The sequence below is a fragment of the Methylobacterium sp. D48H genome (assembly GCF_053345715.1).
Genome location: NZ_JBKFAP010000001.1, coordinates 54,930 through 161,645, shown reverse-complemented (window position 1 = coordinate 161,645; position 106,716 = coordinate 54,930). Strand labels below are relative to the sequence as shown.

Genomic DNA, 106,716 nt, shown 5'->3' with positions numbered 1-106,716 from the left:
TGCTGGGCTCGCGGCTTTCGCTGTTCATCGGCGTCACGCCGGTGCTGATCGCCTTCGTGATCGGCTCCGCGATCGGGATCCTCGCCGGCTACGTCGGCGGCTGGACCAACACGATCCTGATGCGCACCATCGACGTCTTCTTCGCCTTCCCGTCGGTGCTGCTGGCGATCGCGCTGTCCGGGGCACTCGGCGCCGGCATCTTCAACTCGATCGTGTCGCTGACCTGCGTGTTCGTGCCCCAGATCGCCCGCGTCGCCGAGAGCGTCACCACGGGCATCCGGAAGCGCGACTACATCGACGCCGCCAAGCTGTCGGGCGCCTCGGCCCTGACGATCATGCGCGTGCAGGTGCTCGGCAATGTCGTCGGGCCGATCTTCGTCTACGCGACCAGCCTGATTTCGGTCTCGATGATCCTGGCCTCCGGCCTCTCGTTCCTCGGCCTCGGCGTGCGCCCGCCCGAGCCCGAATGGGGCCTGATGCTCAACACCCTGCGCACCGCGATCTACGTCAATCCGGTCGTGGCCGCCCTCCCGGGCGTCTGCATCTTCATCGTCTCGATCGCCTTCAACCTGTTCTCGGACGGGCTCCGGTCCGCCATGGAGATTCGCCAGTGAGCGTCATCCCGGACGCCCCCGATCCGTTCGCCCGCGATCGCGGCGGACCCGGCCAGCCGCTCCTGTCGGTCTCCGGCCTCGTCAAGCACTTCCCGGTCCGCAAGGCCGGGGGCAAGAAGCAGGTCGTCCGCGCCGTCGACGGCGTCGACTTCGATGTCCTGAAGGGCGAGACGCTCGGCATCGTCGGCGAATCCGGCTGCGGGAAGTCGACGACCGCCAAGCTGCTCATGGGCCTGATCGAGCGCGATTCCGGCACCATGCTGTACGACGGCCAGCCGGTCGGCGAGCGCGCCATGCCCTGGCGATCCTACCGCCGCCAGGCCCAGATGGTGTTCCAGGACAGCTACGCGTCGCTCAATCCGCGCATGACCGTCGAGCAGTCGATCGCCTTCGGCCCGAAGGTCAACGGCGTGCCCGCCCGCGAGGCGGTGGAGCGCGCCCGCGGGCTGCTCGCCCGGGTCGGGCTGGAGCCGAAGCGCTTCGCCGGCCGCTACCCGCACGAGATCTCCGGCGGCCAGCGCCAGCGGGTGAACATCGCCCGCTCGCTCGCCCTGGAGCCGCGGCTGGTCCTCCTCGACGAGGCGGTCTCGGCGCTCGACAAGTCGGTCGAGGCGCAGGTCCTGAACCTTCTCCTCGACCTCAAGGCCGAGTTCGGCCTGACCTACATCTTCATCAGCCACGACCTGAACGTCGTGCGCTTCATCTCCGACCGGGTGATGGTGATGTATCTCGGCCGGGTCTCCGAGATCGGCCCGTCCGACACGGTGCTCGACGCGCCGGCGCACCCCTACACCGAGGCGCTGCTCGCCTCGATGCCGTCGCTCGATCCCGACAACCGCACCCAGGCGGCGCTGCTCGCGGGCGACCCGCCGAACCCGATCGACCCGCCCGCGGGCTGCCGCTTCCACCCGCGCTGCGCCCTGGCGGAGGAGGTCTGCGGCCGGACGGAGCCGCCCCTCGACACGATCCGGCCGCTGCACCGCGTCGCCTGCCTCGCCCGCCAGCCGGGTTCCGGCCACTCCGCGGCGCCCGCGGGCGCGCTGGCAGCATGAGCACCCCGATGTCCGGTTCAGAACCCGCGGTCGCCCTGGAGAACCTGCGCGTCGCCTTCGGCAAGGTGCAGGTCGTCGACGGCGTCGACCTGAGCCTGGAGCGCGGGCAGGCGCTGGCGCTCATCGGCGAATCCGGCTCCGGCAAGAGCGTGACCCTGCGGGCGATCCTGCGGCTGTTCCCGGAGGGGCGCAGCCGGATCGAGGGCGGCATCCGGGCCGCCGGCAAGGACGTGCAGGCGCTGACCCGGCGCCAGCTCGCCGATTTCCGCGGCGGCGACGTCTCGATGATCTTCCAGGAGCCGCTGCTCGCCTTCGACCCGGTCTACACGGTCGGCCGGCAGATCACCGAGGCGATCCTGCGCCACGAGACGATCTCCAAGGACGAGGCCCGCAAGCGCGCGCTCGCCCTGTTCGAGCGGGTGCGGATCCCGAGCCCGGAGCGGCGGCTCGACAACTACCCGCACGAGATGTCGGGCGGCATGCGCCAGCGCGCCATGATCGCGCTGGCGCTGGCCTGCCGGCCGCAGGTCCTGCTCGCCGACGAGCCGACCACGGCGCTCGACGCCACGGTGCAGATCCAGGTGCTGCTGCTGCTCCGCGAGCTGCAGCGCGACCTCGGCCTGTCGATCGTGATCGTCACCCACGATCTCGGCGCGGCGGTCGAGGTCGCCGACCGGATCGCCGTGATGTACGCGGGCAAGATCGTGGAGACCGGCACGGCGCATCAGGTGGTGCTGAACCCGCACCATCCCTACACGATCGGCCTGCTGCGCAGCCGGGCCGAGGGGGCGCTCGCCAAGGGCTCCCGGCTCCAGACCATCCCGGGCAGCCCGCCCGACCTCGCCAACCGCCCGCCGGGCTGCCCGTTCGCGCCGCGCTGCTTCCTGGCGGAAGAACGCTGCCGCCGGGAGATGCCGCCGGTCGCCGAGATCGCCCCCGGCCACCGCGTCGCCTGCTGGCGGACCGAGGAGGCCTCGGCGGCCTACCGGGCCGGCCCGACCCCGGTGCGCGCCGCCGAGCCGGTCCCGGCCTGACCTCGACGCACCCGCGCCGAGGCTTTATCCGGCTCGGCGCGGTCCCGCGGCGGCGGACCGCGTCCGAACCGGCCGCACGGGCGTCACGATGAGCCAAGTCCAATCCGGGCCAGTCCTATCCGGGCCAGTCCCGTCCGAGATCCTGCTCGTCCCCCGGGGCGAGGCCGGGCACTTCCTGCCGGCGGCCCTCGGCTGGCTGGGCAAGCGGGTCACCGTCACCGCCCAACCCGGCCCGGCGAACCACGTCCTCTGCCTGCCGGTCCTCGATTTCGTGCGCCTCGGCTTCCCGGAGGCGAACGGGCGCCTCGACCTCCTCGAACCGGGGGACGCCGAGAACCTCCGCGCCGGGCGCGCCGCGCTGCTCCTCGACCTCTCGAACGAGGGGCCGGGCCTGCACGCCCCGACCTTCGAGGCGCTGCACCGGAACCTCGAAGACCGCGGGATCCCGCGCGAGCGGGTGATCCTGGTCACGCAGAACCGGCTGCTGCGGCTCGACTACGAGCGCCTCTACGGCGAGGGCCTGCGGTTCTGGACCTTCGAGTTCTTCCCGCTCCAGGTCGCCCTCTGGCTGGACGACGCCGAGGGTCCGCGGCTCTTCCCCCAGCACCCCCTCGACCGCACCGGCTACGCGCCCTTCGCCCGCGCCGCCGGCCCGGCCCGGTTCCTCTGCCAGAACGCGGCGCTGCGCTGGCACCGGGTGCTGCTCTACCGCTGGTTCCAGCTCAGCGGGCTGGATCGGGACGGGCTGATCTCCTTCCACGGCATCGGCGAGGACAACCCGAAGGCGGGCGGCATCGACGTCTTCCACGCCCCGCCGGAGATCGAGGCGGCCTTCGGGCCGCTGCTCGCCGATGTCGGCAGCTGGATCCCGCGCCGGGCGCGGCGGATCGATGCCGATCAGGGCACCGACATGGTCATGACCCTCGACACCCAGGCCTACGCGGCGTGCGACCTGACCGTCATCTCGGAGACCGACTTCTTCGAGCCGGGCGTCGAGCGGATCACCGAGAAGGCGATCAAGGCGGCGGCGACGGGCCTGCCCTTCGTGACGGTGGGCGCGCCGCGCGCCGTCGCGCGGCTGTCCGAGCTGGGCTTCGAGACCTTCGGCGGCCTGATCGACCACCACTACGACCTCGTGTCCGACCCGACCGAGCGCCTGCCGCTCGTGTTCCGGTCGATCGAGCGCGCCTGGGCCGCGTGCCGGGACGACCGGGCGCGCTGGCACCGCCTCGCCCGCGAGCAGGCTGAGGCCAACGTGGCCCACGCGCGGCGCGGATTGCTGCCGCAGTACGAGCGGGTGATAATCGCGCCGCTGGTCGAGCGGCTGAACCGGTTCATGGAGACGGGCGCGATCCTCCACTGACCGCCGCCCGCAGGGCCTCCGCCATGCGCCGCACCGCCGGCTCGATCGCCCGCTCGGGCACGGCGGCGTAGCCGAGGAGCAGGCCCGGCTCCGCCGGACCGGCGTGGTAGGCCGAGAGCGCGACCGCCGAGATCCCCGCGCGGCCGAGCGCCGCCGCGGCGGCCACGTCGGTGAGGGCCGGGCGCCAGGCCGGCCCCGGCCGGGCGATGACGTGCATCCCGCCTTCCATGGCGGCGATCGCCGCGACGTCCCCGGCGTGGCGGCGCGCGGCCTCAATCAGCGCCTCCTGGCGCAGGGCGTAGAGGCGGCGCGTCCGGCGCAGATGGCCGGCGAGGTGGCCGTCCTCGATGAAGCGCGCCAGCGCCCACTGGCCGATCCCGGGCGGGGCGGGACCGGTCTCGGCCAGCGCCTGATTGACCGGCGCGACGAGGCCGCGGGGCAGGACGAGGTAGCTCAGGCCGAGGGCGGGCAGCAGCAGCTTCGAGAAGCTGCCGACGTAGATCACCCGGCCGCCGCGATCGAGGGCGCGCAGCGGCGCGAGCGGGCGTCCAGCGTAGCGGTAGGCGCCGTCGTAATCGTCCTCCACGATCCAGCCCGAGACCGCCTCGGCCCAGGCCAGCAGGTCGAGGCGGTTCTCCAGGCTCATGGCGTGCCCGAGAGGGTAATGGTGGGCCGGCGTCACCACCGCGAGCCGCGCGCCGGGCGCCCCCGCGGCGGCCAGGGCCACCGACAGGCCCCCGCGACCGACCGGGACGGGGATGGGGTTCAGGCCGGCGCCGGCGAGGGCCTGCGCGATGCCCGGGAAGCCGGGCTCCTCGACCAGGGCGGTCTCGCCGGGATCGAGGAGCAACTCGGCGAGCAGGCGCAGGCTCTGTCGGATACCCGCGGTGACGATGACGTCGTCGGCCTCGCAGGCGACGCCGCGCGCCTGCGCCAGGTAGGCGGCGATGGCGGCGCGCAGGGCCGGCGAGCCGCGCGGGTCCGGCCGCTCGGTCGGGCCGTGGCGCCACTCGGCCTGGAGCAGGCGACCCCAGACCTCGAAGGGGAAAGCGTCCTGCGCCGGCCGGCCCAGCGCGAAGGCGTCGGGCACGCCCGGACCCGCCATGTAGCGCCGGCTCGAAGCGGACACGAGGCGGGTGCCCCGACGGGACAGGGTCGGGGCCGGCTCGTCCCCCGGGCGTCGGAGGGGGCCGGGCGCGGGCAGCGCGTCGTCCGGCAGGGTCGCGGCGACGCGCGTCGCGGAGCCCGGCCGCGCCGTCAGGTAGCCCTCCGCGGTCAGCTGCTCCAGCGCCAGGACGACGGTCCCGCGCGCGCAGCCGAGGTCGGCGGCCAGGACCCGCGAGGCCGGGAGCCGGGCCCCGCGCGGCAGCCGGCGCTCGAGGATCGCCGCGCGCAGGCCCTCCCGGAGCTGCGCGTGTAGCGGCGCCGCGGCCGCGGTGTCGAGGGTGAGCGTCAGGGGCAGGGGAGCCCGGGCCATGCGGCAAACTGGTCCAGTCGCGGTGCGAGAATTGGACCTTTCGCCTGGACCGCCGAACGGTCAAGCCCGGATCCGCAAGATCGCCGCAGGACAGGCCCATGTACCAGCCGCCCCATTTCCGGGACGATTCACGCGCCGCGCAGCACGCGCTGATCCGCGCCAACCCCCTCGGCCTGCTGGTGACCGCCGGCGCGGGTGGCCTGACCGCCAACCCGATCCCGTTCCTCCTGGACGACGACGGTCCCCACGGGGTGCTGCGGGCGCATCTCGCCCGCGCCAACCCGCAGGGTCAGGATCTCACCGCGGCAGAGGAGTGCCTGATCGTGTTCCAGGGGCCGCAGGGCTACGTCACGCCGAGCTGGTACGCGAGCAAGCGCGAGCACGGCCGGGTGGTCCCGACCTGGAACTACGCCACCGTCCATGCCTGGGGCCGGCCGCGGATGATCGAGGATACGGACTGGCTCGGGCGCCAGATCGCCGACCTCACCGCCCTGCGCGAGGCGTCCCGGGCCGAGCCGTGGGCGGTCGCGGACGCGCCGGCGCCGTTCGTCGCCGCGCAGGTTCGGGGCATCATCGGCATCGAGATTCCGATCACGCGGATCGAGGGGAAGTGGAAGATGAGCCAGAACAGGCCGGAGGCCGACCGGCACGGGGTCATCGCGGGGCTGCGCGCCGAGGGCGAGGCGGGTCTCGCCGGGCTGGTCGCCGAGCGGAGCGGGCTGTGAGCGCGCGCCTCAACGGCTTCGGCCAGCGCGTCGGCCCGGCGCTACCGGACTGGAGCCCGCGCCCGCGCCCGCCGCGCACGCCCCTGGAGGGCCGCTTCTGCCGGCTCGTGCCGCTCGACGCCGCGGCGCACGCGGACGCACTCTACGCCACCTACAGGGCCGCCCCCGACACGCGCGGTTGGACCTATCTCGGCGACGAGATGCCGGAGAGCGCGGAGGCCTACCGGGCGCGCCTCGCGAGGCAGCAGACGAGCGAGGACCCGCTGTTTCACGCGATCCTGGATCCCGAGAGCGGCGACGCCCTCGGTATCGCCTCGTATCTCCGGATCGATCCCGCCAACGGCGTGATCGAGGTCGGCCACCTCCACTTCGGCCCCCGGCTGCAGCGGGCGCCCGCCGCCACGGAGGCCATGGCGCTGATGATGGCCCGGGCCTTCGACGAGCTCGGCTACCGGCGCTACGAGTGGAAATGCGACAGCCTCAACGCCCCGTCCCGGGCGGCGGCGCTGCGGCTCGGCTTCACCTTCGAGGGCATCTTCCGCAACGCCATGGTGGTGAAGGGCCGCTCCCGCGACACGGCGTGGTTCTCCATCACCGATACCGAGTGGCCGCGGGTGCGCGCCGGCTTCGCGGCGTGGCTGGACCCGTCGAACTTCGACGGGGCGGGTCGCCAGCGGCGCGGGCTCGCTGACCTGCGCGACGCCGCGGGCTGAGCCGGCTCAGGGGCCGCCGGCCAGGAACGCCTCGGCGCTGCGCAGGCTAAGCGCCATGATGGTCAGGGCCGGGTTCGCCGCGAGCGAGCTCGGGAAGGTCGAGCCGTCGCAGATCCACAGGTTGTCGATGTCGAAGCTGCGGCCGTGCGGGTCGACGACGGCGCTCGTCCCGTCGCGGCCCATCCGGCAGGTCCCGAGCGTGTGGGCGACGCGCTCCAGCACCCAGACGTCGTCGGCCCCCGCCTCCTCCCAGAGATCGCGCATGACCTTGGTGGCGTGCGCGTTGAGGCGGTTCTCGTTGGTGCTGTAGCCGAAGCTGATATGGGCCTTGCGCATCCCGTGCGCGTCGGTCTCGTCGGCGAGGGTCAGCACGTTTGCGTCGCAGGGCAGCGTCTCGCCGTTGATGCCGATGCCGGCGAAGTGGTTGTAGCGGTCGAGGTAGTCGAGCAGCGGCTGACCCCACAGGCCGCGCCCCCGCGCCGCCGAGTTGCCGAAGGTCAACGGCACCACGCCGAGGCTCTGGATCAGGTAGCCGCCGGCGAAATCGGCACCGGCGCGGATGAAGTCCTCGGTGATCAGCGAGGACGGATAGCCCCGGTTCATGCGCACCTCGTGGTCGAAGGTGCCCCAGACCTGGGTCGCCACGTGCCCCATGTAGTTGCGCCCGATCTGGCCGCTGGAATTGGCCAGGCCCAGATGGAGCAGCAGGCGCGGCGTCTCGACCGCCCCGGCGCAGAGGAAGACGGCGCCGCAGCGCTGCCGCCGCTCCGCGCCGTCCTGCCGGTAGACCACGCCGGTGATCCGGCCGTCGGCCCCCCGCTCCAGGCCATGGACGAAGGCCTCGGCCCGGATCTCGGCGCCGTGGGCGACCGCGTAGGGCAGGTAGGTCACGTCCATGCTGGCCTTGGCGCCCGTGCGGCAGCCCTGGTGGCAGAAGCCGCAATTGATGCAGGCGTTGCGGCGGGGCCCGTCCTCGGACTGGAAGTCCCGCGAGACCACGGCGGCGGGCGCGTCCGCCCACCGGATGCCGCGGGCCTCGCAGGCCCGCGCCATGATCTGCGCCGGCCCGTTGCGCGGGACCGGGGGCAGGGGATAGCGGCGGCCGGCGTCCCACGGGTAGCTCTGCGCGCCCGAGACGCCGAGGAACCGCTCGACCCGCTCGTAGAACGGGCGCAGGTCCTCGTAGGTCAGCGGCCAGTCGACCCCTTCGCCGCTCTCCGTGTGTAATCGGAGGTCGCGGGCGTCGGCCCTCGGCACGAAGGCGCCCCAGTGCAGTGTCGAGCCGCCGACGCCGGTGCCGCTGTTGTTCGCCCCGAAGGCCTCCGGGGTCGAGCCGCCGCTCAGCCGCTCCTCGGTCCAGTAGATCTCGTCGGCCAGCGTCTCGTCGAAGGCGAAGCGCTCCGGGGTGAAGTTCGGTCCGGCCTCCAAGGCCACGACCTTCAGCCCCGCCGCGGCGAGGCGCGCGAGGAGCGGCGCGCCGCCGGCACCGGTCCCCACCACGACCGCGTCGACGGCCTCGTCCGCGCGGTAGGTCCGCATCCCCGCGAGGTTCATCGTCCCGCCTCCGTCCGCACCGCCCGAGGCTCCCAGGGTTCCGGCGCGTCGAGTCCGACGGTTTGGAAGCCCGGCAGGTCGTCCGCGATCTCGCCCGGCCGGTCGCCGCCGGCACCGATGCCCGAGAAGCCGATCCGCGCCAGGGCCGCCGGGTGACCGAGCCAGAGTCGGACCGCGTCGGCGCGGAGATCCTCGAACCAGAACCGCATCCGGTCGGCGTCGAGGCGGCCGCCGAGGCTTTCCGGAACCTTCAGCGCGGCGCGCGCGCACAGGGTGAGCAGCCCGTCCTGCTCGGCCGCGTCGAGGGTCACGAACGGGCGGTTGCGGGCGATGCGGGCGGCGGCGTCGAGCGTCCGAAGGGCGGCGCGGTAGGCCTCCGCGTCCGGCGACAGGGCCGAGAAGCGCCAGCCGTCCCCGTCGCCGGAGGAAAGCCGCCGGTCGAGGCGGCCGGCCAGATCGAGGTGCGGCACCGGCACGACGCGGGCGAGGGCGGCCCGCAGGATCGCGAGTTCCACCGGGTCGAGGGCCGCCGGCCGATAGGCGGGATCGCCCGGCGCGGCGCGATCCGCGAGCGCCTCACGGAGGCGGCTGTTCACGCGCTCGGAGGCGATCAGCGCCGCGTAGTCCGGCGGCACCGCCGGGCCGGCCTCGACGGGCAGCCGAGGCCGGTCACCGAGATGGGCGCGCAGGTGGTCGGCCAGGGCCGCGGGCCGCTCCAGCGGCAGGAGATGGCCGACGCCGTCCACGGTGACGAGACGATGGTGCGCGAGGTGGGGCGCCGTGAGGGCCTGCTGCGCCTCCGGCCCGAGGTCGGCATCCTCGGACCCGGCGAGGATCAGCGCCGGGGTGCGCAGGACGCCGACCCGGCGGCACCAATCCTCGTTGGCGCCCTCCTCGAGCCAGGCTTTCCAGGCGGCCGGCTCGGCCCGCAGGACGTCGGCCACCGCCCACGCCTCGGTCTCGGGATCCAGGCCGTCGCCCACGTTGGCGCGCACGAAGGCCTCGGCCTCGCGGCGCCGGGTCTCGGGATCCGCGTCGATCCAAGCGAGCATGTCGGCGCGCCGGTCCTTCGGGATCGGCTCCGGGCTCGGCGGCGAACCGGAGACCAGGACGAGGTCGGTGAGCCCCGCCAGCCCCGCCTCGCCATCCTCGGCCCGGCGCGCGAGCGCCAGCGCCACCTTGGCCCCCATGCTGTGGCCGGCAATCGCGTAGCGCGCCGGAGCCCGCGCGCGGATGGCCTCGGCCACGTGATCGGCCATGGCGGCGACGGAGTAGCCCGGCGTGCCGGCGGCATCGCCGAAGCCCGGCAAGTCTACGGGCACGCAAGTCAACGGCGTCCCGTCGAGGGCGCGCGCGAGACGCTCCCAGCTTCGGGCACTTCCGCCCAGAAAGTGCAGGCAGAACAGGACTTCGGGCTCGGACATCGGCGAGACATCGCGCGGCGCCGGAATGCTTCAAGCGTACGCGACGCCGCATGGCCGAAGTCTTGTCTCGGACTCATTGGCCGAGTCGTGGCCGCGTGCGATCAGGAGCATCGGAGGAGGCGGCGATGGCGGATCTCGAACAGGCCTGGCGCGTGGAGGAGGCCTGCCTCAACGCCTGGCCGAGCCCGCGCGAGCTCCTGGTCCACGGCTACCTGCTGCGCGCCGCCGGCGGCCGCTCGAAGCGGCAGAATTCCGTGAACCCCCTGCGCGGGAGCGGCGCGCCCGGACCGGCCATCGCGGCGGCGCGCGCGATCTACGGCCGCCTGGGGCAGCGCCCGATCTTCCGCGTGCCGGCCATCGCCCCGCAGATGGAGCCGCTCCTCGCCGGCGGCGATTACGATGTGGTCGACGAGACCTGCACGCTGATCCGCGGTCTCGACGACCTGCCGATTGCGCCCGATCCGGCCGTGGCGGTCGCCGCGGCGCCCGGGCCGGACTGGCTGGCCCTGCGCGACGCGGTGAACCGGGCGGATGGAGCGGCCGCGCGGGTGTTCCGCGACACCGTCGCCGCCCTGACCCTGCCGCGGGCCTTCGCGGCGGCCGCGGCCGAGGGTGGCATCGGCGCCATCGCCTTCGGGGTGCTCGACCGCGAGTTGATGGTCATCGAGGCGGTGGCGACGCCCGAACCCCTGCGCGGCCGCGGCCATGCCCGGCGCGCGGTCGGCGCGCTGCTGCGCTGGGGCCGCGGGGAGGGCGCCCGGGCCGCCTGCCTGCAGGTCGTGGCCGCGAACACGCCGGCGCGGGCGCTCTACAGCGCCCTCGGATTCGAGCGCGAACTGTACCGCTATCACTACCGGGTCGGACCGGAGCCCGGCTGAGACGCGGGGGGTCGCGGGCCGGCCCTTACATCCGGCCGCGGCGACCGTTTCAGGCGTCGAACAGCGAGCCCTGCCGCGTCGGGGCGGGGCTCGCGCCGGTCCGCTTGCCGGCCGTCGCCGGCGCGGCCGCGCCGCCGCGCCGAGCGGGCTTCGCGGCCGGGGATGGAGCGGCCGACAGGGACGGATCGGCCGTCCCGTCGGGCACGGCCGTCACGGTCCCGTCGGCGAATTGCAGGCTGAGGCGCTGGGCGGCCGCCGCCTCCGCGGCGCGGCGGACGGGCAGCCCCGCGGCGTCGCGCACCAGCACGTAGCCCCGGTCGAGCACCGCGCGGTAGCTGAGCGAGCCGAGCAGGCCCGCCAGACCGTCGAGCCGGTCGCGACGACGCTCGATGCCGCGCGCGCCCGCCTGGGTGAGGCGCTCCGACAGGGCGAGGAGCCGGTCGGTGCGGCGCGCCTGCAGCGCCCGGGCCCGTTCCAGGCTGGCCTCGCGCGCGACGACGAGGCGGCGCCCGAGCTGGACCAGGGCCTCGCCCTTGCGCTGGACGTCGTTGCGCAGGGCGTGGAGCGGCCGGTGGTCGATCCGCGCCAGCCGGGCGCGGGCGTTGGCGAGGGCCACGTCGGGCGAGCGGCGGGCCATCCGGTCGAGGAGCAGCTGGAGCCGCGCGCGGTGGCGGCTCGCGCCCGCCGCCAGCGCCGGGGCAAGGCGCGCCTCGGCGAGGTCGAGCCGCTGGCGCTTGGCCGCCAGCAGGGCGTCGGCGCTCGGAAGGGCGCGTCCGAGGGCGCGCAGGTCCGACCGGTCGAGGTCGATCCGGCGCCCGACCGCCCCCCGGCCGCGGGCCGACAGGTCCGCCACCGTGGCGATCAGGTCGGCGCGGACCGGCACCGCCATCTCGGCGGCGCCCGTCGGGGTCGGCGCGCGGCGATCCGAGACGTAGTCGATCAGCGTGGTGTCGGTCTCGTGCCCCACCGCCGAGATCAGCGGGATCGCGCTCGCGAAGGCGGCGCGGACGACGCATTCCTCGTTGAAGGCCCAGAGATCCTCGATCGAGCCGCCGCCGCGGGCCACGATGAGCACGTCCGGGCGCGGGATCGGCCCCCCGGCCGGGAGGGCATTGAAGCCGCGGATCGCGGCCGCGACCTCCTCGGCCGCGCCGTCGCCCTGGACCCGCACCGGCCAGACGAGGACCGGACGGGGAAAGCGGTCCTCCAGCCGGTGGAGGATGTCGCGGATCACCGCGCCGGTCGGCGAGGTGACGACGCCGACGACCCGCGGCAGGTAGGGGATCGGCCGCTTGTGGTCCGGCGCGAAGAGGCCCTCGGCCGCGAGCTGCTTCTTGCGCTCCTCCAGGAGCGCCATCCAGGCGCCGAGCCCCGCGGGCTCCAGGCTCTCGATGACGATCTGGTACGAGGACTTGCCCGCGAAGGTCGTGATGCGGCCGGTGGCGACGACCTCCAACCCCTCCTGCGGCCGCTGGCGCAGGCGTCCGAACACGCCCTTCCAGACCACCGCATCGATCCGCGCCTGCCCGTCCTTCAGGGAGAAATAGGCGTGGCCCGAGCCGTGCTGGCCGCGATACCCCGAGATCTCCCCGCGCAGCCGGACGTGCCCGAAGGCGTCCTCGAGGGTGCGCTTCAGGGCGCCCGCGAGCTCGCCGACCGACCATTCCGGCTGGTTGGCGTTGAGCACGCTGGTCGGCGGGATGTCCGCCGCTTGCTGGGCTGCGGGGCGCGGGGGCGGCACGAGGGGCATGAGCCGACGCTAGGGGCCTCCGGCGGGACAGTCAAAGGCCCGCTGTGGAGACGGGATCGCTCGGCCGGCGCCGCGCCTGCGGCGCCTCTCCCTCGGCGAATGCCGCTCCCTTCACTCGATGGCGAGCTCGCGCGGCCGGTCGGAGATCGCCACCGGCGGGACCAGCAGCGACAGGAGCAGGGTCAGCCCCGCCACGGCGAACACCGTCCAGAACGTGCCGTGCAGGGCGTGCTCCAGGCCGGCCCGGATCGCCTCGCCGCCGGCCCCGAGGCTTGCTGGATCGTCGAGCAGGCGCCGCAGCTGATCGGAGTTCACCGCCGGGCCGCTCGACGGGTTCGCGAGCCGGTAATTCAGCACCGCCCCGAGGACGGTCGCGCCGAGGGTCGAGCCGAGGTTGCGCGAGAAGATGTTGGAGGCCGTCGCCGCCCCGCGCTGCGCCCAGGCGACGCTGTCCTGGATGATCACGATGGCGGCCGTGGACAGGAAGCCCATGCCGAGCCCCATCACGACCGAGCCGCAGGCCGCCACCGCCGGGGAGGTGTCGGGCCCGAGAGCCACGAAGGCGACCGCGCCGAGGGGCAGGAGCGTCGCGCCGACCAGCAGGATCGGGCGCAGGCCGAACCGCACGAAGCTGCGCGCCGCCGTCGTGGCGCCGATCGGCCAGCCGAGCACCATCAGGGTCAGGGTCAGTCCGGCGATCAGGGGCGACTGCCGCATGACGCCCTGCACGTACATCGGCAGGAACGCCGTGAGCCCGATCACCGTCATGCCGGAGAGCAGCGTCGCGGTGTTGGCGGTCGCGATGGGGCGCTGCAACCACAGGCGGATGTCGAGCATCGGGTCCGGCGCGCGCCGCTCCTGGACGACGAACAGGGTCGCGGCCACCACGAAGGCCACCGCCGGCCACAGGGCCGCTTCGGCCGACTCGCCCGCCTCGGTCAGCGCGATCATCAGCGCCGCGATGGCGGCGGTGAACAGGGCCGCACCGATTGCGTCGATCTGGCGCGGGCGGCGCTCGACGCCCTCGTGGAGGAAGCACAGGAACAGGCCGGCCGCGATCACGCCGATCGGCAGGTTGATCCAGAAGATCCAGGGCCAGCTCAGGTGGCCGATGATCAGGCCGCCGACCAGCGGGCCGGCCACCGACGAGATCCCCCAGACACTCGCGAGGTAGCCCTGGACCTTGCCGCGTTCCCGCACCGCGTAAAGGTCGCCGATGACGGTCAGGCTCACCGGCTGGATCGCCCCTGCGCCGACGCCCTGGATGAGGCGGAACAGGATCAGCGAGGGCATCGACCACGCGAGCCCGCACAGGAGGGAGCCCGCCAGGAACACCGCGATGCCGAACAGCAGGACTGGCCGGCGTCCGTAGAGGTCCGAGAGCTTGCCGAACACCACCGTGGTGGCCGTCTGCGTCAGCAGGAAGGACGCGAACACCCAGGCATAGAGGTGAAGGTCGCCGAGATGACCGGCGATCTGCGGCATCGCCGTCGAGACGATCGTCGCCTCGATGGCGATCATGAACATCGACGCCATCACCGCGGCGAGGACCAGCGGGCGGCGCGTCTCGAGGGACTTGGGCATCGGGCCGATCTAGGCCCGCCGCGCCTGCACACCTAGCGTTGGCTCGGGCAACCGGCCTCTCCGCGGCGAGATCCGTGCGCGGGCGCACATCCGCTCGGCGTCGGCCCCGCGATGGGCGCATGGATGACGCGCCCCGATGCAGCACGTGCATACATAATGCGGAACGCCCCGGCGCGACCGACTCAGGCCTCCGCGTCGGCGTCGAGGTCCCTTCCGCGGGTCTCGGGCAGCAGGAACGCGGCGATCGTCCCGACGAGGCTGAATGCGGCGAGGTAGTAGGCCGGCGCGAGCCGGTCGCCGGTCGCGGCAATCAGCCAGTTCACCACGTAGTTCGTGCTGCCGCCGAACACCGAGACGGAGACCGCGTAGACGATCGACAACCCGGCGCTGCGCACCGCCCGCGGCAGGGCCTCGGGAATGCCGACGATCACGGCCGCCGCGTTGATGGACGACAGCGCCGAGAGCAGGAAGGTGACCGCGTAGACGCTGGCAGCGCTCGGCGCCCGCACCACCCAGGCGAAGGCCGGGACCGCCAGGATCAGGATCAGCGCCCGCGGCCAGATCATCACCGGTCGCCGCCCGTACCGGTCGGCCAGCCAGCCGCCGAGCAGCGGGAAGATCACCGAGGCGAGCCCGAGGGCGATCGGCACCGCCGTCGCGGCAGTCTCGCTCAGGCCGAGGGTCGCGCCCGCGAAGACCGGCATGTTGGTACCGACCGCGTTCGACACGGTCGAGGCCGCGATGACCAGGAAGGTCAGGCCCAGCAGGCGGCCGTGCTCGCGCAGGAGCCGGCCGACCACCGCCATCGTCGAGGCCGCCGCGTGCGGATCCTCCTCGGCGCCGGCGGTCTCGGGCAGGTGGCTGCGGATGATGAGGCCGACCGGCACGACGGACAGGCCGAGGGCGAACATCAGCCGCCAGCCCCACTGCGCCATCGCTTGGTCGCCGACCGCGAGCGCCAGGGCGGTCGCGATGATCCCGGCGAACAGGGCCGCGCAGCCCTGGCTGGCGATCTGCCAGCTCGTCACGAAGCCGCGCCGCTTCGGGGGCGCGGCCTCCAGCAGGAAGGCCGTCGAGGGACCGACCTCGCCGCCGAGGGCGAGGCCCTGCACGAGGCGTCCGGCGATGACGATGACCTGCGCCCAGCCGCCGATCGTCGCGTAGGAAGGGCAGGCGGCCAGCATGAGCATGCCGACGGCCATCAGCGCGATGGTGATCAACATCGCGGGCTTGCGGCCGGCCCGGTCCGCGAAGGCGCCGATCAGCACACCGCCGATGGGCCGCATGACGTAGCCGATGCCGAACAGGGCGAGCGATGCCAGCAGGCTGTTGGTCGGGTCGTTCGCCGGGAAGAAGGCCTCGCCGATCGGCTTGGCGAAGAAGGCGTAGACGGTGAAGTCGTAGAATTCGAGGGCGTTGCCCAGGACGACGGCCCCGACCGACTTGCGGTCGAGAGTCGAATGATGCGCGCCGGGATGCGGTGCGGTCCGGGCGTCCATCAGCGGGCCGACCCGTCGACCGGGTGCTTGGCGAGACCGCCGGTCACGGGCGTCTCGCCCTCCGCCAGGGCCGCGTCGTAACCGGCCAGCCAGAGCGCGCGCGCCTCCGTCCCCTCCGCGTAGGGGCAGGCTTCCCGGGCGAGCCCTTTGGCGGGCGCGGCCCGGCCGAGGGCGCGGGCATCGAGGTCGTTCGGTGGCGTATCCATACGGGCGCAGCTCCGTTCCGGTGGGCTGCGGCGCGATGTAGGGCGCGGAGCGCGCGCGTCGCCGATCTCAGTGACGCGTCGGGTCCGCGTCGGCGGGCAGCGCCACGGCCTCGCTGAACGGGAATTCCAGCACGACCTCGCCGTCGTCGTCCGTGACCACGAGGCACGCCGTCATCAGCCGGGCCTGATCCTGCGGCTGGCGCAGGGCGGCGCGGATCGTCTCCCGCGCCGCATCCCAGGCCGCGTCCGGATCCCGAAGCTCGATCCCGGTCGGGTCGGAGATGACGTCCTCGCCGATCTGCGTGTGGAAGAAGTAGCGCGGCATGGTCTTCACCGATTGCAGGGGTGCCGCCCCGGGCGGAGCGACCCACGACAGGTGGTGACGGCCGCGCGTCGGACCAGACCGCGGCGCGCCCCGCTGCCTCGGCCCTCAGCCGTTCGCGGCGCGCGCGGCCGGCGCGGTCGGGACCGGGCGCAGCGCCCGCACCTGGCCGGTGGAACCGCCCGCGCGGTGCTGCTTCTCCATCGCCATGAGCGGCCGCAGCTCGGGCTCGGCGAAATCGAGGAGCTTGGCGTTGCGCCAGCGCGGCTTGCCGGAGCCGCGGCCGAACCAGCGGGGGCGCTCCTCCTCGACCAGGAGCACCAGCCGCCCTGTCCAGGTCTTCCGGAACCAGAAACGCCCTGTCAGAGACATCGTCCCATCCTCGCCGTCGAGCCGCCCCCGGTCTGGCCGCCTCAATAGCGAACTTGGCTGTTCGCGTACTGATTGAGGACGCGGGCGAACAGGCGCACCACCGATATCCACAGCGTCACGCCGGGGCTGCGGGGGACTCGGGGCACGATCAGTGCGCGATATGCCGGACCGACAGCGCCAGCACGACGAGCCAGACGAGCCCCGAGAGACCGAACACGAAGCCGCGGAGGATCGCCGCTTCCAGCGCCGCGTGTGCGGAGCGCGGCTCCGAAGCCCGCTCCCTCCGCGAAGGCTCGGGACGCGCCCGGACCGGGCGCTGCTCCGGCACGGTGAGCAGGCGGGTCAGGCTGTCGGGGAGCGGTCTCGGATCGGGCTGCACGGCAGCCGCGAGCCTAGCGCGTCACGCGCCCGCGCGACAGGCCGCTCGGAGCGTCGGCAGGCTCATGTCGGCAGGCTCGTGTCGGCAGGCTCATGTCGGACACCGATTTGTCGCGCCCATACCCCATGCTACAGCTCGACCCCGGGCGGCCAGTCAGCCCGTCGGTCCGCGCGCATGTCCCTGCCACCTGTTCTGATCACCGGCGTGGCCGGCTTCATCGGGAACCAGCTCGCCCTGCGCCTCCTCGAGGACGGCCGGCAGGTCGTCGGGCTGGACAGCGTCAACGCCTATTACGACGTGCGCCTCAAGGAAGCCCGGCTGCAACGCCTCGCGGATTTCCCGGGCTACAGCTTCGCGCGCCTCGACCTCGCCGACCGCGACGGCCTCGACGCGCTGTTCCGCCGCCACGCGTTCCGCACGGTAATCCACCTCGCGGCCCAGGCCGGCGTGCGCTACTCGCTCACCGATCCGCACGCCTACGCGGCGAGCAACCTCGTCGGCTTCCTGAACATCCTCGAGGCCTGCCGCCACGGCGGCGTGGGACACCTCCTCTACGCGTCCTCCAGCTCCGTCTACGGCGGCGTCACCGCAATGCCGTTCTCGGTGCACCAGAACGTCGACCATCCGCTCAGCCTCTACGCCGCGACCAAGAAGGCGAACGAGCTGATGGCGCACAGCTACAGCCATCTCTACGGCCTGCCGACGACGGGCCTGCGCTTCTTCACCGTCTACGGCCCCTGGGGCCGGCCCGACATGGCGCTGTACCTGTTCACCCGCGCGATCCTGGCGGGCGAACCGATCCGCGTGTTCAACGAAGGGCGGATGCTCCGGGACTTCACCTACATCGACGACATCGTCGCGGGGATCCGGGCCCTGGCCGACCGGCCGGCCGCGCCCGACCCCGCGTGGAGCGGCGCGGCGCCGGATCCCGGGACCAGCTCCGCCCCCTACAGGATCTACAACATCGGCAACAACGAGCCGGTGGCGCTCCTGGAGATGATCGCCCTCCTCGAGGACGCCCTGGGCCGCAAGGCGGAGAAGATCCTCCTGCCGATGCAGCCCGGCGACGTCCCGGCGACCTACGCCGACATCGACGACCTCGTGCGGGACGCCGGCTTCCGGCCCGCCACGCCGCTGAAGACGGGGATCGTGCGCTTCGTCGACTGGTATCGGACCTATCACGGGATCTGAGGGAACGGCGCCGCGCGCCGTCGCACGGAGCCAATCCGTTCACGCGGTGTTGAGTGGGGCGGCGGCCCGCAGCAGCCGCCAACCGGCCCCGGATGACGGCTATCCCAGACTGGGCCGTTGCGCGCGCCGGGCACATTCAATTAGAGCTGTTCCAGGCAGGCAAGCTCTGCCCGCATCGCTGCCCAAGCGGCGGCCAACAGGAGGAAATCCATGCGTTCACTCGTTTTCGGCGCCGTCCTTGCCGTCGTGATGCCGTTCGCCGCGCAGGCCCAGGACGCCGGCGACGCCGCGGCCGGCGAGAAGGCGTTCGCCCCCTGCAAGGCGTGCCACAACTTCCAGAAGAACGGCGTGGGTCCCGACCTGAAGGGCGTCGTCGGCCGCAAGGCGGGCACCTACGAGGGCTACAACTACTCCGCCGCCTTGAAGAACTCCGGCATCACCTGGGACGAGGCCAACCTGCACGAGTGGCTGAAGAACCCGAAGACGAAGGTGCCCGGCACCAAGATGATCTTCCAGGGCTACCCCGACGACAAGAAGATCAACGACGTCATCGCCTACCTCAAGACGCAGTCCTGAGAGGCGAAGATCGGTACGAACCGGGAGCGGCCGCCCGGCCGCTCCCGGGGCTCCGGCCGCGCCCTAGTCGGGCGTGAGGCCGGCCTGCAGGCTCAGCCTGAGCGTGACGAGATCCTGAAGAAGGTCTTTGCGGCCCTGGATATCGAGACCGGTCATGCCTCCCGCCTCGTCGGGCAGGCAGGCGAGTTCCTCGCGCAGCGCCTCGCCGGCGGCGGTGAGGAAGATGCTGACCTGGCGCTCGTCGACCCTGTCGCGGGCGCGGCGCACGCGCCCGGAGGCTTCCAGGCGCTTCAGGAGCGGCGTCAGCGTCCCCGAATCCAGGAACAGGCGGTTCCCGATCTCCTTGACCGACAATCCGTCCTGCTCCCACAAGACCAGCAGGACGAGGTATTGCGGATAGGTCAGTTCGTGGCGCCCCAGGAGGTTGCGGTAGGCGCGGCCGAAGGCGTGCGCGGCGGCGTAGACCGCGAAGCACAGCTGATTGTCGAGGCGCTGCCGCTCCCGCTGCGAAAGCTGGTCGGCACGCGTGTGCCCCGCTCGATCCGGCTCGATGCCGATCTGCGAGGCCGTGGGGCCTGACATAGGAAAACTCTCTCTGGTAAAGGCTGGCTCGCGTACCGGTATGGCGAGGGGCTACTTCTAGGCAGTTCGCTAAACGTATACAATTGGGGCGACCGACCGAGAGTTGCCACGCCATCCGCCCGGCAGCGCTCAGCCATCCATCAACGGATGCAGATCGCGGACCATCGCCTTCAGGCGCTCGTCGAGGACGTGCGTGTAGATCTGCGTCGTCGAGATGTCGGCGTGGCCGAGCAGCTCCTGGACGATGCGCAGGTCGGCGCCGTTCTGCAGGAGGTGACTCGCGAAGGCGTGGCGGAGCACGTGGGGGCTCACCCGATCCGGGTGGAGCCCCGCCGCCGAGGCCAGCACCTTGAGATCGCGGGCGAAGGCCTGCCGGGTGAGATAGCCGCTGTCGCTGTCGGCGGGAAACAGCCACGGGTTGTCCTCCGGCACGGCCGGAAGATGCGCCGCCATCGCGGTGCGGGCCGCATCGGTCAGGGGTACGAGGCGCTCGCGGCCGCCCTTGCCCTTGACGATGAGGTAGCGCTCGCGCGTCGCGCCCGCCGCGCGGGGCAGGGCGACCAGTTCCGAGACGCGCAGGCCCGTGGCGTAGAGCAGCTCGAGCAGGCACACCATCCGGCGCGCCCGCCGGGCCGGGCCAGGGGCCTGATCGGCGGCGGCGGCCGCCTGCGCCGTGGCGAGCAGCCGGTCGACCTCCGCGATGGACAGGACCTTGGGGAGCGCGCGCCCCCGGCGCGGGCCGGACACCGCGACACTCGGATCGCTCTCGGCGCCGCCCTCGGCGTAGAGGAACTTGTGGAAACCGCGCACGCAGGACAGGCGCCGCGCCGCCGAGGACGCCTTCAGGCCTCGGGTCTCGAGGTCGATCAGGAAGGCCCGCAGTGTGCCGGCCTCCACGTCGCCGAGCGCCGTGCCCGAGCGCGCGAGATAGTCGAGGTAATCGTCCAGGTCCCGGCGGTAGGCGCTCAGGGTGTTCAGTCCGGCACCGCGCTCGGCGGCCAGCATGTCGAGGTACTCGGCGACCTCGGGGCGGGGCGCCCGGGCGGCGTCGCCGCTGCCCTCCGGCCCGCTCAACGGTTGCCCGGCTGCAGCTTCGAGGCAGGGATGGTCACGCTCATCTCTCGCGGCGTCGGCTGGACGAAATGCGCGAGCGCGAACATGGCCGCGTAGACCAGACCCGCCAGGATCGCGAGGGTGGCAAAGAAACGGAACAGGGTCGGCACGTCGGTCGAACCTCGGGCAGACGGGCGCTGGCGGCGGGGAGGGGGCGGGCGAAGGCCTTCTCCGAGCCACCGCCGATGCCCGGGTTCGACCACGTGAACGAGGCGCTGACAAGGCCCACGACGACACAGGGATGCGTTTCGCAGGCCGCTTGAATCGCGCTAAGAGCCTGCCGCAGGATGTGAGGCTGCCCGGGCGACAGGCGCGCGGGGGCCGGTGGAGAGGCGGGGACGCCGCACGGATGCGATGCAGGAGTCGATGCAGGAGGCCATGAGCGGGGAGGAGGCGGGGGAACCGATCGAGGCGCGTCTGCGCCGCGCGCTCGGCCTGCGCTCGATCGTGCTCGTCGGCCTCATGGGAGCGGGCAAGAGCACCGTCGGCCGGCGTCTGGCGAGCCGCCTCGGCCTGATCTTCAAGGATGCCGACATCGAGATCGAGGCCGCGGCCGGCCTGACGATCCCCGACATCTTCGCGATCTACGGCGAGCCGAGCTTCCGCGACGGCGAGGAGCGGGTGATCTCGCGCCTGCTGCGGGCCGGTCCGCTGGTCCTGGCGACGGGCGGCGGCGCCTACCTGCGCGAGGCGACCCGCGCGCGCATCGCGGAATCGGCGGTCTCCGTCTGGCTGAAGGCCGATCTGGACGTGCTGATGCGGCGGGTCCGCAAGCGCGGCAACCGCCCGCTGCTGCAGACCGAGGATCCCGAGGCGACGATGCGAGACCTGATGGCCGTGCGCCACCCGGTCTACGCCGCAGCCGACGTGATGGTCATCTCGCGGGAGGTCTCGCATGACCGGGTCGTCCAGGACGTGCTGGAGGCGCTGGATGCCCATCTCAGCGGCGAAGGATCCATCCCCGTGGCCGCCCAGTGAGACCCGAGCGAACCGATCCATGACCGAGCCCCGTCCGGACCTCCTGACCGTCCACGTGCCCCTCGACGCCGGCCGCGCCTACGACATCCAGATCGGGCGCGGGCTGATCGACACGGCCGGCACCGCGGTCGCCGCGCTCGGGGCCCGCCGGGCGGCGATCGTGACGGACGCGACGGTCGGCGCGCTCTACGCCGCGCGGCTGCGGACCAGCCTGGAGCGCGCCGGCCTCCAGGCGGGCGTGGTGACGGTGGCGCCGGGCGAGGCCTCCAAATCCTACGCGGGCTACGCGGAGGTCTGCGACGGGCTGCTCGCCCTCAAGGTCGAGCGCGGCGACCTCGTCGTGGCGCTGGGCGGCGGCGTGGTCGGCGACCTCGCGGGCTTCGCGGCCGCCACCCTGCGGCGCGGCGTGCGCTTCGTGCAGGTGCCGACGAGCCTGCTCGCGCAGGTCGATTCCTCGGTCGGCGGCAAGACCGGCATCAACGCGCCGCTGGGCAAAAACCTGATCGGCGCCTTCCACCAGCCGCGCCTCGTCCTGGCCGACACGGCCGCCCTCGATACCCTGTCCGAGCGTGAGATGCGCGCCGGCTACGCCGAGGTCGCCAAGTACGGGCTGATCGCCGATCCGGGCTTCTTCGACTGGTGCGAGGCGAACTGGCGCGGGATCTTCGCCGGCGGCCCGGAGCGCGAGCAGGCGGTCGCCGCCTGCTGCCGGGCCAAGGCCGCGGTGGTCACCCGCGACGAGCGGGAGGACGGCGAGCGGGCGCTGCTCAATCTCGGTCACACCTTCGGCCACGCCCTGGAGCGCCTGACCGGCTACGATTCCGCCCGCCTGGTCCACGGCGAGGGCGTCGCGATCGGGATGGCGCTGGCCTTCCGCTTCTCGGCGCGCCTCGGGCTCTGCGCCGGCCAGGATGCGGGCCGGGTCGCCAACCATCTCGCACTCGCCGGCCTGCCGACCCGTCTGCAGGCCGTTCCGGGCGGGTGCGGCGACGCCGAGGCGCTCCTCGACGCGATGACCCAGGACAAGAAGGTCCGCGACGGCGCGCTGACCTTCATCCTCGCGCGGGGGATCGGCCAGAGCTTCATCGCCCCCGGCGTGGACCGGGCGGAGGTGGCGGCGTTCCTGCAGGATGAATTAGCGTCGGACCAAGCCGCCTGACGCCCGCGAGCGCCTGCTGTGGCCTTGCCTAACGCAGGCCGGGCCGCTATGAGCCTGCCACGTCCGGCGCCGGTCACCGCGCGCCGCTGACGGTCTGGTTGGGGCCAGAGCCGCAATAGCTCAGCTGGTAGAGCACCTCATTCGTAATGAGGGGGTCGGGGGTTCGAATCCCTCTTGCGGCACCACTACTTAGCCCCAGGCTTGCTTACCGAAGGACCGGTCCGGTAAGCACCATGACGAACAACCCGAACGTCGCGGAGCTGCGCAAGGCCGCCGAGGTCACCGACCGGGAGATCGACGCCGTACTCGCGGATCTCGCCACCGAATCATATCCTCTGGCGAAAGGCTGGACTCTCGACCTCATCGAGATGCTCCGCACGAACACCCGCGCAACCGAGCCTCTCACAACCGACATGCCAGTCTGGAAGCGCACCATGGTGCGGAGCGCGGTCCTGCTGACCCACGCGGTGAAGGGATGAGCGGCGACATTGACTCCGAGCGCGCGGCGACCTTCGAACGCCTGATGGAGCGGCTGAGCGGCTTCGTGCAAGGAATCGGGATGAGCAGCGCGGACGCGCGCGACATTATCGACCGCGTGATCGCGTCTGAACCGTCAGCCGGGGACGGCGACCTGATGACGAAGGCACGCACCTGGATGCTGATCGCGCTGGGGTAGCGCCATGTCGAAGGCCCCATCGCCTCGAGGCGCTCGGCCGCGCCAGGACCTCCGGCCGCGCGTGCTGGCGGCGCTGACTCCCGAGCCGTCCACCACCACCGAGATCGCCGAGCGCGCCGGGATATCCGGCAGCGAGCGCGTCATGCACGCCGCCGGCGCGCTGACGTGCCTGGAGGCTGATGGCCTCGCGGTCAGCGATCTGCGCCGGAACGTCACCCGGTGGCGCTCCGCGGCAGCAGCTCCCGCTTCCGCACGATCCGAGCGCGATCCCGCAGGGTGATCTCGTTCGTCGGCCACTCCAGGCAGGCGGCCTCGAATGCAGCAATCGCCACGGTCAGCGGATAGATCGTGGCGAGGTGCAGCTCGAGCTTACCGCCGATCCGGTCCCAGACCTCGATCGTGTAGGGGTCGCCCGGCGGCACCGGCGGGATCTTCTTGGCGGCCGGCGGCAGCGTGATCGCGGCGAGGCAGAGGTGCTCGTATTTCCGCGCGAGCGGCGCCCCGGGCGCGCGCTGGTAGCGGCACGAGGCCGTCAGATGCCGCAGCAGGTCGAGCGTCGAGATGTCGGCCCCGTAGCGGTCGATCAGGCTCGCAACGGTGTAGCGGCCCGAGCGCTTGCAGGTGGCGCAGTCGACGTACACCCGACCAGGCCCCGCATCCCCCAGGCGCCCCATTCTAGTGGCCCTCCGCTCGCGAACGAAAGCGGAACAAACCCGAGGCGAGGACGAGCTTCAACTGGCGGCTGCCGAGGCGCGCGAGATCGTGGTGGAGCGGTGTGGACGACCTTCGGAAAGCCGAGGTTCGTCAGGCGCTTCGCTGGACCAGTACACGCAGCCCCACACTCAGCGAGCGTCGTCCGCCAGTTCCGGTGGACCCTGAGACGGCACCGGGGACTCGATCAGCAGAACCGCCATTTGAAACAGAACGAGTCCACGGTGATCGGTCACCTCAAGGCGCCAGTCGTCGTCGTGAACGATGTGCTGAGCTTCGTCTCTCAGGATCTCGCCTGCGAGGCGGACAGCCTCAGTGCGGGCGGTGGCGAGGTCCGGCAGATCTGTGCCCAGCGCATCGAGGCCGCTCTTGCCGTCGTGGACGTTGAAGTAGAAGCGCGGCATTCCGGTATCCGGTTCGTTGCCGGCGGGGGGGGGCATCAAACCCTCCATCGCGACTGCCGAACGTTCGTGACCGCGATTGTCTACCTGCTGACACAACCCGGCCGTGCGTTCCCTAGCCGGATGTTAGGATCGTCCGATCTGCGTCGATCTGACCAAAAAGCTCGTAGTCCGTCCTAATTGGCGGGTGTCGCGTCTACTCTCTGATGTTCAGCCCCCCTTTGGCCGCGAACTCCCAGACCGGCGACCCCCAGGTCTGCCCGGGCTTCGTCCAACAGCCGGAAATGCGACCTGACGCAGCGGTTACTCGTCGTCCCACTTCATGGCATCCAGCCTTATGGAAGCGACCTCCATTCCTGTCCCATCCACGTCTATCACGATTGCGATCTCGGCGTCACGTTGGGCGATCTCCGCTTCTGCAAGCCGCTTGGCCGCGGCTCGATCTTCGAGTCCCTCAGCCTCACCGATGACGGCGCCGTCTCTGCGGAATTCAACACGGTAGGTCATGGCCTCACATGCCACGGGCGGATGACGGGTTCAAAGCACTCGATTTGGTCGCGCCGGGAGGCGGGAGGTCGGTGAAACGGGGCTGAGCGACAGGAACGATTGGTTCTAGCCGACATAGCTATGCGCCGCTCTGATCCGCCGGTATGCATCGTCGCCAACCGATCACTTTAAGGCAAAGGGCTACCTGAAGTGAGAGAAGCCGCGATCGCTCTCGCCCTGATCAGTGCCGCCTGTAGCCCCGCAGCAGCTCAAGACGACAAGCGCGCCGAGACTCTCTCTGGATTGGCCCGGATCGTCGGGGCGCAGGCCGGCATCGTGCTCTACTGCCGTAAGTTCCACACCATCGACGACGCACTGTCAGATGGCCTCGCCCGTACCGCGCGTGTGGCTCTGCGAAAGACCCTCGGAAACAAGCGGGCCAAAGCCCTCATCGAGGAAGAAGGCAAGCAAATCAGCAGGGAGATCGAGGAGAACGGCGCCGAAGAGTGGTGTGCCGATCAGCGCGACATCCTCAAGACCGACAACCTGCAGGTCTTCCTCGACTGACGCCCAATCTGGCATAGTCCGCCCCTTCCGCACTGGAAGCCCTGAAGGCCGAGCATCCATAGGTGACGCATGAGCGAGCCGGAGCCTGACGCCGACTTCCGCGAGCGCCTGCTGCGAGAGGTTCCGGATGGCGAGCGGGACCTCGTCATCGGAGCGACGGGGAAGCAGCTGGACGCGCTGGGTCGCAAGTACGACGTGTATCGGACCGGTGTGCCCCTAGATGGCTTCGATGGTTTCGTGGACGGCGGCATCGAGAACGACGATGCCTGAGTTTGGGCCAGCACGATCTCCGGGTCGCCCGCAAGGCTCTCCCCGTGCACCTGGAGGCGCAGGACCATCTGAAGTGTCGATGACATCCGTCGGCAGAGACTGAACTACCAGATGCGGTCTATTTTCATCGCCGCGGCATTCGCGATGGCCGTAATAGCAATAATAATCCTAGGCGGGCTCGCGTCTCACTACGAAGACTGACCGTCAGCCGCTGTGGCCCGCGGATCACGCAAATTCCGAATTGACGAGCCGGTAAATTTTATCGCTGGCGGCTGGGTGCTGCTTATGGCCAACAGGAGCACCGCTTCTGCGAGAACAAATCAATGCAGCGACCTCTCTACGACCGCCTGCACCGGTACATCGTAGTAGCGTTGGGGAGCGGCGGCGTTGCCATGATGACCGCAGCTTGGATCTGGGATGCGCTGTAGCGTCCGGGGCCGTTGCTGCATCGAGAAGATCCGGAGCTAGCGACCTGACGGAGGTTGCCGTGCCGGACGAGGACCGCGAGGTCGAGCACTCCCATTTTCCAGCTCCTTGAGCCGAGGTGGTGAAGCCGTCGATGTCGAGATCTACCGCTATGCCGGCACGCTGGATCCCTGGCAGTTGGTCGTGTTCGATCTGTCGTCCGGCTCGTGCATCGCCTGGGCCTAGACCTTCACGACGGACCAGGAGGCGTATGAGACTTTTACCGCGATGGTCGAAGCGGATGGCATGGCCTCTTTCGCTGGTGCCGTGCCGCCCGTCAGGCACTGAACTCCCTCACCCCCGCGCGGACGAAGCCCATTGCCCCTGAGCGGCCGCATCGCCTGTCCAAGCTCAGGGGCCTGTAGCTCGATGGTTAGAGCCGACCGCTCATAACGGTCTGGTTGCAGGTTCGCGTCCTGCCCGGCCCACCAAGATATCACCTACCTCGTTCGAGAAGGCACGAACTGATGTCGATCTCGCATCTGGTCCTGCTCGGCCTCGCCCTGCTTGCGACCTTCGTGATGGCTGTCGGCTGGTCACAGGATCCGTCAGCACCGACGCCGTGGGAGTGGTTCGTCACGAAGGTGACGGAGGGCGGTCTCTGGTCAGGGATATTCCTGTCGCTGCTGGCGGCAGCCTTTTTCGGTTGGCGAGCGAGCCGAAGCAGCAAATAGCCCGGCGTCATGCCTAAGTTCCCATCGCCTCGAGGCGCCCGGCCGCGTCAGGATCTCCGCCCGCGCGTCCTGGCGGCGCCGACGACCTCGCTGTCGTTGACCATCAGGGCCCCGGCATACTCGACGCGCAGGAAGCCGTGCTCCGGATGGACGCCAAAGAACTGCGGCGCGGCCCAGCCGAGCCGGTGTGCCTCGGCGCCATGCTGGTCGAGGAAGGTCAGCGCGTTCGCGCGCATCGCCGCCCACCGCGTCGGAGCCAGGTATCGGCACGACGTGGCATGCTCGGTCAGGCGGTCGATCTGGTCGCACCAGGAGGCGACGGCGGCTGGGACGTCAAGCGGGATAGATGATACCAGCATGGTGCTGTCAAAACGCATTTCGTTTCCGAAATAAAGCTAGAACTTTACTTTCTTCCGAAGCGCTTCAACTAAAACATAACGGGAAATTGTCTTTAATATTACGCCCTCTATAACAGTCGCCAAAATTTCCGTATCTCTATCGTCGAACTCACCTCCATTCGCTTCTATAAATTCTATTGCCGCAAAAAATGCGGTGCGTTTGTTGCCCTGTTGGAAGCAGTGGCTCTGGCCTATCCCTTCAAGAAGGCGCACAGCGAGAATAATAAGGTCTGTCTCGCCGTCATATGCCCACGCATTTAGTGGCCGCGCCACCGCGCTCTCCAGCGCCCCGCGGTCAAGTACGCGGAATGGTTCGGGGGTGCCGCGGAGAAGTTCTCGGGCAATCGCCTCAACTTCATCGGCAACAATCCAAAGCGGCTGCTTACCGCCCAAGGTACGCCGCGACCTTTGGGAACGCCTTCAGCCTGCGCGCCGTCCTATCGGCAACACCTTGGAGATCTGGCTGGCGATTTAGCGCTCCACTTAAGTGATCCGCTAGATCTTTTTCCGACAGCTCTTTTGCAGAGATTAAGCTATTATTCCGGATATGTAGCTCAAGTTTCTCAGCAATCTCGTTCAAGGCAAATATTATTCGCTCGTATGCACGAGCGCGCTCGGCGGCCATTTTCTCAATACGCCGAACTTCTTTTCTGAAGAATCTTTGAATATCAAGCGGCAGCATTTGGTGCTGATCTATGATAATATATGCCTCCTTGATGGAGGCTGCGTCCGCAACTTTCGATATATTATAATCGTGTTGCAGGCCTGAAATCTGCTCGATGTTGCGTGCCAAAAGCTCGCTAAGCATGCTCGCGGGCAGATGCGATGCCGCCTGACCAAGGAGCGCCCTGAGATTTCCTACGCCGCTTAACGCCCCCGAGCGCCAATCGAGGTACCGGGCAATAATCTCATCTGTCGATTTGCGCACACTCTCTCGGAGCTCAATTACGTCGGCCCGAGAGTTGAAGGGCTCCGCGCTGAAAATTGCGGTGGCCGCAAGCGGACGGGCTGCCAGAGCTTCCTGCGCGGCTTCAAACGCCGTCATGTTGAAGGCCGGATGGCCCATCTGCAATCTCCTGATGGGACGAATGTAAGGCGTCTGGCCGGAGGAGCAAAATCGTCAGCGTGGGGGGCCGGATCGGGACCGCTGCAGGGCCGCTTTCTCTCGCAAATTGCCCGCTCGGCCCCGCCCCGATCTGCTCACGGGGCGGGGGAGCGTCCGATCTCACCAGCGTGTGAGCCGAGCCGATACACAACGGGCTTCGGGAATAGGAGGGCGGCCGGCCATCAGCGGGCTGCGTCCGCGAGAGGCGGATCGGTGTCGCGCACGACGGAAGGAAGCCGCCGCGCAGACCAGATGACCTTGCCGCCGTCGTCCCGAAGAGTGGCGCAACCAGATCTTCCGGCGAGGAGACGCTCGAACTTGGCTTCAGCCTCACCGGCGGCCTGGGCGTCCGTCGACGCCTCAAGTTGCTCGGTAGCAACCGACAGCCCGCTTGCGCAGCGCCTATAGACGGAGCATTCGAGATGAAACACAGCCATGAAGCGGCGGAGCAAGAGTCTTGCCAAGTCCGCTATCGCCCTCAAGCGCCGCTTATAGACCCTATTCCGTCGCCGAGAACTGATCTTTCGCTTCGGCAGAAATTTTTATTTACCGTCCGTAAACATGCCGGGGCGATCATGGAGGTGTGATGCTCTATTTAGAGCGATGGATCGGTCCGATGCCCAAATTTCTAAGGCGGTTCGTTCGCGACGAGACTGGCGCTACCGCCATAGAATATGGAATGATCGCCGCCCTGATCGCTGTCATCATCATCGCCTCGCTGCGGCTCGTAGGAACGCGGCTCACCTCCAAATTCGGCGTGATCTCCGGCAATCTGAACTGACACGCGAATAAAGGCCCGCGCCGGCGGACCGGGCGGGCCGTCTCGGAACCGAACCAAGGATGAAGGCCGTCGATCTGCCTGGTTCATGTTGCGGCGGCATACAAAGAGAAGCCCGGCTCGCTGAGCCGGGCTTGCTGAGTCATCGCTGATGGCGACTGACTTCCAAGTCGCCAGCGTCGTCTTTAGCGCGGTGCAGCCCTGACGAAACATACAAATGAGGTATATGCAGTTTAAAACTGCGGGTCTGATTGCGTAGACGCGTCCGTTGTCTCGGTGCGACCGCCTTCCTCGGCCCGAAGCCCGTGTTCGCCACACCGCGACTCGCTGATGGAAGCAGTACCGTCGACGATCTCACCGATCAGCGCCCAGATTGCCTGATGCTCCGGACCGCCACGGTCGGCGGCGAGAAAGGCCGCCAACGCGATGTCGGTGACGCGGCCACCCGAGGCCGCGTTGGCCTCGTGGCGGACGAAGCTGCGACCGTCGGACCGATCGCGTAGCAGGAGCCAGCGATCGCCGTTCGAACTGGTGTAAAGTTCGCGGCCCAAGGCTGCCCCGTTATCGCGAAGGCTGACCGAGATAGGCGGCGACGCTGGCGACGCGCGAGCCGACCATTCGCACGGCCTTGCGCAGGCGTTCTTCGGTGACCCCGAAGCGAAGCGCCCAATGCTCGCGAGCGGCGCGGTCGAAAACGTCGATGTGGGTCTTGTCGAGCAGTTCGGTGGGCATGGCTGGATCCAACGGTGTTCTGGCATCACCAGGAGTCCGGCTTCCAACTCCGAACCGCCTCCCGAGTTGCAGCGATCCTCGGTAGTTCACCGCATTCTCGGGAACCCTTGCGTTGGGACCTTCGGTTGTTGCGCAACCTGTTCCTAAGAGGGTGTACGCCATGACCAATCCCGGTTCTCCGATCCCCGATCCCGGCGGTCCCGATCTGACGACGCCCGGCGAACCGCCGCCGACCGAACCCATGCCCGGTGATCGGCCGGCACCGCAGCCGCCGCCTGACCCGGTGCCGGGCGATCCCGCGGGCCCCGATCTCATACCTGGTGATCCCGTCGGTCCCGGCACGATCATGTAAGCCGCCATCGACTGGTGCGGCAGAACCTCGCGCACGGGCTGTTCCAGGGAGCTGAGCTACATCGCCAAGTGCTGACAGGATATGCAGCGCACTCTCGATCCCGGCTTCCTTCAGGCCTCATCCGCTCGATCGGACCGACCATGTCGGGACGCTGACCGATGACCGGCGGCACGCGGCACGATCACCGCCACGCCGCCGACATCTGCCGGGAGAATGGGTGGGACGTCGGAACTCACTTGATCGGCGATGCCGGCCTCGGCGCGACGGTGATCCGCATAACAGCACTCGGCACCCGCGTGATGTTGGCACGCATGATCAGCCACGGTGGTGTGCCGGTCGCCTACGGTGTTGAGCAGGCCTGGAGCCTTGGCGCACGCGATTGGTGTCGGATCGCTGGGTGAGGCGATCTAGGGCCGTCAGCGATCCATCCTGAACCTGATGCGACCGCCGCGGACAGCCACGTGGGCGCTGCAGCTGTGACGTCGTCGCAGCGGCCGCGGACGTCCAGAGATGGGCGGGCGCGTCAAAGGTGTACAGCTGCGCGGCGGACCTTGGCCGGTGTCCGGCGTGCTAGCCCATCATGTTGTTCCTCTACGGCCTCACCATCCTCGCCGGCATCGCCAACGCGATCCAGCCCGGTCAGAACGCGACCTTGTCCAAGTCACTCGGGCTGCCCATCACCGCGGGCCTGATCACGCTCCTGGTCAGCACGGCCGCGTTGCTGATGGGCGGCCTCGCCATCGGCAAGCTCGAGATGCCGACCGGCCAACAGCTTGCTGCCGTGCCGTGGTGAGCGTGGCTCGGCGGTCTGTTCAGCGTGCTGCTGATCCTGGCGCAGCTCTACGCCTCACCCGCCATCGGCGCGGCCTCCTTCCTCGGCATCATCGTGACAGTGGGAGTCGCCGCTTCCCTCGTCCTCGACCATTACGGCTGGGTCGGCTTCCCGGTGCACCCGGCCAGTCTGTGGCGAATCCTCGGAGCAGTCCTGATGGTCGCCGGCGTGGCTTTGGTGGCCCTGTTCTGACCGCTCCGGCCAGGAACAACGACGCAGGACTGCTTCTTCCCCTACTGACAACAGGAGGAAACATGCCCCGTCTCTCCACCCTAACCGGCGCTGCCGCGATCCTGGTGCTGACGATGACGACAACCTTCGCAGCGCCGTGCGCTGTCGGCACGACCACCAGCAGCAAGGGGCCGACGACGAAGGACACCAGCTCCAACGTCGAGGGCGGCTCGACCGCCAAAGTGACGCCGGGTGCCAAAGGCGAGTCTCCCGGCACGGTCGGTGCGCTGAACAACGTCGGCGCCGGTTCCATGGCCGACAAAGGTGAGAAGAAGGCCCCCGAGGGGCAGCCCGTCAAGCCGGGCGACGACAACTGCTGATTGGCCTCAAGCGTACCTATCGGGAGGAAGATCCATGTCGACGAAGACACTGATGATGGCGGCCGCTCTCTCGCTCGCGATGTCTGGCGCCGTGCTGGCTCAGACTGCCGCCGGTGGCGGCAGCGCCGAGGGCAATATGAACAATCCCGGCTCGGTGAAGAGCAATTCCGAGAAGTCCATGGAGCGCGGAACCGGCTCGATGAGCACCGGTACCGGACCGGGTACGGCTGGCGGTCCGCCTGTCAGCACGCCCGGCGCCCCTGCCGGAAGCGGGACTGGCAATGGCGCCACCGGAAGCGGTGCGGCCCCGAGCGGCAAGTAGATCGGTGGCGCCCCGCGGGGTCTCATCCGCGGGGTTCACACCGATACGATGGCGGCGACGTTCAGTGGCAACGTTTCTCCCACCTTACCGACGCAGCGGCTCCGGCTTCTGCCCATCGGGCAGGATCTCCTTCAGGTGTTCGTGCACCATGCCGGCCGTGAAGGGCTTGCCGATGAAGCGTGCCCCTTCCGGCATGTCGCCCGGCCCCGGGTGCACATGCCCGGAGGCGACCACGATGGCGATGTGCGGCCAACGTTCCGCCGTCTCGCGCGCGACCGCGAAGCCATTGCGCGTCCCGGGCATCTGGACATCGGTGAATAACAGGACGATCACGGCGTTCCGCTGTGCGAGCAGGACGAGCGCGGCGTCGCCATCGCAGGCCTCGACAGTTCGGAATCCAGCCTCCTCCAGGATGTCCATCGCGTCCATGCGAATGAGCCCATCGTCGTCTACGACGAGGGCATAGGGCACGCTGCAGTCGGTCGGCTCGCTCATGCCGACACAAGTCGCGATTTCGAGAAAAGGTTCGCCGTCCGGTGCCGACCCGATCCGGTCGGGACGTGGAGGCCGCGTGGCTACCGAATGGCGGACAGGGGAGGCGGACTGATCGAGGTTCGCGGAGCCGCCGGGAAAACCAGCGTCAACGAATATGGATTAGGATCCCGTGCACGACCAACCGGGTCAGGGGGCGATGCGTGGCCGTCGACGGGCGTGACGAGGTGGAGAACAGTGCCGTCCGCTCCGCTCTCGTCGCCGAGCTGGCTCATTCCACAGTGCCGACCTGCATTATGGGCTGCACCCTGGTCGGTGTCGCGAGCTTTGCCTACGCGTCCACCGGGATGAGTGCCCTCCTGGCCGCCGCGATCGGCGGCGGGCTGGCGTCGATGGCCAAGGTCGCACTGATGCAGTTCCAGAGGCGGCGTCCGGGCCTGGAGCTTCCCGCGCGCGCCGAGACGAACGCGTGGAAGGCGGCACATGCCGCGATCACCAGCCTCGTCGCAGCCTCCGTCGGCCTCACGGCGACGGCGATCTTCCTGCAGCCCGACCTGAGCCTGCAGATGCTCGCGACGGGCCTGATCTTCGGCTACTGCTCCGGCATCGTCAGCCGTGTCGGGATCAGGCCCAAGATCGCCCTCATGGCCATCGTCCTGGCGGCGGTTCCGCCGATCGTCGCGGCGGCGACGTGGAGCGATGTCCCCCACCACATCATCGTGGTCGTGTTCTCGATCTTCCTGCTCGGAAGCTTCGAGAGCGTGCGCCACGTTCATCGCACCGCGGTGAAGCATGTCGGGATGAAGCTGGCGATGGCAGCCCTCGCGCACAAGGATCCCCTGACGGGCTTGGCCAACCGCATCGGTCTGCGCGCGGCCTTCCGGGCCATCAATGCCGACGATTCGGTCGCCGTGTTCTGCATGGATCTGGACGGGTTCAAGACGGTCAACGACCGATACGGTCACGCGGCCGGCGACGCCCTGCTGCGGATGGTTGCCGCCCGCCTCGTCGCTGTCTCTGCCCCCGACGCGACCGTGGTCCGCATGGGCGGCGACGAGTTCGTCATCCTGAAGCCGGGCCTGCACCGACGAAGCGATCTCGCGGCCCGCGTCGAGCAGATCATGGAATGCCTGCACGAATCATTCCCTCTCGGCGACCAAGAGGTCACGGTCGGCGCCAGCGTCGGCTGCGCTTCGTCGCCCTTCAAGCCGACGGATCTCGACACTCTGCTCACGCGCGCCGATGAAGAGTCGTATAGAATCAAGTCGATCCGCCGACGCGGACTGCCGGCCGATCGAACTGTTACCGTCCTTCGCGGCCATGTTTGAACGACGGCCTGCTGCCGAGCCTCCCGTCCCGCGCGGCGCGCGCTTATCGCTGGCGTTACTTGCCGAGCGGACCCGGCTCAGGTGAGGCTAGGACAGCCACGTTCCCGTGAACGCCAGGGCGCCCAGGTAGAGCGCTCGGCCGTCCTCGTCCCTGATCAGGACCGTCAGGGCCTGTCGCTCACCATCGCGTGGCACCTCGTCGGCAGCGATTTCCGGAAGAGCCTGCTTGGCATGCCTGACAGCGCTCTGCAGGTCGGCGCAGTCGAAGCCCATCTCGTCGCGCTCGTTGCGCCCATCGTTGATGTCGAAGAAATAGCGCGGCACCCACGCCTCCTGAATCGGGTCTTCTCTCCGCAAACGCGAGGTTTCGACGCCGGTTCGCTGGCGAAGCCGAGGGGCCGAGCGGCCTGCATGCGACACGGCCGAACGCCGCCAGGCGGCCCTGGTTACTGACGCAGACGCCGACAATGGATACACGCGTGGGCGATGTACAAGCTCCCGCCCGGCAGCCTCTACCGGCTTCGAACACTCGCCCAGACCGGCGCACGCTTCTATCAAATGAGCGGCTACATGCGCCGTTTGGAGGTCCTAGGACTAATCGTGGCGACTGGACGGACCGATCCGGACACGAATGCTGTAGAGTACGGCATCACCGATGCCGGCCGCGCCGAGCTCGAGGAGCGTCACGGCCCGCTCTCGCCGAATTGGCTCGAAGGCGAGGCTTGATGCGCAGTGCCACCGTGATCTGAGCACGCGCGTCTGTGCCCGGCGGGGGCGACGAGGCGCCATGATCTACGCACGAAGAGGCCCGCGCGCGTGCGCCAGCCTCACCGCCCCGCCAGCCCGATCTTCGCCAGGACGATCCCCCCGAAGGCCAGCAGCGCCGCCGAGGCCAGGCCCCAGCCGATCTTGCGCAAGTCCCGCACCTGCCCGGCGACCTCGGCCAGTGCCTTGGCCGCCTCCGCCTTCGCCCCGTCCACCGCCTTGTCGATCCGCCGCTCGATCTCGTCACGGGCCACGAAGTGCTCGATGTCCCGTCGGTAGGCCACGCCCTCGAGCTTCTCGTCCATCCGGTCGAGTTTGCCGCCGAGTGCGTCCATCTGGCGGCCGGTCGCCTCCACGCGCTCGATCAGGCGCCCGATCCATTCGGGCAGGTGATCCGTCATGGCCCCGGTCCTTCGCTCGACGCGACCCGGCCGCGCCGTCCGGGGCCGGGGCAGTGTCTCGTCCGCCATCGCTGCGCGCCCGCGGTCTCGGGGCTCAACCCTTCGGCCCGATCACCTGCGGGACGATCTTGTCGACGGAGCGGGCCAGCATGTAGGCGCCGATCCCGACGGTGAGCAGCGACCACAGCTCGGCCGGCACGCCCTTGAGCGCGGCCACGACCTCGACCTGCAGGCCGACCATGGGCGAGACCACGCCCACCCAGGTGATCATCGCCAGTGCCCAGAGCACGGTGATCGGCCGGGCGTTGCGGGCGAGCGGGCTCTCCGAGCCGGCATCCGCCTTCATCACCTCGGCCATGGCCCGGCCGAGATCGCCCTGCTGCTCGATCAGCGCGCGCTGCAGCTCCAGTTGCACCTGCAGGCGCTGGCCCTCGTCGGGCAGCACCTTCGCGAGGATCGGGCCGAGCGCGCCGAGCAGCGTCGGCAGGAGCGCGAGGAATCCCATGGTCAGGCACTCCGCTGCATGTTGTGGCGAAGGGCGTCGCGCAGGCGCAGCCACCAGGCTTCCGGCGCGACCGACGGGGCGCCGGTCATCGGCGCGAGCGAGTCGGGACGCGCCGGCGAGGCCGGTGCCGGTCCCTCCGGCGCGCGCACCGGCGCGGGATCGCCCCGGCGGGCGTAGACGAGGCCGTAGGCGGTCAGCGCCGCCTGGTCCCGCTCGCCCTGCCGGCGGGGCACGATGGCGGCCGGCCGGTCCCACAGCAGGAAGGCCTCGACGGCCCGCGGCAGGTCGCCGGCATTGGCGAGGCGCACGACGCTGGACTGTGCGAAGTTCGGCTGGCCGATGTTGAAGCACAGCGAGCAGCAGGCATCGAAGAACGGCTGCGGCACCGGCTTGACCAGCGCAGCGCGCACGGAAGCGACGTAGGGCCTGAGATCGGCGGCAAAGAGCGCGTCCGCCTCAGCCTGGGTGACGCACAGACCGTCGGTCACGGTGGGCGGGCCGGCCGCGCTGGTGTGACCCCGGCCGATCGTCCAGATGCCGACGCTGTCGCGGTAGGCACGCAGCCGGCAGCCTTCGCGCGCCGCCAGGGCCGCGCGTCCGAGGGGTGAGAGATCCATGGGAGACTCCTGCCTGGGCGTCGGATGAGAACCGGTGCCCTACCGGCGGCTGGGGGCGATCACGGCAGCTGTCGTGCGCCGAAGAAGGAATCGGCAGCAGCCACGTAGCCGTCGGCGCCGGTGAACCGCACGAACACCTCGACGGTGTCCTTCGCCGCCAGTTTCAGGACCGACGCGAGGTTGACCGCGCTGACGCCGTCGACGAGCGCGCCGGTCGCCGCGGCGCGCCCGCGCCCGGCCGCCGCGCCGTTGCGGTAGAGCTGCACCTCCAGCGCCGTCGGCGCGCTCGACCCGTTCCGCTTGTACGTCAGCGCGACGTCGAAGCCGTGCAGGCCGGCCTCGAAGGCGACGAAGCGGTTCTTCGCCGCGTCGAAGGCGCCCTGATCGTTGCTGTCGGCGGTGTTGAACTGGACCTTCGTCCAGGCATCCGCCGGGACGTAGTTGTCGAAGTTCGTGGACGCGGCGGCCTTGGCGAAGTTGGTGATCCGGCTCCAGGCGGCACCGTCGTGCCATCGGAGCGCCGTGAGGGTGCTGTCCGCGTAGATCTGGCCCTGCGCGCCGCCCGCGGGCTCCGCGGAGAGCGGCTGCAGCTCCAGGGCGCCGTTGCCGCGGACCTTCAGCACCGACCGGCGCGCGGCCGTGCCCGGCGCCGTGGTCTGGACATCCAGGCCGGTGCCCTGCGCCGTCGCCGTGAGATCCTCCTCGGCAACGCCGAGCAGCGCGACGGCGTCGGCCGTGTACGCGCCTCCCGCGTGGTAGCCGGCCCCGAACAGGCCGAGGAGTGTGTCGGTCGCCTTGAGCGGCAGCGGCGCGCCCGGCGCGCCCCGCGCGGCCCGGGCGCGGCAGTTGGCGACGGGCCCGTGATGACCGGCGGCATCGCCCCCGTAGGCGTCGAGTTGGACGGCGAGCCTCGCGCCGAGACCCAGGACGTGCACCGGCGCGCCCGGATCGGTCACACCCGACAGGCCGAGATAGCCCGTCGCGGCCGCGACCGTCATGGCCGTCCGGAAGGCGGTGCCGTCCGGGCTCGTCTTCACGGTCAGGTCGTCGCTGCCGAGCGTGCCGAACAGGACCCGGCTGGCGTAGCCGGTCTGGAGCACGAGGCCGGCGTCGTTGGCCGCAGCCTTCTTGTTGAGGGTCAGCCGCATGTTGCCGGCCCCGGGAGTGACCTCGTCCCACGAGAGCAGCGCGGCCTCGGACTTCACCGCCAAGCGGTTGGTGGTGTCGGCGGCGGTGTTGACGCCCAGGGCCGGCACGCCGCCCTTCAGGTCTCCCGCGGAGACGGCCGGGTGACCGCCGGGCGTGACGCCGTCGTGGACGACGAGGCGCCAATTCGTGGTGTCGACGACGAACTCGCCCGGTCGGCCGACGAAGGTCGCGAGGAACGACCACGCGTCCCGCAGCCACTGCGTGCGCACGCTCATGACGAGGCGAGCCCCAGATCGAGGAAATTCGGGTAGGGGTCGGAGGCGAGGCCGAAATCGTCGCTCCGGGTGGCCGCCTGCGAGGCGAGCCCCAGATCCGCGCCGCTGCCGACGGCGAGCGTCTCGGCGACCGGGCCGAACCGGCCCGAGCCGATCGGCGTCAGCGTGTAGGGCGTGCAGGTCGCGAGGTCCTGGGCCGCGCCGCCGAAGATGTTGAAGGCTTGCAGCTTCAGGGTGAGCGGCGTGCCGATATAGGCCGCCGGCACGCTGTAGCGGAACACCGCCTCGTCGAGCCGGATGAAAGCCGTCCCGGCCGGGTGCGCGCCGGCCGGCGAGCCGGAGAGCCCGCGCTCCAGATAGGTCAGGGCGTAGACGTGCGGCGCGGTGAGCGTCGCGGTGGCGAAGGACACCAGTTCCTGGCCGACCAACGCGAGGGTGACGCCGTCCCGCGCGTCGGCCTCGCTCACCGAGGCCAGCGTGCCGCCGGAGCGGCCGAGATCGACCGCGAGCGTGTTGGCGCGGTCGGGGTTGGGCCCGGCCGGGGCGGGCAGGTCCGCGGCGAGCACGCCCTGGCGGGCCGCGTCCGTGATCGTGCCGATCTCGACGAAGCTGGCGCCGTCGCGCGAGACCCAGACATTCGCCCCGCCCCAGTACGGGTCGGCGTTCGCGCCCGAGGCCGCGATCCAGACCTGCGGCACGCCGGCCGTCAGCGCGGCGGGCGGCTCGAAGATAAGCGGATCGTTGACCGGCGCGGACGCCCGCTCGCGGTCGACCGCCGATCCGGTCGCGCCGACCGTTGGATAGGCCGCCGCGGTCGCGGTCCCGCGCGGGAACTCCTCGGCCGTGACGGTGAGCAGACCGTCCTCGTCCTCCTCGATCGCCGTGATGCGCACCGGCGTCCGAGCGAGCCCGAGCCCCGGGTCGGTCAGGGTCACGACGTCCATCGGCTCGAGGAGGCAGAACTCCCAGGACAGGCGGAACGTGTAGGTGTTGCGGATGTAGAGCGCCCGCTGCAGCGCGAGCTGCGCCACGAGCCGGCCGATCGAGAGCGCGCAGATCTCGCGGGCGGTGATGGTCCCCCCGACCTTCAGGCCGTAGCGCTCGATCGCGCCCTGGTCGCGCGCCTCGACCGTCGTCGCGGTGTAGCCGTGGCTCCGATCGGAGCACTCGACGCGCTGGACGTTGGGCAGGCCGTAGGGATCGCTGCGCGCGACCCGCACCGGATCGTCACCCTCGGCGGCCAGGACGTCGTCGTCCGTGAGGTCGTAGACCGGCGCGACGTCGGGCACGTAGGTGACGCTGGCGCCCGAGTGCGTCACCCCGGTCACGACCTGGTCGCCGTAGGGGACGATCCTGAGCCGCGCGCCCGACCACACCGCCGCGCTGTTGGTCAGCCGCAGCCACCGCGCCAGGATCGCGTTGGCGGTCTCGGCGTCGGTGAGCGCCGGGCTCAGCCCAAGGCCGAGGGCGGCGCAGTAGGTCTGGTAGGACGCGTCCCCCGAGGCGCCAAACAGGGCCGCGCCGCTGAGGGCCGAGGCCGGCAGGCCGACACCGTACTGCGCGTTGGTCAGGAAGTCCGAGATCAGCGCGGCCGGGTCGGCATCCTGCCCGAGCGGCCCCGCAGTGCCGGCGAGCCGCCCGACGACCTCGAAGGCGATCGACGAGATGGTCGCGCTGGAGCCCAGGTCGAAGTAGGGCGAGGCGAGGTAGGCGGTGCCGTTGTAGGGCAGCGCGGCGGCCGGGTAGCGCGCCAGCGCCGGCCCCCATGGCTGCTGCGGCGTGTCGCCGGGGATGAGGCTGAGGAAGTTGGTCGGGAAGGGCGTGACCGACTGGCCGCTGAACACCTCGCCGATGCCCTGGACCGGCCCCTCGGCGAGGCCGAACATGATCCAGGTCGAGTAGGTGTAACCGGTGATGCCGTGGCGGCCGCCGCCTTTGCCGCCCGCCTTCTTGCCGCGCTGGGCGTGGGTCTGGAAGCCGTCGGACCAGATGACGTTCGGTGCGATGCGGTTGGTCCCGTAGACGATCGGGATCGGCAGCGCGCTCGAGGCGGTCTGGACCTGCAGGCCGGTGTAGTCCGGCCGGACGGTGCGCTTCTTCCCGCCGAACAGGCTCATGGTGGCCTCATGGCAGTCTCAGAGCAGGTCGGCCTCGGCGGTCGCGCGGGCGGCCCAGAGGCTGAAGAAGCGCGGGTGCCGGCCCGGCTCGGCGAGGACGGGGTTGCGGGCGATCGGCTCCTCGATCACGGCCTGGGCCGGCGAGAAGGCGTGCACCAGGGTCAGCGGTTCGTTCGCCGTGACGATGCCGCCGTGAGCGTAGGCGCGGCCGTAGCGGAAGACCGCGACGTCCCCGGGCTGTGGGCGCACGACTTCGGCGGCGCGATCGAACACGAAGCCGAGGTAGCGCTCGTCGGCGCGGTGGAGGTGCCAGTCCTGCGGGTAGGGGCGCGGGTCGAAGGCCGGTACGAGGCCGGCATCGACGAACACGCGCACGAGGAGCATACCGCAATCGACGCCGACGCCGCGCAGGTCGGCGCCGGGATGGTACGGCGTGCCGATCCAGCTTCGGGCCTCGCGCACGAGGCGGCGGCGCCCCTCGTCTTCAGCGAGCATGCGAAGCCCTCGACGCGCTTCATTTTTGGTCACGTCATCGCGCGCCGAGCCCTACTCGCTGAAAGGCGAACCCAGCTCAGCGGTTCGGATCTGACGCTGGATCCAGGCTTGGTAGGTCTGCTGTGGGTGGAAAACAGCCAGTCCGCTTTCGAGTGTAGACATCAGAAAGCAGACCGCCGGGGATCGGCAGCAGCTCGCCGTAAGCGGCCGGTTGACTTTAGATTGAGGTAGCCGCAAAGGCCGACCGCAGCATGCCAAACAATTTTGGCATTTTCCGGTTAAATTGCGCCTTCAAGAGCCTGCCGTCCTTGTAGGCTCGTCTTGTCTAAATCGCCGCCTATCACATGAAGAATCATCCGTCGCGATTGAGAGTCGAACAAGAGAGGAATACTCACTCAATCATCTCTCAGGGTGGCTCGATGACGTTCAAGCGGTCGTCAAAACCGGCAGCCGTGCGGTCTCAATTCCTGGCAAAAGGTGCATGACGGAGCGGGCGAATTCGTAGCGCGCCACGGCGATGTCGTTCGTCCATGGGGGGAGAGGCCGTTCCATGATCTCCGTGGAATCGAGACCCGCCTCGAAGCCGGCCGCGATCCCGCTCTCGGTCGCATCGAGCCAAGCGAGGGTCTGATCGATGCCGCGTCGCCCAGCTTCGGCCGGGCCGTGTCCGGGAACCAGCAACCGGCAGGGGATGTCGGCGACCGTGGCAAGGGCTTTCCGCCAGCGGGGTAGATCGGCATCCGGTGTCGTCGCGGCCCGATCAAGAAAAACGAGATCGCCGGGAAACAGCAGGCCCGAGGTTTCCTCGAAGAGGCAGAGATCCTCGTTGGTATGGCCGGACAGGTTCAACAGACGGAAGCGCCGTTCGCCGACCTGCTCCACGCCGTCCCGCGCCTCGTTGGCGGGCTTCGGCACGCCGGTCCCGCGCATCCAGTCGCCCGCAACCCGGTACATGCCGCTGGCGAGGTCGTTGCCGAACCGAGCGAGGTCCCGCCGCAGGCCCGGGCCGACCCACACGGCCGAATCGGCGAAGGCCGTCGCCCCGAGGCTATGGTCGGCATGGAAATGGGTGAGGTAGACGCGCACCACGGGCTTGCCCGTGAGATCCCGCGCCAGGGCCTCCAGGGCGGTGCCGTAACGGTGGGACGGACCCGCATCGATCAGCACGCAGCCGTCTCGGGTTTCGATCAAGGTCACGTTGGCGATGGCGCCGCCGTTCTCGGCGGTGATGGCCTCCTGGGCTCCGTAGAGCGTCCAGATCCCCGGAGCCACGACGACGGGCTTGAGGGTGTAACGGCGGGGAGCGGCGAGGGCCGGAGTGCAGGCTATCGCCGCCAAGCCGAGGGCGAGGCCCGAACGACGGGTCAGGCCACGGTATTGTTCGGATGCGCCCATCAGAGTCTCTCCCGTGCCTGCGCCTCGATCGGGGGTACCGGCACCTTGGCGCGGAAGTCGTTGCCGGCGGTGTTGCGCATCGAGACGAGCAACGCCTCAGTCACCCCGTCCTTCAGAAGGAGCGTCAGGGTCGGGTTGTCGGCAATCGCCTCCGACAGGGTGAGGTCGGCGAGCCGCCGCCCCGCCGCATCGGAGATCGCCAACGTTTCGATGATGAACACCGGCACGTTGGCGATCATTCCGTTGTCCATGGGGTGAATCGTGCGCAGGCGAAGACGCAGAGTGTCCGCCTCCCGCCAGATCCGGCCCTGTAACGCGCCGAGCCTTTTCCAATCGACCCGCTTCTCGACAACCGGCGGCACAGAGCATCCGCCGCCGGCCGCATCGAGCGTGCGTCCTCCGATGTACCAGCGGCCGTCCTGACGGGCCGCCGCACGGATGGGGGTCCCCTGTTCGATCTTCATGCGGAAGGCCGCGAAGGGCTGCGCGCCGGTTCCGGCGAGGCGTAACGTCAGGGGAAAGGGATTCAGGTCGGCGATGACGATGAGTTCCTCGACCGAGCCTATGGCGCGAGCATCGACCGTCACGGGAACCTGCGTCTGGTCCTCGGTCACCGGAGGCAGCGTGACAGTGACCCGGTCATCGAAGATCGCGGGCAGGCCGCCGAGGTAGCGCTCGGCCATGCTCGACCAGAGGGGCGACTCAAGGGGATCGCGGGTGCCGGTGGTTTTCGGGGCAGGCATGGGGCTTCACCTCGACGGAGTGGAAGTCGCGCCGAGCGACGGGACCGCAGGCGGATCGGCCGGGACGAGGGGACGGCCGGCATCGCTCCAGCCATCCGTGCCGTCGGCAAACCAGTAGACCCGGCGGTAGCCGAGGTCGGCCGCACGGCGCACGGCGTTCCAGGACATCCAGCAATCGGCCATGCAGAAGAAGATCAGCGGGTGGTCGCGATGTCCCCCGCTGAGCGTCTCCAGCCAGCGGGCGAGATAGGCGGCGAGACGGGGCTCGATCCTGCCGCGGCCCGTCTCCGGCAGCCACACGGCGCCGGGGATCGTCTCGCGCCGGTCCACGATCCTCCAGCGACCGCCGACGGGCTCGAAGCCGCCGCGCTGGGGCATCACGTCGATCAAGGCGGCGCCCTCGGCACGGAGCCGGTCGACTTCGGCGAGGGCTACGAGAGTGCCGCCGACGACGGGGCGTGTCACCGGCGATCTGTAGTTCTGCGTCCGAAGCCCGGTGACGGGATCGAAATCGGCATCCGCCGCCACGATCCCGACTGCCCCCGGCCCCTCCTGCGGATGGGCGGGAAGGGACGAAACGAGGAGGAGCGCGACGGCCAGGCTCCTCATCGGCCGATCTCCGCCATGCGCCGGAGCGTGTCGTCCCGGTCGAGGACGTGATGCTTGAGCGCTGCCGCGACATGCAGTGCAATCAAGCCCGGCAGCGCCAAACCTAGCCCGTCATGGACCCACACCGCGGTCTGATAGATCAACTCCGGCCGGGTCTCGAACAGCTTCGGGATCAGGGGCCACTCGAACAGCGCGAGGGCCCGCGGATAGGCGAGGGAGCGGGCGATGCCGGACAGCGGCATCAGCAGGATCGCGGCGAGCAAGGCTCCGTGCATTGCCCGTGCCGCCCAGACCTCCCAACTCCTGTGCTGCGAAGACGGGGCCGGCCACCCTTCCCATGCACGCCACAGCAGACGGGCCAAGACGAGGAGCAGGAGCAGCATTCCAAGAGACTTATGCAGGCGGATCGCGGTGCCGCGGCCCGGTCCTTCCGGCACCGCCCGAAGCCAGAAGCCGTAGGCCAGCATCGGGAGGATGGCGGAGGCGACGCTCCAGTGCAGGAGCCGGGTCGGAAGGCTGAGGCGGCCGCCTTGCGGAGGCGGCGACGCCTCCCCCGGCGCCGGGAGGGAGCCCGTCATCGCTGCAACGCCCGAAGATGGGGAAAATCGCGCTTCTGCGTCAGGATGGTACAGTCGCGGTCGTCCTCCGAATTAGGGCAGCGGACCTCGACGCCGTCGGGGTAATGGCTCACGTTCTCGCAGGTCGCGACGAAGCGGGTCGCCCCACCGTCGAGTTCCTCGGCATCGAGGCCGCCCACGCCGCATTCGGTCTTCAACATCAAGAGGCGGCGGACCTGATATTCCTTGATTCCCTCCGGCCATGCGGGGGCGGCAATGACGAGTCCCAGAAGCAGGAGCCAGGCCGCGCGCATGGGGCCGACCCCGCTCAGCTCTTGGGCTGGCTCTCGACATAGGTGCGGATCGCCCAGATCGCCTCCTGGCTGAGGATGCCCTCGAAGGGCGGCATACGGTAGCGATCGTCCTTCTTGGCGCCGTGCATCACGCGGGTCATGAACCAGCCGTCGCCGGCCTCGCCCTCCTCAAGCTCGCGCAGGTCCGGCGCCATGCCGCCAGACTTTGCGTCGAGGCCATGGCAGCGGGCACAGTTCTGGTTGTAGCCGTTGGCGCCGATCTCCATGGCCAACTTGTTGCCGTGGTAGGGGTTGGTCGCCCGGACGTCGTCGCCGAGCGGCGGCAGGCCGGTCGTGTCGACCGGCTGCGGTGCGGCGTCGCCATGGGCGAAGACGGTGGCGGGCAGCGTGGCCACGGTCAGCGGAAGCGCGAGCAGACCCGCGCGAAGGAACGTCATCATTGGAAACCTCGGAACGGACAGGTCACGGCGCCGGATCGAGCCAGATGCGCCACGTTTCGGAGCCGCTGATTTGCAGAGAGTAAGTACCGGGCGTCTCGATGGTGTAGACGGCACTGCCGCCGCCACCGATGTGCAGGTTCTGAACGATGCCGCCCTGCGCATCCTTCAGGTACATCACGAAGATCGGGCCATCGCTTTCGTAGCGCAGCACGGTCGGGGCGGTGATGACGAAGGGCTCGGTCTGCATCGTCAACCGTCCCCGGAAGCGGGGCGGCACGAGGATCGCGGCGAGGCGATCGTAGCAGCGCAGGCGCTCCCCCTCGTCCGGCAAAGCACGGCACGCGGCGAAGGCCGTGCGGACATCCGCCGACGCCTCCGCCGCCGCCGCGCCGGACAAGCCGGGCAGCAGCAGGACGAGCCACGGCGCGGCCAGCCACTCCCATCTCACTGATCCGTCTCGGCGGCGGGCGGCGCGGAGGCCTCGGGATAGGTTTCCCACACCGGCTTGCCGTGCTGCCAATGGTCCGGGCAGCCCTTGCAGCCCTTCATCCAGGCATCCTGGAAAATCGCAAAGCGGATCTGGACGCCCTGCATCACCGCATCGGTGAAGTTGGCCTCGTAGAACTTGGTCTCCTGAAGATCCGTGTCGATGAACTTCGCACCGACGAACTGCGCGCGCTTGGCCTGCACCATCTCCAGATCGGCCACCGTGAAGTCGGCTCCGCTGAAATCGGCTCCCGAGGCGCGGGCATGATCGAGGTTGGCCCCGACGAAGGAGGCACCCCGGGCCTTCAGCCCCTGCATGAAGGAGATCTGCAGGCGCGCGCCGCTGAGGTTGGCTCGGTCGAGCTGGGCGCCGCGAAGGTTCGCACCGCGCAGGTCTGCACGGGCGAGCTGGGCGCCGGTGAGATCGGCCCCGCCGAGATCCGCGTTCTTCAGGTCCGCATGGCGCAGGTCCGCGCCGGGACATTTGGTCTTGGGTGCGATCGTGCAGCCGTTGACGATCCAAGGATCGGGCCGTTCCTCGCGGTTGACGATCTGGGTCTGAGCCGACACGGGACAGGCGAGCGCCGATGCGATCAGCCCGGACAGAAGTAGCGTGCGGCCGAGGGAAGCCTGCATCGGATGACACTCGGTGACGGGGTGGGCGGTAGCGAATGAGACGGGGGCCGGGCCGAGGCTTGCGCCCCGACCCAGTCTCCGGCGGCGACCGGCTACTGCGCGGAGGCCGTGTCGGTCGGCACCTCGAACACCCAGAACGAGCCGCCCTGGCTGACGAGCTTGGTCTGATCGGCCATGTCGCCGCCCCAGAGCGGCACAGCGCCGCCGTAGCCCGAGGCGATGCCGATATACTGTTTGCCGCCATCCTCCCAAGTCATCGGCACCGAGACGACGCCGGAGCCGGTCTGGAAGGCCCAGAGCTCCTTGCCGTTCTTGGCGTCGAAGGCCTTCACATAGCCGTCCGAGGTGCCCTGGAAGACGAGGCCGCCCTTGGTGGTCATGCTGCCGCCCCAGAGCGGCATATTCTCAAGATGCTCCCACACGATCTTGCCGGTCTTCGGATCGATCGCCCGTAGGGCACCGACATGGGTGTCGAACTTGCGGTGAATGCGGAAGCCCTGGCCGAGATAGGCGGAACCCGCCTTGTAGGTGACGTTCTCGGTCCAGTAATCCTCGCTCCAGTCGTTCGACGGAATGTAGAACAGGCCTGTCTGCTGCGAGTAGGACATCGGGCTCCAATTCTTGCCGCCGAGAAAGTTCGGCGTGACCTGGATCGACTTGCCCTTGCTCTGCCCGGCCTCGGGAGCCGGCGGGCGCTGACCCTCGTTCTCGATCGGACGACCGGTCTTGAGATCGTAGCCCTTGGCCCAGGTGATGTCCTTGACGAAGGGATAGGCCGCGATTAGTGCCTCCGGCTTGTTGATCTTGCCGTCGCGGGCCGTCAGCTTGTCGATATCGGTAAGGATGAAGAAGCCGTTGCGGTCAGCATGGGCGCCGGCGCGGATCTTCTTGCCGTCCTTGTCGAGGTCGAACAGGATGATCTCGTTGTTGCCGGAATAGTCCCAGGCATCGTTCGGCGTATGCTGGAAGAAGCCGACCGGCTCGCCGTTCGACGGGTCGATATAGACTTGGCCCGAGGTGAAGAGGCTGTCGCCGGGCGAGCGGTAATGGTGGTTCCAGGGGGCCGGGTTGCCGGTGCCGATGATGAAGGTGTTGGTCTTCTCGTCGTACACGCCCGTCTGCCAGGGCGCGCCGCCGCCGTGGTTCCAGGCCTCGACCTTCTTGCCATCCTTGTCTGGCCAGGACGGCGCCTTCGCGTCGCCAGTCGGCGTCGAATCCTTGCCGTTGAGGCGTCCCATATGGCCCTCGACCATGGGCCGCATCCAAATCTCTTCGCCCGTCTCCGGGTCGCGGGCATAGAGCTTGCCCAGCGCGCCGAACTCGTCACCGGAATTCCCATGGATCAGCAGCACCCTACCGGACTTCTGATCCTTGATGATGTTGGGAGCGCCGGTATAGGCGTAGCCCGATCCGTGATCGTCGAACTTCTTGTTCCAGACGACCTTCCCGGTCTTCGCGTCGAGCGCCACCATGGAAGCGTCGAGGGTGCCGAAGAAGATCTTGTTGCCGTAGATCGCGGCGCCACGACTCACGACATCGCAGCAGGGGCGGATGTCGTCGGGCAGTCGGGCGGCGTAGGACCAGAGCTTTTTGCCGGTCTTGGCGTCGAGGGCGAAGATGCGCGAGTAGGAGGCGGTGATGTAGATGATTCCATCGTGAACGAGGGCTTGTCCCTCCTGGCCACGCTGCTTCTCGTCGCCGAAGGAGAAGGACCACTTCGGCTTCATCCGGCCAACGTTCTCGGTGTTGATCTTGTCGAGGGATGAATAGCGCTGAGCTTTCACGCCCATGCCGTACATCAGCACATCGTTGTTGGTTTGCTGATCGTTGAGGATGTCTTCCCAGGCGACGGGCTTCATCTCGTCCTTCGCGGCTGCAGGCGCGGCCATCGCCCACGAGAGAACAAGCAGGGACGAAGCAGTCAGGAAGACATTCTGGCGCGGTGATCCCGTCGCAGTCTTATTAGCCATGTCTCTCTCCCTCACGATCCAGTCTTTGAGCAGGATCGCGCTCTATTGAAAGGCAGCAGCCGGAAGCGGGCAGCCTCTCTTTCGCGACTATAGACAGCAATCGGGGGCGTGCCGACATGGACCTTGGTATAATAACGCCACATTATTTTCTTATTAAGAGGGAAAATAGGCCACGATTTTTGCGTCTTGCTCTATATCAATCTCGACGAAAACCATAAGTACAATATTTGTACTTTTTTGATTGACGACATCCGGGCGGGCTGCCGATCATGATCACACCGTCGTGCCCTTCTCCGAGGCGGCTGTGCATCTCGTTCTCGTGGACGATCATACCCTGTTCCGGGATGCGCTCCGGCGCGTCCTGCAACTCGGCTTCCCCGAAGCGACGATACGGGAGACATCCTCAATCGAGGGGGCCATCGACGATCTCTCGCAGCATCCCGAGCCGGATCTCGTCATCCTCGACCTGACGATGCGGGGCGTGCGGGGGTTCGAGGGCTTTCTAACGGTCCGATCCCGCTTTCCACGGATCCCGATCCTGATTTGCTCGGGTGTCGATGAGCCGCGCATCATTCGCGAGGCGCTGGCTCTCGGAGCAGCCGGCTTCGTCGCCAAGACGGCTCGGCAGGCAACCTACCACGCTGCCGTCAAGCAGGCTCTCGAAGGGCAGGCCTTCGTGCCGGAGGGCGTCGTGCCGCTGCCCCCCGAGGCTGGGCAACGCTCCGCCTCCGCTCGAATCTCCACCCTGTCGCAGGGGCAACTCAACGTGCTGATCCTCATCAAGAAGGGCCTGACCAATCAGGAAATTGCGGCTCGCCTCGGGATCGGCATGTCCATGGTCAAGACCCACGCCACCGAGATCATGCGCAAGCTTGGCGTACGGACCCGAACTCAAGCGGTGATCTTCGTGTCCGAGCTCGATTTTGAGCATGCCGGACTACGTCGGTAAGGCCATGACATGCAACGCGCAGCGTCATCTAAGTCGAATCGTCCCTGCGATGATCATTTTGCTGACGATTTTTGTGAACTCCACGTTGAGCCAAACCGTAGAGGACGGATCTCAAGCGTCGATAGGGCCAGAAGATACAAAAATTGTCCTCGATCTCATCCGGCGTGAACTCGAAAGTCCTGATGCGAAGGTCACAAATTTGCGCCGAAGCGGGCCCGTCCACATTTGTGGTTCCGTGAACGTCAAGAACCGCGAGGGCCTCTATACGGGCGAGCGCGGATTCGTCGTCGATCTACAAAATGTCAAGTTCGGCCGCGTCCCGGATGGACCAGAACTTCTTAATCCTCGCGTGGCTGGATTCACTCTGAAGGAGGCGATCCGCCAAGACTATTTTCGCTTGTGCTTAGAGAGCTGATTGTAACGAATCCACCGCCTGCTACCAGGGATCCGTCGCCTTCACCGAAGCGGCTGTGAGAGGCGCATCACCGCCGTAGCAACGGCCTGGGGAGGTCTGCTTTCGGGAACATCACGGCCGCGCGTGAACGACTGCGCTGGGTCGCAACCGGACGGTCGAGCGGCCGGTTCTGCCCGTCAGAACGCGGCCTCGGGCGTCGGCACGAACGGGAAGCCGCGGAAGTTCGCCTCGTTGGCGAACTTGGACCGGCACGTCGCGAGGGTATGGTCACAGCCCTGGTAGGCTGTGAAGGTATCTTTGGCGGCTGGGAGCGCCGGGAGCGGGTAGGTCAGCGTTAGGCCGGTCGTCTCCGCCAGCTTGATCGTGGCCGAGATCCCGGTGTTGCCGCCAGAGGTGAACGTCACCGTCCCCTGCGTGAGCGCCTCGCTCGCGCCGGCCCAGGGGATGAACGTCGCGCTCGCCCCGTCGCCGACGGCCCCGGCCGAGGCGTAGGCCTGCCGCACGAGCCGGCAGCCGGTGTCGTAGAGCGTGTGGTTGCAGGTCGGCTGCCAGACGTTGCGTGGCAGGTCGATGTCGAGCAGCGTCAGCTCGCTCGCAACCGTCAGGGTCGCGGCGGTGCGCCCGACCTGATCGACGCTCGCCAGGCGCCCTGTGAACAGCGTCACGCCGCCGATCGGCGGCGCGTCCCAGGCGCTGAGGAAGGCCCGGTCGCGCCGGATCGTGCAGCCGTCGAACACGCCCTCGCGCAGGGCCACGAGGAACGGCACGCCGCCGACGGTGTCGGTCGGGCGGGCCGAGACCGTGATCCGCTGCTGATCGACGTCGAGGCCGGTGGTGCAGCGGTAGCGCAGCCCGTCCACCAGCACGGAATCGGCACGGTAGGTGGTTCCGTTCAGCGCGATCGGCACGTCGGCATCGGTGTAGGCCAGGATCAGGCCGGACAGCAGCGTGAAGGTGAAGCAGTCGGCCATCAGCAGCCGCTTGTCGGCCCGCGCACGCATCTCGGCGAGGTAGGCCAGGAGTGCGGGATCGGCGGGCCTCACGTGCGCACGCTCCGGAACTTGACGCCTTCCGCCTTCCACAGCCCGGCCATGACGTTCTCGAAGTCCTGCACGTCGTCGAGGAAGCGGCACAGGTAGGCGAAGCTGAACGCGGCGCCGATCACTGCGCCCGCGGCCGGCGCGGCCGGCAGCACGATCCGGTTCGGCGCGGCGAGGCTCCAGCCGTCGGCTGGCGCGCCGTCGACGGTGACGGCGCGCAGCGCGGTGACCCAGCCGACCGGCTCGGAGAAGCCGCCGAGCATCCGGTATGCCGGGAAGGCCAGCGACCGGCCGTCGCCGACGCCGATCGCGCCGGCCGTGACCGCGCTGTCGGTCGGATCCGTGTACAGGAACGTCCCGAAGCGGCCCTGGCAGCGCAGGAACAGGCCGAGCAGCGCCTGCAGTGAGTTCGCGCCGAGACCGGGGAAGGCCGAGCCCGAGGCGAGCCCGTCGAAGGTCACCTCGAACTCCCACAGCGGCGCCGCGTACAGGCTGGCGCGCACCTCCCGGCCCGAGACGTGCGGGGCGAGCCGCGTCGCGAAGGTCGGGCGCTTGTGCACGGACCAGCCCTGGCCCGGCAGCGCGGGGAAGGCGGGCGGGACCTCGCTCACCCGCGCACGCTCACGAGCCGGAGGGCTTGGGTGGCGAACAGCAGCGCCATGAACTGCTCCAGATCGAGGTCGTCGTCGGCGAAGCGGCAGAGCAGGGTGGATCCCGCCCCGAGCTCGGGCGGCACGGCGACGTGGAACGGCAGGGCGCGTCCAGAGACGGCGCCGTAGAAGCCCGCAAGGCGCTCGAAGTCACCGGCGAGCCCGCCCATCGCGAAGCCGCCAGTGGCCAGGACGTCGTAGGCCAGTTCGATCTCCCAGGACGGCGACCGTACGCGCGCCGCCCGCGCCTCCCGGCCGGAGACGTGCGCGGCCGCTCCGGTGCGGAAGGTCGGGGCGTAGCGCACCGACCATGCGCGTCCGGACAGCGCCGGGAAGCTCGGGTACGGCCCCGGTACCGGTGGGGGATCGGGCAGCGGCGGCGGCAGCGCCGGGCCCTTGCCGCTGACCCACAGGCCCGCCGGCCAGTTGAGGGTATCGCCCCAGACGTCGGAGCGCAGCGGGAAGGTCGGGAACGGCCGCGCGTCCCAGTTCCAGACCGCGAAGAAGGCGGTCTGCAGCATCGGCAGCCCGGCGGCCGAGACCTCGTTGTGGCCGTCGCGGTACCAGTACTCGTGGACCGCCCGCAGGGCCATCGCGCAGAGCGTGTCGTCCCGCCGGGGCGTGTAGGTCGCCCCGTCGGCGCTGTCCCACACGGACCAGAACGCGGTGAAGCTCTCCGTGCTCTTCGGGTCGTAGAACACGTTCGGCTGGTTGGTCGCGCGGTCGATCGAGCCGAAGCCGTACTCGACCGTGGTGATCGACTTCGATTGCGGCACCCAGCGGGTGGCGGGCCCGCGCGGGGCCCAGCCGCGGCCGTCGCCGTCGTCGTAGACGGCGCGGTGCGGGTTCTTCCACCACCAGCGCAGCTGCTTGTTCGCCAGGATCTCCTGGCCCGGATAGTACCGGCTGCGGGTCTGGGTCGCGCGGTCGCCGGTCGGCCGGGACACCTGCTGATCCGAGCCGAGCGGGTCGAAACCGATCCCGAGATTGTCCGAGTCGGCGTAGAACCAGTCGTACTTCTCGCCGCCCTCGATGTTCCGCTTCAGGTAGGCGATCGAATAGAGCGTCGGCTCGCCCGAGAGCCCGAGGCCGCTCATCGTGTCCGGCCCGGGCGGCCAGCGGCTCCGATCGGGCGCGGGCGCCGTCCAGTTCGCCGCGTCGAGCCCACCCTCGGTGGTCCAGTCCGACAGCGGCAGGTAGTTGTCGAAGGCCACGAGGTCGATGCTGTCCCGGCCGTAGAGCTGGTCGAGATGCGGCCACTGCCCGGCCTCGCCGGGGTGCTGCACGCCCATCCACACCGACCAGTCCGGCGAGTAGGTGATCAGGTTGTGCAGGCCCGCGGTGTCCCGCGTCAGCCCGGCCGCGTCGAAGATCCCGCGCACGTCGTCGGCGAGCCGCCCGAGCCCATCGACGAAGGGGTAGTCCCAGGTGACGGTGCCGTCGGCGCCGGTCGTGCCGGCCCGGGTCCAGCCGGGCCCGCGGATCGCCTCCAGGCCGCGCAGCTCGGAGCCGAGCAGGAACAGGTCGACGCCGCCGGCCAGCACGCACAGGTTGGCGCAGTGCAGGATCATCCGGCGCAACGTGTAATCTTCGGCCGGGCCGGCATAGTCGACGGTCAGCCGGTCGGGGTGGCGGGTGAAGTGCGACGGCTGCGCCGGCCCGAGGATCCGGGCCACCGTCGCGGCCGCGGCCGTATTCCCGTCCGCGTCGAGCCCGATGCGCCCGCGCCACGGGAAGCCGGGGCAGTCCATCAGCAGGAACGGGTAGAACACGACGCGGTAGCCGCGCGCCTTGAGGTCGCGCAGGCAGCGCACCACGCTCTGGTCGGACGGCGTGCCGCCGTAGACCGCGTGGCCGTCGACGGTGGTGATCGGGATCAGGATCGGGGCGCCATCCGGGCCCCGCGAGAGCTGGTTCAGGCCGGAGACCTGCCAATTCTCCTCGACGGGAGTGGGTCCATCCATGCGCTGGAACGAGCCGTCGATGTAGATCGTCGACGGGTAGATCCTGCAGACGCGCGCGTCGACCGAGGAGCCGAACCACGCCACGAGCAGGTTGACCGTGGTGCAGCCGGGCACCTGCTCGGCCAGGGCGTCGAGGGCGAGGCTGCAATCCGTGCGCCCCGAACCCGGCGCCGCGTAGGTGTTGATCGGCTTGAACGGGCGCTCGGTCGCCGAGGGCGGCCAGCGCGAGGCCCGGTAGGGCAGCGGGTCGTAGCCGAACTCCCCGGTCGCGGGCAGCAGGTTGAAGCCGGTGATGGTGTCGATCACGGCGCAGCCCGGCTCGATCAGCCCGGTCCCAGCCGCGACAGGCCGAGATGCGCGCCCTGCCGGACCGCTTGGTTGATCGCCCGCATCAGCGGGCGCGAGTGGTTCTGGAAGAAGTCCGCCACCGAGGCGCCATCCATGGCCGAGACGTTGATCTGGGTGGTGTGGTTGAGCGCGAGGCTCGGGGCCGGGCTGCCGCCCATGGCCGCTCGCAGGGCGCCGGCCGGCCCGGCCGGCACGATCATCTCGCCCTTGTGCACCTGCGCGACCATGTCGTTGGGCAGCGACCACGCCCCGACCGCGAAGGACGGGATCGCCGCGGCGGCCGCCGCCACGGTCGCCTCGCCGGCGGCCGCGGGGCCAACCGCGGCCGGGCCGAGCACCGGCGACAGGAAGCCGAAGATGCCCGCGAAGGTCTCGGAGGCCGAGGCCATGATCGACTTCACCATCGCGCCCGCCTGCGTGGCGAAGGCGGAGGTCGCGCCCGTCTCCTCGGCGCCGGTCCGGGCAGCGACGCCCGCGGTGGTGGCCGCGGTCTTGGTGACCTCGCCGGCCTGATGGGCCGAGACGCCGGCGAGCCAGTCGGCGATCAGCTTCACCCGTGCCTGGACGTAGCTCTGGACGATCGACAGCGCCGTGCTGCGCGCCGCCTGGGCGATCGTGGTCTGCCCCTGGACCACGCTGAAGACGTTGCCGGTGAGCGTCGAGCCGATCTGCTCGTAGGTGCGCTTGGTGTCCTGGTACTCGGCCTTCTGCATCTCGCGCTCGGCCTGCGCGCGGCGGCTCGCCGATTCGGACGCGAGCCGGTCGAGCTGCGCCATCGCCTGCCGGTACTGACTCGTGCCCTGGCCCCAGATCTCGGCGAGCTTGCGCTGGTGGTCGCGCTCCAGGTCCTCGATCTGCCCCAGCACCGCGCCGGTCTCGGCCTGGCGCTCCGCGAAGCCGAGGCCGCGCTCCTGCGCCTCCTGCCGGAGGTCGCGCATGCGATCCTCCAGGACGCGCTTGGCGTTCTGGTAGGCCGTGTCCTCGGCGGTGGCGCGCTCCTGCGCCTCGGCCTGCTCCACCGCCCGGGTGTTGGCGATCTTCTGGGCCTCGAGCTGGTTCCACGCCGCCGTGCCGCGGGCGTGCAGCCCCTGCTCGACGGTGAGCGCGTCGTTGAGGATGCGCAGCCGCTCGCGCGAGCCGGTCTCCATCTCGGCGGTCTGGAGGCTGGCCTCGGATCGGGTGAGCGCGACGCGCTTCTCGGCCAGCGCGGCCTCGCCCTGCGCGAGCCGGGTCTGGAGCGCCGTGCGCGCCGAGAGGTCGGTGGTCGCGTCGAGCTGCCGGCGCAGGGCGTCGTTCGCCCGCTCCTGCGCGGCGACCTCGTCGCGCCGCCCCGCCGCGTTGGCCTGGGCCGTGGCCAGCGCCTCGCGGTCGAGCGCGTTGCCCCCGGCCTGGCGGTCCGCGAGCTGCTGGCGCAGGTCGAGCTGCGCGCGCAGCGCCTCGGCGGTGGCGCCGCCCGTGATGTTGTCGGCCTCCTGATTGCGCCGCCCGGCATTGATCCCGCCGTTGTCGCCCGAACGCCCGCGGATCGTGGCGGCCAGCGCGCCCTCGTCGCCGCCGCGCGCCGCCGCCGCCACGTCCCGCGGCAGCGAGCCGTAATTGTAGGCCACGGAGGTGAGCGAGGCCTTCGCCCGGTCGGACAGGCCCTGCCAGGCCGCGCCCACCTGCGCGGCCGCCTCGGTCTGGAACGCCACGAGGCGGCGGGCGAGATCGCGCTCGGCATCCTCGCGCGTCGTGACGGTGTCGGCGGTGACCGCGCTGACGCGGCCGTCGGCGCCGGTGGTCGTGTCCGAGCCGAAGCCGACGCGGAAGCGGCCGTCGTTGTCGCGGTAGGCCGCGCTGCTGAACCCCTCGAATTTGCGGATCAGCGCCGCGGCGTCGCCGGTGGCGCCCTGGAGGCGCTGGCGCAGCAGGTCGATCCGGCCGCTCGCCTGATCGATCCCGGCCTGCGCGGTGTTGCCGAGGAGGTTGGCGGTGGCGTCGGTGAGCTGATTGGTGTCGAGCGGCGTCCGCGCCAGGGTGGCGTTGCGGCGCTCGATCGTCTCCAGCTGCTTCTCCAGCGCCTCGGTGACCCGGTTCGCCTCGTCAACCTGCCCGCGCAGGCGCGAGGCGAACAGGCCGGCGAGCGGGCCCAGGGCCGAATAGCTCTTGAGCTGCTCCTGCAGCGACCGGGTCATCTCGTTGCCGTAGGCGCGGGCGCGCTCGACCAGGGCCGATAGGATGGCGGCCTGCATCTGGTTGGCGTTGCCGTTCTGGCGGGCGAGGTCGAACTGCGCGCGCAGCTCGCGCGAGACGCCGCCGAGCGCGGCGAGATACGGCCCGCCGGCGGCGGCGGGGTCGCGCAGCGCCCCGGTCAGCGCGGAGGCCATCTGCTTCGCCTCGTCCTCGGAGGAGGCCATCATGGCGATCAGCGAGACGATCGAGGCGTTGGCCGAGCCGGTGTAGCTCGGAACCGAGGCGAGCATGGCCTCGATCGAGGCCGCGCCCTGGTCGGTCATGCCTGGAACCTTGGTCAACTCCAGCGTGAAGGCCTGGAGCATCCGGGTGGCGTTCTCGAAGCCGCGCGCCTGCGCGGCGGCCTGGAGCCGGTCCATGTTGCCGGCGGCCGCGATGGTGCGGCCCTCGACCTCGAGCAGGCCGGAGCCGTAGATCTGCGAGCCGCGGCGCCACTCCTGAAAGGCACTGCGCTGCCGCTCGATCGCGCCGGTGAGCCCCTGCGTGGATAGAGCCGTGACGTCGAGGGCGCGCGAGGCCGAGAGCGCGTTGAAGGCGTATTCCACCAGCGCGGTGGCGCCGGACCGGGCCGCGGTCGCGGTGGCCGAAATGGCGGTGCCGACTGCCGCGTAGGTCCGCCCGGTCGCGCCGGACACGGCCTCGTCGGCCGCGCGAAGACCCTCGTAGGCGGCGACCAGCGCCGCCACGGCGCGGGCCTGCGTGGCGAGCGCGGACGTGTTCTCGGCGCTAACCTGGATCTGCCGCAGCGACGCGTTGGCCGCGTCGATGGCGGCCTTCAGCTCGTCGTAGCTCTGGCGCGCGGTGGCGTTCTGGCCGCGGGCCGCCGTGGCGAAGCCCTGGATCGTGCCCTTGGCCTGATCGGCGGCCGCGCGGATGCCGCCGGCGTCGCCGCCGAAGCGGATCTGGATGTCGTCGGCCATGGTCGGGCTCAAACGCGATCGGGTTGACCGAGCGGGCGGCTGCTAGGGGTGGCTTTGCGAGGTTCCACTTGGGGCGACCACGCGCGGAAGCGGACGCTGCTGATCAGACAGATGCGACCGCTGCCCGACCCGCGAAACCAGCATGATCTTTAAGCGCTGAGGCCGGCCCTGCTGGAGATCATCATGTTTGCCAAGGTCTTCGTTGCTGCCGTTATCGGCGCCGCCGGGTCGGGCCTTGCGCATGCAGAGACAGGCGCACCCAACGCGGCAGGCACGGCAACCACGACAACCCGCCAAATCCCTGACACCGGGGCTGGAGCCTCCGGCGAGAGCGTACCGGCCTCCTCCGTGGGTGGGGGTATCATCGGCAGCGAGGCCGTACACGGCACGGGCGCTCACGAGGCGAAAGGCCTGTCACCTGAGTCGTCACGCCCCCCGTCCGGGAAGAAGTGACGGACGCCTGCGCTCAGGCGGATGTCGGCACGCGCGTCCCGCGGGAGTTGAGCGTGCCGATGCTCTCGGCCAGCGTTTCGGCTGCGGCCCGGATTGCCTCGGCGGCATCAGGCTCACCCCTGCCCGCTAAGCTTCGCCGGCAGCGGCTCAGCTCCTCCTCGAGATCTCGTGTCAGCACGTGGTCTCCGAGGCTCGATAGCAGCCGCTGCACCGTGTCGGTCAACGCCGGCAGCTGTGCGGTCGGCACGTCATCGATTAACGTCGCGAGGGTCCGCCAGACTTCGGCGGCCAGCGTGTTCTGCATGCTCTCGGAAGCGACGACGCCGATCGCCGCGATAGCCAGGATCGCATCATCCACCCCCCGATCGGCATAGACGATCCGGGACGCGCTGTTTTCCGGGATCGCATCGGCGCTGCTCCAGCGCGCGATGATGTCCCGCAGGCAATGGCACACCAAGATCGCCGGTTGCGGGTTTTGCTTCGATGTCGAGGCGGTCGTCCAGGCAATCGAGTAAAGCTGCTCGATCCCGAAGCCGGCATCGCTGTCGATCGTCCGGCGTGGTTCAATCTTGATAGCGGCAGTGATCGACCGATCGAGTGCCAGCAGCGCGTCGCCCAGCAGGGATCGGGCAGCGTGAATGCAAAAAAGCGGGTCGCGGAAGGCGAGGTTGGTGCCGACGCGGGCGATGATCTCGATCTCGGCGTCATGCTCCGCTGCGGACCGCTCGATCGTCGCGAGGTCGATACCGCACACCACGCCGTAAGCGTCCGTTCGGACGGTCTGCGACCACGACAGACCGGCGCGGGGTGTACGCCGGGTGCCCGCGATCATGCCCCCGTCCACGGCGCGGGCCTTGATCGTATGATCGTGGATCGCGGTGATGACGGAATGCGGCCGCATTTGATCGATGGTGCTGTAGATCAGGATCACCACCATGCACAGCGCCGCGCCCGTCATCAGGAGCGACAGTAGTGCCCCGATGATCGGTTTGTGGTCGGGATTGGCGCTGCCAAGCGTCAACAGCACGAAGACGCTAAGACCTACGAAGAAGCCGAAACTCAGCTTGTTCGAGCGTCGCTGGATGAATTGGTCGTAGACGTGGGTGGAGAGGGTCGAGGCGGTTTGCTGTACGGCAATCAGCAGAAGGGAAAACGTGATCGACGTGACCGTGATCATACCCGACGCGACGGTACCGAGCAGGCTTGCGATTGCGCCCGTGTCCCCAAGCAGATGGGCGAGCCAGGGGAGCGGTGTAGGGCCAGGGCGACCCCACAGCGCGTCATCGAGCAGATAGCTCAGCGCGAACAGGCCCAGGAACGCCGCAACGACGATCAGTGGAAGGCCGATGAACTCCCGTAAAGACCGCCGAATAAGCGCCAGAATTTGGTCACGGGCCCGATTTACGATTTTCATTCGGCTTTATTGAGCATACTTCTAGATCGTTTCATTGTGTCGAATTCTGAAATCGGATTGATTTTAGATCAGCGGAAAACCATCATCCGCTGACCGTTGATTGCACAGCTCGTCTGATCGATCAGCGCTTCATGTTCTCGGGCAGATGCTCGATAGGATCGACTCTTCCGCTGCTTCCGCCCCCCTGGACCGGTCCCCCCTTCATCACATCAGTGGACGAGCTGATGGCGCTCGGCGCAGAGACGCGGCCGGTCGGCTGATTAGCCGGCGCGGTGGAGCTGTCCGCATTGTGTGTCCCGGAAGGCAGGGTTCCTGGAGTTGGCTGATCAATCCTGCTGCCAACCGACTGCGCTTGTGCCGCGAAACCGACACCCGCAAGCGTGAGACCCGCTGCCATACCCAGGAACCGAACTGCCATACCGCCATCCCCCAGGTTTGCAGAAACAACACAGAAACACTGCGCCAACACAAACTCACGAGCTTGGTTCCTCAGGGCGTTAGGCCGTTCGGGCCAATAGCTGTTTGGGTCAGCCTCGCTTCAGACGTTTCGAGATGCGATGATACAGGCGGGCACAGCCCGTCGGGTTGGCGACCGTCTGTCTTGGATTTGTATCTATCGCTCATGCAGCGCAGGTGACGGGCGTCTGCTTTCGAGAAGCGCCGCGGCACGCTCGAATGGCTCATATGGGTCCCCAGCGGAATGACCGCGTAGGGTGGATTTCCGCCAGTCCGCTATCGGGTGGCCATGCAATAAGAGCGGACATTACCACCGCGCCTGTTCAAGACCCATTGCCGAAGGGGGATGGACCGCTTCTGACAATCCTTCCTTACCATCCGGGAGTAATCCCGGTTTCTTCGGCGAGTCGGTGTAGGTCGGCGAGGGTGTCGTCGGGCAAGGCCAAGCCCTCGGCGCGGTTTCGCGTCGCGTTGCGGGCCTCGATCTCGCCTGGATAGAAGACCTCATCGAACCCCTGCGCCAGCGGCACGGACTTCAAGTCAGCGATCAGTTGGTCCATGCGCGTGTTGAACTCCGTCAGCGGCTGGATCTGGGCGATGTCGATCGCGATCATCAACTGCCCCGCCCCACTGCGGTGCTCGGTCTGATAGGGGCCGGTCACCCGCGGCCCGAAGGCGCTGCCGGTGAGCACGCCCGAGAGCATGTCCATCATCAGCGCGATGGCGTAGCCCTTGTGCTGGGCCATCGGCAGGATGATCCCGTCGATGGCCGCCGCCGGGTCGGTGGTCGGGGCGCCGGACGCGTCGAGGGCCCACCCTTCCGGGATCAGCTGTCCCTTCTGCTTGGCGAGGTAGACCTTGCCCCGGGCCACCCCGGTATTGGCGATGTCGAGCGCCATCGGCGCGTGCGAGCCGGCCGGGCAGGCCCAGGACCACGGGTTGGTGCCCACCGTCTTCTGGCGGCCGCCCCATGGCGCCATCGCCGGGCTGGCATTGGTCGACAGGAACGCCACGCAGCCTTCCCGCGCGGCCATCAGCGTGAAGTACAGGGCGGTGCCGAAATGGCCGGAATTGCGCAGGGCTACGGCGCTGACCCCGTGCGCCTTCGCCCGCCGGATCGCCTCTCGCATCGCGTGGGCGGTGAGCACTTGGCCCATGCCGTCGTGACCGTCGATCACGGCGAGGCCGCCGGCATCAACGACCGTTTCGGGCTGCGCGATCGGGGCGCAGACCCCCGCCTTCAATCGGGCGGTGTACCAAGACAGCCGCATGACCCCATGCGATTGGTGCCCCCATAGGTCGGCATGGACGAGTGTGTCGGCGGCGAGCCGCGCATCGGGCTCCGGCATGCCGGCCGCAGTATAGACCGCGCTGGCGAAGTCCAGCAGCTTGTCGGCGGGAATGCGTGTGGCGCTTGCCATAAGTCGCTCCTGAAATCTCGGCGAGAGAAGCGAGTGTAAATGTCGGCTTTGGGGCAGCGGCCCGATGACGGCTTACCAACCCGAGCCGAAGTTGCCGGAGGGCTGACGAACGGCCGCTTCTGGGAAGTTGCGATGGCGGGCCAGGCGGCTGGATTGGGTCGGATGCGGGAAGACCGCTTGGGGTGGTCTGGAGACGGTCCGCTTCTGCCGCACAACACGGCAGAAGCGCTCATCAGGCTACCCGTCGTTGAGTTCGAGCCATGATACTTTGTCAGACGGCGGCGATGTCTCTGCGCCGGAGTTGGGTCTGAGTTGCAACCTCGATGAAATAGCCACCCTTGGCCTTGAAGTAGAATGTCCAAGCGCCGTGGTAGTCACGCGGTTCAGGCACGTCCCAGCCATCGGCTTTCAGGCGAGCATTCAGCGCATCGACCTGCTCTCGGCTATCTTGGATGAAGCCAATATGATGAATATCGCTATCCTCAGGATAAGTGAAGGTACCTCGCTTTTTCGCGAAGTCATTGAGGACTAGCACCATACCATCATCGTCTTGTATGACGGCGATTGCCTTCCCGCGCATCACTAACGTGCGTAATCCAAAATAGGTCTCGAACATCGAGACATCCGCCGGAATATCGATGCTCGTGAGATTGATGTGATTGAGCTTCACTGGACGCACCTTTCCCATTCACCGGAAAGGACGCGCTGGTAGTCGGCTGCTGATGGCGGCCGCCATGCACGAGCGCTAGGCCACCCGGACTACCGACCGGGCTGTGGCTTCTACACGTCCGAGAATGGGCTTAGCAGCGTGCAGACGACCGTCAAGAACCGCGTTTGATCATGGGGTTCAAACGATCGTGCGCGTCCGCTTCGGGAATGCAGGTGGGTCGATCTGGGCAGCTGACTTGGGTCGCAAGCAGCCGGACCAAGAACGGGGCTGGTCGACCTTTAGCTCTAGCGCGCCTTCACCTGCCCGTCTGGGAAGCGCAGGATCATCGCGCCGATGCCGCTCGGGTCGTCAGCCTCGGCTACAGTCGCTGCAGCGGGGGGCGGCAGTTCGGCCTGAGCCTTTAGGCCCATGAACGCCGCCACCAGCTCGTGAACTGGGGGATGGGCCGACCAGTAGCGGTAGAGCCGCCGCACATCCCAGAGCGTCAGTTCGCCGACGACGTCAAAGGACCATCCGGTGACGGTGCAGATCCGTCCGTAGACGGCGTCGAGGTCGAGGCGGCGCCCTGCGCCGCCCGCGCTTCCCCCGGGTCGGCACCCGCGGAGGAACTGGGAAGGTAGCCCGCGAGGATCAGGACGGCGCGGGTCGCCTCCGCGAGATCGGCGCTCGTGGCCTCGAGGTCGCGCAAGCTCGCGATGTCCGGCTCGTGGTCGCGGGCAAGTGCCGCGCTCACCACCGCGAGGCCGTAGGCGAACGGGCTCTCGCCCGAGCCGCGCGCCACCAGCGGCTCCAGGGCCTCGACCTGACGCAGGGTGAGCGGCCGGACGGTCCAGGTCTTCGAGCCGAGCGTGATGATGGCCGGAAGCGGCCGCGGATCGGCACTCATCCAACATCCCCGAACGACCAGGTCGCGACGTTGCCGGCTGCGTCCGCGAACACGCTGAAATCGAACTCCGGCATGACGAAGTCCTCGAGCTTGGTGCCGAACCCGAGCTTCGAGGACGTGCAGTTGTTGAAGCGCACGTTGACCGCGTTGCCCTGGAAGGTCGTGTAGAACTGCGCCGCGAAGGTCGGCGTGGTGCCGAGCAGCTGGTTGGTCACGGAGAAGCGCTGGCCGGCGCCGGCGAGCGCGTAGGTGTAGTTGATCAGCAGCATCTTGCCCTGATCGGCGGCGGCGAAGGTGTAGACGCCGCCGGCCACGCTGTACTGGCCGGCGGCCGGCGCGCTGGCCACCTTCGTGAAGGGCAGCCCGGTGAGCGCGTTCAGCACGCCGAGATCGTCGGCCGCGATCGCGGCGTTGGCGACCGTCACCGTGTAGGGCGACCCGGCCGGGATCGTGCCGGACTCGCCGAACGCGGTCATGAGCTGCCCGGGCACGGGCGTGACGCCGTAGAACAGCGAGGCCATCGCCAGACCGGAGATCCGGGCGACCTTGGCCTTGCCGGTGGTCTTGATCGTGCCGCGGGCGATGGCCAGCGGGTGCTGCTGCTGGCCGTAGAGTTCCTTGATCGTGGCGGTCTCGTCCATGGTGACCTCCTGGACGAGGCCGAAGTTCACCGGGGTCGCGTTGGCGATGTCGGTGCGGGTGCCGATCAGGACCCCGGAGCCGAAGGAATACATGCGGGTCTCCTCTCAGGAGGGGCGGGGCGGCGTGGTCAGGGCGCGGCGTGCTCGAGCTCGGCGACCAGTGCCTTCACGCGCTCCTTGAAGGCGTGGACGAGGTTCCACAGCGCGGTGTGGTTGCCGAGCGCGGTGCCGCCGAGCATGTCGGCGTGCAGGTTGTCGATGCGCGCCGCCAGCGTGTCGCCGCGGGTCGGCGGGCCGTACCCGCGCACGGGCGTGGGCTCGGGCGCCTCGGCGGCACCCGGATCGAGCTCGGATTCCATAGGGATCTCCTTTGTCAGGGAAGCTCGATCGCGACGGGCACGACGAGGAGGCCGTCGCCGTCGAGGTCGCCCGGCACCTTCACCGGCCGGCCGGTGATGCGGGCCATGTACGGGGTGCCGGCGAGCGTCGTGCGGCCCAGCGCCAGGTCGGCGCCGGCGGGCGCCAGAGCCTGGTCCAGGGCGTCCATGATGTCGTTGAGCTGCGCCGCGCCGATCACGCGCGGGTCGCGGGCGTCGATATAGACGAAGATCTTCACCTCGATCGTCCGCCGCGGCACCGCGCCCGACGACCACGCGTAGCTCTCGTCGCCGCCCTCGTGCAGGAACACGGCCGGGCGCTGCGCGGCCGGCACGTCGGCGAACAGCTTCAGGCGCCGGGTCGGGCCGGATTTCCAGCGGTAGGCACCGGCCACGACGGTCTGGAGCGCGACGACCGCCGCGTTGCGCGGCCCGAGCGGGGCGGTCACCTCGCGATCCCCCGGGCCACGGCACCCTTCAGCGCCGCCACGATCGCCTCGGCCCGGTCGGCGAGCGAGGAGCGCATGAACGACCGCTCCGGCGTGTTGGCGGTGCGGGTGAAGCTGCGCACGTCGACCGCGCGCGGGGCGATGGCCTGCCCGAAGGCCTGCGTGATCGTGCGGACATGGGCCGCGACGGTCTCCTCGCCGGTGAAGCCGAACTCGTGGCGGGCGCCGTACTTCACGTCGCCGGACTGGCTCACTGAGCCGGTCACGGCATCGCCGCTCTGCTCGACATCCGAGACAATCGAGCGGCGCAGGCGGCCGGTGACCACGTTCAGCACCTCGCCGGAGAGCTTGCGCTTGATCAGCGCCTCCAACACCAGCCGCTCGACCTGGACCGCCTTCACCATCTCGGCGCGGACGGCGTCGGGCATCCGGTCGAACCGGGCGACCACCCGAGTCTCCGCAACCTGGATCTCGGTCAGCACGGCGGCACCACCGCGCGGTAGGGCTGCAGCGCCGCCGAGACGAAGTCGGGCACGGCCGCGATCCGGTACGAAACGGTCTCCTGGCCGCCGAGCGACTTCGACTGCATGCCGACCCGCTCGGCGTAGGCTAGGCGGTCGCGGATCCAGTCCAGGGCGGCGTTGGCGAGATCGGCCGGGACGTAGCCGTAGGTGATCGCCACTGCCTCGCCCACGTCCTCGGCCGAGAACAGGTAGCCGCCGTCATCGCCCACGGCGTACTGCCCTTGCGCGGGGTTCCGATCGACCTGGGTGAGCGCCGCGCCGGTGCCGAAGGCCACGCCGAGATCGCAGGCCCAGGGACCGTAGGGCTGGTCCGGATACACCGTGCACGGCGCGCCGCCCGGGAGCGGCACGGGCCCCTCCGCGATCTGGTAGCCGGCCGTGTACGTCACCGAGACGGCCGCACAGCCGGGACGCCCCGGAAGGGTGAGCACCTGCGGCCGGCCGGGCGGGGCGTCATCGGCGGGCTGGAGAGTGTACCCGCCTCGCGATCCGGCATCCTCGGCCGCCGCGATCGCGGTCGAACCGACGGTGACCGCCTCGATCTCCGTGACCGGCCAGTTGGCGAGGAGGATGCGACCCGCACCCCCGGTCCGGACCTCGGTGTAGCGCCGCGGCAGGATCGCGGGGCGGTTCAGCGCGGTCAGGATCATGCGGCTCACCGCCGTGATCAGGCGCTGCACCGAGCCGTCGGGATCCTCGCTCACGCCGAGGTCGGCGAGCCGCACGAGGTCGTGGGAACTCGGCCAGATCATGGTTCAGGCGGCGGGCGCCAGGGCGTCCCGGGCCCTGGCGCGCAGCGTGTCGTTGTCGACCGGCGGCACGACGCGGATGCCGCGCTTCCTCAGGAACGCGAACAGCTCGTGGCGCTTCATCACGTCGATGTCCGCGGCCGTGACCTTGGCCGGATCGATCCGCTCGGCGTCCTCCTGCTCCAGGCGCCGGCGCTGATCCGCCTCGGCGATCATGCGCGCCACGTCCTCGTCGGGCGTCGCCGCGACCGTCTCGGTGAACAGTGCCACCAGCCGGCCGCGATCCCCGTCCAGGGCCCCGAGCGTGGCCGACACCGGGGCCGCTACGGCATCGTCCCACGGCGTGAAGCCGTGGGCCTCCAAATCGAGCCGATGGCGCGGGTCGACATGCACCGCGCCGTCCTCGTCCGGCTCTAACGAATGGCCCTGGTGCGAGAAGCCGGTCAGCCCGGCGGGGGCGCGCATCTTGATCATGTCGGGGTTCCTGAAGCGAAGGGCGGGCGTCAGGCCGGGGCGCCGGTCCAGACGTTGCGCCAGACCTTGGCCAGCGCATCCCAGACGACGGGCAGCGACAGCGTGGTGTCGAAGTAGAGCTGGTCGGTGAGGGGCGCGCTCGGCCGCCCCGCGGTCGGGCCGGATAGCGCGTGCGCGCCGGCGCGGATCCAGCCGTTGGCCTCCAGCACCTGCGCGTCGAAGACCGGCACGTCGAGGACGGTGCCGGCCGTGCCCCGGTAGGGGCGGCCGTTGGCGACCGTGGTGTGCGGGCGCCCGTCCCCGGGCGGGAACATGCGGGCGAGCGGCGCGGTCATGTCCGCTCAGCCGTTGGCGATGTTGGTGATCACCGCCAGGGACGGCGGGAAGTAGTGCTGCAGCACCTCGTCGGCGTAGACGCCGTACTCGTACTTTCGCGAGCGCAGCGGCCACTCGATCTGGTAGTAGTCCTGCCGCGTCCGCACCTGCATGACGTTGCCAACGTTGTTGATCGGGTACGGCAGGGTGCCGGTGGTGAACAGGATCGTGCCCGCCGGCAGGTTCGGGTGGACCTTGATGTTGAGGGTCGAGCCGCCCGCCATCGAGAAGCGGTTCAGGTAGGTGCGGGCCATGAAGCCGCCGCCGAGCTGGTCGCGGGTCACCGCGATCTCGTACTTGTAGGCCGAGCTCGCGTTGCCGGTGAGGATCTTCCGGGAGATGCTCAGCGCCTCCTGGCTGTTCACCCACATCGTGTCGGGCGAGAGCCGGTAGACGTCCCACATGGACTTCAGCACCGCGTCGACCTCGACGATGCCGCCCGCGCCGTCGGCGGTGAGCGGCGTGCCGATCCCGGCGCTGCCCGGCGGCAGGGTGAGGATGGTGGCGCCGGAGCCGGGCCGGAATGCCTGCGTCAGGAGCCCGTCGAAGGACAGGGTCGAGGTCGAGCGGTCGACGGTCCCGAGCGAGGCGGCTGTCTGGCTGCCCGCGGCCGCGGTGGTGATCAGGACCGAGTTGATCGTGGTGATCGCGCCCAGCACCTCGGCGCCGGCCGCGCCCCAGAACCACGCGTAGCCGAGCGCACCGGGCACCGGGTCGACCGAGGCCGCGATCGAGCCGGTGGCGCCGGTGGTCGCCACGGTGGCGGCGGCCGAGCGGGCCGCCGCGCCGCCGCCGAACACGTCGGTCGAGCCGTCCGCGTTGGTGCGGGTGATGGTCGACTGGATGCCGCCGGCGACGGTGCCGTTGATGACGCCGTCGAGCGCCAGCGCCACGGCGATCACCGACCAGTTCTGGGCGGCGAGCGCGCCGCCGGTGGCAGAACCGGAGAGGGTCGGCGTCGGCGTGGTCCCGAGCGCCAGGGACGTGTTGCCGCCGAGCAGCATGGCCTCCTCGCCGAGCATCAGGCTCTGGAGCCCGGTGCGGGCGGCGATGGCGCGCACGTCGTCGAAGCCCTGGGCGGCGTACTGGGCCTCGAACTCGACGTTCGACTCGATGCCGATGCCCTTGTAGCTGGCGGTGTAGTCGGCGGTTGCGACGACCTGCACGCCGCCGCGGTTGCCGCCGGAGACGCCGATGCGCATCCCGGAGACGTTGATGCCGGTGATCGCCCGCCACGCGGCCTGGATGCCGCCCTTGCCGGAGACGCGCGGGATCGCGTTCCGCAGTGGCGTGAGCACCGGGTAGAGCGACTTCGCCCCGAGCTCGAGGTCGTAGAAGGTCAGGCCGGAGGTGGGCGAGCTGCCCTGTGCGAAGGTTGACTTCTGCAGGTCGATACCGAGCTGCGCCAGGATCGGATCGGTGAGCGGCTTGGACTGCGCCTCCTTGAGGAGCGCGAGGACGTCGACGTGCTGGGTCATGGGGCGTGATCCGGTTCGGATGCACGGCCGCGCCGGCGCTGACCCGTCCCCGGGGCGCGCGACATCGGACGTAAGGGGGGGTGGTGGGCCTTGCGGCCCGTCGGGGGACGCGCGCGATCCGTCCCCGGACCCGCGGTGCGTCGTGAATGGTCAGTCCAAAGCCGGACGGTCTACGTCAGGCTGTCGGTCTCCAGATCGACAATCTGCCTCGGGTGGATCGCTGCCGGTCCGCTTCCGAGCAGCGGATGGATCGAACTGAACACAGCCCTAGGAGCCACTCTGACCTCGATGCGTGCCGATAGGCACCGACTGGAACTCCAAGCCTCTGTCAAATCTGCTCGCAAGCACAACCCGTTATCGAGTCTTCGCAGTGACTGCCACTTAAGGTCTATCCACAAGAGGGCAGTCGAAAGCGCAGCCATCTCACCGCTTGGAGTTCAAAATTTAAGGACATTGAGGGCATCGGATCTGAAGAAGGAATGTCGAAGAGACGCGATCGAACTTGACCGATCAGACCAGTCGAAAATGCTCGTCGTTGGTCAGGCTCACGGGGTTACGAAAAAACATTCTGAAGCAAGGCGGCAGAAAGGTTACGAGGTTGTGATGGGCGGCTTTTTTCGAGTCGAGTTCCAGGCGCGCACTGACCAAGCGTCCGGCTCTCTAGCGCTCGCCAACGGAAAGGTGGCAGGCCTCGACGTAGGCGGCGGCATCTATCGCGGCAGCTATGTCGAGGAAGGCGGCCGCGCACGGGGAACTGCAATCCTGTCATTTCCTGACGGTGGCGAACTCGTCACGGGGATGCGTGTGCCTCCCGGAGCCGAGATCACAATACCATTTGATATCCCTGTCGGCACATCTACCAATATTCACGGCACATCGGTCAATGTTTCCGGCCGTAGAGTTGACGTCATCTGGCGTCGTATTGCAGATTTGTAGATTTTTGACGAATCATATAGCGTATTTAATTAAGAACTGACACAATTTCTTTGTTGTTATTAAAATTCAAGACGGCAATACATATCATATATAGACTGTAGGCCGACAATTTATGATAGCGCGGCAGAATAACACTCTCTCAGCACGAAATATGGAGCTAAATATATCATGAAGTTTGGCATAAAATCGATCACTGCCGCCGGATTTGTGATTTTCTCCATCGCCAATGCCAATGCGTTGCCGCTTACCCGAGCGCAGATCAATCAGTGCCAACCGCATGGTGGCGAGCGAAATGCGGAAGCAGACCTCGCGGCCTGCAATGCTGTCATCGACTCCGGCCTCTGGCGAGGCGCCATCTTGAAGATCTTTATCTTCAATCGAGGCACGCTCCTGGCCGGGAAAGGAAATTTCGATCTGGCATTGAAGGATTTCGACAAAGCCATTCGACTCGATCGAAATTTTTCGATGGCTTACGTAGGGCGCGGCGAAATCCAAAGAGCAAAGGGCAACCTCGACGCGGCAGTCAAAGAATTCGATCAAGCAATCGAGTCCGATCCCAACAATGCGCTCGGTTATCAGCACCGCGCCGCCGCCATGGAATTGAAGGGTAATTTTGATCAGGCGCTGAAAGACTATGGCAGCACGATCAAGCTGAATCCTGGTAATGCCGAGATATATAATTCCCGGTGCTGGCTCCGCGCGACCACGGGCACAGATCTCAAGGGTGCGCTGGAAGATTGCAATAATTCTTTGAGATTGAAATCAGATGAAGCGAGCACGCTTGATAGCCGAGGATTGGTGAATACTAGATTGGGTTTATATGAGAAGGCAGTTGCCGATTATAGCGCCGCTCTGAAGCTGAAAGAGACGGCGGGGGCGTTGTATGGCCGTGGACTGGCCAAAATACTGGGCGGGGACAAAGAAGGTGGCGATATCGATATCGCCAAAGCCCTTAAAATTGATGCGAATGTTGAAAAAGAATATTCGACATACGGACTTTGATTATCAAGTAGTCTAAACTTAATCGATTCGCGGAATAGCTCGAAGTCTATATATGGCGGAGGCTGGTATTGTTAGGCGTCGTGTCGCTTGCTGGCAATGCCGGGTGCGTTGAATAGATGGCTACTAATCTGGACGCCGGTGCACCCCGTCATAACGCGCCGGGACACGAGCAAGGGTCGCGGACATGAGTGCTCGATCCTGGTGCCGGTACTGTTCCGCATACGCGAAAGAGGAGAGCCAGACTTTGTCTGAGCCGCGACCGCCAAACTTAACCATTCGTTAACCACGTTGCGCGATTTTGCAACTGTTAGTTGAGGAGATCTGGCGATGGTCGGCGTGGCGCTGTTTTGTGGTGCGAGCCTGATCGTCGTCGCGGTTCTAGCGATTGTGCTTCAAGCAGAAATCAGTGTTCCAGCGCTCGAATGGGATGACGCGGAGAAGGCACCGAATATCTGATCCGTAGAAGCGTTACGGATTTGGTCAAGGACACTCGTGTCACTCGATAAGTGTAGGATCCGCTCCTGACAGCAACCGAGCCATCGCGCCTCGCATTCCCGTACAGCGTGATGCCTGTGTCGGCCGATGTGTCTGATCGATGCCTTGCACCGAACTTGCCAGACCGAATACATTTGACTGCCTTGGAGCTGCGCCGACGGCGATCCCGGTGCCCGAGTCGGGTTGCACGCCGTCGCGCGTCACCGGACGCAGGTAGCGGATCTGAACGCCTCAGCGCGCGAGCGGGAGGTGCTGCGGGTTCTGGTGCGAGACCTTGATCAGCAGATCCGCGCGCGCCTCTGGGCTCATCTTGGCCAGGTGGTCGCGGATCGCGTCCGCGGACGGGATGTCAGATGAACCGGTATCACCCTCGCTGCCCTTCGTGACGGCGCGGCCCACGAGGTGGCGCGGCACGGGCTGGTCCCCCACCATCTTCGCCAGCGCCGCGATCTGCGGCAGCACCTCGTCGGTCAGCGTCTTCTGCAGCGCATCGCGCTGGCCGGTCATCTTGGCGAGTTCGGCGCGCACCGCCTCGATCGCCGCGCCGCCCTTGTCGAGGCTGCCGCCGGCCGCCTTCTCCGCCGCGCCGCAGGTCGCACCGAGGCCACAAGCATCGTCGTGCATGCGCTGGATCCGCTCTTGGTCAGCCCGGCTGTTGCGCGCGCCGACCTTGGCCAGCGCCCGACCGGCCGGGCTGTCGGCCGCGACCGCCTTCACCAGCGCGTCGTAGGCGGTGTCCGTTAGCGTGTCGGCGGCCAACGCCATCGCGGCGTCGGTCGGCGCGTCGTCCATCAGGTCCGACATCTCGGCCGCGACCATGGCCTGCAGGAGCGCCACCCCCTGCGTGGCCCAAGCCTTCATCTGCCGGGGCAGCGCCGCGTCACCGTCGGCGTAGACCACGTCGAACACCGCCGAGCCGACCATGCTCTTGATCTCGCTCAGCAGCACCGCGAATCGCGACACGCCGTAGAGGTCCTTGGCGAGGTCCGGACCGTCAGCCGCTTTGCCGGCTTCGGCGTGGTCGCGCCTGCGCGCTCGCTCCGGAGGCTGTTCCGCGCTGCCGGAGGCGGCCGCTTCGCCGTCCGCGGCCTCGAGTCGCTTGCCCAGGTCGGACAGCGCGTCGAGCACCGGGCCGGCCGCGACCCGGGCCGAGGCTTCCGCGTCCGCGCGGGCATTGTGCGCCAGCGCGTCCAACTTCTTGGCGAAGGTGCTGCCGTCCTTCGCCTTCCAGACCTGTTCGACCTCGCCCTCGCTCGCGGGTGCGGATCCAGGCGGTGGCTCGGGGGCGGGTCGCGCCTCAGCCAGCGCCGCCGCCTCAGCCACCTTCACCAGCGCCTCGCGCGCCGGCTCCACGAAGTCGCCGACCTCGCCCGGCCGACCGGCCGCCGCGGCCAGCTCGCCCGCCTTGGCGAAGACGTCCGCGTTGGTAGGCTCGGGCGGTGCGGCGATCCGCACGGATTCCGCGAACGCTCGCGTCTCAGCCGCGCCGTCGGCCTTGAGCACCTGGAACGTCGCCGAGGGCAGGCAGGGCAGGTCCACGAGGCTGACCTCGCTCGGGTCGGCCGTGTAGCGCATCAGGCCGTCCTCCCCCCGCCAGCGCTTGGCGTAGGCGCCGCCCTGCGAAAAGCCGGTGTAGACGCCCTCCTCGACCTTCTTCCATTCCGCGTCGTCGACCCCTTCGCGCAGATCTCGATCTGCCGGGCGTCGTCGTTGAAGGCGATCTGCGTGACCTTGCCGGCTGCGACCTTGCCGTGCATCGCCCGCAGGTTGCCCAGCGAGCGGCCGTCCGTCGCCTTGGCGATCCCGCCCGACCATTTCTCGTAGAGCGGCTTCGTCGAGGCGTAGTCGCAGACCTCGCCGGCCCGGTCCGGGGCCTCGGCGGTGGCCAAGCCGTAGACGAGCCGGTTGGCCGCATCGACCTTGGTCAGCGGCAGGAACAGGGACAGCTCGGGCATGAGGGGCTCCGGCGGGTACGTGGTGCCGCCGCGGCTCAAGACCTGGCCGAGGCGTGCGGCGGCCGTGGAAGCGGTGTCGACTTTGGGTTGGGAAGGCTTGCCCCGCGGAAGCTTCGGCGGACTGCGCCCCTAGCCAACGGCCGCGTCTTCCGCGACGACCGGCACCACGACGCAGCGGCAGGACGGATGCGCGGGTGTCGCGTCGTCCCCGCTCGGAAACGCCTCGTCGAGTGCGAGCGCGCCGGCATCCGCGTTGGCCTGGCAGACCGCGCAGCAGCCCTCCTCAGCCCACCAAGCCTTGCGGACCGCGATGCCGTCCGCGACCGCCCCCCGGTAGCTCTCCAGCGACGCCGCACCGTTGGCGCTGGCCACCTCGTACTCGGCGATACGCGCCGCCCGTTCTTCCGAGAAAGCGTAGTCGGTCTCGATCGCCTCCGCGATGGCGTCGAGGCCGAGGTTGCGTTCCAGGCCTGACGCGATGGTCTCGCGCAGCCGGTCGCGAGTCGCCTCTGTGATCACCATCCGCGCGTCGGCCGACGGCACGAGTCGCCCGTCGGCGTCGAAGCGCATCCCAACCATCTCGGCCGCCCGGGCCCTGGCTGCGGCGACCGCCCGGGCGTTCACGCGGTCGACCAGCTCTTCACGGCTGGCGGCGCCAATCTGCGCCAGAGCGCTGCGGCCCGCATCGGCGGCGACGGCCTCCAGCTCGTCGGCCACCTCTGGCGCGACAGCGCGCAGATCCGCGAAGTCGAGCGCGTCGAGAAAGTCGTCCAGCGCGCGGCGCAGTGCGTCGGCGTCGTCGGGCTCCGATCCGACCTTGGCGAGCTTGCCGAACCCGCGCAGCCCGGCGACCACGTCAGAGCGGGCAGCAGCCAGGGCTCTGTCCAGTCGCTCCGCAATCGCACGCATGGCCCGGCGCGTGGCCGGCCGGTCGAAAGGGACGGGATCGGCCGGCCTCCACACCCGCCGCTTGGTGAGTGCCGCACCGACGGCCTTGTGGGCCGGCGCTGGCAGATGCGCGATCCGCGTCGTGAGGCGGCCGCGCAGATCCTCCAGGGCAGCCACGATGGGGCTGCGGCGGTCGGCGTCGAGGCCCGCGTCGCGGACGGTAGCGATCATCGCGTCGAGCGCGGCGTCCACCACCTGGGCGAGTTGGTCTCGGATCCGCTCGCCCGCGGCGGCGTTCCCGGCCGCCTTTCCGACCCCGACCGCGCCGGCGAGCTGGTCGAGCATGTGCGCGACCTCGTCGTCGTCGTAGCCGAGATGCGCGCCGATGTGGCGACCAGCCGTGACCAGCGCGTCGCCGAGCAGGTAGTTCTCGGCGATCCAGACTGCCGCCTCGACCGCGGCCGGCACGGTGCCGCCGGACGCGGCCGTGACGATCGCGCCTCCTGCGATCACCGCCCCGCCGATCGCGGTGCGCAGGACGGTGCGCTTGAACGCGGCGCGCTCGGCGGCCTCATCCGCTTCGCCGCCTGCGCTGCCATCGGTCCAGCGGCCGCGCGCGTCCCGCGGCTGAGCCTCGTCGAACTTACCGAGCAACTTGGCGACCGGGTCCGACGGTCCGTCGTCCTGTTCCTCGGCCGCCTGCCCGGAGCTACCGAATCCGTTCGCCCCGGGCGGCGGCCCGAACGCGTCGAGCGCCGCCTTCTTGCCCGCCAGCGTGTTCGCGTCGATCGGCACGAGGCCGGCGCCGGTCATCACCATCAGGACGTCGGCGGCCGGGCTCGGATCGGGATCGAGGCCCAGGATCTTGCGGCCCTCGTTGAGCCGCATCAGACCGCCCGCGCTCAGCCCGCGCAGGCGCTCGGCCTGCGCGGCCTCGTCGATCTGCTCGTCCTCCTGCCACGCGAACTCAAGCTCGGGCGCGGCGAGGTCGTCGGCGATCACCTCGTCGAGGACGCCCTTGATCCAGTCGAGCAGTGGCGCGAGGCCCTCCTCCTCGGCGAGTTCCTTCTGCGTGTCGGCCGAGGCGCGGTTCATCTGCTTGATCAGCGCCTGGGGCGAGATCGAGAAGGCGAAGCACACCACCCGCGACAGCCACTCGTCGAACTCGCCCTTGAGCTGGGGCTCGCTGGTCTGGTGGAGCGCCACCTTGCCAGGCACGAAGCGGGCGCGCCGGCGCGCCGCCAGGTTGTCGGTGAAGAGCGAGTCCCAGTAGGTCTGGTAGGTCGCGATCTGGTCCGGGCCCCAGGTCTCGGGGACGCCGATCAGCGCGTCCGGCACGGTGCCGCTGGTGAAGTACTCCAGGGTCATCACCTGTCGGCGCAGGGCGATGTTGACGGTGGTCATCACCTGCTCGACCGGCGAGAAGCCGTAGACGCGGTCGGTGCGCAGGTTGCGCGGGCGGTAGAGTAACTCGCGGGCGGTGTAGTTCACCGCCGGCAGGCCCTTTAGGATCTGCTGGTACGCCTCGGGCCAGACTGTCTGGCCACCCTGCACCCACGGCATCGGCACGCGGCCGTCCTCGCCTAGGATCGGCTTGATGGTGGCACCGTCGATCGGCTCCAGGGCGAGGAGGTCGCCCGCGCGGGAGCGCTGTTTGAAGGCTGTCCAGGCGTCGAGGACCAACACGTCCTCTAGGCCCATACGCAACCAGTCGGTCCAGGGGTGGATACCGTCGGGCTTGGCGAGAAAGGCCGTGACTGCCGCGGTCTTCGCGGCGGCCGGCTTTCCGCTGTCGCGCGGCTTGATCGCCCATTTCATCCGGGCGGCCTGGTCCTTACGGGTCTCGATCACGAGCCGCAGCAGGTCGTAGCCGTCGGCGAGCCGGCGCAGCTGCGCGAACGAGACCGGTTCGTAGGCGCGCGCGGTGGTGTTGAGGTTGTAACCGGTCGGGTAGTCGAAGCGGCGGCCGGCGACCTCCGCGGGCGCGGTCGGGCGCATCGGCACCGACGGACCGAACCAGCCCGAGCCATGGCCGGTCATCGAGCCAGCGCCCGCGCTTCCATAGGTGAGGGTGTAGGCCAGCGGAGCGAGCGAGGTGCCCGCCACGCCGCCGCGCGACGGTGAGGCCAAATGCAATTGCCCTTTGGCGGAGCGCGAAGATCGATCTGGAGAGCAGTGCGGGTGCGATCGAAGGCTGTGGATCAGAGTTGTCCGCTGACGACCTATTTTTTATCCACTAGAATAACAGCCGATGTTCCATAGAAACAGTCTTCCAGATCGGTAGTCGTCGATGAGACGCTATATCTTCGAGCACAACCGAACCGCCTGACCCAATTTATGGACCATCCCGCCGCTGACGGTCCTAACTCCGCTAGCCATTTTTATAAATAATCTGTCAGTGCTTACCCAATATCTACGCCAAGTCGCTCAAATATCCCATACCATTAGACGTCTTGTTATTGCAAAACGCAATAGACCGGGATTACGCCTGCCGAGTCAGTGCGGCATGGCGGTAGTCGCGCGGACTGAGACCGAAATGAGCTCGAAATCGGCGAGAGAAATGAGCTTGGTCCAAGAAGCCGCATTCAAAGGCGAGCTCGCCCAACGAAAGGTGTGAACATCCAGGGTCTGAAAGCCGCCGAGACGCCATTTCCAATCGTCGCTGCCAGATCCAAGCGGCGATATTATCCCCATTCTCGCGAAACAGCATCTGTAACTGGCGCAAAGACACACCTGCCGCGGATGCGACTTCGGCTGGGCCTATGCGCGGATCGGAAAAATTTGCGGAGATGTAGGATTTCGCTCGCTGCACGATCAATGAGCCGCGCAGAGACTTGGGCGATTCCATTGCCATGCGCTCGGCTATGCTGGCGGCGATGAGATCAACGCCGACGGCCGCCATGCGCTCAGCAGAATGGGGCTCCAACTGGTCCGCCGTACGCGCCAGATCACAAAGGAATGAGCGAGCCAAAGCCGCAACCGGAAGATGACGCCCTACGATCAGTCCGGCGAAGTGTCGCGCAGGTCCTATAATACTTTCGATTTTGTCCCTAGGTATTTCAATGGCAAGAACTTCGCTATATCCGCTATGTTCGATCGTCCAAGGCGCATTCGTGTCTCTGATCGAAAAATCACCAGTGGTAGAGACCGCCGATTTATCGTTCTGAAGTGCTTTGACGGAGCCGGCCAGGACCAGGCTCATAAACAGCCTGTCTGTCTTATTGTCAGGATGCCGCACCATCTGCGGAGTGGTGGCGGCATGCAAATTTTGTAACGAGAACTTTGTGAAACCAAGGCCGCCGACTTGACAACCCTCAATGACAGCCTGAAAGGCGCCGCCTTCCAAGCGTTGCTGCGCCATTGGGACCAGGCGGTCTTCGCAGATGTCGCGCCACAGGCGGAAACGGTCCCTCTGCGGCACTCCATCGGTTGAAAATAGCGTCTGCATTGCTTTGGACGCTTATTATATTCTCAGGCTGCCGGCATCCCCTAACAGTTACAAGAATGCGTGATCTGACATTCGCGGATCATGCTACTGAACTGTTATTCAAAATTACATCCGATTTTTGTTTCCGATCATCCTGAGAATACTACGATATTGGAAATCACACAGACAGACTCGATAGTACAGTACGGCTTGCCAATTGCTCAAGCAATCGCGCGTGCCGCCTCTCGGACTTGCCGAGTCGCTTGATCGACTTGCGCACTCGCTGCGGCGATGGTGTCCATTCCGGACGCAATAGTGGAAACGCCATGCGAAGCTGTCTGCATACTGCCTGACATCTCGCGGGTCACCGCCGACTGTTCTTCAACGGCAACCGCGATAGCTGACGAAACATCATTCAGGGTGCGGATCGTGGCTTGGATGTTCCCGATCGCCCCGACGGCTTCATGAGTTGCAGCTTGCGTGGAGGCGATCTGTCCGCGGATCTGGTCGGTCGCCCGCGCTGTCTGCTCAGCCAGCGCCTTCACCTCTGTCGCGACGACGGCGAAGCCACGGCCGGCTTGTCCTGCTCGAGCAGCCTCAATGGTGGCATTGAGCGCCAGCAGATTTGTCTGCGCCGCGATGCCAGAGATCAGGCCAACAACGGCACCGATCTGCGCCGCCTGCTCGCTCAAGCCAGATACGATGTCGCCCGTATGCCGGGCCTGATCCACGGCATCGCCGGCGATCCGCGCGGCGTGGCTCACCTGCTGGCTGATCTCACCGACCGAGGCAGACAATTCCTCTGCGCCGGTGGCTACGGCTTGGATGTCGGAGGACACCCGGCCGACTGTTCCGGCAGCCTCGCCTGTCTGACGCGTGACGTCCTCCACAGCCTTGCCGATCGCGTCAAGATCGTTGCCGATGGCACGTTGCGCCTCAGCGAGTTGCTGCCTTTGGCGGACCTGCGGCGTGACATCGACGGCGAATTTAACGACCTGCATAACCCGCCCGTCTGCATCGGTGATCGGGTTGTAGGTGCCCTGAATAAAGACGTCCGTTCCATCTTTCGCGAGGCGGCGGTACTCGCCCGTCTGAAAATCTCCGCGCTTGAGATTGGCCCAGAACGCGCGGTAACTGCCCTCAGCCCGTTCGCATTCTGGGACGAAGATCGAGTGGTGCTTTCCGCGGATCTCGTCCAGGCGGTAGCTCATAGCAGAGAGAAAATTGCTGTTGGCGTCCAGGATCGTACCATCTGGGGTGAACGCGATGACGGCCTGAGAGCGATCGAGCGCCGACAGGCGGCCATCCGCCTCCAAGCCTCGCGTCTTCGATACGGTGATATCGGTCGCGAATTTGATCACCTTCGTGACGCGGCCGGCTCGGTCGAGAACCGGGTTGTAGCTTCCCTGAATCCAGATTTCACGGCCACCTTTGGCTATCCGTCGAAAAGCATCGTTCCGGAACTCGCCTTGTCTCAGAGCAGTCCAGAACGAATTATAGGAAGAGCTTGCAGCGAATTCAGGATCAACAAAAATCGCGTGATTCCTCCCCTGTATTTCCGTCAGTTCGTAGCCAATCAATTGCAAAAAATTGCGATTGGCGCTGATGATCGTGCCATCCGGCTTAAATTCGATGACTGCCTGCGAACGATCCAAAGCCTCGAGTTTAGCGCGATCATCGCCCCAAAGATCGAACATTTAACAGCTCTCATCCTTCTGCGACATCATCCGATGCCGCTATACGGTAGATCTGCCCAGAACTTTGCCTTAAAAACTGAATTTAACAGTTAATGTTTGATCAAGATATTTGGACAGCAGCGCATTATTTTTGCCTGATAGCGAATGCCGCGCTGGTTGAATTTTGAAATCTAATTCTACTTTGGGTTTGATCTGGTGTATCGCGAGCTGATCGTGTTAGTCGGGATGATGCGATTTAGGCGTGCGCTATGCGGCCTTATCCGCAGTTATAGCTGATCGTGAGCAGAGGGGATTGCATTCAAAAGATGCTTTTTTGAGCCTTCGGAAAGCGAACAGACCGCTCAACACCCAAGAAAGACCTTCAGACCGCCTCGGCTGCATAGCTGAAACCTGAGGCCAGCAGCGGCCCGGCGTCCGTGGTCACGACTGCGATACGCCCATGGGTGTCAGGCGTATAGCGTGCCCCCGACAAGCCGATCACGGATCCTGTGCCAGCCGGTGCCACCAGCTCGATTGTCGAGCCCTCGGCCGCGCCGCTCGGCATCGACCACCCGTGGCGAAGGCTCTCTGAAGCTGAGCTTGCCGCGGTCTGCCGACGGTAGAACTCGATCAGCCCCTCGCCCGGCAGCACGCCGGCCAACTCGTTGAACGCGTCGGCGGCCGCGTCCACTTGATCGTCGTGGCTGCCCGCCGGGAACATGCCCAGTTCCTCCAGAAACGCCTCGTTCCAGTGCCCGCGCAGCAACAGCACGTTGCCGACCTCGACCTGGCTGGAGAGCGGCTTGGCGCGCACCTCTTTCGACCCGGTCGGCGCCACGGCGCTGACGATGAAGCCCGCGAGTGCCGTGACGTAGTCCTCAGCCTGCGCGATGCCGGCCTGCCCCGCATCCTTCGGGATCCGGATGCCGACCGCGGCCCCGTCCTGGCCGGCGGTGTTGATCAGCCGCTGGCGGACCTTGCCGGGTGTCTCGCGCACCCGAACCACGTCGGCGATGTAGAACCGCTTGTCCGCCCCGCGGCCCATCTTCACACCGACGGTCCAGTCCGGATCGGCGCCCGGCCGCTTCCTCGTGCCGGCGAAGTCCCAGGCGCGCACCCACTTCTCGATCGGCGGCAGCGCGTCGACGATCCCGAACCCCGCCCGGTCGAACAGCCCGCCCTCGCGCGGCGCCGGCCGCTGCTGGAACTGCCCTGCCACCGCGTAGGCGCCGAGAGGGACCTTGTCGCGCTCCACCACTGCCCGCGGGAAGCGCTCGGGGAACAGCAGCTCGCCGTCCAGCGTGCGCGGGTCGGCGAAGATTGGCGTCCGGCAGGCGCGGTCCGGCTCGAACTCCATCGGCAGCATCAGGTGAACGTAGCCCAGGCCGAGCCGCAGAATCTCGCCCGAGACGTCGCGCTCGTGCAGGCGCTGCATGATCACCACGATCGCCGAGCGCGCCGGGTCGTTGAGGCGCGTCGTCACCGATTCCCGGAAGATGCGCAGCGTCCGCTCGCGCTCGGTCTCGCTCTCGGCGGTCTCGGTCGAGTGCGGATCGTCGATGATGACCCGATCGCCGCGGCCCGCGGTCAGCGAGGCGAACGGCATGCCCTCGCGCGAGCCGGTCGCCGTGTTGGCGAACGAGATCTCGCCGGAGCGGGACAGCGCGACGTGGGGCCAGAGCGCCCGGTACCACGCGCTCGACACGAGGTCGCGCATGCGCCGCGCGTCGCGCTTGACGAAGTCCTCCTTGTACGAGGTGGTCAGGTAGCGCAGGCCTGGGAGCCCGCACGGCCCCCATTCCCAGGCGGGCCAGAACACCGAGACGATGAGCGACTTCATCGTGCCCGGCGGGACGTTGATCAGCAGCCGGTTCTCCAGCCCAAGGGCCAGGAAGCGCCCGTGGGTGATCGCCTCCAAGTGCGCGCAGAGCGCCTCGATGTGCCAGCCATGGACGTAGGGCTGGTTCGGCTCCAGGACGTGCCACGCCTCCTGGACGAAGCCGGCGAGCGACGCGCTGCGGGTCCGGATCCGCTCGCGCTCGGCCCTCTCGCTACGCCGCGCCTGCTCCGCCCGGATCGCCGCCAGCAGCTGCGCCGGCGGCGGCAAGCGGACCGAAGAGAGCGCCGAGCGCGGCCAGTTGCTCATCGGTTGCGCCCGTCAGGTCGACCGCGATCGGACCGCCGCCGAGGCCGCCGTGCTCGTGGGCCTGGGTCGGCTTGCCGTAGCCGCGGTCGAGGATCTCCCGTATCGCCGCGACAGCCGCATTCTCCGGCGTCTTCGCGTTGCTGGCGATGGCCACGAGGCGCGCGACCATGTTCGGGCCCTGCTCCTGGCAGAGCGTCTTGATCTCGGCCGTGGCCTTGTTGCGAGCGCCCTTCGGCCGTCCACGGGGCATCGAGTTTCCAGGGTTATTTTATTCGGGATCGCGGCGGCGAGATTCTGATCACGGTAGCTCAGCCGAGCAGCGGTATCCGATCGCGCGCAGAATCCAGGCTGTGCATGTCGCGCGTGGGCAGAGGGTCCCGACGCTGACACGTGATCCGGTAGTTCCGGCAGGCGCACCCTCCACCGAGCGCAGCTCACGATCCGGCCGTCCACGGGCGGAATAGACTCAGATCCGAACTCCCAAGTCAAGCCGCGACCGGATCGCCAAGTTGGTCGGGTGTGAATTCGACCGGCGTCGCACGGCCGAAGAGGCTGACCTCCGCGCGCACGAGCCCGTTGCTGAGAACATCCTGGACCTCGGCGAAGAACGACATGAACGGCCCGTTCAAGATCCGGCGCAGCTCGCCGACCTGGAGCAACGCGGCCTCCCGTCGCCGCTTCGCCCGGTCCGTCTCGTCGACGCCCGCGATCCGATCGGACAGGGCCTGCAGGACCGAGCCCGGGATCTCCAGCGGCGCGCGCCGGCCGAGCACGTCGATGACGTGGCGGCTGTCGAACAGCGGCTCGGTCCACCGTCCGGCGTGACGGTCTCTATCGAGCCCGACGAACAGGTACGAGGCGAAGAAGATCGCCTGCGTGTCGATCTTGCGCCCGCGCCGGACCACGGTGACGCGGTAGCGGGGTAGCCACCAATCCATGGCCAGACCCCCGAACTCCTCGGCGGCGGAGGCTTCGTGCAGCGGCAGTGTGTGGACCACGAACCACGTCAGGCTCTGGTCGATCACCGCGTGCTCGGCCCTGATCCGGGATCCGTTCGTTCCGCGCTTCCGAGCCATGTCACACTCCTCGATCGCACGAAAACACCTCGGCCGCTGGGCGCGGGCCGGCTCCGCGCGGCGCCCTCACGCGGCCTCGCCGATCAGCAGCCGTGGCGGGATCCGGCATCCGGGCTGGCCCGGGGGCGGGCCGAACAGCGATTCCGACCACGTCGCCGGGTTCTCGCGGAAGCGGGCGATCCAGGTCCGCAGGTCGGCCTCTGGCCAGCGCAGGCCGCCGGGCAGGTCGATCATCTCGTCGGGCGGTACCGGCGCCGGCGGCACGGCGGGCAGGCCCTGCGCGGCGCGGCTCCGGCGCTGGGCGGCGACGCACTCGGCGACCGCGTTGGCCAGCAGCGCCCAGGTCCGGATCGGCACGCGGCGACTGACCGCGAGGTCGAGGATCGCCGGGACGATCTCCCGCTCGAGGTCGAGGCCGTCCGCCTCCAGCCGCGCCATCGGACCGACGACGGGGTCCAGGCACCAGCCCGGTGGCAGGGCGGTCCGGCACCGGTGCTCGACCCGGTCGAAGTTCGCCCGGTTGTTCCAGGGCGGCGCGCCGTCCGCGCGGGGTACAGGATCACAGGCGGCCGCCGGTATATCTTTCTTCTTCCCTTCTTCTTCCCCTTCCCTTGGTGAACGTAACGGTCCGCGCGTGGCGACCGTGACGGTATCGTCACGTCGATCGTCGCGTGGGTCGTGACGTTGATCGTGACGTTGATCGTGACGTTGATCGTGACGACCATCGTTACGGTCGGGCGTTTCGTTGAGAAGATAGGGTTTTTCGCCGCCGGGCGGGGTCGTCTCGGGATCACCCTTGCGCTGACGGGCCCGCGTGGCCGCGGCGGTCCGCTCGCGCCGCGCGTCCTTCGCCTCCGCGGCGCGCAGCACGTCCTCGCACAGGACCCGGTGATAGTAGCGGCCGTCCGCGCACAGGACGAAGCCGCGCAGGGCCATCGTCCGCACCTTCTTCCAGCGCGGGCCCGCCCCCGAGAAGGCGGCGAGCAGCCGGTCGTCGTCGGGCAGCGAGCCCGCCGGGCGCTGGCGCCAGGCGTGGCACCACAGGGCGACCGCCGCCTTGAACTCGTCGCCCGTCGAGAGCGCCCACAGCTCCGAATGGAACAGCCGGTCCGTGTGCAGCAGGAAACCGTGGATCCCGTCCACGTCGATGTCGGCCGGCACCAGCGGTTCGGGCAAAGGCGTGGACGCGGCGGAATGCTGGCTCATAGCGGGCCTCGTGCGGTCTGGGCGATGGCGGAGGCGGCCACGTCGCACCACAGGTCGAGCGTGGGGCACGGGCCGGCGCGGTTCTTGGCGAGGATGAGCTCGAGAGCGTTCTGCCGCTCGATCAGGCGCGCGCCGATCTCGGGGTCGCCCCCGGAGGCCTTGAGCTTGCGCTCCAGGTAGTAGGCCTCGCGGTAGAGCATCAGCACCGCGTCGGCGTCCTGCTCGATCTCGCCGGAATCGCGCAGGTCCGCGAGGTTCGGGCGGCGGTCGGCCCGGTCCTTGGCCTCGACCGCGCGGTTGAGCTGCGTCAGCAGCACCACGCAGATGTCCTCGGCCTTGGCGAGCTGCTTCAGCCCGCCGGTGATCTCGCCGATCTCCAGCACCCGGTTGCCCTGGTACCGGTCCGAGACCTTGATGAACTTCAGATAGTCGATGAACACGACGCCGAGGGCGATGCCCTGCCGGGCGAGGCGCCGCTTCTCGACCTTCACGGCCGCGGCGATCTGCGCGAGGCCGACGCTGGGCTCGCAGGTCAGGGTGAGGTGCAGGCGCTCGAACCACTGCATCGCCTCGTCGAGGCGCGCCAGCTCTTCCTCGTCGAGGTCGACGGCCGCCATGATCCGGCCGAAGGGCAGCGGCCGGTTGTGCCGATAGGACAGGTCGGCGAGGTAGCGGGCCATCTGCTGGTCCCGGGTCACCTCACACTGGAAGGCGAGCACGCCGGCCGCACGGGCGGCGAGGCGGCTCAGCGTCGTCATCGCGACCGTCTTGCCCATGCCGGGACGCCCGGCGAGGATCCAGAGCTGGCCGCGCTGGAATCCGCCGTTGGTGGCGCGGTCGAGGTCGGGCAGCCCCGTCGGGATCGCGCTCGAGCGGATGAGCCCCGAGCGCAGGCCATCGATCCGCTCGCGCATCCAGGCGGCGGACTGGGCCGCGCTCTGCGCCGTGGAGCCCAGGCCCGGCTCCGCGTCGATCAGGTCGAGCAGGCGAGACTCGGTGGCCGCGATCAGGTCGCGAGGCGCCTGCTCCACCGAGGCCTCGTAGGCGCCGTTCACCAGCTCCTCGCCGATGGTGATCAGGCGACGGCGCACGGCGAGGTCGTGGATCGTGCGGGCGTAGGCGCCGGCGTTGACCACCGTGGTGGCATCGGAGGCCAGCCGCGCGAGGTACTGGATCACCGTCTGGCCGCCGAAATCGGCATCGCCCAGAAAGGTCTTCAGGGTGATCGGGGTCGCGACCGTGCCGCCCCGGATCAGTGCGCCGGCCAACGTGAAGATCTGGCGGTGCGCCTCCTTCATGAAGTGCTCGGGCAGCAGGAAGTCCGCCACGCGGTGATAGGCGTCGTTGTTGACCAGGATCGCGCCGAGCAGCGCCTGCTCCGCGTCGACGTTGTGCGGGGGTGCCCGGTATTCCGGCCGGATCGCCTCAAGGCGCGCGGTGATGGCGTGCGGGAGGTTCATGCCGCGCGCCTCCGGCCTCGCGCCGGCAGCATGGCCTCCGGCAGGATCAGGGCGCCCTGGACGAGCCGCGGCGGCAGTTCCGTGCCGTCGGGATGGTAGCCCCGGCCGGGCTCGGGCGAACACCCCGAGGTCGCGTGCCAGACGAGACCGTGGTGCTCGGCGAGCGTCAGCACGGTCTCGCGGCTGCCCCGGCCGAGAACCGCGCCGGCGCGGATGAGGATCCAGCGCATCGGGCTATTCCGCGACCGCGGGCGCGGCCAGGGACGCGAGCGGACGCGCGTCGCCCCATGGCCGGGGGCTGTCCGAGTTCTCGGCCATCGCGGGCCTCCAGAATGCGCGGGGCACGCCCCGCAGGGGCGGAATTCCTCAGCCCGGGGCGCGGGGCAATTCGGCCAGCGTCCCCGGCATCACGCGCGCAGGCGCGACCGCAGGTCCCGGATCGCGGCCAGACCGAAGCGGCCCAGCGACCGCAGCAGCTTCACGAACCGCACGTCGCGCCTCCTCTCGGGCCGCTGTCGCGGCCTCCAGCCGCGCGCTCGCCGCATCGAGCCTCGCGCAGAGCGTGTTGATGTTGAGCCAGTCGTGGAGACCGACCGAGACGTCGGCCGCGCGCCCGATAACCTTGCGCACCCACGACGGTGAGCGGCCGAGGCATCCCCCGACATCGTCGTAGGCTGCCATCAGCGAGCCCGTGCGATCCTTCCGATCCAGCACGAGCCGCAGGAGCGGATCCCGGGCGACCTCGTTGGCCTGCTCCACCGTCACCATGCGACGCCACCGCGATTTTGACCGCATTCGATCAGCCCTCCATGCGAGATCCTCGGCGGGGCCGAAGCACGGCGTGCGGACGGGAGGCGACGGAAGCGGCGGAGGAGAACGGCGACACCCCGGCTGCGATGCGGCCAGCGAGGCAGCCGGGGCGTGAGGACGAAGCCAGCTTGAGGTCCGGCGAGCGCCAAGCTCCGGGCAGGGCCGGCGCGGTGTCTGCGGGTGCGGCGCGCGCCCGGCGCGCGCAGGGATTCGCGGGTGCCGGCGGCCGTGCCGCGGGGGAGGGAAGCGGGATGGAGACTGGACCGGAGATCCACGCGCTGAACGGCTTCCTGGTGGCGCCGTTGCCTGGGCCGGGCGGCCCCTACGTGCTGATGACCACCGGCGGCCGCGCGCAGGGTCCGCGCGCTCGTGCGGTGCCCGTGCTGCACACGGTCGGGATGCGCCTCGAGCAGGCCCGCGACCTCGCGGCCGCTCTGCTCGAGGCCTTCGCCGCGGCCGAGGCGTCGGGCGGCCGGTAGCCGGTTACGCGGGCGTGGACTGGGCGGCATCAGACGGCCTCCTCACGCGCGATATCGACCGGATCGTCCGCGTCGCGGCGCGGGATGAAATCGGCGGCCGTCACCGGGCGCGGCAGGTCGCGGGAGGCGGCGATGATCTGGGGCGCCCGGCGAATCGGAATGAGGCCGCGCTCCATCCAGCCCTGGATGGTCGAGGGCGGCGTGTCGCGGAGCTTCGACGCCATGGGTCGAATGCCACCGAATCGCCGGATGATGCGCTCTGCGGGCGTCATGCATCGATACGTACGCAATGAACGTACGTACGTCAACGTGGAAAGCGTACGACCCTGTGCGTCATAGCTGCGCCATGGTCACGACCAGCGCCCGGCCCGTCGCGGAACGTCTCGCCCACCTGCGCGAGCGTGCCGGCATGTCCCTCGAGCAGGTGGCTCGGGAGGCCGGTTACCGGGGCCGATCCAGCATCCAGCGCTACTTCGAGGATCAGACGATCGAGTCGCTTCAGCCGAAGGTGGCGGCCAAGCTCGCCCGCGCTCTTGTCGGTAAGGGGACGCCGCCGATTCAGCCGGCCGAACTGATCGTGCTCGTGCATGGCGACGCGGATCACGGCGCGTGGATGGCGCAGCTCGAGACCATGCCTCTTGCGGCGTCCACAATTTTGAAGCTGCCGCCCCATGAACCCCGGGACGCAGCATCTAGCGTCCTCCTGATTCGTTCCGGCATGTTGCCCGTCATGGGACCAGCACATGCGAGCAACTGGATGGAGAGAAGCCCGTCTTTAGACGAGCCGGAGGACTGGATCTCTGTCCCGAACGAGCATTACGTCAATAAAGCCGGGCAGTACGTCCTTCGAATTGTTGGACTATCGCTGAATAAAGTGGCGCCGGATGGGCATTATGCTATCTGTCAGCGCTACGGAGAGGGCCGGCACGCACCGCCGAACGGGAAATACGTCCATGTCGAGCGGTCGCGCGGCGACTTCATCGAGTGGACCATCAAGAAGGTCCGGTCCGACGGAGACCAGGTCCTCCTGTACCCGGATAGCACGCATCCAGATCACCAGCAGGCGCTCGATTTCGGCGCCGGCGAGGACCATGTCCGCATCCTCGGGATCGTCACGGGCTGGTATCGACCGGCATAGATCCGACGCCACGATCCGGAGAGGACGTGCGCGGCGGCCTATTCGATACCCTCTTCGTTGTCGGCTACCCCGCGACGCTCGCCGCCACCGCCTGCGCGCCGCTCGGCAGTGCAGTGGCTTCAGAGCGTGGCCGAATTCCATGGACCGGCAATCATTCTGACGGGCGGTCAGGCCGTTCCTGCCGATCGCAGGCTTATGCGCAGGCCTCAACAAGGGATTGACGTACCCGCAGGCCAAACGGCCTGATCGTTCGTACGTTTTGTCCGATCGTACGCTTTATGCGTTGACGATACGTACGCTTCATGCGTACAAAGCTGCATCGCCCGCCGCGATGGAGCTTCTCGTGTCCGAAGCCGCCCAATCTCACATCAGCCTCACCTTCGGGGCCTCCGCTTCGGGCGGAAGCGTCCACCTCCCATCCGTGTCTGAGGACCGCTGGATCGTCGTTCTGGATCGCGCCTACGCGGTCCGCAGCGCCTGCGGCCTCGAAGCCGAGGGCTTCGACTGCATCGCGGCCGCACGCCACTGGATTGAGGAGCGCGAAGCCGAGGAGGCCGAAGAGCTGGCGGCAATCGCGGATTGTGAAGCCGACCAGATCCGCGAGGCCGCCTGACCATGGCCGGCCATGCCTTCGATCATATGACCCTCGAGGAACGGCTTGATCGACTGGACGCGCAGGCGGCCGTCATCGCCAACCAGCAGGCGGCCCGCCGCTTCGCCCTCCAGATCGCGCCGGCCGATCGGGCGGCCGCCGAACGCCTGCCACGCGAGGAGCGCCTGCGCTCCACTGCGGGCCTGCGCGGGAGCCCCATCATGCCCCTGTCCGCTTGGCGCGGCCGGTCCGGCCGCCGCTACGTCGTACGGGTCCTGCCCGTCCCGGCCGTCGATGCCGAGGAGCTGTGCGACGCCGTCGTGATGCTGGTGGGCCGGGACGACTCCGGCCTCGCCGAGATCCGCGGCGTCTCGATCGTCCGCGGCCTCGCTTCCGCGCAGGCCCTGATCGATGGCCTGCCGCCAGCCGTGACCGAACTGCACGCGCACCGGCTGGCCCAGACCGACGCCGACCGCGCCGCCATCCTGGCCGATCTCGGCACCATCACGACCGGGCGGCGCCGGTGACCGCCAGCAGCAAGAGAGAGGGGAGAGGAGCCGGTGAGCCAGCCGCAGATGCAGATCGTCGCCACCGAGGCGGCGTCCCAGGCCGTGACAGCGGCCTCGCCGAGCGAGGGTGCCACGGTCCTCTCGAAAATCGAGCGGATGGCGCGCGATCCGAACGTCGATCCCGACCGGGTCGAACGGTTCCTGGTCATGGCCCGGGAAGATCGGGCCGAGCGCGCCCGGGTGGCCTTCATCGCCGCCATGGCGGCCTGTCAGGCCGAGCTGCCGCGCGTCCTGCGCGATGCCCGGAACACGCATTCCGGCGCTCCCTACGCGCGCCTGGAGACGATCGCGCGGGCCACGCAGCCGGTCATCGCCCGGCACGGCTTCTCGCTCTCGTTCGACACCGAGGCGTCGCCGATCCAGGGGCATCTGCGGGTGATATGCACCTGCGCCCACGAGGCCGGCCACGAGCGCGCCTACCACCTGGATCTGCCGCCCGACACGGCGGGCGCACAGGGGAAGGCCAACAAGACGCCCATCCAGGGCATCGGGTCGGCGATCACCTACGCCCGCCGCTACCTCGTCCTGCAGGTCTTCAACATCGCCCTGACCAACGATCCGGACGACACCGACGGGGCCTCCCGAGCGGACGCGTCTGCGGACGTGATCTCGGACGCACAGGCGGAGACGCTGCGCAACCTTCTCACCGAGCACGGCATCGCCCCGGCGAAGTTCCTGCGCGTCTTCGCCGTCGAGAGCGTGCCCGACCTTCCAGCCAGCCTCTACGGCGAGGCCCTGGACGCCATCGAGCGCGCCGTCGCCCGGCGTGCCCGGCCGGAGGGTCGCTGACATGGCGGAGATGATCCAGGGCAGCCCCGCGTGGCTGGACGCCCGCTGCGGCAAGGTCACAGCCTCGCGCGTGGCCGACGTGCTGGCGGTCAAGCGCGACGGCAAGCCAACCGCGGAGCGCGAGCGCTACCTGATGGAGCTCGTGGGCGAGCGCCTGACCGGCCTCGCGACGCAGCACCATCTCACGGCCGCGATGATCGAGGGCTCGGAACGGGAGCCCCAGGCCTGCGACGCCTACGAGTTCCTGTACGGCGTCGACACCGTGAAAGTCGGGTTCGTCGACCACCCGACGATCGAAATGGCCGGGGCCAGCCCGGACCGGCTCGTCGGTACGGACGGCCTCGTCGAGTTCAAATGCCCGACGCTGCGCACCCATCTGGAGACGCTGCTCGCGGGGGAGATCCCGGAGGCGCACCGGCCGCAGATGCGCTGGCAGATGGCCTGCACGGGCCGGGCATGGTGCGACTTCGCCTCGTGGCACCCGAACGTGCCGCCGGCGCTGCGGTTGTGGGTCAAGCGGCTGCGCCGCGACGACGCGCAGATCGCCAGCGACGAGGCCGCGGTTCACGCCTTCCTTGGCGAAGTTGCGGAGCGGACGTCGGCCCTCTTGGCGATCGGAACGGCCGAGGCCGCCTGATGTCCGCCCGCCGCTACATCGACAGCCGCGCTGGCTCCTCGAGCACCACCCCCAGATTGCCCGCCGAGCGCCAGACCACGCGCGCGTTGATGCGCTCCTCGGTCTGCGGGATCTCTAGCATGAACGTCTCAGGGAGACCGAAGACGCTGTTCACGCGGAGCTGCGCGCCGCCGGGCGATCGGTCCAAGACCTTGCAGCCCACGGCTCGACCGAAATTCGGCACGATACGGCCAGTCAGGTCCGTCTCGGTTCTCGGGCGGACGCGTCTCTCGTGGGGCATTTATAGGCGCTCAACTTTCTATTTCGCGCCTAGATTATCGCTCTCATCTCCGTTGGAAGTCTTAAATCGCACACTGGTCGACGACTCATATTTTGCGCCTGTGGCCAGCCCGAAGCGCTGCACCGACCTCGACGCCCGAATTGGCGGGCGGATCCGCATCGCCCGGGAGCAGGCGCGGATGAGCCAGACCGGTCTCGGTGGCGCGCATAACCAGGGAGGCGACCCGGGCGACCATGCCCGCGCTCTTCCCCGCCCGGAAGCGGTCAGCCCGACCCGCTCCGGCTTCTCTCCTTACAGCCGCGGAGTAGCCCTATGGTCGAATCGGTCTCAGACGGTGATGTCGACCACACGCTTCTGCGCCGGGGGAAGGTTCAAACCGCCCTTCCTCCCCTGAATACTCTCATCGTCGGGCCCTTGCACAGCCGCCGTGACGGTATGCAGTCCCTCTCTGTGTTCGAGCGCGGCCTCAGCTCGTGCCGATTGGATCATCTCCGTCGCCCGCACCGGCCCGACGGCGTTGATCGAGGTGGTGATCGTCATGGCTCGGACCTCCTCGAACAGGATCTGAGCACAAGGCTATTGAGTGATCAGTTTCGTATATCCGGTCAATTTTTTTAGATCCGTGAAACCGCATCGAAAGGACAGTTTTTCGGCCCTCATCTCTCTGATCGCGGAGTAGGAGCATGGCCGAGGCCAGCACCATCCCGCGCGAGCCGAAGTTCCCGGCGCCTACGGGACTTGCGAACTCTCTACGTCTGGCGTGGCCGGATGCAGAGCATCCAAACAACCCATGCGAAGGCGGCCCCGCTTATAGCGGACGACACCAGGAAGGCAGGTTCGATCCTTGGCGCGGACCAGAAAACGAAAAGCCCGATCAAGAAGCCCGGCACGATACCGATCGCCACCGTCGGCAGGGCGGCTGTATCGAGCTTCCGGGCAGCCCACCTCGTGATGGGCAGAGTGAAGAGAAGCGATGGACTGATCACGACAGCCCCCCAAAATCCGAGCAGGCCAGTCACCACAGGAGCTGTCAAGACGATCTCCGCTGCACGACCCCAGCTCGCTCCCGCGAATACGGACAAGCCTTGTTCGTGGAAGTCGTCTACGAACCCGGAGAGCATCGTCACCGCGCAGAAGGTATAGGCAGCAGCGTAGTGGCCGAGCAGGGCGGCCAGCAGAACACGGCGATCCGACGCGCGCCAGTCCGACCGAAACAGAAATCGCTCACGCATAGTGGGCTTGCCGTAGCAACGCGGAGTGGCCCGCCGTCAGGCGATCATTCTAGCGGCCGACAGGTTTTTCGGCTGTGCATTGCGAAGGGTCGCGCCCACGCGACGGGAGGCGCCCGTGGCTGAGCCCTTCACCACCGCCGACCTCGCCGCTTGCGCCGAGCGTGAGCTTGCACAGCGCCGACGCGCCTATCCGCGATGGGTCGAGGCCAAGCGAATGACGCAGGCCCTGGCCGACCGTCAGACCGCGCTCATGGAAGCGATCGCGCGCAAGCTCCGCGCGGAGGCCGAAACCGAAGGCGCAAAGGGAGATCTGTTCGGCGGGGAGGTGCGGTTGTGATGTTGAAGAAAGCAGGCACCACCCGCCTCGTCCTGATCATCGGCGGCTACGCGCTGAAGATCGCGCGGCACCACAGAGGCCGTCGATGCAACCGCTTCGAGGCACGGATCTGGGCTGAGGCGACGCCGGAGCGCAAGCGCATACTCTGTCCGGTTCTCGCATGCCGTGCAGATGGACAATTTCTGCTGATGCCCGCCGCTGAGCCGCTCAGCGAGAAAGAGAAGAGCCGTCGGATCGAGGAAGATACGTTCCCAGACTGGGACTACATTCCAGGCGGGGAAGATTGCCCCTTCGAATACAAAGCGTCCGACTGGGGCTGGCTGAACAGCAGCTTGGTTGCCGTCGATTACTCGGCCCCAGCCGTCTTGGTTCGCGGAGAAGACTATTAGATGGTCGCCTATAGCTTGGAGAAGCAATTCGGGCCGCCGATCCTGACCGGCGCGAAGTCGCAGACGAACCGCGGCGTCACCCACGCCGAGAGGACAATCCGCGGGGCGCCGCTGCCCCGCGCCTATCATGGAACCGCGCGCGACGCGGTTCTGGCTGCCCTCACCGGCAGCGATGAGACGAAGGAGAGGAGGCCATGACCGACACTGCGCGACACGTCGTGCCGTTCCAGGCGGCCGCCCGCGAGCTAGGCCTTAGCGCGGCGACGCTTCGCCGGATGTGCAAGGACGGCAACGGGCCGACCCTTCTCCGGCTGAGCGAGCGCCGTCTGGGGGTCCGTCGCGGCGACCTCGACGCGTGGCTCAAGACCCGTGAGGTAGGCGCCGAGCAGGTCTAGGGCCTCGCGCTTCTCCGTGGCGTAGAGCGCCCGGTTGTAGATGCCGGCCACGCCCGCCTTGTGGCCGGAGATGTGGTTGAGCACCGCCTCGACGACGTGCGGCAGCACCTTGAGGCGGTCGGCCATGACAGTCGCGGCCGTGCGGCGCAGGTCGTGCAGCCGCCAGCCCGTCACGCCGGACCGCTTGTCGAGCGAGGCCTTCGCCCGCGAGAACCCCTGGAATCCGCCTTCGCCCTGGCCGAACACGAGCGAGCGCCCCTCGATCCGGTCTGTCGCCGCGAGGATCTTCAGGGCAGGGGCCGACAAGGGCACATCGTGGCCCTGGCCGTTCTTCACCCGCGCGTCCGGCAGGGACCACACCGCGCCGGCGAGATTCAGCTCGGCCCAGGCCATGTCGGCGACCTCGTCGCGGCGCTGGCCAGTCATCAGCAGCAGCCGGACGATTCGGCCGAAGTCGTCGTTTCGGCAGGCCTTCATTACCCGGGCGAACTCGTCCTCGGTCAGCACCCGCGCGCGGCGCACCTCCGGCGCCGGCTTCGGCACGCCCATGACCGGGTTCAGCTCGGCCGCCCCGGTGCCGACCAGCCATGCGAAATGCGCCGAGAGAGCCGAGCGGGCGCGATTCGCCGCGTGTGGGCCGGTCTCGCGCCGGATCTTGCCTAGGTGCTCAGTGATCTCCCGCCGGCTGACCGTGTGGAGCGGCAGCTTGTGAAGCGGCTTCCAGACCGTGCGCAGGTAGCGCCCGGCCTCGGCGAGGTAGGCAGGCCGGAGATGCGGCGAGACCGCGTCGAGGTACGGGTCAACCATGGCGCCGTAGGTCACTGCGACTCGGGCCTTGGCCTTCGCCTTCTCGGCGTGCGGATCCTCCCCGAGCTTCGCCCGGGCCAGCCGTTCGCTCGCCGCGCGCCGAGCATCAGTCGCCGAGAGCAGCCCGACCTTGCCCAGCGATTCCCGCTTCGATTGGCCGAGGGCGTTCCGGTACTGGACCACCCACATCCGCGAGCCGCCCTTGCTCACGCTCAGCCCGAAGCCGGGCAGGTCATCGTCGAAGACCACGATGCGGTCGCGCCCGGCCGGGAGCTGCACAGCTGCGGCGGTTTGGTTCGTCAGGCGCATCGCCGTTCCGGTAAGCACATAGTAAGCAGACGGACGGAGGTTCGTCGCGATCCTGTCCTTACGATGAGAGGGTATGCGTGCACAAACCCTTCATCAATCAACGCTTCTGACGACCGGTAAGCAATTCTGTCAACTAATCTGCTGAGTAACCCGTGTTTCGTAATGAGGGGGTCGGGGGTTCGAATCCCTCTTGCGGCACCACTTCCCCCAGGCCTTTCCCGAAAGCATACACGAGCGAGCCGCTGGCCGATGGCCTGTGCCGGCTTGAGCCCGTCGGCTGAGGCGCGCGGCGACGGGCGCGCTCAGGCGATGGCCAGCACGGCCGCGATCGCCGCCACGCCCACGGCGAGCCAGGCGGCGTAATCGCCGATCAAGCCGCTATGGAGCATTTCCAGCGCGCGGGTCGGCGCGGATTGCGTCGCGCTGACCGGCCGGACCACGAACGCGGGCAGGTGTCTGCGGAACAGCCCGTATCCCGCGCCGGCCAGGGCGGCGGCGACCGAGGCCCAGGGGAGCCAGCCTGGCCCCTCCGCCAGCGCGTGCACGGTCGGCCGGTGCATGAAGGCCGACGCCGCCCGCGGGAGAGCGTGCTCGATCAGGCCCGCCGGCAGACCGATATCGAGCGCGAGGAGAAGGCAGCACGGCGCCAGCATCAGCCAGAGCGGCCGGTTGGCCTTCTCGCGCTCGTCCGCGCTCGGGGCCCCGGCCTCGTCGCCGGGATCTGGCCCGAGCCCGAGGAAGATCCGGCCCGCGGCCCGCAGCACCGCGGCCCCGGTAAGCGCCGCGCCGATGGCGCCGGCCGCCAGCGCGACCCCGTGCCCCTGCTGCCAGAGCGTGCCCTGGACGAGGCGCGTGCCCTGGTCGAGCACACCGAGGGGCAGGCCGCAGAGCAGCAGCCCGGCCAGAGCCATGGCGACGCCGGCGGGCCAGATCCCCCGCCCGAGGCCGCGCAGCGCGATCTCGTCGATGCTGGCCTGGGTGGCGAGCAGGATGCCGGCGATCATGAACAGGGCGCCCTTCACCAGCCCGTGCCCGACCACGTAGACGAGCATCCCGCCGGTCCCGTCAACCGAGAGGGCGCCGAGGCCGGTGAGCATGATGCCGGCGTGCGAGATGGTCGAGAAGGCGAGCAGCCGCTTGAGGTGCCGCTGCAGCAGCGCCATCCAGCCGCCCAGGAGGGCGGTGAAGCTGCCCAGGCCGATGAGGAGCCCCGGCAGGGCGTGCTGGACCTGATCGGAGCCGCCGAACACGACGGCGCTCACCTTCGCGAGGCCGAACAGGCCGAGCGAGACCATCGATCCGGAGAAGATCACCGAGACCGGGCTCGGCGCGACCGCGTGCGCGTCGGCGAGCCAGAACTGGAACGGCACGATCGCGCCCTTGATCATCAGGGCGGCCGCGACGAGGCAGAACGCCCCGGCCACCACCGGATCCCGGCCGCCCCGCGCCACCGCGGCCGCGATGCCCTCGAAGTCGAGCGTGCCGGTCTGGGCGTAGATCAGGCCGATGCCGCCGAGCATCAGGAAGCCCGCGAGGCTGTTCACCACCGTGAAGTTGATGGCGCCTGCCAGCGCCGATTCGGCCAGATGGTAGGCCGTGAGCGCGAAAGCCGCGACGCTCATCACCTCGAACCACACGAACAGGTTGAACATGTCACGGGTGAAGCAGAACCCGACCATGGCGGCCAGGAACAGCAGCATCAGGATGTGGAAGTGGCCGTGGGTGCGGTCGAAGAAGCCCCAGGCGAACACGAATGTCAGGGCGTAGAGCAGCCCGATGAAGGCCGCGACCCAGCCGCTGGCCTCGTCCACCGAGAAGCCGATACCGAGATGGACCCCGTCGCGCGGCTCCCAGCCGCCGAACCAGTACACCAGCGGCCCGTCGGCGGCGCGGGTGGCGATGAAGCCGCAGAGCACCGCGACGGTGAGCGCCGCCAGCGTCGCCAGGATGTCGGGCAGGCGGCCGGGCAGGACGTGCGCGGTCGCCAGCATCGCGGCGCAGACCACGAGCGGGATCGCGACGGGCAGGGGCAGGAGGGCGGCCGGGAAGGCGGTCACGGGACTTTCCGCTCCGCGTCGCGCACGCGGCTGGACCCTGCGTCGCGCCCGGACTTGCCGCCCGCGCGCATCGGTCGGAGCTTCTCCGGGTCCAGGCTGCCGCCGCGCTTGTAGGCCTGAATGGTCAGGACGAGGAGGAGGGCGGTGAGCGTCGCGCCGACCACGATGTCGGTGAGCACCAGCGCCTGCATCACCGGGTCCACGGCGGGCGTCCCCGGCGGGTGGTCGTAGAAGATCGGCGCGATGCTGCCCCAGCGATAGCCGAGGCCGAGCAGGAGCACGTAGGTCGCCGATTGGCACACGCCGAGGCAGCCCACGAGGTGGATGAAGTTGCGGCTCGTGGCGATGCCGTAGAGGCCGATCCCGAACAGCCACGCGGCGACCGCGTAGGGCAGGACACTGGTGACCGCGCTCACGCGGATTCCTCCCCCGGCTCCTCGGGCGCGTCGGCCTCGCGGGTCTCCTCCATGAATTCCAGGAAGAGCTGCGTGAAACCGCCCGTCACCGCGAGGGCAACGCCGAGATTCTCGACCAGCATCAGGCCGCCCGAGAACAGGTCGCGGAAGGTGCCGAGCGGCAGGATGTTCTGCATGAAGGCGGCGCCGGTGAGCATCGGCACCAGCCCGCACAGCGCGAAGAGCAGCGCGCCGCCCCCCTCCAGCGCGTCGAGCCAGTGGCTGCGGATGGCGTCGCGCCAGCCGGCATAGCCCTCGCCGAGGTAGATCAGCAGGGTTCCGGAGGCGAGGATGACGCCACCCTGGAAGCCGCCGCCGGGCGTGACGGTCGCGTGCAGCACGACGTAGAGGCCGAACAGCGCGGTGAGCGGGCCGGCGACGCGGCAGGCCAGCACCACCGCCTCGGAGCGCGGGATCACGGCCCGGCCGGGCCGGCGCATGGCGCGCTCGGAGCTGCCCTCGCCGCGCCGCCCGCGCAGCAGCACCACTGTCCCGGTGATGGCGGCGAGCAGCATGAATTCCTCGCCGAGGGTGTCGAGGCCGCGCAGGTCGAAGTTGATGGCACTCACCATGTTGGCGACGTGCCGGGCCTCCGGAACGATCGCGTTGATGCGCGCGCCGTACTGGGCGATCGTCGACCCGAAGGGCGGCAGGCCGGCGATCACTGCGGCCGCGCCCGGGAGAAGCACGAGGCCCGCGAGGGCCAGGAGCACGACGCGGGCGCGCGGGCTCACGATTCCTCCTCGGGCGGCTGCGTCCGCACGGCCATCAGGGCCACGAGGAAGAGGAGCGGCACCGCCGCCGAACCGACCGCCAGCTCCGAGAGCGCGACGTCGGGGGCCTGGAGGGCGTCGAACAGGATCGCCAGGACGAGCCCGTTGACCGCGATGGCGAAGACCTGCCGCGCGGGGTCGCGCACGAGGACCACGGCGGTGCCGGAGACCGCGGTGAGCAGGAAGAGTAGCGGCAGGATGACCGTCATGCCGAGCGGCCCTCGCGCATCAGCACGGCCCGGCCGGAGACGTGCGACAGCACCGCCGCCCAGGCGAGGAACACCACCATCATCACCAGGATCTTGAGCGAGCGCCCGGAGACGCCGTCCGCGAGGAAGGCCGTCACCGTCACGAGGATCGCGGCTGCCACGTTCAGGAACGCGACGGCGTGCATCCGGTCGAGCGCCCGGGGCAGGCGCCAGAGGGCGAGGGCTGCGAGCCACGCGGCCGCCACGGCAAGGGCCAGGACCGAGCCGATCGCGACGCTCATATCCAGCGCTCCAAGAAGACCGCGAGCAGCATCGTGCCGGGCAGGTTGAGCAGGACCAGGGTGAGGGCGAGATCGGTGATCGACGCCTGGTCGGTGGCGAAGGCCATCAGCGTCAGGATCAGGACCGTGACGCTGCCGGCGAGCTGGTAGGCGGCGAAACGCTGGCCGGGTCTGCCCCGCCACGCGAGCGCCGCGGCCACCGCGAGCGGCGGCAGCAGCGCCAGGATGGCGACCGTCCAGACGCTCATCGCGCCTCCTCCAGGCCGTGCGTCACCACGGTTCCGTGCGCGCGGTCGAGGGTGAGCACGTAGCTGTCGGGGGCGAGCGACGCGGCCAGAAGCCCGACCGCCCGAGCGGCCGGCGCCGCCTCGCCCTCCGGCGTGGCCCAGGCGATCTCGGCGGCGCTCCGCTCCCGGGTCGCGCCGCCGCCGGCGCGACCGAGGACCGCGCGCAGGAGGCGCAGCCCGACGCGGGCGCTCTGGCGCGGCATGTCGCGGATGGCGGGGCCGAGCGGGCGGAGCGCCTCACGGTCGAAGCGGAAGCGCAGCCCGCCGCGCCGTCCGACGCCCCACCACCAGAGCGTGCCGAGACTGGCGCAGCCGACGGCGGCCATCCCCTCGTTCAGGCTCACCGAGCCGGCGAAGACCATGTAGGTGAGGGCGAGGACGACCCAGATCGCTGCGCCGTCGCGCCGCGAACGCTTCCCGAGCCCGCCGATCGGTCCTGCCTGCGTCGATCCTGCCTGCGTCGATCCTGTCCGCATCGATCCTGACCGGCGCGCCCCGCGGAAGCGTGACCATGCGCGTGTCCGACCAAACGTGGCCGCGGGCGCCGGCGTTCCCGGAACCCGAGGACACGGTTCCGTGTAAGGCGATGAGGGGGGGCGTGCCCATGAAAGCTGAGATCCTCACTGTCCGCTTCGTCCACGAGGGCTGGAGCCGCTTCGGGATCGCGCGGGTGCGCCTCGCCGACGGCGCCGTCGTCGAGCGCGAGATCGAGGACCACGGCGACTCGGTCGGGATCCTGCCCTACGACCCGGAGCGGAAGGTCGCGACGCTGGTGCGCGAGCTGCGGGTGCCGCCGCTTTTCGCGGCCGGCGAGCAGGTCCAGCTGGAGGCACCGGCGGGCCTGATCGACGCCGGCAGCCCGGAGGAGAACGCCCGCCGGGAGGCGCTGGAGGAGGTGGGCCTGCGCCTGCGGGCGCTCGAGTTCGTCGGCGCCACCTATTCCTGCGCCAGCCTGACCACCGAGAAGATCCACCTCTACCTCGCGCCCTACGACCGGGCGGATCGCGCGGAGGCGGGTGGCGGGGCCGAGGGCGAGCACGAGAACATCCGGGTGGTCGAGATGCCGCTGGCCGAGCTCGCCGCACGCGCCGACCGCGCCGAGATCACCGACCTCAAGACGCTGGCCCTGATCCTGGCGCTCCGCGCACGCCATCCGGAGCTGTTCGCCCCGTGAGAGGTCGCCGCGCGCTCGGCCGCGCGCTGCTGACCGCGCTGGTGCTGGTCGGCGTCGCGTGGGTCGCCTTCCACCTGCGCTGAGCGGGCCCGAGCGGCCCTCCTCCGGACGGGTCCGGCGCGTCGAAGAACCCGCGCCCTGTCTTGATCGCCGGCCGCGGCGGGCCCATCGTCCTGTCCACACACGGGAGGTCACCGGATGACGCGCGCCTGCATCGTGGGCTGGGCCCACACCCCCTTCGGCAAGCTCGAGGAGCCCGATGTCGAGGGGCTGATCGCCCGGGTCTCGGGGGAGGCGCTGGCCCATGCCGGCGTCGAGGAGGCGCAGGTCGACGGCATCTACGTGGGCTCGATGAACACCGGCTTCTCGAAGCAGGGCTTCGAGGGCTCGCTGGTGGCGGTGAACCGGCCGGGCCTCGCCCACGCGCCTGCGACCCACCTGGAGAACGCCTGCGCCACCGGGTCGGCGGCGCTCTACGCGGCCCTCGACTTCGTCGACAGCGGCCGCGGCCGCGTGGCCCTGGTGATCGGCGCCGAGAAGATGACCGCCAAGACCGTCGCCGAGACCGGCGACATCCTGCTGGGCGCCTCCTACCGGAAGGAGGAGGCCGACATCGAGGGCGGCTTCGCGGGCGTGTTCGGGCGGATCGCGGCGGGCTACTTCCAGCGCTACGGCGACCGCAGCGAGGAGCTGGCCCGCATCGCCGCCAAGAACCACCGCAACGGCGTCGGCAACCCCTACGCGCAGTTGCGCAAGGACCTCGGCTTCGACTTCTGCAACCGGGTCTCGGACAAGAACCCCTACGTGGCCGCCCCCCTGCGGCGCACGGACTGCTCGCTGATCTCGGACGGGGCGGCGGCGCTTGTGGTGGCCGATGCCGAGACCGCCGAGGGCCTGGAGCGGGCGATCGGCTTCCGCGCGCGCGCGCACGTCAATGACATCCTGCCCCTGTCCCGCCGCGACCCGGCGGAGTTCAAGGGCGCGCGAATGGCCTGGGAGAAGGCGCGGGCCCAGGCCGGGATCGCCAACGAGGACCTCTCCTTCGTGGAGACCCACGACTGCTTCACCATTGCCGAGCTGATCGAGTACGAGGCGATGGGTCTCGCCGCCCCGGGCGAGGGGTTTCGCGTCGTGCGCGAGGGGCTCGCCGAGAAGGGGGGCCGGCTGCCGATCAACCCGTCCGGCGGGTTGAAGGCCAAGGGTCACCCCGTGGGGGCGACCGGCGTGTCGATGCACGTCATGGCCTGCCTTCAGCTCATGGGCGAGGCCGGCGAGATGCAGGTGCCCGGGGCGGAGCTCGCCGGGATCTTCAACATGGGCGGTGCGGCGGTCGCCAACTACGTGTCGATCCTGGAGCGGCGGCGCTGAGGCCATCCCGGTTGCGGCCACTCCCTGCCCGCCGTGGCCGTCCTCGCGGGCGGCGCGAAGCAATCCAGCGGCGCCACGATCGTCGAGATCGCGCGGCTCTGGGTCGCTTCGCTGCGCTCGCGATGACGACTACAGGCGATCCAGCGCCTGCTGGAGATCGGCGATCAGGTCGGCCTCGTTCTCCAGCCCGACCGACAGCCGCACGGTCTCGGGCCCGACCTGCGCGGCGGCCTTCTCGTGCTCCGGCAGCTGCCGGTGCGTGGTCGAGGACGGGTGGATCGCCAGCGACTTGATCTCGCCGATGTTCACCAAGTGGGAGATCAGCTCCAGCCCGGCGATGAACTGCAGCGCCGCAGGCTCGCCGCCCTTCAGCGCGAAGGTGAAGATCGAGCCCGGCCCGTCCGGGGTGTAGCGGCGGGCGAGGTCCTCGCCGGTCTGGCCCGGCAACATCGGGTAGCTCACCCAGGCCACGGCCGGGTGATCCTTCAGGAAGGCCGCCACCGCCCGCGCATTGGCGCAGTGCCGCTCCATGCGCAGCGGCAGGGTCTCGATCCCCATGAGCGTCAGGAACGCGTTCATCGGCGACAGGCCGGGCCCGAGGTCCCGCAGGCCGAAGAACCGGCACGCCGCCGCGAAGGGGGTCGCCGGGAAGGCCTCGGTGAGCACCAGCCCGTCATAGTCCGGCCAGGGCTCGGTGATCAGGTTGTAGCCGCCGGCCTTCGCCCAGTCGAAGCGGCCGGCGTCGCAGATCACGCCGCCGATGGTCTGGCCGGAGCCGCTCAGGAACTTCGAGGTGGAGTGCCAGACGATGTCGGCGCCGTGCTCGATCGGCCGGATCAGGGCCGGCGAGGCGAGGGTGTTGTCGACGACGAGCGGCAGGTTGTGGCGGCGGGCCACCGCGGCGATGCCGTCGAGGTCCACCACCGACGCGCAGGGGTTCACGATCGATTCGCAGAAGATGGCCCGGCAGTCCGGGGTGATCGCCGCCTCGAAATCCTCCGGGGCGATACCGCGCGCGAAGCGCGGCTTCAGGTCGTAGCGCCCGTCGAGCCGGCGCATCAGGCCGAGCGACCCGCCGAACAGGCGCGGCGACGCGACGTAGGCGTCGCCGCTCTTCAACAGCGTCATCAGAATGAGCTGCATGGCCGATTGTCCGGAGGACACCGCCACGCCCGCCTTCGCGCCCTCAAGATCGGCGATCCGACGCTCCAGCGCGGCGACCGTCGGGTTGGATCCGCGCGAGTAGGAGAAGCCGGTCCGGCGGCCCGCGAAGATGTCGGCGGCCTGCTCGGTCGAGTCGAAGACGAAGCCGTTGGTGAAGTAGATCGGCTGGACCCGGGCGCCCGTGGCGGGATCGGGCGCCGCGCCGGCGTGTATGGCCCGGGTCGCGAAGCGGTGCGGTCTGTTCTTGTCCGTCATGGCTCTCGGTCGGGTGTTCAGGGCCCGGACCGGGTGTCAGCCCGAGCGGATCCGTGCGTCAAGCCGCGCGGCGGATGAAGGCCTGCAGGGTCCGGACCAGGGTGGTCGGCTCGTAGGGCTTCGGGATGAACCGGGCGCCCTCCGGCATGTCGTTGGGACCGGGCGTGCCCATGCCCGATACCACCAGCACGGGTATCGAGGGCCAGCGATGCGCGACGAGGCGGGCCAGGGCGAAGCCGTCCATCGATCCCTGCGGCATGTCGACGTCGGTCATCAGGACGCCGACGTCGTCGCGGTTCTCCAGGACCTTCAGCGCCTTGTCGGCATGCGTCGCCTCGACGACGGTGAAGCCCGCATCCGCGAGGGTGTCCGAGGCCTCCATCAGAAGGAGGCCGTCATCTTCCACGAGGAGAACGACGGGGTGGTCGGACGAGCTATCTGACATCAGACCTGCGAAGGTGCGTCTCAATTCCGAAACCCGCGCCCTATTCCTCCGGGGCTCCCCCCGTCAAGGCGCGGGGCCGGATCCGTCAGGCCGCCTCCTCGCGCTTGCCGAGGCGCTTGTCGAGGTAGGTGTCGACCGTCTGTGTCAGTTCCTCGACCCTGCCGTCGAAGAAATGGTTGGCGCCCTCGACCATCTGGTGCTCGATGATGACGCCCTTCTGGGTCTTCACCTTCTCGATCACCGGCATGACCTCGCGGGCGGGCGCGACCCGGTCCTCGGAGCCGTGCACGAACAGGCCGGAGGAGGGGCAGGGGGCCAGGAAGGTGAAGTCGTAGCGGTTCGCCATGGCGGCGATGGAGATGAATCCCTCGATCTCGGGGCGGCGCATCAGGAGCTGCATCCCGATCCACGAGCCGAAGGACACGCCGGCGATCCAGCAGGACTTCGCCTCCGGGTTGACCGATTGCACCCAGTCGAGGGCGGCCGCGGCGTCCGACAGCTCGCCCGAGCCGTGGTCGAACGACCCCTGGCTGCGTCCCACCCCGCGGAAATTGAAGCGCAGGGCCGCGAAACCGCGATTGGCGAACGTGTAAAACAGGTTGTACACGATCTGATTGTTCATCGTGCCCCCGAACTGGGGGTGCGGGTGCAGGATGATGGCGATCGGCGCGCCGCGCTTCTTGGGGGCTTGGTAACGGCCTTCCAGGCGGCCGGCCGGGCCGGTGAAGATCACTTCGGGCATCGCTCGTCTCTCGCTCCGGAGATCGCCCGCCGGGCTATCGGCCCGGCGGCGCAGCAGCCTTGACTCGTCGCGCGCGCACCATAAAAGCAGTCTTAGAACAGTTCTAGGCGATTAGAACTGCTCTAAACAACCCGTCCGAAGCACCGCGTTGGCTGCCACGCCGACCGTGCCGGGTCGGCGGGATCTCATTGTCTCGGCGCGCCTTAGCACGGCGAGCCGGCGCGCGGGCAAGGAATTGTGACGCGCCGCAGCAGAGGGCTTAACGGAACGCGGATGAGCCGGGCACGCGCCTATCTCGACTACAACGCCACCGCGCCGGTCCGCCCGGACGTCGCGGAGGCGGTCGCGCGCGCGCTCACGCTCCTCGGAAACCCGTCCTCGATCCATGCGGAGGGACGGGCGGCCAGGGCCGCCCTCGAAGCGGCCCGCACCCAGGTGGCGGCACTCGTGAACGCCCGGCCCGAGCAGGTCGTCTTCACCAGCGGCGGGACCGAGGCGGCGAACGCGGTCCTGTCGGGCGCTCTCCGTCGCGGCGGCGCGGCGGCCCCGAGGCGGCTGCTCCACTCCGCCACGGAGCATCCCTGCGTTGCGGCCGGTCACCGGTTCCCGGACGCGGCCGTTGAGGAAGTCCCGGTCACCGCCGACGGCGTGGTCGATCTCGCCGCCCTGGAGGCGCGCCTGGGTGCTCTCGCCGACGAGACCCTGGTCCTCTCGGTCCATGCCGCCAACAACGAGACCGGCGCGGTGCAGCCGCTGGCCGAGATCGTCGGCCTGGCGCGGGCGCACGGCCGGACCCTGGTCCACAGCGACGCCGTGCAGGCCGTCGGCAAGATCCCCCTCGACATGGCGGCGCTCGGCCTCGACGCGCTGACCCTCTCGGGCCACAAGTTCGCGGCGCCCAAGGGGGTCGGCGCGCTGGTCCTGGCCGAGGGCGTCAGCCTGGAGAGCGCCTTCCTGCGCGGGGGCGGCCAGGAGCGGCGGCTGCGCTGCGGCACCGAGTGCCTGCCGGCCATCGTCGGCATGGGCGAGGCTGCCCGGATCGCCCGCGCGGCGCTCGACGCGGAGGCGGCGCGCCTCTCCGCGCTCCGGGACCGGATCGAGGCCGGCGTGCGCACCATGGCGCCGGACGCGGTGGTGTTCGCCGCCGGGGCGCCGCGCCTGCCCAACACCCTGAGTTTCTCGGTCCCGGGGCTCGACGCGCCCTCGGCCCTGATCGCCCTCGACCTCGCCGGCGTGGCGGTGTCGTCGGGCTCGGCCTGCTCGTCGGGCAAGGTCGCGCGCTCGGCGACGCTCGCCGCGATGGGCGTCGGTTCCGACCTCGCCGGGGGGGCGCTGCGCGTCAGCCTCGGCTGGAACACGGTGGACGAGGAGGTGGCATGCTTCCTCGACGCCTTCGAACGGGTCGTGGAGACCCTATATAGACGGCGAGGTCAGGCGGCCTGAGCGCCGCCCCCCCGCTTTCCGACAGTCGCTTCCCGGCCCTTGACGCCGGAGATGCCTAGGAGACGCTGATGCCTGCTGTGCAGGAAACCATCGACCGGGTCCGCTCGATCGACCTCGACCAGTACAAGTACGGGTTCGAGACGACGATCGAGATGGAGAAGTCCGAGAAGGGCATCTCCGAGGACGTCGTCCGCTTCATCTCGGCCAAGAAGAACGAGCCCGCGTGGCTGCTGGAGTGGCGCCTCGACGCCTACCGGCGCTGGCTGACCATGAAGGAGCCGGAGTGGGCCCGCGTCTCCTACGACAAGGTCGACTACAACGACATCTACTACTACGCCGCCCCGAAGCGGCAGGGACCGGAATCGCTCGACGAGATCGATCCCGAGATCCTGAAGACCTACGAGAAGCTCGGCATCCCGCTGCGCGAGGTCGAGGTGCTGGAGGGCATCGCCCCCGAGCGCCGGGTCGCGGTCGACGCCGTGTTCGATTCGGTCTCGGTGGCCACCACCTTCAAGAAGGAGCTGGAGAAGGCCGGCGTGATCTTCATGCCGATCTCCGAGGCGGTGCGCGAGCATCCCGAGCTCGTGCAGAAGTACCTCGGCTCGGTCGTGCCTGTGACCGACAACTTCTTCGCGACGCTGAATTCGGCCGTCTTCTCCGACGGGTCGTTCGTCTACATCCCGCCGGGCGTGCGCTGCCCGATGGAGCTGTCGACCTACTTCCGCATCAACGAGCGCGACACCGGCCAGTTCGAGCGCACGCTGATCATCGCCGACAAGGGCTCCTACGTTTCGTATCTCGAGGGTTGCACCGCCCCGAAGCGCGACGACAACCAGCTCCACGCCGCGGTGGTCGAGCTGGTCGCCCTGGACGATGCTGAGATCAAGTACTCGACCGTTCAGAACTGGTACCCGGGCGACAACGAGGGCAAGGGCGGCATCTACAACTTCGTGACGAAGCGCGGCGATTGCCGCGGCGCCCGCTCGAAGATCTCGTGGACGCAGGTCGAGACCGGCTCGGCGATCACCTGGAAGTACCCGTCCTGCATCCTGCGCGGCGACGATTCCCGCGGCGAGTTCTACTCGATCGCGGTGTCGAACGGCATGCAGCAGGTCGATTCCGGCACCAAGATGATCCATCTCGGCAAGAACACGACGAGCCGGATCATCTCGAAGGGCATCTCGGCCGGCCGGTCGCAGAACACCTACCGGGGCCTCGTCTCTGCGCACCGGAAGGCCAAGGGCGCGCGCAACTTCACGAACTGCGACTCCCTGCTGATCGGCGACCAATGCGGCGCGCACACCGTGCCCTACATCGAGTCGAAGAACGCCTCGGCCGTCTTCGAGCATGAGGCGACGACCTCGAAGATTTCCGAGGAGCAAAAGTTCTACTGCCAGCAGCGCGGCCTCTCCGAGGAGGAGGCGACCGCGCTCATCGTCAACGGCTTCGTGCGGGACGTGCTGCAGCAGTTGCCCATGGAGTTCGCCGTCGAGGCCCAGAAGCTGATCTCGATCAGCCTGGAAGGCTCGGTGGGCTGACCGCCTGGGCGGTTACGACGACGACGTGCTGCGGGCGGCCCATCGGCACAGCGCGCGGCACGCCGACGAGGTCAGGAGCAGCGTCCTGTGCGGATGCTTCTTCTGCCTCGAGGTTTTCGCGCCGGACGAGATCGCGGGCTGGATCGCCGATGAGGGCACCGCCCTCTGTCCCCGGTGCGGCATCGACGCGGTGATCGGCGACCTCTCCGGCTACCCGGCCGGGAGCGCCGCGTTCCTGCGGGCGATGCGGGACGAATGGTTTTGAAGGACTTGGACTGACATGCTGGAAATCAAGAACCTCGTCGTGCAGATCGAGGACAACCGCATCCTGAACGGCCTCAACCTGACCGTGAACGACGGCGAGGTCGCGGCGATCATGGGCCCGAACGGCTCGGGCAAGTCGACCCTCTCCTACGTCATCGCCGGCAAGGAGGATTACGAGGTTCTCGACGGCGAGATCCTGCTCGACGGGCAGAACGTTCTGGAGATGGCCGCCGACGAGCGCGCCGCGGCCGGCATCTTCCTGGCCTTCCAGTACCCGCTGGAGATCCCCGGCGTCGGCACCATGACCTTCCTCAAGGCCTGCCTGAACGCGCAGCGCAAGGCGCGCGGCGAGGCCGAGCTGTCGACCCCGGACTTCATCCGCGCGGTGAACGGCGCGGCCGACAAGCTCGAGATCAACAAGGAGATGCTCAAGCGCGCCCTCAACGTCGGCTTCTCCGGCGGCGAGAAGAAGCGCATGGAGATCCTCCAGATGGCGCTGCTGCAGCCGAAGTTCTGCGTGCTCGACGAGACCGATTCCGGCCTCGACATCGACGCCCTGCGGATCGTCTCCGAGGGCGTGAACGCGCTCCGCGACCAGGGCCGCTCGTTCCTGGTGATCACCCACTACCAGCGGCTGCTCAACCACATCGTGCCCGACACCGTGCACGTCATGTCGAAGGGCCAGATCGTGAAGACCGGCGGCAAGGAGCTCGCCCTCGAGCTCGAGGCCTCGGGCTACGCCGAGTACCGCGCCGGGGAGGCGGCCTGAGCCATGGCCGACGTCACCAACCTCCGCTCCCCCGCCGAGGCCGGCCTGTCGAAGCTGTTCGAGTCGGCCCGCCAGAGCTTCGCCAGCGAGAAGGCGATCGCCCGCGAGGAGGCCTTCCGCTTCTTCGAGGCGACCGGCCTGCCGAGCCGGCGGGTCGAGGCCTTCAAGTACACGGACCTGCGCGCCGCCATCACCGAGGCCGCGCCCCCGGCCGAGGCGCCGAGCCTCGACGCCGCCCGGGCGGCCGTCGCCGGGGCGAAGGGCTTCGCCGGCATCGAGGCCGCGCGCCTGACCTTCGTGAACGGCCATCTCGTCCGCGAGCTGTCGGATCTCGACCGGATCCCCGAGGGGGTCACGGTCGTCCCGATGTCCGAGGCGCTGACGAAGGCGCATGTCGACCTGAAGCAGCTCGCGCCGGTGGCGCAGGCCCGGGAGAACCCGGTCTACCAGCTCAACACCGCCTTCCTGGCGGACGGCGCGCTGATCACGGTGGCGCCCGGCGCGAAGCCGGCGCGGCCGCTGCACCTGCGCTTCGTGGGCGCCGGGAACACGCCGTTCTCGACGGCGACCCGCGTGCTCGTCCAGATCGGCGAGGGCGCGGAATTCGGCCTCCTGGAAAGCCACGAGGGTCCGGACGGGCTCACCTGCCAGCCGAACGACGCCCTCGACGTGGTGGTCGGCCCCAAGGCCGCCTTCCGGCACACCCGCCTGAACAAGCAGGGCGACGCCACCATCGCGCTCTCGACCCTGTCGCTGAAGGTCGAGGCCGAGGGTCAGGTCGAGACCGTCAACCTCGTGACCGGGGCGGTGCTGTCGCGTCACCAGATCTTCGTCCACGTCGCGGGCGACGACACCAACGTCGTGGTCAACGGCGCCGCCATGCTGCGCAAGGGTCAGCTCGCCGACTCGACGCTGCTCGCCGATCACGCCGCTGTCGGCGGCGTCGGCCGCGAGCAGTTCAAGTGGATCATCGACGGCGACGCCACCGGCGTGTTCCAGGGCAAGATCATCGTCCGTCAGGCCGCCCAGCAGACCGACGGCAAGATGAAGTCCGACTGCCTCCTCCTCACCGACGAGGGGCAGATGATGAACAAGCCGGAGCTGGAGATCTTCGCCGACGACGTCGCCTGCGGCCACGGGGCCACCTGCGGTGCGCCGGACGAGGACCTGCTGTTCTACCTGATGGCCCGCGGCCTGCCGCGCGCGACCGCCGAGAGCCTGCTCGTCCAGGCCTTCGTCGGCGAGGCCGTCGAGGCGGTCACGCACGAGGGCGCCCGCGCGGCGCTCATCGGCGAGATCGAGGCTTGGCTCCAGGCGCGCGGCTGATCGGACCCGGCCGGTCCGCTCCGCGGACCGGCCCTTCTCGATGCCTGATCCCATCCCGAGGCCACCGCGGCAGCGCGCCTCGGGATGGGGTCCAGGAATCGCAACGCCAGCCGGAGGCCTCCGAGGCCTCCGCTTCGCTCCGGCACCTCAGGATGAGGGCTGTTCCCGGGATCGGCGAAGTCTTCGGAAGGTCGCGACCATGAACGCACCCGTCCTCACCCCCGCCTACGACGTCGCGGCGATCCGGAAGGATTTCCCGATCCTGGGCCAGCAGGTCTACGGCAAGCCGCTCGTCTACCTCGACAACGCCGCCTCGGCGCAGAAGCCCCGGCAGGTGATCGACGCGATGGTCTCCTGCATGGAGACCGGCTACGCCAACGTCCATCGCGGCCTGCACTACATGGCCAACGCCGCCACCGAGGGCTTCGAGGGCGCTCGCGAGACCACGCGCCAGTTCCTCAACGCCGCCTCGACGGACGAGATCATCTTCACCCGCAACGCCACCGAGGCCTACAACCTCGTGGCCTCGTCGATGGGCTGGGCCGGCCTGATCGGGGAGGGGGACGAGATCATCCTCTCGATCATGGAGCACCACTCCAACATCGTGCCCTGGCACTTCCTGCGCGAGCGCCGGGGCGCCGTGATCAAGTGGGCGCCGGTCGACGACCAGGGCAATTTCCTGGTCGAGGAGTACGAGAAGCTGTTCTCGCCCCGCACCAAGATGGTGGCGATCACCCACATGTCGAACGTGCTCGGCACGGTGACGCCCGCCGCCGAGATCGTGCGCATTGCCCACGCCCACGGCGTGCCGGTCCTGCTCGACGGGGCCCAGAGCGCGGTGCACCAGCCCGTCGACGTGCGGGTGCTCGATTGCGACTTCTTCGTCTTCACCGGCCACAAGGTCTACGGCCCGACCGGGATCGGCGTGCTCTACGGCAAGAAGGAATGGCTGGAGCGCCTGCCGCCCTACCAGGGCGGCGGCGAGATGATCCGGACGGTCAGCGAGGACGCGATCACCTACAACGATCCGCCCCACCGGTTCGAGGCCGGCACCCCGGCCATCATCGAGGCGGTCGGTCTCGGCGCCGCGCT

125 protein-coding genes, 2 tRNA genes and 2 pseudogenes (2 of these 129 running past the window's edge) are annotated in these 106,716 nt (G+C 68.9%); 48 read left to right on the top strand and 81 right to left on the bottom strand.

Going from position 1 to position 106,716, the window contains the following annotated elements; translation table 11 throughout:
• The 4 genes from ACLBX8_RS00910 to ACLBX8_RS00895 form a co-directional block, all read left to right on the top strand.
• Positions 1–614, top strand: the 3' portion of a protein-coding gene (locus ACLBX8_RS00910) for an ABC transporter permease (protein ID WP_020093449.1). Its footprint begins 322 nt before the window's first position; 614 of the gene's 936 nt are visible here — the last part of the coding sequence; its start codon lies off the left edge, out of view; it ends in the stop codon at positions 612–614.
• The gene (locus tag ACLBX8_RS00905) at positions 611–1,666 is read left to right on the top strand and encodes an ABC transporter ATP-binding protein (protein WP_447714485.1); all 1,056 of its coding nucleotides are present in this window, start codon (positions 611–613) and stop codon (positions 1,664–1,666) included. Before ACLBX8_RS00910 ends, ACLBX8_RS00905 begins: the two co-directional genes overlap by 4 nt.
• 8 nt (positions 1,667–1,674) lie before the next feature.
• Complete coding sequence (locus ACLBX8_RS00900) at positions 1,675–2,700, top strand: ABC transporter ATP-binding protein (RefSeq protein ID WP_354454233.1); 1,026 nt, start codon at positions 1,675–1,677, stop codon at positions 2,698–2,700.
• Between the two features lie 88 nt (positions 2,701–2,788).
• Positions 2,789–4,063: a hypothetical protein gene (locus ACLBX8_RS00895; protein ID WP_447714484.1), complete on the top strand. Its 1,275-nt coding sequence runs from the start codon at positions 2,789–2,791 to the stop codon at positions 4,061–4,063.
• Here ACLBX8_RS00895 and pdxR read toward each other — a convergent pair.
• Positions 4,035–5,540: a MocR-like pyridoxine biosynthesis transcription factor PdxR gene (gene pdxR / locus ACLBX8_RS00890; protein ID WP_447697641.1), complete on the bottom strand. Its 1,506-nt coding sequence runs from the start codon at positions 5,538–5,540 to the stop codon at positions 4,035–4,037. The genes ACLBX8_RS00895 and pdxR overlap by 29 nt on opposite strands.
• 98 nt (positions 5,541–5,638) lie before the next feature.
• On the opposite strand from pdxR, the gene ACLBX8_RS00885 reads away from it, so the two are divergent.
• Together ACLBX8_RS00885 and ACLBX8_RS00880 are read left to right on the top strand one after the other, a co-directional pair.
• A complete protein-coding gene (locus ACLBX8_RS00885) occupies positions 5,639–6,265 on the top strand; it encodes an FMN-binding negative transcriptional regulator (protein ID WP_447697640.1) in 627 nt (208 codons plus the stop codon).
• A complete protein-coding gene (locus ACLBX8_RS00880; protein ID WP_447697639.1) occupies positions 6,262–6,978 on the top strand; it encodes a GNAT family N-acetyltransferase in 717 nt (238 codons plus the stop codon). The genes ACLBX8_RS00885 and ACLBX8_RS00880 overlap by 4 nt, the downstream gene beginning before the upstream one ends.
• A gap of 6 nt (positions 6,979–6,984) precedes the next feature.
• Here ACLBX8_RS00880 and ACLBX8_RS00875 read toward each other — a convergent pair whose 3' ends face one another.
• On the bottom strand, positions 6,985–8,532 hold the full coding sequence (locus tag ACLBX8_RS00875) for a GMC family oxidoreductase (RefSeq protein ID WP_447697638.1): 1,548 nt from the start codon (positions 8,530–8,532) through the stop codon (positions 6,985–6,987).
• Positions 8,529–9,956: an alpha/beta fold hydrolase gene (locus tag ACLBX8_RS00870; protein WP_447697637.1), complete on the bottom strand. Its 1,428-nt coding sequence runs from the start codon at positions 9,954–9,956 to the stop codon at positions 8,529–8,531. Before ACLBX8_RS00870 ends, ACLBX8_RS00875 begins: the two co-directional genes overlap by 4 nt.
• A gap of 125 nt (positions 9,957–10,081) precedes the next feature.
• On the opposite strand from ACLBX8_RS00870, the gene ACLBX8_RS00865 reads away from it, so the two are divergent.
• The gene (locus ACLBX8_RS00865) at positions 10,082–10,834 is read left to right on the top strand and encodes a GNAT family N-acetyltransferase (protein ID WP_447697636.1); all 753 of its coding nucleotides are present in this window, start codon (positions 10,082–10,084) and stop codon (positions 10,832–10,834) included.
• A gap of 49 nt (positions 10,835–10,883) precedes the next feature.
• On the opposite strand, the gene xseA is transcribed toward ACLBX8_RS00865, so the two are convergent.
• From xseA to ACLBX8_RS00830, 7 genes are all read right to left on the bottom strand, one after another.
• On the bottom strand, positions 10,884–12,584 hold the full coding sequence (gene xseA, locus ACLBX8_RS00860) for an exodeoxyribonuclease VII large subunit (protein ID WP_447697635.1): 1,701 nt from the start codon (positions 12,582–12,584) through the stop codon (positions 10,884–10,886).
• A gap of 111 nt (positions 12,585–12,695) precedes the next feature.
• Positions 12,696–14,168, bottom strand: coding sequence for an MDR family MFS transporter (locus tag ACLBX8_RS00855; RefSeq protein WP_447697634.1), 1,473 nt, complete (start codon positions 14,166–14,168; stop codon positions 12,696–12,698).
• Positions 14,169–14,350: 182 nt separating this feature from the next.
• Positions 14,351–15,667 carry an MFS transporter gene (locus ACLBX8_RS00850; RefSeq protein ID WP_447697633.1) on the bottom strand — a complete coding sequence of 439 codons (1,317 nt, stop codon included), beginning with the start codon at positions 15,665–15,667 and terminating at the stop codon, positions 14,351–14,353.
• Complete coding sequence (locus tag ACLBX8_RS00845) at positions 15,667–15,873, bottom strand: ribosome modulation factor (RefSeq protein ID WP_020093436.1); 207 nt, start codon at positions 15,871–15,873, stop codon at positions 15,667–15,669. Before ACLBX8_RS00845 ends, ACLBX8_RS00850 begins: the two co-directional genes overlap by 1 nt.
• Before the next feature lie 67 nt (positions 15,874–15,940).
• Complete coding sequence (locus ACLBX8_RS00840) at positions 15,941–16,198, bottom strand: DUF6894 family protein (protein ID WP_447697632.1); 258 nt, start codon at positions 16,196–16,198, stop codon at positions 15,941–15,943.
• Between the two features lie 105 nt (positions 16,199–16,303).
• Entirely contained in the window at positions 16,304–16,567 is a 264-nt protein-coding gene (locus ACLBX8_RS00835; protein ID WP_447697631.1) for a hypothetical protein, read from the bottom strand.
• Positions 16,568–16,715: 148 nt separating this feature from the next.
• Positions 16,716–16,946, bottom strand: coding sequence for a hypothetical protein (locus tag ACLBX8_RS00830; protein ID WP_020093433.1), 231 nt, complete (start codon positions 16,944–16,946; stop codon positions 16,716–16,718).
• 174 nt (positions 16,947–17,120) lie between these two features.
• Here ACLBX8_RS00830 and ACLBX8_RS00825 point away from each other — a divergent pair, with 174 nt between their 5' ends.
• Positions 17,121–18,137, top strand: a complete 1,017-nt coding sequence (locus tag ACLBX8_RS00825; protein WP_447697630.1) for an NAD-dependent epimerase — start codon at positions 17,121–17,123, stop codon at positions 18,135–18,137.
• Positions 18,138–18,347: 210 nt separating this feature from the next.
• Positions 18,348–18,713 (top strand): c-type cytochrome, encoded by a 366-nt coding sequence (locus ACLBX8_RS00820; RefSeq protein WP_447697629.1) that lies wholly within the window; start codon positions 18,348–18,350, stop codon positions 18,711–18,713.
• Between the two features lie 63 nt (positions 18,714–18,776).
• Here the strand turns inward: ACLBX8_RS00820 and ACLBX8_RS00815 are convergent, their stop codons facing one another.
• The 3 genes from ACLBX8_RS00815 to ACLBX8_RS00805 form a co-directional block, all read right to left on the bottom strand.
• Positions 18,777–19,295 (bottom strand): MarR family winged helix-turn-helix transcriptional regulator, encoded by a 519-nt coding sequence (locus ACLBX8_RS00815; protein ID WP_020093430.1) that lies wholly within the window; start codon positions 19,293–19,295, stop codon positions 18,777–18,779.
• Positions 19,296–19,424: 129 nt separating this feature from the next.
• Positions 19,425–20,369: a site-specific tyrosine recombinase XerD gene (locus ACLBX8_RS00810; RefSeq protein WP_447697628.1), complete on the bottom strand. Its 945-nt coding sequence runs from the start codon at positions 20,367–20,369 to the stop codon at positions 19,425–19,427.
• Entirely contained in the window at positions 20,366–20,518 is a 153-nt protein-coding gene (locus ACLBX8_RS00805; protein WP_012317685.1) for a hypothetical protein, read from the bottom strand. Before ACLBX8_RS00805 ends, ACLBX8_RS00810 begins: the two co-directional genes overlap by 4 nt.
• Before the next feature lie 244 nt (positions 20,519–20,762).
• Between ACLBX8_RS00805 and ACLBX8_RS00800 the strand changes: the two genes are divergently transcribed.
• The 5 genes from ACLBX8_RS00800 (at position 20,763) to ACLBX8_RS00780 (ending at position 23,221) form a co-directional block, all read left to right on the top strand.
• Complete coding sequence (locus ACLBX8_RS00800; RefSeq protein ID WP_020093428.1) at positions 20,763–21,386, top strand: shikimate kinase; 624 nt, start codon at positions 20,763–20,765, stop codon at positions 21,384–21,386.
• Positions 21,387–21,405: 19 nt separating this feature from the next.
• Entirely contained in the window at positions 21,406–22,545 is a 1,140-nt protein-coding gene (gene aroB / locus ACLBX8_RS00795; RefSeq protein WP_020093427.1) for a 3-dehydroquinate synthase, read from the top strand.
• Between the two features lie 109 nt (positions 22,546–22,654).
• Positions 22,655–22,730: transfer RNA gene (locus tag ACLBX8_RS00790), tRNA-Thr, on the top strand.
• A 48-nt stretch (positions 22,731–22,778) separates the two neighbouring features.
• Positions 22,779–23,024 (top strand): hypothetical protein, encoded by a 246-nt coding sequence (locus ACLBX8_RS00785; protein WP_447697627.1) that lies wholly within the window; start codon positions 22,779–22,781, stop codon positions 23,022–23,024.
• A complete protein-coding gene (locus tag ACLBX8_RS00780; protein WP_447697626.1) occupies positions 23,021–23,221 on the top strand; it encodes a hypothetical protein in 201 nt (66 codons plus the stop codon). The genes ACLBX8_RS00785 and ACLBX8_RS00780 overlap by 4 nt, the downstream gene beginning before the upstream one ends.
• A 212-nt stretch (positions 23,222–23,433) precedes the next feature.
• Here ACLBX8_RS00780 and ACLBX8_RS00775 read toward each other — a convergent pair whose 3' ends face one another.
• The 3 genes from ACLBX8_RS00775 to ACLBX8_RS00765 all read right to left on the bottom strand — a co-directional run bounded on the left by ACLBX8_RS00775 (position 23,434) and on the right by ACLBX8_RS00765 (position 24,840).
• Entirely contained in the window at positions 23,434–23,895 is a 462-nt protein-coding gene (locus ACLBX8_RS00775) for a hypothetical protein (RefSeq protein WP_447714483.1), read from the bottom strand.
• 168 nt (positions 23,896–24,063) lie between these two features.
• Positions 24,064–24,336: a DUF6894 family protein gene (locus ACLBX8_RS00770; protein WP_447697624.1), complete on the bottom strand. Its 273-nt coding sequence runs from the start codon at positions 24,334–24,336 to the stop codon at positions 24,064–24,066.
• Positions 24,337–24,636: 300 nt separating this feature from the next.
• Complete coding sequence (locus ACLBX8_RS00765) at positions 24,637–24,840, bottom strand: hypothetical protein (protein WP_447697623.1); 204 nt, start codon at positions 24,838–24,840, stop codon at positions 24,637–24,639.
• A gap of 282 nt (positions 24,841–25,122) precedes the next feature.
• On the opposite strand from ACLBX8_RS00765, the gene ACLBX8_RS00760 reads away from it, so the two are divergent.
• The 4 genes from ACLBX8_RS00760 (at position 25,123) to ACLBX8_RS00745 (ending at position 26,795) form a co-directional block, all read left to right on the top strand.
• On the top strand, positions 25,123–25,386 hold the full coding sequence (locus ACLBX8_RS00760) for a hypothetical protein (RefSeq protein ID WP_447697622.1): 264 nt from the start codon (positions 25,123–25,125) through the stop codon (positions 25,384–25,386).
• A gap of 69 nt (positions 25,387–25,455) precedes the next feature.
• Positions 25,456–25,656 carry a hypothetical protein gene (locus ACLBX8_RS00755; RefSeq protein WP_447697621.1) on the top strand — a complete coding sequence of 67 codons (201 nt, stop codon included), beginning with the start codon at positions 25,456–25,458 and terminating at the stop codon, positions 25,654–25,656.
• Between the two features lie 820 nt (positions 25,657–26,476).
• Positions 26,477–26,552: transfer RNA gene (locus ACLBX8_RS00750), tRNA-Met, on the top strand.
• A 36-nt stretch (positions 26,553–26,588) separates the two neighbouring features.
• Positions 26,589–26,795, top strand: coding sequence for a hypothetical protein (locus ACLBX8_RS00745; RefSeq protein WP_447697620.1), 207 nt, complete (start codon positions 26,589–26,591; stop codon positions 26,793–26,795).
• A 47-nt stretch (positions 26,796–26,842) separates the two neighbouring features.
• Here ACLBX8_RS00745 and ACLBX8_RS00740 read toward each other — a convergent pair whose 3' ends face one another.
• Genes ACLBX8_RS00740 through ACLBX8_RS00730 form a run of 3 tightly spaced genes read right to left on the bottom strand, consistent with a single transcriptional unit; the run spans position 26,843 to position 28,259 of the window.
• Positions 26,843–27,172: a hypothetical protein gene (locus ACLBX8_RS00740; RefSeq protein ID WP_447697619.1), complete on the bottom strand. Its 330-nt coding sequence runs from the start codon at positions 27,170–27,172 to the stop codon at positions 26,843–26,845.
• 18 nt (positions 27,173–27,190) lie between these two features.
• On the bottom strand, positions 27,191–27,586 hold the full coding sequence (locus ACLBX8_RS00735) for a type II toxin-antitoxin system death-on-curing family toxin (protein WP_447697618.1): 396 nt from the start codon (positions 27,584–27,586) through the stop codon (positions 27,191–27,193).
• Positions 27,576–28,259: a hypothetical protein gene (locus ACLBX8_RS00730; RefSeq protein WP_447697617.1), complete on the bottom strand. Its 684-nt coding sequence runs from the start codon at positions 28,257–28,259 to the stop codon at positions 27,576–27,578. Before ACLBX8_RS00730 ends, ACLBX8_RS00735 begins: the two co-directional genes overlap by 11 nt.
• Positions 28,260–28,884: 625 nt before the next feature.
• Here ACLBX8_RS00730 and ACLBX8_RS00725 point away from each other — a divergent pair.
• The gene (locus tag ACLBX8_RS00725; RefSeq protein ID WP_447697616.1) at positions 28,885–29,079 is read left to right on the top strand and encodes a Flp family type IVb pilin; all 195 of its coding nucleotides are present in this window, start codon (positions 28,885–28,887) and stop codon (positions 29,077–29,079) included.
• Between the two features lie 230 nt (positions 29,080–29,309).
• On the opposite strand, the gene ACLBX8_RS00720 is transcribed toward ACLBX8_RS00725, so the two are convergent.
• Positions 29,310–29,627, bottom strand: coding sequence for a hypothetical protein (locus tag ACLBX8_RS00720; RefSeq protein ID WP_447697615.1), 318 nt, complete (start codon positions 29,625–29,627; stop codon positions 29,310–29,312).
• A gap of 10 nt (positions 29,628–29,637) precedes the next feature.
• A complete protein-coding gene (locus tag ACLBX8_RS00715; protein ID WP_447697614.1) occupies positions 29,638–29,808 on the bottom strand; it encodes a DUF3606 domain-containing protein in 171 nt (56 codons plus the stop codon).
• Positions 29,809–30,318: 510 nt separating this feature from the next.
• On the opposite strand from ACLBX8_RS00715, the gene ACLBX8_RS00710 reads away from it, so the two are divergent.
• The 4 genes and pseudogenes from ACLBX8_RS00710 (at position 30,319) to ACLBX8_RS00695 (ending at position 31,865) form a co-directional block, all read left to right on the top strand.
• Positions 30,319–30,561, top strand: a complete 243-nt coding sequence (locus ACLBX8_RS00710) for a DUF7241 domain-containing protein (RefSeq protein ID WP_447697613.1) — start codon at positions 30,319–30,321, stop codon at positions 30,559–30,561.
• 179 nt (positions 30,562–30,740) lie between these two features.
• Positions 30,741–31,184 (top strand): annotated as a pseudogene (locus ACLBX8_RS00705) (DMT family transporter).
• Positions 31,185–31,246: 62 nt separating this feature from the next.
• On the top strand, positions 31,247–31,543 hold the full coding sequence (locus ACLBX8_RS00700; RefSeq protein WP_447697612.1) for a hypothetical protein: 297 nt from the start codon (positions 31,247–31,249) through the stop codon (positions 31,541–31,543).
• Between the two features lie 34 nt (positions 31,544–31,577).
• A complete protein-coding gene (locus ACLBX8_RS00695; protein ID WP_447697611.1) occupies positions 31,578–31,865 on the top strand; it encodes a hypothetical protein in 288 nt (95 codons plus the stop codon).
• A gap of 84 nt (positions 31,866–31,949) precedes the next feature.
• Here the strand turns inward: ACLBX8_RS00695 and ACLBX8_RS00690 are convergent, their stop codons facing one another.
• On the bottom strand, positions 31,950–32,360 hold the full coding sequence (locus ACLBX8_RS00690; protein ID WP_447697610.1) for a response regulator: 411 nt from the start codon (positions 32,358–32,360) through the stop codon (positions 31,950–31,952).
• Positions 32,361–32,560: 200 nt separating this feature from the next.
• On the opposite strand from ACLBX8_RS00690, the gene ACLBX8_RS00685 reads away from it, so the two are divergent.
• A complete protein-coding gene (locus ACLBX8_RS00685) occupies positions 32,561–33,685 on the top strand; it encodes a diguanylate cyclase domain-containing protein (protein ID WP_447714482.1) in 1,125 nt (374 codons plus the stop codon).
• Positions 33,686–33,772: 87 nt separating this feature from the next.
• Here the strand turns inward: ACLBX8_RS00685 and ACLBX8_RS00680 are convergent, their stop codons facing one another.
• The gene (locus ACLBX8_RS00680; RefSeq protein WP_447697608.1) at positions 33,773–34,009 is read right to left on the bottom strand and encodes a DUF6894 family protein; all 237 of its coding nucleotides are present in this window, start codon (positions 34,007–34,009) and stop codon (positions 33,773–33,775) included.
• A gap of 162 nt (positions 34,010–34,171) precedes the next feature.
• Here ACLBX8_RS00680 and ACLBX8_RS00675 point away from each other — a divergent pair, with 162 nt between their 5' ends.
• On the top strand, positions 34,172–34,411 hold the full coding sequence (locus ACLBX8_RS00675) for a hypothetical protein (RefSeq protein WP_447697607.1): 240 nt from the start codon (positions 34,172–34,174) through the stop codon (positions 34,409–34,411).
• A 101-nt stretch (positions 34,412–34,512) separates the two neighbouring features.
• Here ACLBX8_RS00675 and ACLBX8_RS00670 read toward each other — a convergent pair whose 3' ends face one another.
• From ACLBX8_RS00670 to ACLBX8_RS00600, 15 genes are all read right to left on the bottom strand, one after another.
• The gene (locus ACLBX8_RS00670) at positions 34,513–34,851 is read right to left on the bottom strand and encodes a hypothetical protein (protein WP_447697606.1); all 339 of its coding nucleotides are present in this window, start codon (positions 34,849–34,851) and stop codon (positions 34,513–34,515) included.
• A gap of 94 nt (positions 34,852–34,945) precedes the next feature.
• Positions 34,946–35,356: a 3TM-type holin gene (locus ACLBX8_RS00665; RefSeq protein ID WP_447697605.1), complete on the bottom strand. Its 411-nt coding sequence runs from the start codon at positions 35,354–35,356 to the stop codon at positions 34,946–34,948.
• 2 nt (positions 35,357–35,358) lie between these two features.
• Complete coding sequence (locus tag ACLBX8_RS00660) at positions 35,359–35,973, bottom strand: lysozyme (RefSeq protein WP_447697604.1); 615 nt, start codon at positions 35,971–35,973, stop codon at positions 35,359–35,361.
• A 59-nt stretch (positions 35,974–36,032) separates the two neighbouring features.
• A complete protein-coding gene (locus ACLBX8_RS00655; protein ID WP_447697603.1) occupies positions 36,033–37,397 on the bottom strand; it encodes a hyaluronate lyase N-terminal domain-containing protein in 1,365 nt (454 codons plus the stop codon).
• Positions 37,394–39,514, bottom strand: coding sequence for a phage tail protein (locus tag ACLBX8_RS00650; RefSeq protein ID WP_447697602.1), 2,121 nt, complete (start codon positions 39,512–39,514; stop codon positions 37,394–37,396). Before ACLBX8_RS00650 ends, ACLBX8_RS00655 begins: the two co-directional genes overlap by 4 nt.
• An 18-nt stretch (positions 39,515–39,532) precedes the next feature.
• A complete protein-coding gene (locus ACLBX8_RS00645; RefSeq protein WP_447697601.1) occupies positions 39,533–40,009 on the bottom strand; it encodes a hypothetical protein in 477 nt (158 codons plus the stop codon).
• 426 nt (positions 40,010–40,435) lie between these two features.
• Positions 40,436–41,404: a quinoprotein relay system zinc metallohydrolase 1 gene (locus ACLBX8_RS00640; RefSeq protein ID WP_447697600.1), complete on the bottom strand. Its 969-nt coding sequence runs from the start codon at positions 41,402–41,404 to the stop codon at positions 40,436–40,438.
• On the bottom strand, positions 41,404–42,147 hold the full coding sequence (locus tag ACLBX8_RS00635) for a quinoprotein dehydrogenase-associated SoxYZ-like carrier (protein WP_447697599.1): 744 nt from the start codon (positions 42,145–42,147) through the stop codon (positions 41,404–41,406). Before ACLBX8_RS00635 ends, ACLBX8_RS00640 begins: the two co-directional genes overlap by 1 nt.
• Before the next feature lie 6 nt (positions 42,148–42,153).
• Positions 42,154–42,756: a rhodanese-like domain-containing protein gene (locus ACLBX8_RS00630; RefSeq protein WP_059408534.1), complete on the bottom strand. Its 603-nt coding sequence runs from the start codon at positions 42,754–42,756 to the stop codon at positions 42,154–42,156.
• Positions 42,753–43,334 (bottom strand): cytochrome b, encoded by a 582-nt coding sequence (locus ACLBX8_RS00625; RefSeq protein ID WP_447697598.1) that lies wholly within the window; start codon positions 43,332–43,334, stop codon positions 42,753–42,755. Before ACLBX8_RS00625 ends, ACLBX8_RS00630 begins: the two co-directional genes overlap by 4 nt.
• Positions 43,331–43,627, bottom strand: a complete 297-nt coding sequence (locus ACLBX8_RS00620; protein ID WP_447697597.1) for a hypothetical protein — start codon at positions 43,625–43,627, stop codon at positions 43,331–43,333. Before ACLBX8_RS00620 ends, ACLBX8_RS00625 begins: the two co-directional genes overlap by 4 nt.
• Positions 43,628–43,641: 14 nt before the next feature.
• Positions 43,642–44,064, bottom strand: coding sequence for a cytochrome c-550 PedF (gene pedF, locus ACLBX8_RS00615; RefSeq protein WP_447698124.1), 423 nt, complete (start codon positions 44,062–44,064; stop codon positions 43,642–43,644).
• A gap of 25 nt (positions 44,065–44,089) precedes the next feature.
• Positions 44,090–44,515 (bottom strand): hypothetical protein, encoded by a 426-nt coding sequence (locus ACLBX8_RS00610; protein WP_447697596.1) that lies wholly within the window; start codon positions 44,513–44,515, stop codon positions 44,090–44,092.
• A complete protein-coding gene (locus ACLBX8_RS00605; RefSeq protein WP_447697595.1) occupies positions 44,512–45,189 on the bottom strand; it encodes a pentapeptide repeat-containing protein in 678 nt (225 codons plus the stop codon). Before ACLBX8_RS00605 ends, ACLBX8_RS00610 begins: the two co-directional genes overlap by 4 nt.
• Positions 45,190–45,281: 92 nt before the next feature.
• Positions 45,282–47,078 (bottom strand): methanol/ethanol family PQQ-dependent dehydrogenase, encoded by a 1,797-nt coding sequence (locus ACLBX8_RS00600; RefSeq protein ID WP_447697594.1) that lies wholly within the window; start codon positions 47,076–47,078, stop codon positions 45,282–45,284.
• A gap of 364 nt (positions 47,079–47,442) precedes the next feature.
• On the opposite strand from ACLBX8_RS00600, the gene ACLBX8_RS00595 reads away from it, so the two are divergent.
• Together ACLBX8_RS00595 and ACLBX8_RS00590 are read left to right on the top strand one after the other, a co-directional pair.
• Positions 47,443–48,108 (top strand): response regulator transcription factor, encoded by a 666-nt coding sequence (locus tag ACLBX8_RS00595; RefSeq protein ID WP_447697593.1) that lies wholly within the window; start codon positions 47,443–47,445, stop codon positions 48,106–48,108.
• Entirely contained in the window at positions 48,089–48,523 is a 435-nt protein-coding gene (locus tag ACLBX8_RS00590) for a hypothetical protein (RefSeq protein ID WP_447697592.1), read from the top strand. The genes ACLBX8_RS00595 and ACLBX8_RS00590 overlap by 20 nt, the downstream gene beginning before the upstream one ends.
• A 176-nt stretch (positions 48,524–48,699) precedes the next feature.
• Here ACLBX8_RS00590 and ACLBX8_RS00585 read toward each other — a convergent pair whose 3' ends face one another.
• From ACLBX8_RS00585 to ACLBX8_RS00510, 16 genes are all read right to left on the bottom strand, one after another.
• Positions 48,700–49,566 (bottom strand): DUF2163 domain-containing protein, encoded by an 867-nt coding sequence (locus ACLBX8_RS00585; RefSeq protein ID WP_447697591.1) that lies wholly within the window; start codon positions 49,564–49,566, stop codon positions 48,700–48,702.
• Positions 49,563–50,174 (bottom strand): DUF2460 domain-containing protein, encoded by a 612-nt coding sequence (locus ACLBX8_RS00580; RefSeq protein ID WP_447697590.1) that lies wholly within the window; start codon positions 50,172–50,174, stop codon positions 49,563–49,565. Before ACLBX8_RS00580 ends, ACLBX8_RS00585 begins: the two co-directional genes overlap by 4 nt.
• Positions 50,171–52,483, bottom strand: a complete 2,313-nt coding sequence (locus tag ACLBX8_RS00575) for a baseplate megatron protein TIM-barrel domain-containing protein (RefSeq protein ID WP_447714481.1) — start codon at positions 52,481–52,483, stop codon at positions 50,171–50,173. Before ACLBX8_RS00575 ends, ACLBX8_RS00580 begins: the two co-directional genes overlap by 4 nt.
• Positions 52,484–52,500: 17 nt before the next feature.
• Positions 52,501–55,677, bottom strand: coding sequence for a glycoside hydrolase family protein (locus ACLBX8_RS00570; RefSeq protein WP_447697588.1), 3,177 nt, complete (start codon positions 55,675–55,677; stop codon positions 52,501–52,503).
• 466 nt (positions 55,678–56,143) lie between these two features.
• Positions 56,144–57,544, bottom strand: coding sequence for a DUF2254 family protein (locus ACLBX8_RS00565; RefSeq protein ID WP_447697587.1), 1,401 nt, complete (start codon positions 57,542–57,544; stop codon positions 56,144–56,146).
• Positions 57,545–58,371: 827 nt separating this feature from the next.
• A complete protein-coding gene (locus tag ACLBX8_RS00560; protein WP_447697586.1) occupies positions 58,372–59,421 on the bottom strand; it encodes an Ldh family oxidoreductase in 1,050 nt (349 codons plus the stop codon).
• A gap of 271 nt (positions 59,422–59,692) precedes the next feature.
• A complete protein-coding gene (locus ACLBX8_RS00555) occupies positions 59,693–60,091 on the bottom strand; it encodes a VOC family protein (RefSeq protein WP_447697585.1) in 399 nt (132 codons plus the stop codon).
• 484 nt (positions 60,092–60,575) lie between these two features.
• On the bottom strand, positions 60,576–60,977 hold the full coding sequence (locus ACLBX8_RS00550; protein WP_447697584.1) for a hypothetical protein: 402 nt from the start codon (positions 60,975–60,977) through the stop codon (positions 60,576–60,578).
• Positions 60,974–61,711: a hypothetical protein gene (locus ACLBX8_RS00545; RefSeq protein WP_447697583.1), complete on the bottom strand. Its 738-nt coding sequence runs from the start codon at positions 61,709–61,711 to the stop codon at positions 60,974–60,976. The genes ACLBX8_RS00550 and ACLBX8_RS00545 overlap by 4 nt, the downstream gene beginning before the upstream one ends.
• A 35-nt stretch (positions 61,712–61,746) precedes the next feature.
• Positions 61,747–61,977 carry a hypothetical protein gene (locus tag ACLBX8_RS00540; protein ID WP_447697582.1) on the bottom strand — a complete coding sequence of 77 codons (231 nt, stop codon included), beginning with the start codon at positions 61,975–61,977 and terminating at the stop codon, positions 61,747–61,749.
• Positions 61,978–61,991: 14 nt separating this feature from the next.
• Entirely contained in the window at positions 61,992–62,444 is a 453-nt protein-coding gene (locus tag ACLBX8_RS00535; RefSeq protein WP_447697581.1) for a hypothetical protein, read from the bottom strand.
• Positions 62,441–62,926, bottom strand: a complete 486-nt coding sequence (locus ACLBX8_RS00530; protein ID WP_447697580.1) for a hypothetical protein — start codon at positions 62,924–62,926, stop codon at positions 62,441–62,443. Before ACLBX8_RS00530 ends, ACLBX8_RS00535 begins: the two co-directional genes overlap by 4 nt.
• A complete protein-coding gene (locus ACLBX8_RS00525) occupies positions 62,920–63,720 on the bottom strand; it encodes a phage head-tail connector protein (RefSeq protein WP_447697579.1) in 801 nt (266 codons plus the stop codon). Before ACLBX8_RS00525 ends, ACLBX8_RS00530 begins: the two co-directional genes overlap by 7 nt.
• A gap of 3 nt (positions 63,721–63,723) precedes the next feature.
• Complete coding sequence (locus tag ACLBX8_RS00520) at positions 63,724–64,191, bottom strand: hypothetical protein (protein WP_447697578.1); 468 nt, start codon at positions 64,189–64,191, stop codon at positions 63,724–63,726.
• 29 nt (positions 64,192–64,220) lie between these two features.
• Positions 64,221–64,526 carry a hypothetical protein gene (locus ACLBX8_RS00515; RefSeq protein ID WP_447697577.1) on the bottom strand — a complete coding sequence of 102 codons (306 nt, stop codon included), beginning with the start codon at positions 64,524–64,526 and terminating at the stop codon, positions 64,221–64,223.
• A gap of 6 nt (positions 64,527–64,532) precedes the next feature.
• On the bottom strand, positions 64,533–66,044 hold the full coding sequence (locus tag ACLBX8_RS00510; RefSeq protein WP_447697576.1) for a hypothetical protein: 1,512 nt from the start codon (positions 66,042–66,044) through the stop codon (positions 64,533–64,535).
• Between the two features lie 525 nt (positions 66,045–66,569).
• Here ACLBX8_RS00510 and ACLBX8_RS00505 point away from each other — a divergent pair.
• From ACLBX8_RS00505 to ACLBX8_RS00495, 3 genes are all read left to right on the top strand, one after another.
• Complete coding sequence (locus ACLBX8_RS00505) at positions 66,570–66,980, top strand: hypothetical protein (protein WP_447697575.1); 411 nt, start codon at positions 66,570–66,572, stop codon at positions 66,978–66,980.
• Positions 66,981–67,148: 168 nt separating this feature from the next.
• Positions 67,149–67,982 (top strand): tetratricopeptide repeat protein, encoded by an 834-nt coding sequence (locus tag ACLBX8_RS00500; protein ID WP_447714480.1) that lies wholly within the window; start codon positions 67,149–67,151, stop codon positions 67,980–67,982.
• A gap of 327 nt (positions 67,983–68,309) precedes the next feature.
• Entirely contained in the window at positions 68,310–68,438 is a 129-nt protein-coding gene (locus ACLBX8_RS00495) for a hypothetical protein (protein WP_447697573.1), read from the top strand.
• 270 nt (positions 68,439–68,708) lie between these two features.
• Here the strand turns inward: ACLBX8_RS00495 and ACLBX8_RS00490 are convergent, their stop codons facing one another.
• From ACLBX8_RS00490 to ACLBX8_RS00435, 12 genes are all read right to left on the bottom strand, one after another.
• The gene (locus tag ACLBX8_RS00490; protein ID WP_447697572.1) at positions 68,709–70,052 is read right to left on the bottom strand and encodes a hypothetical protein; all 1,344 of its coding nucleotides are present in this window, start codon (positions 70,050–70,052) and stop codon (positions 68,709–68,711) included.
• Positions 70,052–70,432, bottom strand: a complete 381-nt coding sequence (locus ACLBX8_RS00485) for a hypothetical protein (RefSeq protein WP_447697571.1) — start codon at positions 70,430–70,432, stop codon at positions 70,052–70,054. Before ACLBX8_RS00485 ends, ACLBX8_RS00490 begins: the two co-directional genes overlap by 1 nt.
• A gap of 129 nt (positions 70,433–70,561) precedes the next feature.
• Positions 70,562–73,360 (bottom strand): phage portal protein, encoded by a 2,799-nt coding sequence (locus tag ACLBX8_RS00480; protein WP_447714479.1) that lies wholly within the window; start codon positions 73,358–73,360, stop codon positions 70,562–70,564.
• Between the two features lie 442 nt (positions 73,361–73,802).
• Entirely contained in the window at positions 73,803–74,768 is a 966-nt protein-coding gene (locus ACLBX8_RS00475; protein ID WP_447697569.1) for a helix-turn-helix domain-containing protein, read from the bottom strand.
• Positions 74,769–74,968: 200 nt separating this feature from the next.
• On the bottom strand, positions 74,969–76,444 hold the full coding sequence (locus ACLBX8_RS00470) for a methyl-accepting chemotaxis protein (RefSeq protein ID WP_447714478.1): 1,476 nt from the start codon (positions 76,442–76,444) through the stop codon (positions 74,969–74,971).
• 361 nt (positions 76,445–76,805) lie between these two features.
• Positions 76,806–78,569, bottom strand: a complete 1,764-nt coding sequence (gene terL, locus ACLBX8_RS00465; RefSeq protein ID WP_447714477.1) for a phage terminase large subunit — start codon at positions 78,567–78,569, stop codon at positions 76,806–76,808.
• Positions 78,475–78,819, bottom strand: a complete 345-nt coding sequence (locus ACLBX8_RS00460; protein ID WP_447697567.1) for a hypothetical protein — start codon at positions 78,817–78,819, stop codon at positions 78,475–78,477. Before ACLBX8_RS00460 ends, terL begins: the two co-directional genes overlap by 95 nt.
• A 235-nt stretch (positions 78,820–79,054) precedes the next feature.
• Positions 79,055–79,645, bottom strand: a complete 591-nt coding sequence (gene nusG, locus ACLBX8_RS00455) for a transcription termination/antitermination protein NusG (protein WP_447697566.1) — start codon at positions 79,643–79,645, stop codon at positions 79,055–79,057.
• Positions 79,646–79,711: 66 nt separating this feature from the next.
• Positions 79,712–80,851, bottom strand: coding sequence for a DUF1376 domain-containing protein (locus tag ACLBX8_RS00450; RefSeq protein WP_447714476.1), 1,140 nt, complete (start codon positions 80,849–80,851; stop codon positions 79,712–79,714).
• Positions 80,848–82,311, bottom strand: a complete 1,464-nt coding sequence (locus tag ACLBX8_RS00445) for a DnaB-like helicase C-terminal domain-containing protein (RefSeq protein ID WP_447697564.1) — start codon at positions 82,309–82,311, stop codon at positions 80,848–80,850. The genes ACLBX8_RS00450 and ACLBX8_RS00445 overlap by 4 nt, the downstream gene beginning before the upstream one ends.
• Entirely contained in the window at positions 82,308–82,541 is a 234-nt protein-coding gene (locus ACLBX8_RS00440) for a hypothetical protein (protein WP_447714475.1), read from the bottom strand. Before ACLBX8_RS00440 ends, ACLBX8_RS00445 begins: the two co-directional genes overlap by 4 nt.
• Positions 82,542–82,677: 136 nt before the next feature.
• Entirely contained in the window at positions 82,678–83,079 is a 402-nt protein-coding gene (locus ACLBX8_RS00435; RefSeq protein ID WP_447697562.1) for a hypothetical protein, read from the bottom strand.
• A gap of 293 nt (positions 83,080–83,372) precedes the next feature.
• Between ACLBX8_RS00435 and ACLBX8_RS00430 the strand changes: the two genes are divergently transcribed.
• The gene (locus ACLBX8_RS00430) at positions 83,373–83,600 is read left to right on the top strand and encodes a hypothetical protein (protein WP_447697561.1); all 228 of its coding nucleotides are present in this window, start codon (positions 83,373–83,375) and stop codon (positions 83,598–83,600) included.
• A gap of 29 nt (positions 83,601–83,629) precedes the next feature.
• Here the strand turns inward: ACLBX8_RS00430 and ACLBX8_RS00425 are convergent, their stop codons facing one another.
• Positions 83,630–83,872: a carph-isopro domain-containing protein gene (locus tag ACLBX8_RS00425; protein WP_447697560.1), complete on the bottom strand. Its 243-nt coding sequence runs from the start codon at positions 83,870–83,872 to the stop codon at positions 83,630–83,632.
• Positions 83,873–83,946: 74 nt separating this feature from the next.
• Between ACLBX8_RS00425 and ACLBX8_RS00420 the strand changes: the two genes are divergently transcribed.
• The 5 genes from ACLBX8_RS00420 (at position 83,947) to ACLBX8_RS00400 (ending at position 87,325) form a co-directional block, all read left to right on the top strand.
• The gene (locus ACLBX8_RS00420) at positions 83,947–84,738 is read left to right on the top strand and encodes a helix-turn-helix domain-containing protein (RefSeq protein WP_447697559.1); all 792 of its coding nucleotides are present in this window, start codon (positions 83,947–83,949) and stop codon (positions 84,736–84,738) included.
• A 343-nt stretch (positions 84,739–85,081) separates the two neighbouring features.
• A complete protein-coding gene (locus ACLBX8_RS00415) occupies positions 85,082–85,351 on the top strand; it encodes a hypothetical protein (protein WP_447697558.1) in 270 nt (89 codons plus the stop codon).
• A gap of 2 nt (positions 85,352–85,353) precedes the next feature.
• The gene (locus ACLBX8_RS00410) at positions 85,354–85,857 is read left to right on the top strand and encodes a hypothetical protein (RefSeq protein ID WP_447714474.1); all 504 of its coding nucleotides are present in this window, start codon (positions 85,354–85,356) and stop codon (positions 85,855–85,857) included.
• Positions 85,858–85,890: 33 nt separating this feature from the next.
• The gene (locus ACLBX8_RS00405) at positions 85,891–86,688 is read left to right on the top strand and encodes an ERF family protein (RefSeq protein WP_447714473.1); all 798 of its coding nucleotides are present in this window, start codon (positions 85,891–85,893) and stop codon (positions 86,686–86,688) included.
• A gap of 1 nt (position 86,689) precedes the next feature.
• Positions 86,690–87,325 carry a lambda exonuclease family protein gene (locus ACLBX8_RS00400; RefSeq protein ID WP_447714472.1) on the top strand — a complete coding sequence of 212 codons (636 nt, stop codon included), beginning with the start codon at positions 86,690–86,692 and terminating at the stop codon, positions 87,323–87,325.
• A 13-nt stretch (positions 87,326–87,338) separates the two neighbouring features.
• Here the strand turns inward: ACLBX8_RS00400 and ACLBX8_RS00395 are convergent, their stop codons facing one another.
• The 3 genes from ACLBX8_RS00395 to ACLBX8_RS00385 all read right to left on the bottom strand — a co-directional run bounded on the left by ACLBX8_RS00395 (position 87,339) and on the right by ACLBX8_RS00385 (position 88,837).
• On the bottom strand, positions 87,339–87,605 hold the full coding sequence (locus ACLBX8_RS00395) for a PilZ domain-containing protein (protein ID WP_447697554.1): 267 nt from the start codon (positions 87,603–87,605) through the stop codon (positions 87,339–87,341).
• Positions 87,606–87,932: 327 nt separating this feature from the next.
• Positions 87,933–88,145, bottom strand: coding sequence for a hypothetical protein (locus ACLBX8_RS00390; RefSeq protein ID WP_447714471.1), 213 nt, complete (start codon positions 88,143–88,145; stop codon positions 87,933–87,935).
• 209 nt (positions 88,146–88,354) lie between these two features.
• Complete coding sequence (locus ACLBX8_RS00385; RefSeq protein ID WP_447697552.1) at positions 88,355–88,837, bottom strand: hypothetical protein; 483 nt, start codon at positions 88,835–88,837, stop codon at positions 88,355–88,357.
• Between the two features lie 115 nt (positions 88,838–88,952).
• Between ACLBX8_RS00385 and ACLBX8_RS00380 the strand changes: the two genes are divergently transcribed.
• From ACLBX8_RS00380 to ACLBX8_RS00365, 4 genes are read left to right on the top strand one after another with little or no spacing between them, the layout of a single operon-like run.
• The gene (locus tag ACLBX8_RS00380; protein WP_447697551.1) at positions 88,953–89,174 is read left to right on the top strand and encodes a hypothetical protein; all 222 of its coding nucleotides are present in this window, start codon (positions 88,953–88,955) and stop codon (positions 89,172–89,174) included.
• Positions 89,174–89,563, top strand: coding sequence for a hypothetical protein (locus tag ACLBX8_RS00375; RefSeq protein WP_447697550.1), 390 nt, complete (start codon positions 89,174–89,176; stop codon positions 89,561–89,563). Before ACLBX8_RS00380 ends, ACLBX8_RS00375 begins: the two co-directional genes overlap by 1 nt.
• On the top strand, positions 89,564–89,761 hold the full coding sequence (locus tag ACLBX8_RS00370; protein WP_447697549.1) for a hypothetical protein: 198 nt from the start codon (positions 89,564–89,566) through the stop codon (positions 89,759–89,761).
• The gene (locus ACLBX8_RS00365) at positions 89,758–89,958 is read left to right on the top strand and encodes a helix-turn-helix transcriptional regulator (RefSeq protein WP_447697548.1); all 201 of its coding nucleotides are present in this window, start codon (positions 89,758–89,760) and stop codon (positions 89,956–89,958) included. Before ACLBX8_RS00370 ends, ACLBX8_RS00365 begins: the two co-directional genes overlap by 4 nt.
• Before the next feature lie 75 nt (positions 89,959–90,033).
• Here the strand turns inward: ACLBX8_RS00365 and ACLBX8_RS00360 are convergent.
• From ACLBX8_RS00360 to ACLBX8_RS00325, 8 genes and pseudogenes are all read right to left on the bottom strand, one after another.
• Positions 90,034–91,074: pseudogene (locus tag ACLBX8_RS00360) on the bottom strand (tyrosine-type recombinase/integrase); the annotation flags it as partial.
• Positions 91,075–91,376: 302 nt separating this feature from the next.
• Positions 91,377–93,131, bottom strand: a complete 1,755-nt coding sequence (locus tag ACLBX8_RS00355) for a complex I subunit 5 family protein (RefSeq protein ID WP_447697547.1) — start codon at positions 93,129–93,131, stop codon at positions 91,377–91,379.
• Positions 93,128–93,547: a sodium:proton antiporter gene (locus tag ACLBX8_RS00350; RefSeq protein WP_447714470.1), complete on the bottom strand. Its 420-nt coding sequence runs from the start codon at positions 93,545–93,547 to the stop codon at positions 93,128–93,130. The genes ACLBX8_RS00355 and ACLBX8_RS00350 overlap by 4 nt, the downstream gene beginning before the upstream one ends.
• A complete protein-coding gene (locus ACLBX8_RS00345) occupies positions 93,544–94,320 on the bottom strand; it encodes an MnhB domain-containing protein (protein WP_447697545.1) in 777 nt (258 codons plus the stop codon). Before ACLBX8_RS00345 ends, ACLBX8_RS00350 begins: the two co-directional genes overlap by 4 nt.
• A complete protein-coding gene (locus tag ACLBX8_RS00340; RefSeq protein WP_020093423.1) occupies positions 94,317–94,568 on the bottom strand; it encodes a Na(+)/H(+) antiporter subunit B in 252 nt (83 codons plus the stop codon). The genes ACLBX8_RS00345 and ACLBX8_RS00340 overlap by 4 nt, the downstream gene beginning before the upstream one ends.
• Positions 94,565–94,849 (bottom strand): monovalent cation/H(+) antiporter subunit G, encoded by a 285-nt coding sequence (locus ACLBX8_RS00335; protein WP_447697544.1) that lies wholly within the window; start codon positions 94,847–94,849, stop codon positions 94,565–94,567. Before ACLBX8_RS00335 ends, ACLBX8_RS00340 begins: the two co-directional genes overlap by 4 nt.
• A complete protein-coding gene (locus ACLBX8_RS00330; protein WP_012317693.1) occupies positions 94,846–95,097 on the bottom strand; it encodes a monovalent cation/H+ antiporter complex subunit F in 252 nt (83 codons plus the stop codon). The genes ACLBX8_RS00335 and ACLBX8_RS00330 overlap by 4 nt, the downstream gene beginning before the upstream one ends.
• Positions 95,094–95,612 carry a hypothetical protein gene (locus ACLBX8_RS00325; RefSeq protein WP_447697543.1) on the bottom strand — a complete coding sequence of 173 codons (519 nt, stop codon included), beginning with the start codon at positions 95,610–95,612 and terminating at the stop codon, positions 95,094–95,096. The genes ACLBX8_RS00330 and ACLBX8_RS00325 overlap by 4 nt, the downstream gene beginning before the upstream one ends.
• Positions 95,613–95,740: 128 nt before the next feature.
• On the opposite strand from ACLBX8_RS00325, the gene ACLBX8_RS00320 reads away from it, so the two are divergent.
• Positions 95,741–96,310, top strand: coding sequence for an NUDIX domain-containing protein (locus ACLBX8_RS00320; RefSeq protein ID WP_447698123.1), 570 nt, complete (start codon positions 95,741–95,743; stop codon positions 96,308–96,310).
• Positions 96,311–96,508: 198 nt separating this feature from the next.
• Positions 96,509–97,678: an acetyl-CoA acetyltransferase gene (locus ACLBX8_RS00315; RefSeq protein WP_447697542.1), complete on the top strand. Its 1,170-nt coding sequence runs from the start codon at positions 96,509–96,511 to the stop codon at positions 97,676–97,678.
• A gap of 129 nt (positions 97,679–97,807) precedes the next feature.
• Here the strand turns inward: ACLBX8_RS00315 and ACLBX8_RS00310 are convergent, their stop codons facing one another.
• From ACLBX8_RS00310 to ACLBX8_RS00300, 3 genes are all read right to left on the bottom strand, one after another.
• Entirely contained in the window at positions 97,808–99,097 is a 1,290-nt protein-coding gene (locus ACLBX8_RS00310; protein WP_447697541.1) for an O-acetylhomoserine aminocarboxypropyltransferase/cysteine synthase family protein, read from the bottom strand.
• 58 nt (positions 99,098–99,155) lie between these two features.
• Complete coding sequence (locus tag ACLBX8_RS00305) at positions 99,156–99,542, bottom strand: response regulator (RefSeq protein ID WP_447697540.1); 387 nt, start codon at positions 99,540–99,542, stop codon at positions 99,156–99,158.
• Positions 99,543–99,627: 85 nt separating this feature from the next.
• Positions 99,628–100,284: an alpha/beta hydrolase gene (locus tag ACLBX8_RS00300; protein ID WP_447697539.1), complete on the bottom strand. Its 657-nt coding sequence runs from the start codon at positions 100,282–100,284 to the stop codon at positions 99,628–99,630.
• Between the two features lie 273 nt (positions 100,285–100,557).
• On the opposite strand from ACLBX8_RS00300, the gene ACLBX8_RS00295 reads away from it, so the two are divergent.
• The 6 genes from ACLBX8_RS00295 to ACLBX8_RS00270 all read left to right on the top strand — a co-directional run.
• Positions 100,558–101,727, top strand: a complete 1,170-nt coding sequence (locus ACLBX8_RS00295; RefSeq protein WP_447697538.1) for a cysteine desulfurase family protein — start codon at positions 100,558–100,560, stop codon at positions 101,725–101,727.
• 68 nt (positions 101,728–101,795) lie between these two features.
• Positions 101,796–103,265, top strand: a complete 1,470-nt coding sequence (gene sufB, locus ACLBX8_RS00290) for a Fe-S cluster assembly protein SufB (protein ID WP_026604969.1) — start codon at positions 101,796–101,798, stop codon at positions 103,263–103,265.
• A 25-nt stretch (positions 103,266–103,290) separates the two neighbouring features.
• On the top strand, positions 103,291–103,530 hold the full coding sequence (locus ACLBX8_RS00285) for a hypothetical protein (RefSeq protein WP_020093413.1): 240 nt from the start codon (positions 103,291–103,293) through the stop codon (positions 103,528–103,530).
• 15 nt (positions 103,531–103,545) lie between these two features.
• Positions 103,546–104,298, top strand: a complete 753-nt coding sequence (gene sufC / locus ACLBX8_RS00280) for a Fe-S cluster assembly ATPase SufC (protein ID WP_447695100.1) — start codon at positions 103,546–103,548, stop codon at positions 104,296–104,298.
• A 3-nt stretch (positions 104,299–104,301) separates the two neighbouring features.
• Positions 104,302–105,624 (top strand): SufB/SufD family protein, encoded by a 1,323-nt coding sequence (locus ACLBX8_RS00275; RefSeq protein ID WP_447714469.1) that lies wholly within the window; start codon positions 104,302–104,304, stop codon positions 105,622–105,624.
• A gap of 199 nt (positions 105,625–105,823) precedes the next feature.
• Positions 105,824–106,716 carry the 5' portion of a cysteine desulfurase gene (locus ACLBX8_RS00270; protein WP_447714468.1) on the top strand. It continues 352 nt past the right edge of the window, so 893 of the gene's 1,245 nt are visible here — the first part of the coding sequence; its start codon is at positions 105,824–105,826; its stop codon lies beyond the right edge, outside the window.

What these genes read in the sequence shown, in the direction of transcription:
- ACLBX8_RS00755 (WP_447697621.1), top strand. Translation starts at nt 25,456, where the DNA reads ATGAGCGAGCCGGAGCCTGACGCCGACTTCCGCGAGCGCCTGCTGCGA.
- ACLBX8_RS00375 (WP_447697550.1), top strand. Translation starts at nt 89,174, where the DNA reads ATGTTGAAGAAAGCAGGCACCACCCGCCTCGTCCTGATCATCGGCGGC.
- ACLBX8_RS00815 (WP_020093430.1), bottom strand. Translation starts at nt 19,295, where the DNA reads ATGTCAGGCCCCACGGCCTCGCAGATCGGCATCGAGCCGGATCGAGCG.
- pedF (WP_447698124.1), bottom strand. Translation starts at nt 44,064, where the DNA reads ATGACGTTCCTTCGCGCGGGTCTGCTCGCGCTTCCGCTGACCGTGGCC.
- ACLBX8_RS00900 (WP_354454233.1), top strand. Translation starts at nt 1,675, where the DNA reads ATGTCCGGTTCAGAACCCGCGGTCGCCCTGGAGAACCTGCGCGTCGCC.
- ACLBX8_RS00690 (WP_447697610.1), bottom strand. Translation starts at nt 32,360, where the DNA reads ATGAGCGAGCCGACCGACTGCAGCGTGCCCTATGCCCTCGTCGTAGAC.
- ACLBX8_RS00635 (WP_447697599.1), bottom strand. Translation starts at nt 42,147, where the DNA reads ATGCCTGCCCCGAAAACCACCGGCACCCGCGATCCCCTTGAGTCGCCC.
- ACLBX8_RS00765 (WP_447697623.1), bottom strand. Translation starts at nt 24,840, where the DNA reads ATGACCTACCGTGTTGAATTCCGCAGAGACGGCGCCGTCATCGGTGAG.
- ACLBX8_RS00835 (WP_447697631.1), bottom strand. Translation starts at nt 16,567, where the DNA reads ATGTCTCTGACAGGGCGTTTCTGGTTCCGGAAGACCTGGACAGGGCGG.
- ACLBX8_RS00510 (WP_447697576.1), bottom strand. Translation starts at nt 66,044, where the DNA reads ATGACCCAGCACGTCGACGTCCTCGCGCTCCTCAAGGAGGCGCAGTCC.
- ACLBX8_RS00870 (WP_447697637.1), bottom strand. Translation starts at nt 9,956, where the DNA reads ATGTCCGAGCCCGAAGTCCTGTTCTGCCTGCACTTTCTGGGCGGAAGT.
- ACLBX8_RS00600 (WP_447697594.1), bottom strand. Translation starts at nt 47,078, where the DNA reads ATGGCCGCGCCTGCAGCCGCGAAGGACGAGATGAAGCCCGTCGCCTGG.
- ACLBX8_RS00740 (WP_447697619.1), bottom strand. Translation starts at nt 27,172, where the DNA reads ATGCGTTTTGACAGCACCATGCTGGTATCATCTATCCCGCTTGACGTC.
- ACLBX8_RS00515 (WP_447697577.1), bottom strand. Translation starts at nt 64,526, where the DNA reads ATGACCGCGCCGCTCGCCCGCATGTTCCCGCCCGGGGACGGGCGCCCG.
- ACLBX8_RS00645 (WP_447697601.1), bottom strand. Translation starts at nt 40,009, where the DNA reads ATGCTCGCTGAAGACGAGGGGCGCCGCCGCCTCGTGCGCGAGGCCCGA.
- ACLBX8_RS00660 (WP_447697604.1), bottom strand. Translation starts at nt 35,973, where the DNA reads ATGGATCTCTCACCCCTCGGACGCGCGGCCCTGGCGGCGCGCGAAGGC.
- ACLBX8_RS00425 (WP_447697560.1), bottom strand. Translation starts at nt 83,872, where the DNA reads ATGACGCCCGCAGAGCGCATCATCCGGCGATTCGGTGGCATTCGACCC.
- ACLBX8_RS00395 (WP_447697554.1), bottom strand. Translation starts at nt 87,605, where the DNA reads ATGCCCCACGAGAGACGCGTCCGCCCGAGAACCGAGACGGACCTGACT.
- ACLBX8_RS00525 (WP_447697579.1), bottom strand. Translation starts at nt 63,720, where the DNA reads ATGATCTGGCCGAGTTCCCACGACCTCGTGCGGCTCGCCGACCTCGGC.
- ACLBX8_RS00390 (WP_447714471.1), bottom strand. Translation starts at nt 88,145, where the DNA reads ATGACGATCACCACCTCGATCAACGCCGTCGGGCCGGTGCGGGCGACG.
- ACLBX8_RS00840 (WP_447697632.1), bottom strand. Translation starts at nt 16,198, where the DNA reads ATGCCGCGCTACTTCTTCCACACGCAGATCGGCGAGGACGTCATCTCC.
- ACLBX8_RS00605 (WP_447697595.1), bottom strand. Translation starts at nt 45,189, where the DNA reads ATGCAGGCTTCCCTCGGCCGCACGCTACTTCTGTCCGGGCTGATCGCA.
- ACLBX8_RS00335 (WP_447697544.1), bottom strand. Translation starts at nt 94,849, where the DNA reads ATGAGCGTCGCGATCGGCTCGGTCCTGGCCCTTGCCGTGGCGGCCGCG.
- ACLBX8_RS00725 (WP_447697616.1), top strand. Translation starts at nt 28,885, where the DNA reads ATGCTCTATTTAGAGCGATGGATCGGTCCGATGCCCAAATTTCTAAGG.
- ACLBX8_RS00330 (WP_012317693.1), bottom strand. Translation starts at nt 95,097, where the DNA reads ATGAGCGTCTGGACGGTCGCCATCCTGGCGCTGCTGCCGCCGCTCGCG.
- ACLBX8_RS00420 (WP_447697559.1), top strand. Translation starts at nt 83,947, where the DNA reads ATGGTCACGACCAGCGCCCGGCCCGTCGCGGAACGTCTCGCCCACCTG.
- ACLBX8_RS00565 (WP_447697587.1), bottom strand. Translation starts at nt 57,544, where the DNA reads ATGAAAATCGTAAATCGGGCCCGTGACCAAATTCTGGCGCTTATTCGG.
- ACLBX8_RS00300 (WP_447697539.1), bottom strand. Translation starts at nt 100,284, where the DNA reads ATGCCCGAAGTGATCTTCACCGGCCCGGCCGGCCGCCTGGAAGGCCGT.
- ACLBX8_RS00865 (WP_447697636.1), top strand. Translation starts at nt 10,082, where the DNA reads ATGGCGGATCTCGAACAGGCCTGGCGCGTGGAGGAGGCCTGCCTCAAC.
- ACLBX8_RS00895 (WP_447714484.1), top strand. Translation starts at nt 2,789, where the DNA reads ATGAGCCAAGTCCAATCCGGGCCAGTCCTATCCGGGCCAGTCCCGTCC.
- ACLBX8_RS00400 (WP_447714472.1), top strand. Translation starts at nt 86,690, where the DNA reads ATGGCGGAGATGATCCAGGGCAGCCCCGCGTGGCTGGACGCCCGCTGC.
- ACLBX8_RS00540 (WP_447697582.1), bottom strand. Translation starts at nt 61,977, where the DNA reads ATGGAATCCGAGCTCGATCCGGGTGCCGCCGAGGCGCCCGAGCCCACG.
- ACLBX8_RS00475 (WP_447697569.1), bottom strand. Translation starts at nt 74,768, where the DNA reads ATGCAGACGCTATTTTCAACCGATGGAGTGCCGCAGAGGGACCGTTTC.
- ACLBX8_RS00440 (WP_447714475.1), bottom strand. Translation starts at nt 82,541, where the DNA reads ATGCGCTGGATCCTCATCCGCGCCGGCGCGGTTCTCGGCCGGGGCAGC.
- ACLBX8_RS00780 (WP_447697626.1), top strand. Translation starts at nt 23,021, where the DNA reads ATGAGCGGCGACATTGACTCCGAGCGCGCGGCGACCTTCGAACGCCTG.
- ACLBX8_RS00620 (WP_447697597.1), bottom strand. Translation starts at nt 43,627, where the DNA reads ATGCGCGCGGCCTGGCTCCTGCTTCTGGGACTCGTCATTGCCGCCCCC.
- ACLBX8_RS00320 (WP_447698123.1), top strand. Translation starts at nt 95,741, where the DNA reads ATGAAAGCTGAGATCCTCACTGTCCGCTTCGTCCACGAGGGCTGGAGC.
- ACLBX8_RS00495 (WP_447697573.1), top strand. Translation starts at nt 68,310, where the DNA reads ATGGTCGGCGTGGCGCTGTTTTGTGGTGCGAGCCTGATCGTCGTCGCG.
- ACLBX8_RS00630 (WP_059408534.1), bottom strand. Translation starts at nt 42,756, where the DNA reads ATGAGGAGCCTGGCCGTCGCGCTCCTCCTCGTTTCGTCCCTTCCCGCC.
- pdxR (WP_447697641.1), bottom strand. Translation starts at nt 5,540, where the DNA reads ATGGCCCGGGCTCCCCTGCCCCTGACGCTCACCCTCGACACCGCGGCC.
- ACLBX8_RS00655 (WP_447697603.1), bottom strand. Translation starts at nt 37,397, where the DNA reads ATGAGCGTGCGCACGCAGTGGCTGCGGGACGCGTGGTCGTTCCTCGCG.
- ACLBX8_RS00785 (WP_447697627.1), top strand. Translation starts at nt 22,779, where the DNA reads ATGACGAACAACCCGAACGTCGCGGAGCTGCGCAAGGCCGCCGAGGTC.
- ACLBX8_RS00710 (WP_447697613.1), top strand. Translation starts at nt 30,319, where the DNA reads ATGACCGGCGGCACGCGGCACGATCACCGCCACGCCGCCGACATCTGC.
- ACLBX8_RS00275 (WP_447714469.1), top strand. Translation starts at nt 104,302, where the DNA reads ATGGCCGACGTCACCAACCTCCGCTCCCCCGCCGAGGCCGGCCTGTCG.
- ACLBX8_RS00625 (WP_447697598.1), bottom strand. Translation starts at nt 43,334, where the DNA reads ATGACGGGCTCCCTCCCGGCGCCGGGGGAGGCGTCGCCGCCTCCGCAA.
- ACLBX8_RS00675 (WP_447697607.1), top strand. Translation starts at nt 34,172, where the DNA reads ATGTACAAGCTCCCGCCCGGCAGCCTCTACCGGCTTCGAACACTCGCC.
- ACLBX8_RS00520 (WP_447697578.1), bottom strand. Translation starts at nt 64,191, where the DNA reads ATGATCAAGATGCGCGCCCCCGCCGGGCTGACCGGCTTCTCGCACCAG.
- ACLBX8_RS00845 (WP_020093436.1), bottom strand. Translation starts at nt 15,873, where the DNA reads ATGGATACGCCACCGAACGACCTCGATGCCCGCGCCCTCGGCCGGGCC.
- ACLBX8_RS00315 (WP_447697542.1), top strand. Translation starts at nt 96,509, where the DNA reads ATGACGCGCGCCTGCATCGTGGGCTGGGCCCACACCCCCTTCGGCAAG.
- ACLBX8_RS00410 (WP_447714474.1), top strand. Translation starts at nt 85,354, where the DNA reads ATGGCCGGCCATGCCTTCGATCATATGACCCTCGAGGAACGGCTTGAT.
- ACLBX8_RS00855 (WP_447697634.1), bottom strand. Translation starts at nt 14,168, where the DNA reads ATGCCCAAGTCCCTCGAGACGCGCCGCCCGCTGGTCCTCGCCGCGGTG.
- ACLBX8_RS00460 (WP_447697567.1), bottom strand. Translation starts at nt 78,819, where the DNA reads ATGCCCCGTGGACGGCCGAAGGGCGCTCGCAACAAGGCCACGGCCGAG.
- ACLBX8_RS00885 (WP_447697640.1), top strand. Translation starts at nt 5,639, where the DNA reads ATGTACCAGCCGCCCCATTTCCGGGACGATTCACGCGCCGCGCAGCAC.
- ACLBX8_RS00480 (WP_447714479.1), bottom strand. Translation starts at nt 73,360, where the DNA reads ATGACCGGCCATGGCTCGGGCTGGTTCGGTCCGTCGGTGCCGATGCGC.
- ACLBX8_RS00825 (WP_447697630.1), top strand. Translation starts at nt 17,121, where the DNA reads ATGTCCCTGCCACCTGTTCTGATCACCGGCGTGGCCGGCTTCATCGGG.
- ACLBX8_RS00775 (WP_447714483.1), bottom strand. Translation starts at nt 23,895, where the DNA reads ATGGGGCGCCTGGGGGATGCGGGGCCTGGTCGGGTGTACGTCGACTGC.
- sufC (WP_447695100.1), top strand. Translation starts at nt 103,546, where the DNA reads ATGCTGGAAATCAAGAACCTCGTCGTGCAGATCGAGGACAACCGCATC.
- ACLBX8_RS00770 (WP_447697624.1), bottom strand. Translation starts at nt 24,336, where the DNA reads ATGCCGCGCTTCTACTTCAACGTCCACGACGGCAAGAGCGGCCTCGAT.
- ACLBX8_RS00590 (WP_447697592.1), top strand. Translation starts at nt 48,089, where the DNA reads ATGCCGGACTACGTCGGTAAGGCCATGACATGCAACGCGCAGCGTCAT.
- ACLBX8_RS00820 (WP_447697629.1), top strand. Translation starts at nt 18,348, where the DNA reads ATGCGTTCACTCGTTTTCGGCGCCGTCCTTGCCGTCGTGATGCCGTTC.
- ACLBX8_RS00305 (WP_447697540.1), bottom strand. Translation starts at nt 99,542, where the DNA reads ATGTCAGATAGCTCGTCCGACCACCCCGTCGTTCTCCTCGTGGAAGAT.
- ACLBX8_RS00370 (WP_447697549.1), top strand. Translation starts at nt 89,564, where the DNA reads ATGGTCGCCTATAGCTTGGAGAAGCAATTCGGGCCGCCGATCCTGACC.
- sufB (WP_026604969.1), top strand. Translation starts at nt 101,796, where the DNA reads ATGCCTGCTGTGCAGGAAACCATCGACCGGGTCCGCTCGATCGACCTC.
- ACLBX8_RS00670 (WP_447697606.1), bottom strand. Translation starts at nt 34,851, where the DNA reads ATGACGGATCACCTGCCCGAATGGATCGGGCGCCTGATCGAGCGCGTG.
- ACLBX8_RS00850 (WP_447697633.1), bottom strand. Translation starts at nt 15,667, where the DNA reads ATGGACGCCCGGACCGCACCGCATCCCGGCGCGCATCATTCGACTCTC.
- terL (WP_447714477.1), bottom strand. Translation starts at nt 78,569, where the DNA reads ATGAGCAACTGGCCGCGCTCGGCGCTCTCTTCGGTCCGCTTGCCGCCG.
- ACLBX8_RS00695 (WP_447697611.1), top strand. Translation starts at nt 31,578, where the DNA reads ATGTCGACGAAGACACTGATGATGGCGGCCGCTCTCTCGCTCGCGATG.
- aroB (WP_020093427.1), top strand. Translation starts at nt 21,406, where the DNA reads ATGACCGAGCCCCGTCCGGACCTCCTGACCGTCCACGTGCCCCTCGAC.
- ACLBX8_RS00745 (WP_447697620.1), top strand. Translation starts at nt 26,589, where the DNA reads ATGTCGATCTCGCATCTGGTCCTGCTCGGCCTCGCCCTGCTTGCGACC.
- ACLBX8_RS00715 (WP_447697614.1), bottom strand. Translation starts at nt 29,808, where the DNA reads ATGCCCACCGAACTGCTCGACAAGACCCACATCGACGTTTTCGACCGC.
- ACLBX8_RS00325 (WP_447697543.1), bottom strand. Translation starts at nt 95,612, where the DNA reads ATGCGGACAGGATCGACGCAGGCAGGATCGACGCAGGCAGGACCGATC.
- ACLBX8_RS00560 (WP_447697586.1), bottom strand. Translation starts at nt 59,421, where the DNA reads ATGGCAAGCGCCACACGCATTCCCGCCGACAAGCTGCTGGACTTCGCC.
- ACLBX8_RS00310 (WP_447697541.1), bottom strand. Translation starts at nt 99,097, where the DNA reads ATGACGGACAAGAACAGACCGCACCGCTTCGCGACCCGGGCCATACAC.
- ACLBX8_RS00295 (WP_447697538.1), top strand. Translation starts at nt 100,558, where the DNA reads ATGAGCCGGGCACGCGCCTATCTCGACTACAACGCCACCGCGCCGGTC.
- ACLBX8_RS00800 (WP_020093428.1), top strand. Translation starts at nt 20,763, where the DNA reads ATGCAGGAGTCGATGCAGGAGGCCATGAGCGGGGAGGAGGCGGGGGAA.
- ACLBX8_RS00545 (WP_447697583.1), bottom strand. Translation starts at nt 61,711, where the DNA reads ATGTATTCCTTCGGCTCCGGGGTCCTGATCGGCACCCGCACCGACATC.
- ACLBX8_RS00445 (WP_447697564.1), bottom strand. Translation starts at nt 82,311, where the DNA reads ATGAACCTCCCGCACGCCATCACCGCGCGCCTTGAGGCGATCCGGCCG.
- ACLBX8_RS00500 (WP_447714480.1), top strand. Translation starts at nt 67,149, where the DNA reads ATGAAGTTTGGCATAAAATCGATCACTGCCGCCGGATTTGTGATTTTC.
- ACLBX8_RS00570 (WP_447697588.1), bottom strand. Translation starts at nt 55,677, where the DNA reads ATGGCCGACGACATCCAGATCCGCTTCGGCGGCGACGCCGGCGGCATC.
- nusG (WP_447697566.1), bottom strand. Translation starts at nt 79,645, where the DNA reads ATGGCTCGGAAGCGCGGAACGAACGGATCCCGGATCAGGGCCGAGCAC.
- ACLBX8_RS00550 (WP_447697584.1), bottom strand. Translation starts at nt 60,977, where the DNA reads ATGAGTGCCGATCCGCGGCCGCTTCCGGCCATCATCACGCTCGGCTCG.
- ACLBX8_RS00430 (WP_447697561.1), top strand. Translation starts at nt 83,373, where the DNA reads ATGGAGACTGGACCGGAGATCCACGCGCTGAACGGCTTCCTGGTGGCG.
- ACLBX8_RS00640 (WP_447697600.1), bottom strand. Translation starts at nt 41,404, where the DNA reads ATGGGCGCATCCGAACAATACCGTGGCCTGACCCGTCGTTCGGGCCTC.
- ACLBX8_RS00435 (WP_447697562.1), bottom strand. Translation starts at nt 83,079, where the DNA reads ATGGTGACGGTGGAGCAGGCCAACGAGGTCGCCCGGGATCCGCTCCTG.
- ACLBX8_RS00875 (WP_447697638.1), bottom strand. Translation starts at nt 8,532, where the DNA reads ATGAACCTCGCGGGGATGCGGACCTACCGCGCGGACGAGGCCGTCGAC.
- ACLBX8_RS00730 (WP_447697617.1), bottom strand. Translation starts at nt 28,259, where the DNA reads ATGGGCCATCCGGCCTTCAACATGACGGCGTTTGAAGCCGCGCAGGAA.
- ACLBX8_RS00470 (WP_447714478.1), bottom strand. Translation starts at nt 76,444, where the DNA reads ATGTTCGATCTTTGGGGCGATGATCGCGCTAAACTCGAGGCTTTGGAT.
- ACLBX8_RS00665 (WP_447697605.1), bottom strand. Translation starts at nt 35,356, where the DNA reads ATGGGATTCCTCGCGCTCCTGCCGACGCTGCTCGGCGCGCTCGGCCCG.
- ACLBX8_RS00700 (WP_447697612.1), top strand. Translation starts at nt 31,247, where the DNA reads ATGCCCCGTCTCTCCACCCTAACCGGCGCTGCCGCGATCCTGGTGCTG.
- ACLBX8_RS00365 (WP_447697548.1), top strand. Translation starts at nt 89,758, where the DNA reads ATGACCGACACTGCGCGACACGTCGTGCCGTTCCAGGCGGCCGCCCGC.
- ACLBX8_RS00485 (WP_447697571.1), bottom strand. Translation starts at nt 70,432, where the DNA reads ATGCCCGAGCTGTCCCTGTTCCTGCCGCTGACCAAGGTCGATGCGGCC.
- ACLBX8_RS00450 (WP_447714476.1), bottom strand. Translation starts at nt 80,851, where the DNA reads ATGAGCCAGCATTCCGCCGCGTCCACGCCTTTGCCCGAACCGCTGGTG.
- xseA (WP_447697635.1), bottom strand. Translation starts at nt 12,584, where the DNA reads ATGCCCCTCGTGCCGCCCCCGCGCCCCGCAGCCCAGCAAGCGGCGGAC.
- ACLBX8_RS00650 (WP_447697602.1), bottom strand. Translation starts at nt 39,514, where the DNA reads ATGAGCCTGTTCGGCGGGAAGAAGCGCACCGTCCGGCCGGACTACACC.
- ACLBX8_RS00505 (WP_447697575.1), top strand. Translation starts at nt 66,570, where the DNA reads ATGCTCGTCGTTGGTCAGGCTCACGGGGTTACGAAAAAACATTCTGAA.
- ACLBX8_RS00385 (WP_447697552.1), bottom strand. Translation starts at nt 88,837, where the DNA reads ATGCGTGAGCGATTTCTGTTTCGGTCGGACTGGCGCGCGTCGGATCGC.
- ACLBX8_RS00490 (WP_447697572.1), bottom strand. Translation starts at nt 70,052, where the DNA reads ATGCGCTACACGGCCGACCCGAGCGAGGTCAGCCTCGTGGACCTGCCC.
- ACLBX8_RS00340 (WP_020093423.1), bottom strand. Translation starts at nt 94,568, where the DNA reads ATGACGGTCATCCTGCCGCTACTCTTCCTGCTCACCGCGGTCTCCGGC.